The sequence below is a fragment of the Methylocystis heyeri genome (genome assembly GCF_004802635.2).
Taxonomy (GTDB): domain Bacteria; phylum Pseudomonadota; class Alphaproteobacteria; order Rhizobiales; family Beijerinckiaceae; genus Methylocystis; species Methylocystis heyeri.
In genome coordinates this window covers 3,742,501-3,857,843 of record NZ_CP046052.1, presented here as the reverse complement: position 1 = coordinate 3,857,843, position 115,343 = coordinate 3,742,501, and the positions used below count along the sequence as shown (strand labels likewise).

Genomic DNA, 115,343 nt, shown 5'->3' with positions numbered 1-115,343 from the left:
GAAGGCATGGAAATCGTCGGCTGCGACGTGATCATCCGGCTGCGCCCCAAGAAGGTTTGAGGCGCAGGCCCGGAGTTCGCCGCATCAGCCGACCAGCTTCCTGATTTCCGCGCGCAATCCGTCCGCAATGTCGGGACGCTCCAGTCCAAAAGCGATGTTGGCCGCGAGAAATCCAAGCTTCGAGCCGGTGTCGTAGGTCTTGCCGTCGAACCGGACGCCGTGGAACGACTGGGAAGCCGCCAGCCCGATCATCGCGTCGGTGAGCTGGATTTCGCCGCCGGCGCCTTTCTCCCCCTTCTCCAGAATTTCGAAAATCTCGGGATTGAGAATATAGCGGCCGGAAATCATGAGATTGCTGGGCGCCGTTCCCTGCGGCGGCTTTTCCACCATGCCCTTGATCTCGAAACTATGGCCGTGGTCCGCGCCCACGCTGACGATGCCGTATTGATGGGTTTCGCTCGCGGGAACTTCCTCGACCGCGATGATGTTGCCGCCGTGCTTCTCATAGGCCTCGACCGCCTGCGCGAGGCAGCGGCTCTTGCGCGGCCCGTTCGCCAGAGTGATCATGTCGGGAAGCAGCACGGCGAAAGGTTCGTCGCCCACGATGTCGCGAGCGCACCAGACCGCATGACCGAGCCCCAAGGGCGCCTGCTGGCGCGTGAAGCTGGTGGCGCCGGCCTTCGGCAGGTCCGCCATCAGGCCTTCATATTCCTTTGTTTTGTTCCGCCGCTTCAACGTGTCTTCGAGTTCGTAGGCCATGTCGAAATGGTCTTCGATCATGCCCTTGTTGCGCCCGGTGACGAAAATGAAATGCTCTATGCCCGCCTCGCGCGCTTCGTCGACGACATGCTGCACCACCGGACGATCGACCACGGTGAGCATCTCCTTTGGCACGGCCTTGGTCGCAGGCAGAAAACGAGTGCCCAACCCGGCGACCGGGAAAACAGCCTTGCGAATGCGCTTGGTCATGCGTGATCCATTGGGTTACAGAAGGTGATGCGCCGCGCTTATAGACTATTGCGCCTTCGCGGAGTGCAACGAAAGTTATGTCCCGCCCGTTAATTTCGGGTGACGAATCGGAGCGCCCTGTCACAAGCGATGACAGGTCTTTGCGACAACAATGCGCTCCAACTCTTTAATCCGGCGTAGCTTGCCATCGCTCCAGACCATTCGGTCGAGGGCGGAAGCGCGCCACAGCGACGGGTGTCGACATGTCGGTTCTGGTGACGGGCGGCGCGGGCTATATCGGCAGCCATATGGTTCTCGAACTCCTGGACGCAGGCGAAGACGTCGTCGTGCTCGACGATCTCTCGACCGGCTTCCGGTGGGCGGTTCCTCCGCAAGTCCCGCTGGTCATAGGGGACTTTGGCGACGAAAATTTGGTGAAGGACGCGATCGCGCGCTACGGGGTGACGGAAATCGTCCACTTCGCCGCCAAAATCGTGGTGCCCGAGTCGGTCGCCCGCCCCCTGCTCTATTACTCCAACAACACGGCCAAGGCCCGCACCCTTCTGGAGACCGCGACTTCGGCCGGGATCGAAAGATTCATCTTTTCCTCCACCGCCGCGGTCTATGGCGATCCGGTGCAGAACCCGGTCACCGAGGACGAGCCGCCGAAACCCATGTCTCCCTACGGCCGTTCCAAGCTGATGGTGGAGTGGATGCTGGAGGACGTTTCGAAGGCGTCCAATCTGAAATATGTGGCATTGCGCTATTTTAACGTCGCGGGCGGCGACCCTGCGGGGCGCGCCGGCCAATCGACCCCGAACGCCACGCATCTCATCAAAGTGGCGGTTCAAACGGCCCTCGGCCTGCGCCCGAAGATGCAGCTGTTCGGGATCGACTATCCGACCCACGACGGAAGCTGCGTGCGGGACTATATTCAGGTCACGGATCTCGCGCGCGCTCACATGGACGCACTCGCCCATTTGCGCGGCGGCGGGCAGAGCCTCGTTTGCAACGCCGGCTATGCGAAAGGTTTTTCCGTCATCGACGTCATCGAGACCGTGAAGCGCGTCTCGGGGCGGGATTTCCACGTCGAGGTGAGCGAGCGCCGGCCCGGCGATCCGGCGGCCATCGTCGCAGGCAATGATCTCATCAAATCCGCCCTCGGATGGCGCCCGCAGCATGACGACCTCGAGGAAATCGTGCGGCAGGCGCTGCGGTGGGAACAGAACCTCGCCGAGCGGGTCTCCGGGAACGCCGGTCTCGACGGAATCAAAACCGGCGCTCCAGGTTCTTGATTGGGCGCATTGTTCGAGTCGTCGGGTGTTTCCACCCGACTTGAAAATCCTCCAATAAGCCGGTTTCCGGTCGGTCTCGCGCCCCGGGGCGCTTCTCGCGGGACGCTCCAATCATGCCAAATCCGCCCGATTGGAGCCGCGTTTCGTATTCCTTCGCCCAAAAATCTATGCCGATCAGTGATTTTTGCAGCGGTCGCTTCTACGGATCGCGAAGCGATCTCGCGGAAGCCGTATCATGAGAATGGAGCGCGGTTTTTCAGCGCTGATATTTGCGTCCGAAGAAAAGAGTGTGGAGCGTCTCCCATCCGACGACGCGCTCCATCTCGAGGAAGGCGAAGAAGGGAATCAGCGCCACGAACAGGATGATCTCGATCATCATGAGGGCTTGCAGCGAGCCGTCTCCCAGGGTGGGGACGCTCTGCGCCAATGTCTTGCCGTGCCACTTTCCGATCAGCGTCTCCTCGATCAGATGGAAAACGAGCAGCAGAACCGAAAAGACCGCCGCCTGGAGCACGACCGGATAGACGAGCGGCTTGTTCCTGTATCCCTGTCCAAAATGCAACGCCTGAGCGATGACGACGACTTTCGACATCGCAAGCGCGTTGATTATCGCGGCGGCCTGCTGGAACGAAAAGACGTTCAGATTGAGCATGAAGGCCTTGTGCAACGAGAACATCGTCAGCAGGACCCAGAAATAGGCGGAGATGCCTAAAAGCCTTTTCCCTTCCTCGAACGCCTTCGCCCTGATCCGCTCAAGCCTTGCGTCAGCCATGTCGCTCCTCCCGTCGCCGCAAACGGCGCGACATCCGTAAAGTCTTCATTTTACGGTCTCATTAATGACGAGCCGGATTCTCACCCGGTGTTGCGCAGGCCCGCGGCGACGCCGTTGATGGACATCAAGATGCCCTGGCGAATGTCGTCGCCGGTCTTTCCCGATCGCCAGCGCCGAATGAGCTCCATCTGCAGATAGCTCAGCGGAGTGATATAAGGCACCCGCAGCTTCAACGAATGCGCAAGCCCCGGATTGTCGGCGAGTCTCTCGCTCGCGCCGGTGATCGCCTCCAGAGCCTCGATGGCGCGGTTGTACTCCCGTTCGATCTCGGCGAAGATCTCCCTGGCGCGATCCTGATCCGGAGCCAGTCCGGCGTAATGACGCGCGATCGAAAGATCGGTCTTCGACAGGATCATGTCGATGTTGGACAGCATCACGCGAAAGAACGGCCACTCCTGGTTCATGCGGCGCAGCAGTTTCAGGCGTTCGTTTCTGTCCTCGCGGAGGAAATCGGAGATCGCGGAGCCGAAGCCGAACCAACCCGGCAGGGCCAGTCGCGCCTGGCCCCATGAGAAGCTCCAGGGGATGGCGCGCAAGTCCTCGATGCGGCGGGACGGTTTGCGCGACGCCGGCCGGGAGCCGATGTTGAGGGACGCGATCTCCGAAATGGGGGTGGAGCCGAAGTAGTAATCGACGAAGCCGGGGGTCTCGTAGACCATGCGCCGATAGGCCGCCATGCCGCTCTGCGAGAGCTTTTCCGCCGCCGAGAGGAAATCGGGCTCAGGCGCCTGCAGATCGGACAACAGGGTGGCTTCCAGCGTGGCGGCCACGAGGAGTTCGAGTTGGGTGCGGCCGATCTGGGGGTTGGCGTATTTGGCGGCGATGACTTCGCCCTGCTCGGTGAGGCGGATCTGGCCTTTGACGGTTCCCGGCGACTGCGCGAGGATGGCGTCGTAGCTCGGGCCGCCGCCGCGCCCGACCGTGCCGCCGCGCCCGTGGAAAAGGCGCATCGTGATGTTGGGCAGGCCCGAAAAGAACTCGGCCAGCGCGGTCGACGCGCGATAGAGCTCCCAGATGCTGGTGAATATGCCGCCGTCCTTGTTGCTGTCGGAATAGCCCAGCATGATGTCCTGGCAGGCGCCGGAATTTGCGACCAGCCGGGCGACGCCCGGCAGCGCATAGAACTCCCGCATGATCGGGGCGGCGTTGCGCAGATCCTCGATGGTTTCGAACAGCGGCACGATGATCAGCTCGGCCGACGCCACGCCGGCGTCGCTCGGATCGAGCGTGCCGTGCATCATGCCGGTCTCTTTCTGGAGAAGGAGCACTTCCAGGAGATCGCTGACGGTCTCGGTATGGCTGACGATATAGTGGCGGATCGACTCGTCGCCGAATTTCTTCCGCATCTGCGCCGCTTTGGCGAATATCGCCAGTTCGCTGGCGCAGTTTTCGGAATATTCCTGGCCCACCAGCCCGACGGGACGCGGATCGGCGAGGAGCCGCATCAACAGCTGCTGCTTCTCGGCCTCGGAAAGGGCCGCGTAATCGGGCGACACCCGCGCGCGCGACAAAAGCTCGGCGATGGTTTCCTCATGGCGGTCCGAGCTTTGGCGAAGATCCACCGTCGCAAGATGGAATCCGAACACCTCCACGGCGCGGATCAGCGGCTCGAGCCGCTGCGAGGCGATCACCTCGCTGTGATGCAGGCGAAGCGATTCGTCGACCGTCACGAGATCGGCCAGGAAAGCCCAGCTGTTGGCGTAGGGCTCGCCGGGAGAGAGGGCGTGGCGCTGGGCCTGCCCTCCGGTCAGAAGCTCCAGCGTGCCGGCGAGGCGGGAGTAAACCCCGATCAGGGCGCGCCGATAGGGCTCGTCGTCGCGATGGGGATTGTCGTCGCCCGAGCGCGCCGCAAGATCTTCGAGCGCCCTTGTCGCTCCCGCATATTTGCGCGAAATGGAGAGCTCGGCCCCGAGCTGATGCACTTCCGTCAGATAAAAGCGAAGCGCCGTGTCCGCCTGCATGCGCAAGGCGGTCTCGAGCGAATCCGCCGTGACGTTGGGATTGCCGTCGCGGTCGCCGCCGACCCAGGCGCCCATGCGCAGGAAAGGCGGCACCCGCAGCCCCTCGAGTCTTTGTTCTATATCGGCGTATATGTGCGGGATCTCGCGCAGGAAGGTGGCGCGGTAATAGCTCAGCGTGTTCTCGATTTCATCGCGCACGGTCAGCCGCGACTGACGCAGGAGCTCGGTCTGCCACATCTGGGAAATGCGCGCCCGCAGTTGCATTTCGTTCTGCGCGAGATCCGCTTTGGAATGAAGATTCTCGCGCCGCTCCAGAAGCGCGAAGATCGCATGCTCCACATCGAGCAGGCTTTTGCGGCGAACCTCGGTCGGATGGGCGGTGAGCACCGGCGAGATCCAGGCCCGGGACAGGACCTGCGCAATCCTCCCCGCGCCGATGGAGGCCTTGCGCAAACGGGAGAACGACCGCGCGAGACTGGGCTCCGAAGCCAGCCCCGACCTGTCGCCGCTGGCCTCCGCCCGCGCCCGAAGCTGCAGGGGATGAAGATCCTCGGCGATATTGCCGAGATGAAGGAAATAGCTGAAGGCGCGAATGACGGCGAGCGCTTCCTTGGCGGAAAGCGCTCTGAGCAGCTGATCGAGCTTGCAATCCGCCTCCGCGTCGCCGTGACGGCTCGCCGCGACGGACAGGCGTCTTATCGTTTCGATGCGCTCGAAAGCCTCGTCCCCCTCATGCTCGCGCACCGTCTCGCCCAGAAGTCGGCCGAGAAGCCGGATGTCGTCGTGCAGGCCGCGCTCGCCCTTGTGCGGCTCGGCGCGCCGATGCGGCTCGGCCGCGGGCGCCGGGACCACAGCTGCGGGAGCGGGAGAGGCCGGAGAGTTCTCTTCGACATGCATCGCGCGGGATAATCCTTGTATTGGAAACCTGAAAGGGGGAGAGCGCCGGAACTCTCCCATAGCAGGCTTTGCGACGCAATCGCTTTCCAACGGCGCCGGACCCCATGCGATTTTCGTCGGAGCGCAAACGGCGTTCGGATGAAAATTGCCCGCCATCAATTGCTTGTGCGAATCAAGGCGAGGGCGTTCCGCCATTTTCGCGGCGCGGCGCGGCGGGGGTCCGGCGCCCGCCTGGGGCGGCCGGGCGGGAACTCTTTTCCGCCCTTGTTCCCCGCGGCGCTTGGACCTATAGACCGTGCAGCGGCGAAAGATCACAACGAACGGGCGCAGGCCTGGCGAGCGGTTCAACCATGCATGACGCTAACGAAATCATCCTTTTCTCGGCCCTCGGCGTCGCTTTTGCGGCCGGACTCATCGTGCTGGCCCGCTGGGCGCACAAAAAAGTCTTCCATTTCGCGGCCTACGCCCTGCTCGCTGTTTCTTTTCTCTATGTCGGCTTCGCCATGCGCTCGGACGCTCCCGGCACATGGACGGGCATAGAGCTGACCGGCGTCGCAATATACGGATCGCTGGCCGGCCTCTCCTTCGTCGCCTCGCCCTGGTTCGCTGTCGCCGGGCTGCTGCTTCATCCCTTCTGGGCGATTTCCTTCCATTACCTCGGGACGGGCGCCGCCTTCACCGCCGCTCCCTTCGCTCTCGCCAACGCCGGCTTCGACGTCGCCCTGGGGCTCTGGGCCGCCTTTGAAATCTGGAAGTCGGACGCTGGAGAGAAGACGAAGCCGGACGCCGGCGCCCCCAAGCTCAAAAAAGGCCGCGCACAATGAACGCCCCCGCCGACTTCACGCTGCGACACGACTGGACCGTGGAGGAGATCGTGGCCATCCACGACGCCCCGCTGCTGGAGCTGGTCGCCCGCGCGAGCGCCGTCCATCGCCGTCATTTCGATCCCAACGACGTGCAGAAGGCCGCACTGCTCTCGATCAAGACCGGCGGCTGTCCCGAGGACTGCTCCTATTGTCCGCAGTCCGCGCATCATCGCGAGGTGAAGCTCGACCGCGTCGAGCTGATGAGCGTCGACGATGTGCTCGGCGCCGCAAAGACGGCGCGCGAAGCGGGCGCCGACCGCTTCTGCATGGGCGCGGCCTGGCGCTCCGCGCCGGAGGGAGCGCGTTTCGACGCCGTTCTGCAGATGGTCCGCGGCGTGCGCGAGCTCGGCATGGAGGCATGCGTCACTCTCGGGATGCTCAACCGCTCCCAGGCGGACCGGCTCGTGGAGGCGGGACTTACGGCCTATAATCACAATCTCGACACCGGACCGGAGTTCTACGGCGAGATCATCTCCACGCGCAGCTATCAGGATCGCCTGGAAACGCTCAAAGCCGTGCGCGGCGCCGGCATCGAGATGTGCTGCGGCGGCATCATAGGCATGGGCGAAAGCGTGAAGGACCGCGCCGGCATGCTCCAGACGCTCGCGAGCTTCGACCCCCATCCCGAAAGCGTTCCGATAAACACTCTGGTCGCGGTCGAAGGCACGCCGCTCGCGCAACAGGAGCCGGTCGACGCGCTCGATCTCGTGCGCATGATCGCCGCGACCCGGATCGTAATGCCGAAATCGCGCGTGCGTCTTTCCGCAGGACGCTCCTTCCTTTCCCGCGAGGCTCAGATCCTGTGCCTCGTCGCCGGCGCCAATTCCATTTTCTATGGCGAGAAGCTTCTCACCACCGGAAACGCCGGCGTGACCGAGGACGACGCGCTCTTTTCGGCTCTCGCGGAACGCAAGGGCGCGTCGGGCTGCTCGCAGGGCCGGAACTGACGAAACGAAAAATCGCGGAGGGAAGAAAGATGCCGCCTCATCGTCGCTTTCTTCTCGCCGGAGTCATGGGATGGCCGATCGGCCATTCGCGCTCTCCCAAGATTCACAACCACTGGCTGGCGCAATATGGGCTCGAGGGCGTCTATGTCCCTCTCGCCATAGCGCCAGACGGGCTCGAGCGGGCGTTGCGGGCTCTACCCGCGCTCGGATTTTTGGGCTGCAATCTCACCATCCCGCACAAGGAAGCGGCGCTGCCGCTTCTCGACAAGGTGGAGCCCGAGGCCGCGCGCATCGGCGCGGTGAACTGCGTCGTGGTCGAGCCGGACGGCTCGCTCACGGGCAAGAACTACGACGGATATGGCTTCGTCGCTTCCTTGCGCGCCGCTTCGCCGCAATGGCGCGCGGGCGACGCGCCTTGCGCAGTGATCGGAGCGGGCGGCGGCGCGAGGGCGGTGGTCGCCGGCCTGATCGACGCGGGCGCAAACGAAATCCGGGTGTTCAACCGCACCGATGAACGCGCACAGGCCCTCGCTGCGGATTTCGGGCCGCGGGTCACGGCCCATCCATGGGCGCAGCGAGACGCCGGACTGGCCGGAATTGGTCTCGTGGTCAACACGACCAGCCTGGGCATGATCGGACAACCGCCTCTGGAGATTTCGCTCGCCGCCGCGCCGGCCTCGGCGATGGTGGCGGATATCGTTTACGCGCCTTTGGAGACTGCGCTCCTCGCCGCGGCCCGGCGGCAGGGACTTACCGCCGTCGACGGGCTCGGAATGCTGATGCACCAGGCTCGACCGGCGTTTCGCGACTGGTTCGGTGTCATGCCCGATGTGACGCCGGCGCTGCGCTCGCTGGTCGCAGCGACCCTTTGACGACAGGCCCGCGTTCAGCCGAACGCGAGAAAGCCCTTCGGAGCGGCGGAGCCGACTTCTTTGGCGGCCTCGCTGGAAAGCCGCGCATAAGCTCCCAGGCGATCGGTAAAGAAGCTGGATTGCAGGGCGACGACCTCGCTCACGGTTTTCGCCTTGCTCAGAGCGCTGACGAATTCAAAGCAGGCGGCGGCGTTCTCGTTCCAGAGGTCGAAGGTCCGGCTGGGCCAGATCTCCGCCCAGACATAAAATCCGGCGGCCTTGCCCGCCGTTTCCCCGACATAGACGGTCGGAGCCGGAAAAAGCGGCGACGACAGCTCCTCGGGAGCGGCGGCGATCGCCGGCGCCTCGGCGACGATCTCGATGAGCTCCACGATTTCCGGGCTGAGCTCGGCTTCCAGGCCGCCGGCCGTTTCCGGGCTGGAGGCGACGGCCTCCGATATCGTCGCGGCGGCCTCGCCTTCACCCGATTCCGGCGCCGCCGGCTGGGGGGCGATGGTGAACTTCTTCCTTACCTCTCGCTTCTGGGTCGTCATGAACTCTGACTCCGTCTGTCTGGGCGGCTGGAGGAAGCGGCCTTTGCGCCGGGGACGAGCGCCAAGGCCGCGGGAATCGGCGGTGCGGCGACCGCTTATTTGGGCGTGGCGGCCTTTTGAATGGCTACGCCGAGTTCCTTGGTCTGCTCCTGGATCGCCGAAAACTGGTTCTTCACATATTCGGACTGCAGATGCATGACCTCCTGCACGTCCTTCGCCTGCACCAGCTTCTGGGCGAGATCGAAGGCGGCCTTGACGTTGGCCTCGGCCAAGGAAAGGGCCGTCTGGCCGACGTCCTTGGCGCCCGCGCTGAAGGGCAGGGCCGTGGTGTCGACGGAAGCGATGGCTTTTTGCGCCGCTCCAGAAAAGCCTTCAAACGCCTTGCGCGCCTGCTCCACGCTCTTTTCCGCGAAATCGCGCACTTCGTTCGGAATCTGGTAGGCTGAACCCGCCATGAAGTTTCTCCCTGGAACTTGTTTGAGCCGATTGCGGCGAAGCTGGTAAGCGCCATCCGCTGAATTTGCCCGCGCAGGCGCCGCAAGCGCAGGCGCGAGCGAATATGAACCAATCCATTGTGCGTTGCAACATGGATTGTTCGGACCGGCGACCCGGCGACCTTCGAGGAGCCGGCCGTCCCCGCGCCATTAATCATGAATGTTCAAATTACGTGGAAAGTCTTCGCATTGCGTAGACCATCCCGCGGCAAGGGATTAATCTGTCGTTAACTGAACAATGATTGCGACGAGCAGCCGCGGATTCCGACCGGCCGCGGAGGAGCGAGCGAGTCCCAGATGTCCGAGGACGAGCCTGACAATGCGGCGACAGTGATCGCCTCCGACCCCGCATTCGCCGCCCTGGAGGCGTCGGGCGCCCCGATCGTCGCCCTGGCGGGAGAACCGCTGCGGGCGGTGTACGCCAACGCCTCGGCGAAGGCGGTCTTCGGCGACGACCCTGGCGAGCGCATGCTCGCCGAGCCGGGCGACGACGCGCGCCCGCTGCGGGACATCGTCGAACGGGTCCGAAATGGAGCGGCGCCGCGTCTCGAGCGTTTGCCCATCCCGTTGCGCGACCAGGTTCGCACGGTGACGATCCTCTGCCGCCGCCTGTCCGGCGAGGGCGCGGAGGCGGTCGTGGTTCTCGCCGCACTCGGGCTGAGGGCGGCCTCGGCGCCCGCGCCGCAACCGGCAAAGGCGCAGGAGCCCGAGCCCGTCCAAGAGGAAGAACCAGCTGACGGCGAGCAGCCTCGCCTCGAGCCGCCGCGGGTCGAGGCCTCCACGCGCTCCCGCCTGCTCGATCGGCACGGCCTCATCGCCCCGCGTTTTCTCTGGAAGACGGACGCCGCGGGCCGCTTCGTCGACATCACCCACGTGCTGTCCGACGTCGTGGGCCAGAAATATTCGGATCTTCTCGGCCGCGAGGTCGGAGAGCTGTCCCGAGAACTGGGACTCGGAGCCGACTTCGCCGCTGCGCTCGCGTCCGAAAAGTCGTGGAGCGGGGTCGAGGTGGATTGGCCGATCGAAGACCCGCCCGCCAGGGCGCCGACGCTCCTCGGCGCGCTTCCGATTCACGACGCCGCGAGGCGATTCGTCGGCTTCCAGGGCTACGGCGTGATCAAGCTCTCCGAAGCGGTCCTTTGCGCGCCGGGGGCAAGGCCCGCCCCCGCATCGGGACGCCCGGCCCAAAACAGCGGGACCGCCGCCGAAGAAGCGGCCGGAATCGCCGCCGGGCCGGACGACTCCTCTCCCGACGCCGCGCATCCTGCGCCGAATGTCGTGGCGCTGCGACCCGCTTCACAGCCCCGGGAGGGCTCGAGGAACGGACAGGCTCTTTCCGCCCAGGAGCAAAGCGCCTTCGACGAAATAGCCCGGACGCTCAATTTTTCGGGCGCTTCCGCCGCTGCGACCCCGGGACCCGCCCGTGAGCTGATCGATCAGATCGGCCGGGCCATCGGGGGCGTCGCGCCCCCTGCCGGCGCCGGCGAACCGCCCGACCGATCGGCGGCGCTGATCGACAAATTGCCTGTCGGCGTCCTGATCGCCAGGGGCTCGGAGGCGCTTTACGCCAATCGGACCCTGCTCGATTATCTCGGCTATGAAAATCTGGAGTCGCTCGCCGCCGACGGCGGGCTGGCCCGCCTTTTTCTGGGCCGCGCCCCTCAATCCCTGACGTCGGCTGCGCCCTGCAGCGCGGTGGAGATCCGCGCCCAGGACGGCGAAACCCTCGGTACCGACGCCCATTTCCAGATCGTGGAATGGGAAGGGACGCCCGCCACGCTGATCAGCTTCCGCCGCCATCTCGCCTCGACGCCGCCCGGCGCGGAGGAGATCGCCGCCAGAGCCCTGGCGAGGACCCAGGCGGCGGAACTCTCGCATCTGCGACTCAAAAACGAGGAACTCGCCGCCTCCTTCGCAGCCAGTCCGGCGCCCGCCGCGGTCTTGAACCGCAAGGGGGAAATCGAGCGGGCCAATCCGGCCTTCGCCGACCTGATCGGCCTCGAAAAGGGAGCCGGCGAGAATCACAAACTCGTCCGCTATCTCACCGGAGAAGACGCGCTCCGTCTCGCCGGTCTGTTCGGCGAGGCATCGGATTCGCGCGCGCCTTCCGGAACCGAACAGCGCGATTTCGACAGGCTCAGCGCCGGATCGCGGCCCGTCTCGATAAGATTGCTCGGCTTCGGCGATCCCGCGCGCTTTCTGTGTTTTGCGGCCAGCGGCGCACAGCCGCTCGCACCAAGCCCGGAAGCCGATGCGGCTCGGGAGGAGGCGGAACGCGCCAATGCGGCCAAATCCGAGTTTCTCGCGCGGGTGTCGCATGAAATCAGGACGCCCCTCAACGCCATCATCGGATTCGCCGAGGTCATGATGGAGGAGCGCTTCGGCCCCATCGGCTCGGAACGCTACAAGGAATATCTCAAGGACGTACACACATCGGGCGTCCATGTCCTCAGTCTGGTCAACGATCTCCTCGATCTCTCCAAGATCGAGGCAGGGAAGCTGGAGCTCGTCGTCGAAGAAGTGGACCTCAACGCGATCGTCGCGGAATGCGTCTCCATCATGCAGACGCAAGCCAATCAGCACCGCGTGGTGGTGCGGCTGTCGCTGGCTCCGAGATTGCCCCGCATCCGCGCCGACGAGCGCTCGCTGCGCCAGATCCTGCTCAATCTTCTTTCCAACGCCGTGAAATTCAACGAAGCGGGCGGCCAGGTGATCGTCTCCAGCGCCTTGACCGACGCAGGTTATGTCGTGATCCGCGTCAAGGACACCGGCATCGGAATGTCCGACGACGAGATCCAGCTGGCGCTGGAGCCGTTCCGTCAGGTGGAGACGTCCCGAAAGAACTGGGGAACCGGCCTCGGGCTGCCGGTGACCAAGGCGCTGATCGAAGCCAATCACGCCTCCTTCCTCATCAAGAGCCGCAAGAACGAAGGCACTCTGGTGGAGGTGGCTTTTCCCACCGCGCAAGGACTCGCGGCCGAGTAGGTCCGTCCCGGCTCATGATCCGGCGCTCCGGCCGTCCCCGGAGCGTTTTCCGGCGGCATGAATTCGTCCGGCCGATAGGAAATGGCTCCGGTCCTCGGGGTTGAGCGCATTCTTATCGCAATTGCATGTCTATTTTTCCGAAGATGTTCTATGCGCCGACAGGCGCTCCCAAATCCGGCGCATTGCAGGAGAGCCTTTGCCGACCATCGACCTCAACGCAGACCTCGGCGAAGGCTTCGGAGCCTGGCGCATGGGCGACGATCCGGCCATGCTGCGGGTCGTCTCGAGCGCGAATATCGCGTGCGGTTTTCACGCCGGCGACCCCGACATCATGACCGATTGCTTCGCGAGGGCGGGGCAAGCCGGCGTGGCGGTCGGCGCGCATGTCTCCTTTCCCGATCTCGCCGGTTTCGGCCGCCGCGTCATTTCCATGTCTGCGCCTCAGATCGAACGCTGCATCGCCTATCAGCTCGGGGCCGCTCAGGGCGTCGCCGCCTATGCGGGGCATAGAATCGCATTCGTGAAGGCGCATGGCGCGCTGGCCAATCTCGCCGAGCGCGATCGGGAAATCGCCGAAGCGATCGCCCGCGCCGTCGCCACGGTCGATTCCTCCCTGATCCTGCTCGCCATAGCGCTGAGCGAGCAAGTGGCCGCTGGCGAACGGGCCAATCTGCGCGTCGCCCATGAGATCTTCGCCGACCGCGCCTACACGCGCGACGGCCGGCTCGCGCCCCGCGCGCAAAAAGGGGCGGTCCTCCATGAAACGGACAAGGTGATCGAACGCTCGCTGCGCATGCTGGCCGAAGGCGGGGTCATAACCAGAGGGGAGAGATTGCTCCCTACGCCCATCGATTCGATCTGCGTGCATGGCGACACGCCCCGGGCGGTCGAAATGGCGGGGGGCCTGCGCGCCGCGCTCGAAGCTGCGGGCTGGAACATCCGGGCCTTTTCGCCCCCGCCATGACCTACCCGCAGCCCCGTTTTCTCGACGCCGGCGAGGCGGCCCTGGTGGTGGAATTCGGCGACAGCGTCGACCCGGCGCTCAACGCCAGGGTCTTATGCCTCGAAGCGGCTCTCCAAAACGCCGCGCCACGAGGGATCGAAGAAACCATCCCGACCTACCGCTCGCTGATGGTTCTTTACGATCCCCTGGTCGTCTCGCGCGCAGAGCTCGTCTCGATGCTGAAGACCCTCGCCCCCGGAGGGTTTTCGAGCAAAGCGGAGACCGGTTCGCATGAAGAAGACACGCCCGAGCCGAACCGCCGGGCCGAAACCTCCCCGAAGGGCGCCTGCTGGCGCCTGCCCTGCTGCTACGATCCCGAACTCGCCGAAGACATCGCCCTCGCCGCGCAAAAACTCGATCTGACCTGCGAGCGGCTCGCAGCAACCCATGCCGGCGCAGACTATCGCGTCTACATGTACGGCTTTGCGCCCGGCTGGTGCTATCTCGGCGGCCTGCCGAGAGAGCTGGCGCTGCCGCGCCGCGCCGCCCCGCGCGGTCCGACGCCGCAAGGCGCGGTTCTGATCGGGGGCGGCCTGTCTCTGGTCGCGACCAACCCGATGCCGACAGGCTGGTATGTGATCGGCCGCACGCCGGAGCGGATGTTCTCGCTGGAGCGCGATCCGCCGACGCTGATCCAGCCCGGCGACGCGATTCGCTTCGAACCCGTCGACATTCACGCGTTCCGCGCGCTGGACGCGCGCGCCGCCAGCGGCGAAAGTCTCGCGCGGCGCGAAGAAACGCCATGAAAGCCGCGCTTCGCATCCTCTCGGCGGGACCCGGCGCGACGATTCAGGACGCCGGCAGGCGCGGCTTCATGCGCTTCGGGGTGACGCCCGCAGGCCCCATGGATCGAGGGGCGTTTCTGGCCGCCGCCGCGGCGGCAGGCGACGCCCATGGCGCAGCGATCGAGACCTCCCTCGGCGGCCTGGAGCTTACGACGCAAGGCGGCGGGATCGGGCTCGCCATCGCCGGCGGGGCTTTCGATCTCAGGCTCGACGGACGGGCCCTGCCCGCCGCCTGCGCGATTGCTCTGGAACCCGGCGCGCGTCTCTCGATCCGCGCCGGCAAGGCGGGGGCCTGGTGTTATGTCGCGCCGTTCGGCCGTTTCGCGCTTTCCCCCGTGCTGGGATCGCTCGCCACCCATTCCCGCGCAGCCATCGGGGGGCTGGACGGCCGGATGCTGCGCGCGGGCGACATTTTGGAGATAGAGAATCTCCGCCCGGCGCCGGGGCGCCCGCTGGCGATCGAGGCGCCCTGGCTGGAGCCTGCGCGAGCGAGAATCCGCGTTTTGCTCGGACCGCAGGACGATTACTTTTCCAGCGAGACGATCGAGGAATTCTTATCCTCGGAATGGCGGATTTCCCCGCGCTGCGACCGCATGGCCTATCGCCTCGAAGGGCCGGCGCTGAAGCATCTCAAGGGCCATGACATCGTCTCCGACGGCCTCGTCTTCGGCGCGATCCAAATACCGGGCGACGGCGCCCCGCTCATCCTCATGGCCGACCGCCAGCCCACCGGCGGCTATCCCAAGATCGCCCATGTGATCGGCGCCGATTTGGATGCGCTGGCGCAAATGCGTCCAGGAGACCCCGTCATGTTCGAGAGCGTCTCATGGGATCAGGCGGTCGCGGCGCGCCGCCGCCGGGCCGAAAGGGTTTTGTCGGGCGTCGAATTGGCGCCCCTAAAACAAATAGAACCGACCTCCGAATTTCTGCTGTCGCGGAATCTCATCGGCGGCGTAGTCGACGCAAAAGACCAAAATTAAGTGATTTCAATATATTCTGCATGAACCGGCTCCGCGGGCAAGCGCTACTATACTCTGAGACCCAAGTTTTCTGGTTTCGTCTCGAGCGGTTCGATCCAGAACAATCGGCAGCCTCCGGTTTATTCTCCATTAAATTATGCAACTTAAAAATTGTTATGCGATAAAGCCATAACATTTGCTTGCTGCACATCGAAGGAAGGTTTCATGCTGCCGGAGGTTGGAACATTGATCAAAACATGCGCCAGATTCATGGTCGCCCTGGGGATTGTCCTCGGCTGCGCCGACGGCGCCGGCGCGCAATCGTCCGGCCGCGTCGCTCGCTCGCAAATCACGGGAACGGGCGCCACATCCACCGGCGTCCCCACGATGACGGTCAAGATATTCAACGACGATCCGGCGAAATATGTTTTTCCGGTTTACACCACCGGAACGCGCACCGGCGTGGGGATAAAGGGCGACAACTGGCTTCAGGCCTATTTCCAGATCACAAAGCAACAGATTCTCACTGGCTCATATGATTACAAGAATGACCTGGGCTTTCGGTTTTTCGTGATGGACGGCCCCAAACCGCTCGCCATAGCGCCCGGCTCCTCCATCGAGCTCACGGTGCCGCTCTACTCCGTGATGACGCAGAACCCGAGCCCTGCTGAGAAGAACAGCTACGCCGACTGGTGGAACGGCGCGACCATCCAGATGTTTTACAGCGATACGCCGGCCCCCCCGCTCCCGTTGCAGGAGGCGGTCATGCTCGCGCGACAGCCCGGAGAAATCGACGGTCGCCCGGCCCGACGCGATCACCTTCTCCCGCACATCGCTGGATCGGCCGAGCCGACCTGCTCGGCTGGATGCGGCAAGCCGGGACAGGGCCTGCTTCTCGTGTGGAGCGCGGCCGATTTGGGCAAGGAAAATCCCAGCCAGTTGATCGAGTTCACCCTCGGCGCCCGCGTCGGGCTATGTCCCTTTGATGATTTTGCGCAATGTCAGCCGGGTGACGTTCCCAATGCTCTCGATTACCAGAACGTCGACTTCGACGTGAGCTACGTCAATATCGCCTATGGACCGGCGGCGATGGGGCCGCTCGGCAATAATCAGGTCGGCTACGTCGGCTCGCCTCAGAGCTACGAGCAGTTTTCGACCGCGATGCAGAAGTTCACAACGACGCCCCAATTCGTCGGCTGGCCACGGTACCTGTACAGATATTACAAATGGATCTTGAAGAACGGCATCTACCAGAAAACGCCGACAAACAAAGTCGATGTGGTCGCGAAGATTCCCTCGCTTCTCGAGGTTTTCGCAAACCTGACCTCGTCCACCCCGCCTACGCTATTCACCCCTGTAGCGGACCCGAGCAAATGGCCCGCGCCCGAAAGCCTGTGGCCGCCGATCAGGGCTCTCTTCGAAAACTGGATCTATTGGGCTGGCTCGGTCCCGACCGCTTCCATTCCCAATCCGCCTCCGGGCCACTGCACGGCGAGCGCCGATCCGCTCAACTCGACGCAGTTCTGCGACGGTCTCCTCAACGCCAAGGCGTTGCTGCTGGCGAACTACGCCAATTACGTGAGCATTTTTTCGACCAAGTGCAACGGCGACCCCAATGTCCACCCCGTCGACCTTTCCGACAATCTCATGATCGCCCATCTCTACGGCTGGGGTCCGTTCACCGAAAACGGATGCGATGCGAGCGTCAACAAGCTTGAAAACACTCCGACCTACAGCGACAACAATTATGCAAAATACGCTGCCGTGAAGATGCAGTTCGACAAGCTGAATTACGGGACGCTGGATAACGGCAAATATGAGTTCAACCCTTACGCCAGATTCGTCCACGGCCCCGATTACGCCAATATCCAGAACGCCTATTCCTATTCGGTCGACGACGCCGTGGGCAACATCCAGGCCGAAGGAACCGGGTTTATCATCGACGTTGGCAGCACGAGCCACCTGGAAAACCAGACCCTGGCCTCGTCCCCGATCCAGGTCACCTTCGGCTATAGCTCCTCGGATGCTGTGAGGTTCATGCGTTACTCCGTCTGCAACGACAGCAACTGGAAGGATGTAAAGCCTTACTTTACGAGCTTCATCATCAACGCAAACAATCCCCAGAACTGCCCGGTATATTTCGAGGACAACAAGGTTCCGGCGCAGCGCTACACCTTTACGGTCATGAGCGACCCGACCACCACTTTCCCGCTCTTGCCCACCGGCAATCCGTGGACTCCGCAAACCACCGCGCCGATCTACTGCAAAGGCAATCTGGAGAATCCCAACGATCCGACCAATCCCTATCGGGCTTCGAGCCGCTCATGGTGCTGCGATCTTACGGCGAGCGCCGGAAACTTCGCCTATTCTATGCCCGAGCCCAACAGCGCGCATAAATCCGTGAGCTACTTCGCCATTGCCAAGCCTGCCCAACCGACCACGGCTATCGACCCGCCACAGGACCAGACCTGCTCGCAAGGGGCGAAATGGCCGTAAGTCAAGAAGACGCCCTGCGGAGCGCGTTCCGAGAAATCGGAATGCGCTCCGCATCAGCATTATGAAGGGCTAGAGTGTTTTCGAGCGAAGTGGATACCGGTCGCGTGAAGAAAACACGATTAAACAAAGATTCTAGAGCGCGTTCGGTTCAAACGCAGTCGAACGCGCTCCAAACCTCATTGATTGAGCGTGTTCATTTCCAAAACCGCTTCGCACTTTTTGGGAAAATGCTCTAGCCCCGCTCCGAAAAGGCGAGAAAACGAATGATCCGCCAGCGGCCGTCGGGCTCGCGGCGGAAAATATCCAGGCCCGGCTCTTTGTTCTCACGCACCGCGCGGCCGCCTTTCGACGCGGCTTTCAGCGTCCAGATCAGGCGCACCGCCGCCAGATCTCCGGCGACCAGGATTTCCTTTATCTCCAGCCCATAACTCAGCGTGCGTCGGGGATTTTGCAGCGAGCGGCGCAGAAGCGCGCAAAGCGCGTCGTGATTGCGCTCGGGTTGTCCCTGGAAGGTCGCGATCACATCGGGGGCGAAGATATCGCAGACATGGGCGGCGTCGCGGGCGTTGAAGGCTTCGCGCCAGCCTTCGAGCGCCTCGCGAATTTCGCGCTGCGACGCGGCGCTGTCCTGCGCCTGCACGGATGGAGCGAAGATCGCCAAGCAGAACATCAGCGAGAAGGAAAACAATGGGCGCATCGCTTGCCTGCCCTATGATTTCAAGTGAATCGCCAGCCAAAGCGTCGGTCGAGCGGGATCTGTCCACTCTACACGATGACGCACATGGGCGGGGATTTCCAGCCAGGCGCCGGGGCGCAATTCTCTCGCAGCGCCCTCCCCTTCGATGAGCAGTCCTGCCGAGCCCTGCAGCAGAAACACCCATTCGGCGAAGGGCTGATCGTACCAGAAACCCGGCGGACTGGCCTGGCCGGTCGAGACGATCTTCTCGATCCGAGCGCCCGGACGATCGGCGAGGAGAAAGATTTCCTCCTCGGCCAGAACCGTCGGCAGGTCGCCGAAAAGATCGCCCGACAGGATTTTCGAGCCGCTCAAGCCGGAATGACCCCGATCCGCTGCAACAGCCAATAGGCGCCGAGCAGCGCAATCACGGCGGAGGCGCCATAGACGAGTTTCTCGTTGCGCTTGCCGCCGGTCTGGCGGTCGATCAGCAACAGAACCGGCATCAGCGCCAATACGATCGCGATCTGGCCGAGCTCGACGCCGATATTGAAGCTCGCAAGCGCCGGCACGATGGTCTGCTGCTGGACGTTCAGCTCCTTGAGGCCGCTCGCAAAGCCGAAGCCATGGATGAAGCCGAACAGGAATGTGTCGCGCCAACGCTTGTCGGTGTCGCGCGAAAAGAAATTCTCCACCGCGACATAGATGATCGAAAGGGCGATGGCGGATTCGGTCAGCGTGGTCGGGAGGGTCACGACGTCGAGCGCCGCCAGCGACAGCGTGATCGAATGCGAGATGGTGAAGGCGGTCACGATCTTGACCACCGGCCAGACCCGCGAAGCCCAGAGGATCACGGCGACGAGAAAGCAGATGTGGTCATAGCCGGTGAGGATATGCTCGATCCCCGCGGCCCCGAATTTCTGCATCAATTGCCAGGTGGTCTGCAGCGGCTTGGTCAGGTCGAGCGGCGGGCTCTTGCCGTCGATCATGATTTCGCCGGGATTGGAGCCGCCGGTCACGGTCACGAGCTGCTTGCCCCTTGGGCCCTGGGCGGCGAGAAGCTTGGCGGCGTCATAGACGGTGAGTTCGCCCACGCAGCTGAAGCGCAACACCACCAGCGCGCTGTCCTGGTTGGTGGGGTCTTCTCCGGCGTGCTCGACCTTGCCCGCGCAGGGGCGGCCCGCGGCGTCCTTCATCACCACCCTGCGCTGGACGAATTTGCCGATTTCCTCCTCCAGCACGCCCGGCGCAGACAGATCGGCGCTCGGGCGCTCGTTCATGGTTTCGGAGAACATCCGCTCGAGATCGGTGGCGAGAAAGCCCTCTTCGACGGTCCAGCCGCCGTCCTTGGCTATGAGCTTCGCCGTGGAAATATCCGGCGTATGCGCGGCGGCGGGCAATAAAAGCCCCAGCGAAAGCAGAACTACGGCGGCCAATCTCGTCCACAGCGGATTCATAAGGGCGTTTCCCTGGAGCTTGACGTTGCTTTGGCGCGCACAATGCCGCAAGCCAGGGCGCGCGACAAGGCGGGCAGGCGCGTCGGAGATTGCGGCGACGCCTTCGGATCGGCTAGAAAAGAGGGCGAATCCCGGCTGAGAGCGCATTCGGGCGAAAGTCGACCGGCTTTTGCGAAGGAAATGCGCTCCGACGCTTTTTATCGCGCGATATCTCACCGCCCGAACGATCTTCGTTCGAGGGATGAGCGCGCTGGAACGCCAGTTGAGGAGTTGTCCCGGTGCAGCGCGTTACCCTGACCATCGACGACGAGCTGATGGAGAGCCTCGACCGCTATATGGAGGCTTCCGGACATCAGAACCGCTCCGAAGCGGTTCGCGATCTCGTGCGCGCAGGATTGCTGCGGCAGCCGAAAACCGACGATCGCGCGAGACGCTGCATGGCGGCCCTGGTCTATGTCTACGACCACGAGACGCGGCAATTATCCAAGCGTCTGATGGACGACCACCACAGCCACACCAACCTCAGCATCGCTACTCTGCATGTCCACATCGACGAGGAGAGCTGTCTCGAAGTGTCGCTGCTTCGGGGACAAAAATCCGAGGTGGAGCATTTCGCCCAGCATGTCACCGGCGAAAGGGGCGTGCGCTATGGGCAGCTCGTGGTGATCCCTGCCAGCGCAGAGCGGCCCGGCGGCGGCCATGCCCATGATCACGCCGATGAACATGAGCACGAGCATTAGCTCGGCCTGCCGCCCGGTCGGCGCCCGCCCTGCTCTGGCGCAGGAAAAGATGTGACAAAAATGACACAAAGGCGGATTTTCCCACCCGATTTCGGGTTCAACCAATTGACGCGGAGGCCGTAGTAAGACGAAAGTTAGAAAAAAACATACGGGGGCGGAAAAGGTCATGAGCAGCCGTTGGTCAAAAGGGGTTTCGGCGGTCGCCCTGCTCTTGAGCGTCTCTTCGGCGATGGCCCAGGAAGCCTTGCCTCAGATCGAAATCGGCCGCTCCAAGCCCCATCCGGCCAAGCCCAGGCCCGCGCCCGCCGCCAAGCCGGCGGCGAGGGCCGAACCAGCTCCCGCTGCGCAGGTCGAAGCGGAGCCCGCGGCCGCGCCGGCGCCCCCGCCTTCGTCCGTCGTCGAGCAAGCCCAGGAAAGGTTCAACGCCACGCAGCGGGCGTCGAGCGAATTGTTCACGACAGGCAAAGAGATCAACGCGGTTCCTTTCGCAAGGCCCGGCGAGGCGCTGGAGACCGCTGTGCCCGGCCTCATGGTCACGCAGCACAGCGGCGAGGGCAAGGCCAATCAATATCAGCTTCGCGGGTTCCAGCTCGATCACGGCACCGACTTCGAGATCACGCTCGACGGCATGCCGCTCAACATGCCGACCCATGGCCACGGACAGGGATATGCGGACGCCAACTTCCTGATCCCGGAACTTTTCTCCTATGTCGTGGCCAGGAAGGGACCCTATTACGCCGACGAAGGCGATTTCTCCTCCGCGGGCGCCGTGCACATCTATTACAAGGACCAGGTTCCGAACGGCTATTTCTCCGCCACCGGAGGAAGCTTCGACTACGGCCGGCTGCTCGCGATCAACAACGACAAGCTCGGCGGCGGCAATCTGCTTCAGGCGATCGAGCTCGGCATATCCAACGGACCCTGGGTCATTCCGGACGCGGCCCACAAGATCAACGGCGTCATGCGCTGGTCGCAGGGCGGGCCCGAGAACGGCCTGTCCATCGACGCCATGGCCTACGCCAACCGCTGGCACGCCACCAACCAGATTCCGGAGCGCGCCGTCACCGAGGGCGTCATTCCGCTCTATGGCGTGATCGACCCCACCGACCGTGGCGACACCACCCGCTTCAGCCTTTCCGGGCGCTGGTCCGAGACCAATGCGGACAGCCATTCGTGGATCGAGGCCTTCGCCATCCACTCCACGCTCAACCTCTTCAATAATTTCGACTACTACCTGACGCAGCCGATCATCGGCGATCAGTTCCGACAGTTCGACCGCCGCACCATATTGGGGCTCAAGGGCGAACACGGCTGGAAATACGAGATAAACGGGCTTCCGATCGAAACCCGCATCGGCCTGCAGTCGCGCTACGACAACATCCGCGTCGGCATACAGGACTCTTATCAGACCGTGCCCTACGATCAGGTGACCAACAATCAGGTCGCCGAGGGGAACGTCGGCCTCTGGACCGACACCACGATCAAATGGACTCCCTGGCTCAAGACCGTGGCCGGCCTGCGCGGCGATTTCTTTTCGGCCAGCGTCGGCGACTATCAGAACCCGGTCGCAGCGCCGACCAATATGCCGTTCTGGACCATCGGCGCCCTGCCGATCTGGACCGGGCCCTGGAATTCAGGCTCCAAACAGGCTGTCGTCGACAGCCCGAAAGCCAGCGTCGTTCTCGGACCCTGGGAAAAAACGGAAGTCTTCCTCAATTTCGGCGAGGGATTCCATTCCAACGACGCGCGCGGGACGGTCACCACTCTGAGCCCGAGCGACGGCTCGCCGGTGGCGACGGTGCCCCTCCTCACCAAATCGCGCGGGGCCGAAATCGGCGCCCGCACCAAATTCATCGACGGGCTCGACTCCACCATCAGCTTCTGGTGGCTGAATTTCGACTCGGAGAGCGTGTTCGAGGGCGACACCGGCACGACCGTTTTCGGCCGCCCGAGCCGGCGCTACGGCATCGAACTCAACAACCGCTACACCTATTCCAGCTGGCTGCGGATCGACGCCGATCTCTCGCTGAGCCATGCCAGATATCGCGGCTGGGATACGGCGCAGTCGATCGCCTACGCCTCGCTGCTCACGCCCGACGCGATCGGCTATTTCACATATCTCGGCAATGCGCCCGGCAATTACATTCCCGAAGGGCCGCCGATCATCGCCCAGCTCGCCGTGGAGCTCGGCGAGCAAACCGGCTGGTTCGGCGCGCTGAAATTCAGGTTCAAGGGCGCCTATCCCTTGACCGAAGACGGATATTTCCGGGCGCCGGCGTCCGGCTGGCTCGATCTGCGCGGCGGCTACCGCTGGGACAACGGCTTAAAGCTCCAGCTCGACGCCTTCAACGTGCTGAACTCCAAATCCGACCAGATCAGCTACGCCTATGGATCGCTGCTGCCGAGCGATCCGCTCTATGCCGCCTGCTTCGGCGGCGTCGCTCCGGCCGCGGTCTGCGCCATCGGCCAGATGGACCGCCACTTCCATCCGATGGAGCCGCTGGCCTTGCGCGCGACCCTCTCCGGTCCGCTGTCGACCGGCGCCTTCGATCCGCTGTTCGGGCCCGGCGCTCCCAATATGAAATCCCCGCTCGACTTTTTGGCCTACGCCGAAGAGGACGCGCCCGCCCGCGTAACCAAGGGGCCGAGAACCGACGCCGCACCGCGCCCACAATGGACCGGATTCTACGCCGGCCTCAACGCCGGCGTGGGCTTTGGCGGCAATAGCGCCATGAATTACGCCAACCATCCGCTCGGCCCGGGCTTCGATCCCGCGCTCGCCCTGCTCTGGAACGGGAATTTCGGCGAGAGCAACGCCGCCTTCGTCGGCGGCGGACAGGCCGGCTTCAACTATCAATTGGCCAAGCGGGTCGTCGCGGGCCTGGAGACCGACATCCAGGGCGTCGCGGGGGGCAGCGGCGCGACGAGTTCGAACGGCGCAACCCCGAGCATCGCCGTCCCCGGCAATTTCCTGCTCGGAAGCCTCGCCGCTTCGCAGAGGCTCGATTTCCTGGGCACGGCGCGCGCGCGGCTCGGCTATCTCGTCACGCCGAGCGGCCTGTTCTACGCCACCGGCGGTCTCGCCTATGGCCATGCCACGCTGAGTTCCGCGAGCGAAATTCTCAACGCTGCGCCGGACGCCGCGATCGTAAACGTCTCGGGAGGCTCGAGCTATTTCTCCGACATGCGGGTCGGCTGGACCGTCGGCGGCGGGTTCGAATGGATGTTCACGCCGAACTGGAGCGCCAAGGCCGAATATCTCCGCTACGATCTCGGCTCGTTCGGCGCGCCGGCGCCGCTGACGGCGGTCGCGGTTCCTTCCGGCGCTATATCGAGCGCCGCCGTCACCAATATCCACGGGCGCGTGAACGGCCAGATCGTGCGGGCGGGACTCAATTATCATTTCGATTGGAGCGCGCCCGAGGCCGTGGCCGCCAGATATTGAGCCGGCGTCGAACGGTCGAACTCTTCATGCGCAAGCGCATGTCCGCTTTTGCGCAAATGCGCTGCATATTCCGCCGCCTTGTGGAAAGGCGGCGGAATCTATTGACAAGATGCTGACGGTCCTGTCTAAGTTCTTAACGGCGATGGAGTTCGCCGTATAACCGCCCGAACCTCGATGCAGTGAACGGGCTGATGACTCCTACCAGCAAACAGCACGGTAGAAGTCTATGCAGAATTCAAAAATCCTGCGTGAAAGCATAAATGCGACGCCGTCCGACAAGGCGGCGACGGCTCGGCTGTCCGCCGCCGATCGACCAAAGGCGATACAGGCGGTCGACAACAGGCCCCTGCAGGGATGGCGTTTCTGGCTGTTCAACGCGGTATTGGCTCTGGGCAATATCGTCGTGCTCTCCAATGTGCCGGGCTACACCTCGGTCGCCCCATATGTTGCGGGAAGCCTCGGCGGCGTCACCCCGAGTTTCGGCTCCTGGGCGACGACGGACCATATGGTCGGCCTCGCGCTCGGACTTCCCTTCGCACGCTGGTTCTCCGCGCGTTTCGGCGATTATCGCGCCTATGCCGTCGCCTTCGTTCTCTACGCCTTCGCCTCTCTTTTGTGCGCCTCCAGCGAAACCCTGTGGCTGTTTCTGCCGGCGCGAATAGCGCTCGGCTTCGTCGGCGGCGTCATACTTCCGATCGGACAAGCACTCGCGCTGGGCGAGGTTCCAGAGCGCTTTCGCACGCTCATGGTCGGATTCTGGGGCGTCATGAGCATGACGCCTTTCACCATAGGCGTCGCCATCGCCACCTGGTACGCCGAATTCGCGAGCTGGCGCATGCTGTTCATCTCGAACATCGTCGTGTCGCTGCTGGTTGCGGCCGTCGTCGCGTCGCTGCTTTACGGGCGCGGCTTCGCGCGCAAGATCTCGCGTTTCGACATTACGGGAAGCATCCTCCTCGTCGCGATCGTCTATGGGACCCAGACCATCTTCAACATGGGCAATGATTTCGACTGGCTGGCGTCGCCGATATTGCAGTTCGCGCTGATCGTCGTCGCGATCGCCCTGCCCTCCTTCGTCATATGGGAGCTGAGCGAGCGCCGCCCCGTGCTCGATTTGCGCCTCTTCGCCCATCGCAACTACGCCATCGCCACGACCTGTTCGGTGTTCGGCTTTCTCGTCATCCAGGGCCTGCTGTCGCTCGAGATCGGGCAGTTGCAGTTGCTCAACGGCTATTCGTCCTCGCTCGCCGGCCTCGTCTATCTCGGCATGATCATCCTCGCCGCGCCCTTCGTGTCGATCATGCACGAACTCAACCGCAAGATCGACGTCCGGCTGGTGTCGTTTTTCTGCTTCGTCGGCCTCGCCGTGACCCTCACCTGGTTCGGCCTGTTCGACAAGCTCGCCTCTTTCGATCAGGTCTTCTGGCCGTTCCTGTTTTACGGCTTCTTCATCGCGTGTTTTTTTGCGCCTCTGGCGGCGCTGGCGATGCAGGGGCTTTCGGGATCGCAGCTGATCAGGGCGGCGGAAGAGCTCGCCTTCCTGCGCACGGTCGCCGGCTCCTTCGGCATTTCGCTGATGGCCGTGATTCAATTTCGCCGACAGCCCTTCCATCAGCTCGAGCTCGCGGACCATCTTGGAGGACGACGCTTCGCTTCGCTGGATCTTCTCGGCCAATTGACGGGCAAACTGCAGGACGCCGGCGTCAGCGCCGCCGCCATGAACAAACAGCTTGGGAAACTCATGAAGGAGCAATCTGCGCTATTGGGATTGAACGACGTTTTCCTTTTCGGCGCCGTCGTATTCGTGGCGCTGGCCGCTCTCATATGGTTCGCCCGGCCGACGCCGATCGCGCCATTCCGGCGCAAGGAGGAGTTGCGGCGTCTGAAGGCCGAGGAGTTGATGGAACAGCCATGAAGCGGCTTAGATCTGCAATCAGCCTCGGCGCCCTCGCCCTGGCGGGCTCGGGCTGCGCCCCGACCGGAAACGAAGAGCGCGCCGAATTCATCGCGCCGCCGGCCATGGAACATACGCTTCAGCAAAGCGGCGCCGGGCCGGCTCAGTGGCCGACCCATGAATGGTGGCGCCAGTTCAAGAGCGCGGAGCTCGATCGCCTGATCGAAACGGCGCTCGCGGAAAACCAGAACCTGAAACGATCGATCGATCGGCTGAAACAGGCCGATGCGATGACCCAGATCGAAGGTTCGAAACTGCTGCCTTTCGTGGGCTCCGATTGGGGGATGCGGCAGAACCGCATTCCGAGCCACGGCGTCGTGGCCTCGTATAATCCGGCCATCGCGGGCCAGGAAAAAACGATGGCCTACATCAACCCGATGTCGATGTATTACGAATTCGACTTCTGGGGAAAGAACAGGGCGACGCTCGACGCCGCGCTGGGAGAGCGCGCGGCGCAACAGGCGGAGCTCGCCGAGACCCAGCTCGTGCTCACGACGGCTATTGCGCGCGCCTATTTCCGTGGCCTCGCCGCGGAGCGCCAGCTCCAGCTCGCACGGGAGATGGTCCGGCTTCGCCGCGAGGCGCTGACCATCGCCGAAACACGCTTTCGCACCGGCCTCGACATCGAAGACGCGACCGCTTCGGCCCGCGTCGATCTCGAAAACGCGCTCAAGCGTGAGGCGGGCGTCGCCGCTTTGCTGGCGCTGCAGCAGGATCTGGCGGCTCGCCTGAGCGGCCAGGGACCGGATGCGGGACGCGGCCTGTTCGCCTCCGGACGGGTCGCTGCGCCGAGCGCGCCGCCGCTGCCCAAAGCGCTTCCGGTCGAGCTGCTCATTCACAGGCCCGACCTCTCCGCCGCGATGCATCGCGCGGAAGCTGCGGCCCAGCGCATACACTACGCCAAGGCGGAGTTTCTGCCTTCGGTCAATATGACGATACTGACCGGTCTCGAAGCTTCGCAGCATTCGACCCATATCGACAAGCTCGGAACCTACCTGTTCCGCGCCTCGGCGTTCAATTACATCGTGCAGCCGGGATTCCATCTGCCCTTGTTCGAAGGCGGCCGCCTGAGCGGACGGCTGGAGGAACGGCGCTCGGAATATGACGAAGCGGTCGACGGCTATAATGAAACGCTGCTGCATGCGGCGCAGCAGGTCGCGGACAGTCTCGTAAACGTCAAGCAGACCCACGAAGTGGTCGACGCTCAGGCGCGTCTCGTCGCCGCCAGCAAGGCCAAGCTGGACCTCGCCCGGGTGCGCTGGAACAACGGCTTGAAGGATCGCCGCGAGATCATCGGCTATGGCCACGACGCGCTGCAGGAGGCCTATGTCCAGCGCGCTCTCGAGGCCGATCATCTCTCGGCGCGGGTCGATCTGATCCAGGCTTTGGGCGGCGGTTACGAACAGGGCCCCAATCCCGGCGATATTCGCATCGTTCCGGAAGACGACGGCCTTTCGCCTTACGTCAACTTCATCGAGTCCTTCGGCGGAGGCTGATTTGCGCGCAAACCTCTCGTCGTGAGACGGGCGCCGGACAAAATGGGGTGATTTTCGAACGAGCAGGGTCGACCATACATGTCGCTTAACCGAAAACAGATTCGCAGCCGCAGAAACATCGGATTGGCCGGCGTCGCCGCAGTCGCCCTGGCGGCCGGGCTGTATTTTGCGGGAAACTGGGCGGCCAAAGGCCGCTTCGAAGTTCAGACCGACAACGCCTTCGTGACAGGCAACCTCATTCCGGTTTATGCGGACGCCACCGGCGTCGTGGCCGAAGTCCTGGCGGAAGAAACCCAAAACGTAAAGCGCGGCGATCTCCTGGTTCGGCTCGACGGACAAAGGGCGCAAGCGGCGCTCGAGCAGGCGAGCGGCGAGCTTGCGCGCGCAGTGCGCACGGTGGGCGCCCTTTATGAGAACCGGCGCCAATCCTGCGAAAAAATCGCTTCGCGCATCGCCCTGCGGGACAGGTCGCGCCACGATCTCGCTCGCTATCAGCAGGCGTCCCCGAGCGGGTCGGTCTCGCAACAGGTGCTGCAGAATGCGCGCGATCAGCTCGCCGCGCTCGAGGCGGATGTGCGCGAAGCGCGCGCGGACACGCAGTCGATCGAAGCCAGGGTCGCGAATGTGACGCCCTCGACCCATCCCGACATCGTGACCGCGAAGGCCAAATATCTGGAAGCCTATATCGAATTCGCCCGGCAGGCGGTGAAGGCGCCGGCCTCCGGCTATGTCGCCAAACGCAAAGCCCAGATCGGCGACCGTGTGCGTCCAGGCGATCAGATCCTGACCATCGTGCCGCTGGATCACCTGTGGATTGAGGCGAATCTGTGGGAAAACTCGATGGCGAAAGTGCGCCCGGGCCAACCGGCCAAAGTCGTCGTCGACCTCTATGGCCGCAGCGTCGTCTATCACGGCAAGGTCGAAGGCCTGACTCCCGGTTCGGGCAGCGTGTTCGCGCTGCTGCCCCCCGACAACGCCACCGGCAACTTCATCCACATCGTGCAGCGGGTGCCCGTGCGCATCTCGCTTCCCGCCGATGAGCTCGCCAAGAACCCTCTGCGCCCCGGCCTCTCCACCGTGACGACGATCGACGTCACCGACGACCGCACGCCCGTCGACGCCTCCGAAGCCAAAACCACAGCCCCGGAATATTCGACCGACATCTACGACGCAGATCTGAAACAAGGCGGCGTCCAAGCCGAACAGATCGTCAAGCAAAACCTCTTCGCCAACGCCGACCAGACGCCGAAAAAATGCGAGATCGGCGAGTGAGGGGCTCGATCGACGGAGCGCGTTCAGCCTAAACAGAGACGAACGCGCTCCAAATGGCGCCGATGGAGCTGTTCTTTCCGGGAACGGCTTCGCATTTACGGGAACATGCTCCGGGGGAGCGCCGGCTCCGTCTCGTCATCGAGCGCGTTTGATTCGCAGCGAAATCCCCGCCGCTGTCGGGCAGAAAATCGCTCATGCCGCGCCCGAATTTCCGAAGCCGGCTCTTCAGGGAGAGTGTTCGAACATTTGATCTTCGATCGAACCCTATTGGATATCAACTGCTTGATATCCGGCGGCTGCGTGGGGCGGCTTTTGGCCGCTTCGCCCTCATCCTATGGCGCCGACCGGCCCAGGTTGATGGGGGTCGTCCAATACGCTTTCTCTTTCTCGAAAGAGACGGACGGAAATTTCCGCACCCTCGAGACCTCGGACGACGATCGTCGAATGCTCCGAAGCCACGCCTGGGTTCAGCCCCGCAGCCGCAAAGGCCGCGTTTGAAGCGATCATTACGCAACCACGGTCCTTGGTCGCCGCTTCCAGGCGCTGGGCGACATTGCCGGTATCCCCCAAGAACTGCAGCGAGCTGCGCCCCGATGACGCAATCGCGCCGACCACGGCCAGTCCGGTGTGGACGCCGATGCCGAACCTCAACGGAAACTTCAATTCGGGCTCGAGTTCGTAATTCAAGCGCTCCAGCGCCTTCCATATGTCGAGGGCGGCCGCGATCGCGCCGCTCGCCCCTTCCGCGCCATTTCCGTTGACGCCGAAAGCGCTCATGACGCCGTCTCCTGCGACGCTGGTGACATAGCCGCCATGCGCTTCGATGCCGCCGGTCACCGCCTTGATGAAGCGATTGACGATAAAAAGCGTATCGAAAGGCAATCGCCCCGCCGCAAGCCGCGTAGAATCGCGCAAATCGACAAACATCGCCGTGATCAGCATTTCGCCGCCATGTTCGAAGGCGACGCCCTGAGCGTCGCCGGCGACGGAGGCCGGCACGAGCGGCTCAACCGTGAGATGGGCGAGCGGCCGCGTCTGGCAGGCCAAGCGGACGCCCTCGGGCGCCCCTACGCGCTCCAGCGTCGCCCGCTCGATGGCGTTGGGCGGCGGGAGTTGTTCGCCCCCGTCCACGACTCTTACGCGGCAGGTCGTGCAGCGCGCTTTTCCCCCGCACAAGGATACATGTGGAATGTGGTTGAAAATGCTCGCCTCGAGTATGGAAAATCCGCGCGGCGCCGTCACCGTCTTTGTCCCGAGATAGCGGATCTGCACCCCTGCCCCCCGCCGCGCACGCCATTGGCGCAACCCCCGCGTGGCGAATACCGCGCCGATGAGAGCGAGATAGGCGACGCGCCATTGATCCGAAAGAGAGACCAGGGAGGCGAGGCGCGCGGCGGGGACCGTGCCCGGATGCGGCGCGCCATGTAGCGCGGCGAACCCGGGTTCGGTGACAGAGCGCAGTTTTTCGTCCCAGCCCGCGTTCATGATCCCGAACATGCCCAAAACCGGCGCCGCGATCGCGAGACCGAGCAACGTCTTGTTGAATTTTCGATAGGAAGGCCGGTAACGCAGCCACATATGGATCCCGATGCAGCCATGCGTCCATAATGCCAGCATCAGAAAGAATTGGCGGGTTAAACCCGCCGCGGGCGAACTGATCCAATACTGATAGAGGATGCGATAATAGCTGTCATCGAGACTGTAAAAAGAATAGCCGAGCCGGACATTCACAGCATGCGGCAGGATCAACAGCGGTATCAGCAGACCAAGGCCATATTGGACGGCTTGCACGGCGGGCATCCGCAGATGACGCCGGCGCAAAAGCGCAATCAGCCCAAGCCCGAGATGTATGAGCAAGGCCGCCAGAAGCAACCATCGGCCAGGGCCGGTTCGCCACGGGGCCATGATGACGCCGCGGCCAAATCGCTCGATTCCCTCGAGGCCAAAGAGGCCCGTCGCATGGCTCAGAAAATGCGAGCCAGCGAAACCCATGAGCAGGAGCCCCGTTGCGAGCCGCGTGAAACGCTCCAGCCGAGAACTCCACTCAGCGGCGTGGTCCTGCGTCTCCATCTCTGTCTGCTCCCAACCCGTGGCTCAGGAATATGCGATTTGCAAAGACGCCCGGTCAAAAGCGCCGAGGCCGGGCAGCATATACTGCGCATGCGGAACCATGGATAGTGCGCGGTCTGATCCGTTCGCCGTCTCCCGAACTACTTCAAGAAACCCGGCTCCGGTAAAAAAGAGGTTTTCGGTCAAACGGCGAAGTCAAACGACCGGAGTGTGCGTGAACGCACTAAAAGCTTTTGTTTAACGCGCTTCCAACGTCGAACCGGCGTCCACTTCGGCTGGAAGCGCCCTGGTCGAAGAGGGGCGGCCAGGTTTTTTGAAAGCCGCCCCTCCCTCTTTAAATCTTCAGGCGGCCTTTGCCCGCGCGGCGTCCGGCGCTTCCATTGCTCTGAGATACAAATCGAGCAGGGACTCATGCTCGTCGCGCTCGTCCTTATCTTGCTTGCGCAGACGGATGATCTCCTTCAGCACCTTCACATCGAAGCCGTCACCTTTTGCTTCCGCGAAGATTTCCTTCTTCGCTTCGTTGAGCGCCTTGATCTCTTCCTCGATATGCTCGACACGCTCAATCAAAGAGCGGATACGATCGCCCGCGATTCCCACAGTATCGGTGTCGGCCATGCATGACTCCTCTGATGATGCAGGAGGACGCTATGGCCGTTAAGGTAAGAGAGTCGTTAACTCGCCGACGCCTCGACGAAGGGCGCCGAGGCGCCCCCCCTCAATCGCAGGCGTAGCGAAAGTCTCCCTCCGCGATCGAAACCCGAACCTGCGAAAAGCTTTGCTTTGCCAGGGCGCGCTTCAAGAAATCGCGCGAGAGCGCGGGCAGAAGCGTGTTGGTGACGATATTATCGACCATTCGGCCCCCGGAGTCCGGATCTCGACATTGCGATACGATGTGGTCGACCACGGCGTCGTCATAGACGAATTCCGCCTGATAGCCGTCCGCAACGCGCTTGCCGATGCGGTTCAATTGCAGCCGCACGATGCCCGCCAATGTCTCGCTGGACAGCGGGAAATAGGGAATCGTCACGATGCGCCCGAGCAGCGCCGGTGGAAATACGCGCAGAAGTTCGGGTTGCAGAGCACGCGCCAGCGCTTCCGGATTCTGGGCGTAATCCGGGTCCTCGGCAAGTTGCATGATCAGATCCGTCCCGACATTGGAGGTCAGGATGATCAGCGTGTTTTTAAAATCGATGCGACGCCCGTTGCCGTCTTCCATCTGACCCTTGTCGAAGACCTGAAAAAAGATCTCGTGCACATCGGGATGCGCTTTCTCGACCTCATCGAGCAACACCACGCTGTAAGGCTTTCTGCGAACGGCTTCGGTCAATCGTCCGCCTTCGCCATAACCGACATAGCCGGGAGGCGCGCCCTTGAGGGTCGAAACGCTATGGGGCTCCTGGAACTCGGACATGTTGATGGTAACGATATTATGCTCGCCGCCATAGATTTGCTCGGCGAGCGCCAGAGCTGTCTCGGTCTTGCCGACGCCTGACGGGCCAACCAGCATAAATACGCCGACCGGCTTGTTCGGATTGTCGAGTCTTGCGCGGCTGGTCTCGATGCGCTTGGCGATCGCCGAAAGACCATGCTTCTGGCCGACGACGCGTTTGTTCAAGACATCGGCCAGCGTGAGCACGGTCTCGATCTCGTCCTTGACCATGCGGCCGACCGGAATGCCGGTCCAGTCCGAGACGATCGCCGCCACACATTGCTCGTCTACATGCGCATAAACCATTCGTTTTTCGGGATCGAGCGTGTTGAGTTCTTCCCATTTGGCGTCGAGCGACGCGCGTCCCGCCTCCGCCTTCTCGGCTTCGGCTTCCAGCGCGATCTCGCGGAGCGAGCGTATCTCTTCCACCAACGCCTTTTCCTTTGCCCAAGCGGCGTCCAACGTTGCGAGCTTTTCGCGGGCCACGGCAAGCTGCTCTTCAATCACGTCCAAGCGCCTGTCATCGGTTTGTCCGAGGTCACGGTCACCGATGAGCGCAGCCTTCTCGCTTTCAAACGCGGCGATGGCCGCGCGAGCGTCTTCGATCGACGCCGGCGTGGCGCTTTGCGAAATCGCAGTGCGCGCGCAGGCGGTGTCGAGCAGGCTGATCGCCTTGTCGGGCAACTGGCGTGCGGGAATATAACGATGCGAAAGCCTGACCGCTGCGGCGATGGCGGCCTCGGAGACGCGCACCTTGTGATGGCGTTCCATCGGCTTCGCCATGCCGCGGAGCATCTCGATGCAGCCGTCGACGCTCGGTTCGTCCACATTGACGGCCTGGAAGCGTCGCGAGAGCGCCGGGTCTTTCTCGATATAGCGCCGGTATTCGGCAAAGGTCGTCGCTGCGAGCGTTCGCAACGTTCCACGCGCCAGCGCTGGCTTCAAAAGATTGGCTGCGTCGCCGACTCCGGCCTGGCCCCCGGCGCCGATCAGCGTGTGCGCTTCATCGATGAACAAAATTACCGGCGAGGCGGAGGATTGCACCTCGTCGATTACCGATCGGAGTCGCTGCTCGAACTCCCCCTTCATCGAGGCGCCCGCCTGCAGCAATCCGATGTCGAGCGACATGAGCTTGACGCCGAGCAAGGGCGGCGGCACATCCCCAGCGACGATGCGCTGCGCAAACCCTTCAGCGACGGCGGTCTTTCCCACGCCCGCCTCGCCAACGAGAATGGGATTGTTCTGACGGCGACGCATCAGCACGTCGATGACCTGGCGAATTTCGTCGTCGCGGCCGAGCACCGGGTCGAGTTTGCCGCTCCTCGCCTTCTCGGTCAGATCCTGCGCAAACCGATCCAGCGCGGTCTGCGCCCCGCGCCCTTCAGATGGGGCCGAGGAAGCGCCAACAAGACCCGAATTGTCGAGAGGACGGAGATTCTCCTCTTCGGAGTCCGCCCAAATCTTGCGGTGCTCGGCGGTCAGCACGTCTTCGCCGATCTTTTCAAATTCTCGGGAAAGCGCGAACAGCGCGCGTCTCATCTCCACGGATTTGAGCAGCGCCGTGAGCAGATGGCCGCTTCTGATCTGAGTTTCGCCATAAAAAAGCGTCGCGTAGTACCACCCCCGATCAAGCGCGTCCACCACCGCGTTGGCGACGCCCGGCATTTGGGTTTCGTTGCTGCGGAAGCTATCGATGACCCGCTCGATATCGCCGAGAAGCTTGGCGCGATCGAGCTTGAAGTAATCGGCGGAAAGATCGAGATCGCTGCGAGGGCTCTGCAATATGTGCGACAGCCAATGCGCAAGTTCGACATTGCGATGTCCTGCCCCTTTTGCTTGTCGCAGGGCGCGCATGAAGGCGTCGTAACCGACTCGATTGAGCTTGCCGGTTACGATTTCGAGACTGATGTCGGCCATTGGCAAATTTCCTCTAAATCGCCGCTTTGCGCCGCGCGCATTCGGCCGGATTAAATCTCGCTTCGCTGCGAAGTCCGCCGGCTTCGAGATCCGGCGCCATCCAACTGGTCCAGCCGAGTTCCCCGGCCTCCCCCAAGCGCACAGGCGTCGCCTGGGAGGCCGGAAGAGCGATTTCGACGTCCCAGTTCATCTCCTCGCCGATATGGAAAAATACGAGGTCCGCAAGCTTGCGGCAGTCTTCGCCAGCCGGCAGGAAATCGCGATAGCGGGCGATATTCTCGACGATGATGCGAATGCGAAACCTGTCTTGCACGCTGAAGGAAGCTGCGCCCAGCATGAGATCTGAACCAAGTCCGCAATTCTTGCGTCCGATCCTGGAGAGGTCGCTTTCTTCGAAGACGAGCCAGCCGCCGACCAACTCTTCGATCTCGACCGCAACGCCGAACAATCCCCGGATCGCGGCTTTGAGCCGCGAGGAGGATTTTATGCGCGTTCCCAATACGCCTGCATAAAGCGATATCCCGGAGGGCGCGGCGCTCACATTCGCGAAGGCGGGCGAGCCGACTCCGATGACGGAATTCACATAGGCGCCGAAGCGGTCGCAATCGGGCCGATCATGCTGAACGATCGGGCGCGCATCGGCCCAGGCGCGATAGAATAATTGCAAAAAGCGATTGTTGAAGATGTCGAGAAAATGCGCGTACGCCGAGTCGTGTTCGAGCAGCCAGCCATATGTTTCTTCGGTCTGCGACAGCGGCAGGGCTCCCTGCGGCCCGAGGAGTCCCAAGAACTTCGCGACGAAATGCAGCCTGTCCGGTTCCGGTGGAGCGTCCTGATCGAATTCCGGGGATATGACGTCGTTTCGCGGGCGCCATTGGGCCGCGGAGACATTGGAGCCCGGAAATGCCATCCAGGGATCCTGTCCGAACGACAGTTTGACCGCGCGGCCGTCGATATCGATCGTCTCGTCCTTGCGCGAAGCGCTGTCGCCGATCCGCGGACGCGGGCCAAGCGATATTGAAGAGCCGCTCCCGAGCGAGCGCTCTATATGCCTCGCCAGGTCGAAAAAATCGAAGCGCCAGGGCTGTTGTTCGAAATCCTTGAAATAGCTCACAGCAGCCTCCGTGACCCGATGCGCGGGGGCCAGCGCATGATGACGCCGCGTTCAGTCGTGCGCACGACGAGTTGCGTGAAATTGTTGAGGCTGGCGTATTCGCTGAGAAAGCGATCCAGGATGGCGCCGAGGAGGAAGACGCCTGAGCCTTCAAAAGCCTTGTCGTCGAGCGCCACAGTCACCTCGATGCCCGACGCCGCTCCTACGCCGCTCGCACGACGCAAGCGCCTGACGACCTGCTTGCTCTCGACCGACCTTACGCCACGCAGCCGCCGTTCGACTGAACTGTCGGAGAAATCGGCGAATGTCGCCAGGATTTCGCGCAGCGCCGCAGCATTCTTGCCCGCCCCCCGCTCGACGAGACCCAAAAAGTTCAAATTGAGCATGTTGAGGAGACGCCAGGCGACGATGCCCGTATGCGCGGTTTCGGTCCTGCTGCGCATTTGCGATACGATGGGCTCGCGCGGCGGGCTTGGCGCGGCGACGCTCATAACGTCAAGCGACACGTCATCTGCGAACCTGAAATCCGAGGAGCCGGCGCCCCAGGGCAAATGTTCAGGCAGATGCCGGTTGGAGCACAGCGCGCGCACGCTGAGTTCCGAAATTGGAGCATCATCGTTGAGCGAAGTCGCCTCGCCGATCGAGAGGTAAACATCGGAACCGAGGTAATTCTCGGCGAAGCCGCGCTTTTTTTCCTCCTGTGAGCGACGGCGCGGCAGACGACGGATCGTATAATAGTAATCCTTGCTGTGGGCGGAACCCGGCTGCGCGGAATAGAGCGGACGCACCGCAATTTTTTCACCGCCGCCTTGCAGATGGGCGTAGACGTCCAGAATCCGGTGGGGTTCGAAATCGATCGGCTTGCTGCGGTCGGGAACCACCAGATATTCATGCTCGCTCTTGCGCAACTGCACACGATCGGTGGTCATCTCGAACAGATTGACCGCCGGCGCCGTATAGAGCGAGAACATGCGAGGCTGCACGGCGGCCGCCAGACTCGCATTGATTTCATCGAAGGCCAGAATGACGCTCACGGTCTTGGCCTTCATCGCTTCCTTTGCCGACTCCAGCCCGCCGAGATCGAAAGCCATGAATTTGCGCGGAAAGACGAAATATTCCCGCAGCAGCTCAAAGCCCCGGAACACCCGGTCGTCGCCGGGCAGCAGCGCCTCGCCCTCGTCGAAACCGATCTGTGTGATGGCGCTCTTATCTAGCGCCGAGACGACGGGGTCGCCGAACTCGTCGGCGCACCGGAGCCACGCGCCGACGCAATGCGCAAAGATCTGCTCGTAGAGCGCGATTGCGTCACTCTCGGCGCCTAAGAGATGAATGGGCAGGTTTTTGATTGCGCAGGCCGAAAACCAGGATTCCGGCGCCCCCCGCCCGGCTTCTGCGGCGCCGGGGGCGTCACGCATTTCCAGCGTCAGCTTCAAGCCCGCGGCGACTTCGCTGCTCGCTTTGAGCCCCAGAGCCTGCAAGGGCGCGGCGCTGGAAAAATATTCAGCCTCGGTGATCTCGAAGGGCCACAGCCGGATGGGAGCCGAGAGCTTGTAGCGGCAGGCGACTTTGCGTTCGTTCTCGGCATAGACGGCGTCGAGGACGGCGCCGCGCGGAATGCCCCGCCCCTCTCGCAGCGAAGGATCGCCCGCGGGCGGACGCACCTTGACAAGCGTCATCGCCGGCGTCGGCGCAAGAAAGTTCGGGACCAGTTGCTCCAGCAGATTGTTGATGAATTCGGGAAACTCATGCTTCAGTTTGAGCTGAACTCTCGAGGCAAGGAAAGCCGAGCCTTCGAGAAGGCCCATGATGGAGGGGTCCATCGCTTCGCGCGTCAAGCCGCCGAGGCGCCCTGCAATGCCCGGATACTCCTCCGCAAATTCGCGGGCGTGATCGTAAAGCAGATCGAGTTCACGATTATAGAGGTCGAGAAATTCCCGGTTCATGGCTAGCGCGTCTTGATCTGTATCTTGCCGGTCGTCACTTCGACGTCCGCGACAAATTCGATTGGAAGGGCGACCGGCTCGCAGGCGAGATCGGCTTGCACAACATAGCGGATCTTGAGCTCGACCGCATCCACCCGGCGATCGCGCTGCACGCGAAGCGAGGAGGCGATGAGACGCGGCTCAAAGGTGCGCAGCACCCGTTCGATCTCCGACTCCAATCCCGAGCGCTCCAGTTCATCCATGGTGCGGCTGGCGATGCTCGGAAAGCCGTAGTTGAGCGCCGACTCCCTGACGTGAGGAAAATCATGAAGATTCAGGGCGCTTTCGAGCGATATGCAGTTGAGCAGCGTTTCGACGTCCTGGGCTACGTCGCGACGCAGATCAGCTTCGTTGATGATGGCGCGCTGGGTGGCGCGCAGGGCGCCCGAGCGTAGCCCGCCTTCGCTCCCGGAGGCGCCCGCCCCGGCGTCTCTGGCCTTGTGCGCCTGCCGAAACACGTAGGTCAGCGAAGGACTGAGACGTTTGCTCTGTTGCGACTGGGCCAATGGACGCTCCTTTCGGGGGCTATTCGTTGGTTGCGATATCGTCGGCGAAGGAAACGCTGCCGCCCTTCACGCCCTTTTCGCTCTGCTCTTCATATTCGATTTCGATGCGCCGGAAGCTGATCTCGAATTCCTCGCGAGGCATCGAAGCATATTCGTCGGCGGCGTCCTCGCCGCGAATCTTGAATGAGGTGAAAAAGCCGTCTTTCAGAACGACTTTGTAATAAACCAGAGGTTCGTCGCCCCCGGATTTCGTCAGCGAAAGAGTCGCCTGCCGAATTTTGGAGTTCTGCGCGAGCATCTGCTGAATGGTGACGCTGGAGCGGTCGGTCAGTTTCGTGAAGCGGACATTCGTGTAGCTGCGCCGCTTGTGTCCGGCTTCGCCCTGAAAATGTCCCGCGCTGACGCCATATTCAAAGCCGAGCACTTCAATAAGGTCGGTCTTGCCGTTGCGCTTGGTTTCGCCGCGCACGCTTTCGATCTGAAGGGTGTAATTCGTCGTGCCCATGACCTAGACCCTGCGCCCTTGCACCGTGTTTGGAAGACGACGGCGGGAAAACCGAAAAAGTCCCGCGCGTCGGCCTGTCTGCCCCCGTCGCCGCCCAAGGCGTGCGGCGACTTCGATATTTTGGCGAGGCGCCGCTCGGGGCGGCGCCAATCGCCATTTTAGTTTTTCTTCTCCTGAGCTTTGACGTCGTAGAAGAACTTCGCCGCGTCGGCTTTCTTGCCCTTTTCGTCCTGCTCCTGGTAGGTGAGATCGAACTCCTCGAAAGAGAGGCTGAGCTGCTCCATGCCATCGCCGGAGGTGAGGCCCGAGGGGACGACGCTGGTGACGAAGCAGCGCTTCATCTCGATCTTCAGGAAATCCAGCGCATTGTCGCCGCCGGCCTTGCGCAGGATAACCTCAACCTTGTCGATGTGCTTGCCGTTGGCGCAGAACAGCATCAGCGTCGGCGAAGCCTTGTCATAGCGCTTGACGAAGGAGATGTCGCCGAAATCGGCCCTGCCGACGCCCTGTCCGCCGCCGTAATGCGAACTGGCCCGGTTGTGGATCGAGAAATTCACGTCCAGAATATCGATCCAATCATTCATCCCTTTGACCTTGGACTCGCCCTTGACTCCATCGATCTTGAGAAATGCATCTACCGCCATTGTTTTTCTCCTGTTTCGTGTTCGTCTCTATCGACGACGCCTGATCATGTGCTGAATTCTATTTTTCGGCCGTGGGTAAAATCACATTGCGTGCTTCGAGCCCCATCATTCTCCGGTCGGCAGTCGCGACACGAGGCGCAGGCCGATATCCATGCCTTCCAGCTGGAAATGGGGGCGCAGTTCCAGCGTCGCGGAGTAGTAACCGGGGTTCTCTTCGTTCGGAACGATGCTGATCTTGGCGCCGGCCAAGGGCCGCTTCGCCTTCGTGACCTCGCTGGAATGAACGGGGTCGCCGTCGACGTAATCCATTATCCAGTTGTGCAGCCAGCGCTCGAGCTGCTCTTTCTCCTTGTAGGAGCCGATCTTGTCGCGCACCATGCATTTCAGATAATGCGCGAAGCGGCTGACCGCGAACATATAAGGCAGGCGCGAGGCGAGATTGCTCGAGGCCGTCGCATCCGGATTGTTCTGATAGGCCTTGGGTTTGAACAGCGACTGGGCGCCGATGAAGGCGGCGCGATCGGTGTTCTTGCGGTGAATGAGCGGCATCAGTCCGGACTTGGCGAGCTCGGCCTCGCGCCGGTCACTGATCGCGATCTCCGTGGGGCATTTGAGATCGACGCCGCCATCGTCGGTCGGGAAGGTGTGCGTCGGCAGATTATCGACCTCTCCGCCCGACTCCACGCCGCGGATGCGCGAGCACCACCCATATTCCTTGAAGGCGCGATTGATGTTGGTCGCCATCGCGTAGGCGGCGTTCATCCAGGCGTAGTTTTCGCCCGAGTGGCCGTCGGTTTCTTCCTCGAAGGCGAATTGCGACACGGGTTCGGATTTGGCGCCGTAAGGCATGCGTGAAAGCACGCGCGGCAGACAGAGGCCGAGATATTTCGCGTCATCGGAGTCGCGCAAGCTCTTCCATGCCGCATAGTCCGGCGTATCGAACAATTTGGAAAGATCGCGAGGATTGGCGAGTTCGGTCCAGCTGTCCATGCCCATGAGGATGGGATCGGCGGCCGAGATGAAGGGCGCATGCGCCGACGCCGCGATCTTCGAGAGATCGCGCAGCAGTTGCACATCGGTAGCGCGATGTGAAAAATAATAGTCGCCGATGAGGCAGCCGTAGGGTTGGCCGCCAAGCTGACCGAACTCCTCCTCATAGACCCGTTTGAACAGCGGGCTTTGGTCCCACGCCGCCGCCGGATATTGGCGCAGATGGCGATAAAGCTCCTCCTTGGAGGCGTTCATGACGCGAATTTTCAGCATCGCGTCGGTTTCGGAGTTGTAGACGAGATGGTACAGGCCGCGCCATGCCGATTCGATCTGCTGAAATTCCGGCGCGTGCAAAATCTCGTTGATCTGGGACGTCAATTTTTCGTCGATCGCCGCGATCATCGACTCGATCGTGTCGATCACGTCCTCTTTGACGACGGTCGAGTCCGCCAGCGCTTCCTTGATCAAGGTCGATACGGCGCTCTGCACCTCGGTTTCAGCCCGCTCGGTGCGCGGCTTGAAGCTTTGTTTCAGCAGCTGCGAAAAATCTTCGAAATCCTGTCCGGCCTGCGGGAGGAGTTCTTTGTCGGGAGCTTGTTCTTGCGACATGGATGATCTCCTCTTCACTTATTGTTCGTTGTTCTGCTGATCAGGAAAATGCTGACGCAACGCCGCCATAAGTTGCGGATCTTTGAGCAGCTTGCGAAGCTGTTCTTCCGCTGCGACCTTGCCGTCCATGTAACGCAGAAGATTTGCGAGCTGCGTGCGCGCATCCAGGAGCTTCTTCAAAGCCGGCGTCTGTTCGGCGATTGCGGCAGGACCGAAATCCTCCATCCGCTGGAACTTCAGATTGATCGAAAGTTTTTCGCCCGGCTCATCGGCGAGCTTGTTGGCGACGCGCAACGAGACGCCCGGGCTGATCGCCTCCATGCGCCGTTCGAAATTATCCATGTCGATATCGAGGAATTTTCGTTGCGCCACCTCCTGTTTTTCTACGCCGGAAGCATTGCCCGAAAGATCGGCCATAACGCCCATGACGAAAGGAAGTTCGATCTTCTCTTCCGCGTTGTTCGGGTTCTCGTAGACGATCTGGACACGCGGCGGACGGTTGCGACTGATGAATTTCTGTCCACTATCACTGGGCCGAGCCATGACACTTCTCCTTTGCGGGCGCCCCCGCGCTTCGGGTTCGCAGGACCGCCGAAGCGGACCTGTCTCGGACAAACCGAGGCTGCGAACGGAGCATGGCTCGCCAGGAAATCGAGCAAGCCGGCATTAAGAGCGTTTGTTCCCTTAAGCTCTCCGTCATAAAACGAAATATCTCCGCTCTCGGCGCGAATGAATGTGAGTAAACCCACAGTGCTCCCACCAGGCAGAGATGCTGTTCCGGGGCGTCGTCACGGTTGCCGCCAGGAGCCAAAGGCCGCATGGGCGTGCGGCCGGGACGGCCGCGAAATCGCACAGACCCAGGCTGGGTCGCGGCTCATTCACGAAGTGAGGCGATGCTGGCGTGTGCGCCGGCGGCGTCCGCCGCCTCATCGGAGGTCGGCATCAGTTTGATCGAAAGGCGGCGCCCAATATTGCCCAAAGCGAATCCGGTTCGCTTGTCCACGAACGCCGCCCCGGTCCGGAAGACCGGGACCCAGACGCTCCTAAGCCTAGATGTGCGTAAAACGTCGCCAAATATATTCACGTCAACCGCCGCCACGACAGGCGCCCCTTGAACGGTCGTATACATTAGGATTGAGACTAGTCGCAGGTTTTCGTGCAGTCAAGCTTTGTAAAGCAGCCCTAAATCGAAAGTGTATATCGCAGATGACCGCTCCAGATTACATCGCAGAGGATTTGTCCGGTTTGAGCCGGAGAGGTGGGAAGCGATTCCAAATGATCGACTGAGTCGCCTTGATGCGGCAAGGCCTTTGACTTGAGCGAGCGACACTTTCGCGGTGTCGCAAAATCCGCGTGACAAGAGCGGAGAACGAGCCAAGCGCGGACAGGCACGGGAGCCCATTTTGCGCCTCAGGGCCCAAAGCAGAGGCGCACTGCAGGCTGTGCGTTTTGCCACGTCGCGATCCAGCGCCCGTTATTACGTTTATGAAATTGAAGTCCGCTCGTTTGTCCGAGACATCTACTTTCGGCAAAAACGCCAGAAAGGAAAACAACGGCGGATGAATGATCTTCAAGGCGCGTTTGGCGAAAGATCAGCCAAGAGGGCTAGGTTTTTTCAGGCGGAGACGCTCGGGCGACTTTGGGTCGTGGCGGGCCGGTAGTCCACGGAAAGGCTTTGCCCGCCGGGGATCTTTAATTAGAGTGACGCGGCGGGACACGTTGAATTTGAAGATCCGAAAGAGTGGCAGCATGACAATGGCGCCCATGCAACGGACGGTCGCACTGACTTTCGCACTCGCTTTCGCTGCGCTCGCACTCCCGCGTCCGGCTTGCTCCGAAGCGGGCGGCGAAACCCGAGCTCTGATAATCGGGATCGATAACTATCGCCGGGAGCCTGCTTTGAAGGGCGCCGTCGCCGACGCTCGGGACATAGGAGCGAGCATGCGGAAGATCGGCGCCTCCGATGTCACGTTGCTGCTCGACGCGCAGGCCGATCGCTCAAGCATTTTACGCGCATTCGACGATCTGCTGGCGCGCGTGCGCCACAACGACACGGTCCTTGTTTCGCTGGCGGGCCACGGCGCGCAAGAGCCGGAGCGGTGGACGGGTTCGGAGCCGGACGGCATGGAGGCCGTTTTCCTGCTCGCGAACTTCGACCCCAAGGACCGGAAGCTCGCGTCCGAGAAGATGCTGCATTCGGAGTTCAACCATTTCATCGCGGCTCTCGAGGACAAAGGCGCGCGCGTGATCTTTGTAGCCGACGCCTTTCATGGCGGGGCGCTCATGCGCGAGGCCGATCCCCGGGGCGGCGATTTGCGCTACCGCTCAGTGACCTTCACGCCGCTCGGCGACGATTTGAAATCGGTTGCGACTCGCGCCGATGCGATGATGTCGCCCGTCGATTTCAAGCGCTCGATTTTCCTTTCGGCGGCGGACCGCAACAGCAAGGCCCCGGAAATTTTTCTTGCCGGCGCAGGCTTTCGCGGCGCCTTGAGCTACGCCGTGGCGCGCGCTTTCGCCGGGGCGGCGGATTTGAACGGCGACGGGCTGCTCACCGTGGACGAATTGCTGTCTTATGTGCGTGACGTCACCTATCAGCTCACAGACCAACGCCAGCAGATCGCTGCCGCTTATGCATCGGGCGCCGCTTCCGGCGCGGACGCAATCGCCCGTTTTGGGCGCGGCGTCCGTGTAGAACCCGTGGGCGCCTCGACGCAATCCGCCCCGGGCAGTCTCGAAATCATTCCTGTCGATATTCAATCGCCTGATTCACCAGTCGAGCCGCCGGCGCCGAGAATGAAGACGGCTCCGAGCAAGGACGACCCGATCCGTATCGCGACGCTGGATGGGCAGACCAGGCCACTGGCGCAGCTTGCGCCGCACGGCCCGTATCAGGCGGTTGCGCAACGCGCGGACGCCGATCTGATCTGGGACCCTGCCTCGAAAGATGTGCTCGCTGGCGGCGACGTCATCGCCCACAACGTCGCGCGGGAGGATCTCCCGATCGTCATCGACCGTGCGGCGGCGATTCGCTGGTTCAAAGGCCGCGCCGCGCAAGCGCCGCAAACCATGAGGCTTCTGCCGAACGACAAGCTCCATCACAAGAGCGAGCAGGTCGAGGTCGAAGTTACGGGGCTCGCGGGGCGCTCGTTGATATTGTTCGATATTGCCGGCGATGGCACGCTCCAGCTGCTCTATCCCCGTGGCTCCGACGCCCCGGTGCTCGGTCAATCGCAACAGAGAGTTCCGCTGCAATTCTTCGTGCGCGAACCCTTCGGCGCCGATGCGATTATCTCAGTGTCGGCGGCACGCCGGCAGGCGGAGCTCGAAGAAGCGATCCGGCAGCTCGACGGACGGCGCAACCCATACAAGGCAGTCGAGGCCATGAGCCAATACGCCCAGGAAGACGCGGCCGTCGGCGTTATCAGCCTCTTCACCGCACCCTAAACTGTTTTCGATCGAAGTCGGCGCCGGTTCGCGTGAAGAAGACACCCTTGAAGAAAGACTCTGGGCTGAGAGGATCCCGTTCGTGATGCGCTTCTCATTTTTGCCGGTTGCGCTGCTGCTCGTCGCCCCGGCGTTTGCGCAGGAAGCCGGGCCGCGCCGCTCGATCCGCGTGATTGACGACGCCAAGCCGGCGCAAGAAAAATTGGCGGTTCTGCCAGAGGACGCCGACGCCAACCCGGTGGAGAGCAATCCCGCTGGCGTCAGCGTAGCGGTATTGCCGCAACGACGCTTTTCGCTCGGAGACAAAATGACGTTTCGAGTTACGACGAAAAGGGCGGGGTTTCTCGTCGTGCTCGACGTTGACGCTACTGGAAGGTTGAGCCAAATCTATCCCAACGACCTCATGCTGGCCGGTCAGGGCGGCGTCGACTCCAAGGCGAATTTGGTCACGCCGGGGAATCCTGCGACCTTACCAAAGGCAGCCCACGACGCGGCCTATGGCTTCGTTGCGTCCGCGCCGAAGGGCGTCGGCATGATCGTCGCCGTTTTGAGCGAGGCGCCGCTGCAAATCGTCGATCTCCCGGATGTTCCAACGCCGCTTGCCGGGCAAAAGGAGGCTGCAGCTTTCATTCGCGAGAGCATGCGCGCTCTGACCGTCATCACCGCCGGGCGCCGCGCCAAGGCGCAAGCGCCTCAGTGGTCCGTCGCCGTCGCTTATTATGCGATAGATTGATATTGTCTCGGTTCTTCCAATGACTGTGATGGCGCGATCGATAAAAAGGACGAGCACGATGATCCGTTCGAGACGAATGTGCAACGCGCTCGTTGCTGTTTTGGCGCTGTTGACCGCGCCTGAGGCGTCTTACGCGCAAGAGAGCCTGACGGAACTATTGCAACGCGGCCCGAGCTTCGCGAACTCATCGTCGGAAGGCGCGCTTGTCATCGATTCGCAAGATGTTTCGGTCGACCCGCATTCAATCCGCCTCAAATATCGGATCAGCAATTCCAGCGCCGAAGCGCTGACGACCGTCTTGACGATGCCGCTACCGGATCTCGACTTCAACGATCCGGACGCCTCCCTGGCCATACCGGGGACAGATCCGACGAACTTCATGGAAATTAAGGCCAGCGCGGACCAGAAGCCGTTGAATTTCGTCTTCACGCAATCCGCCTTTGCGAATGATAAAGACGTGTCGCCGCAATTGCGCGCCAATCATCTGCCTTTGGTTCCGGTCGACGGGTTCCAGAATCAGCTTTCCGCACTTGGGCGTGGGGCGCGCGAAAAGCTCGCCGACCAGGGATTGCTGGCGCGGTCGGGAACCAATCAAGCGGGCGAAACCCTGTATTTTCCCACCTGGATCGTCAAGACCACGGGGCGCGCCAATCTCTCGATCGCGGCCGGGCAGAGCCTCTCGATCGAACTGCGTTATCGTACGAGCCTTGGCGTAAGCAAAGACAGCGTCTGGCGCGAGCCGTTGCGATCGCAGCGCGGGCTCGCCGCCGAGATCGAAAGACGTCGTGTCGAATATTGCCCGGACCATGCTGTGTACGCCGGCGTGGATAAGCTTGTCTCGACCTATATCGAGCAGACGAAAAATTTGGAGGCCGGGAAAGAATCCGCCAAGAGCGTCGCGAAGCCGGATCCCGTCCCAAGCTTCTTTCCATTCTCTCTCTTCCAGCAGAGCGATTCGCCTCCGCCGCCGGCGGCCGAAACCGCCAAGCCTGCCGCCCCGCCGCCGGTCGCAAATGTCGCAAATCTGCGCGAGTGGCGGATTGCGCTCGATCTCGCTACCGGTTCGCCGCCGATGCCGGTCAAGGAATTCAGGCTCCTTGTGGACAAGGCCAAGAAGGACCGCGTCGTCAGCTTTTGCATGAATAATTTGAAGCGTGTTTCATCGACCGCTTTCGAAATGCGCGCCACAGATTTCACGCCCCTGCAGCCGCTCAAGATCATCCTCGTAGGACCGGAGTGAGCATTCAGGCAGCTTTGTGCGAAAGCGCACGATTGATAATTCGATTGTGAGCTTCATTGCGACAAGGCGTCGCAAAGGATAACGGCGTTGGAAGGAAAGCGCCATGCTCAAATTCACGCGTAAGATCGTTGGCAGGAGCTGCATATTGGCGCCCGCGCTGCTCGCCGGTTTCACTGCAGCCGCCAGCGCCGAGGACGGACTCGTGCGTAGTTTCAAGGTCGGCGCCGGCCCGGACGCGGTCGGCTATGTCGACGCCAGCTTCGATCCTTCCATGCCTCGCGATCGCGGCGAGTCCGAGGGACCGCAGGCGATCTATTCCGGCGACAACGGCGAGGTTTACCTCCTGGATCAAGTCAATCGGCGCGTGTTGCAGTTCAATCCGAAAGCCTCTGGCGAACGCGCACGTTCGCTGCAATTGCCGGAGGGCGCCCATCCAAGCGATCTCGTCGTAATGCATGAGAACATTTACGTCTGGGATGGCGAACCACAAGCTTTGAGGGCGTCAGCCGCAGGGGACGGCGTAACGAGGAGCCTCAGTTACACGCAGGCGCCGCCGTCGGACGAAGCGGTTTTATCGGCTTTCGCGCAGATGGGTTCGGAACAACTCTCCCGTGACGACACGGCCGATGAAATCGCCCGCAGCATCGGCGCAAAGCCTGGAGTTCGTCCCCGTCAGGTGGTCGCTTCGCATGGCAAGGGCAGAGTCATGGCCGAATTCGCGGCCAAGGGCGACGCCGGCGTCTCGATCAATTTGCAGTCAGAGAACAAGTCGCCGATCGGTAAGCTCATGCTGCGGGTCCCGAACCGCCTCGGCTCGGTCGAACTCCTCGATGTCGACCGCTCGGGACGCATCTATCTGCTGGCTGAAAACATCCCCAATGACGCGAACGGCGACGTCTATGCGTTTGTCGCGCGCTTTGGGCCGAATGGCGCGCTCGAGGGCGCCTATCAATTGCCGTTTGATCCAAGCGTGGCGCTATCGCGCCGCTTCGTCACGATTTCCACCGATGGTGACGTATATTTCTTGCGCACCCGCCACAGCGCCGTCGATCTTTTGAACGTAGGCTTTCGCCCCTTCAGAAAAGGCGACGTAGTGGACTTGTCGCCGCCGCATCCGAAGTCGCCTGATTACAGCCCGCCCGCCCCTGGCGGCTCGACCGGCGGCCCCAGCTTCGCCAATGTGAATCTCGGCGCGAACGCGGCGTTGCGCGTGTTGGATCGCCGGCATGTGATCGACACTGCGCTGCAATTCGCCAATGCGCGTTGGCGCGTCAACCCCGGCGCCTATGGTCCGGATCCCGACCGTTCGTGCAGCGGCTTCAATCGTATCCGGCGCCCGGGCTATCTGCACGGCAAGCTCAATTCTGACGTCGTCGGCATCCCCTATTGCTGGGGTTGTCACGGTAGTCTCGCAAAAATCGCGGGAGCCATCAGCTCCGGCCGCCTCGCGGGCAATGTCTGCACGCGCGACAATCCCCGTCCGGATGTGATCGGAGTCGATTGCTCAGCCTTCGTGAGCGCGACCTGGGGGCTTTCCACCCATTTCACGACGATCGCGATTCCCGCGATCGCGCGTCAGCTCCAAAACCCCTGGGATCTGCTTCCTGGCGACGCGCTCAACAAGCCCGGTTCGCATGTGATGCTGTTCGTAAAATTCACACCGGATAAGCGCGCTGAGGTCATTGAATCCTCGACGGGCGGTTGCAACGGCAAAGTCTGCCGCAATGTTTATCCGCTGGCGTCGCTGCTTGCGCGCGGCTATCGCCCGGTCCGGTTTCGTGGGCTCGTCAACGAGGCGAACGCGCAGGCCGTGTATCGATGACGCGCCTTTTCGCCCCCAGAGACTGAACCCGCTTCGGGACCTCAATTTTCATCGCGATCCCGCAACGCATCTTCAGGCAATACGGAACCGAGCAAGCTCAGGAAATCCTGATTGGCTACATTCTTCGCACAGGCGATCAGCCAGGGGATGGGGCTCGAGGGCTCGGCGACCTGAAAATATTGCGCCACGTCGTCGAGCAACGACATAGCCTCGGCACGGGTCGCCGCTGCGAAGTCGGCCTTCGCGCGAGCAGGCTTCGCGAGCCCTATGCGCCGGCCTTCGGAGATGACACGATCTCCAGCGTCCGCGTCGAGCTGCGCCGCTTCAATCAGACTCTCGGCATCCGGCGCAATCTCGTCTTCTGAACTTGCTGAAACTCGATCTTCTCCATCACGCTCCTCCAAGCCCTCCTCGACGGCGCTCCCGTCTCTGGCGTCTTCGATAAAAGCCTCGTCCGGAGCTTGATCAGGTTCTTCGTCGTCGTCTGAAACATCTTCGGCATAGCCATCCGCTTCCGGCGTAATCGGCGCTAGGAGTTCCAGAGGCAATGCGAAACGCTTGCGATCGCCAATCATGAATTCGGCGTCCCCCGCCTTGCGCGGCAGCAACGCCTCCATGACCGAGGCAAATGGCTTGCCCTGTATTTCGCGCGCCTGCGCTATGAGCGGCAGGACGGGACTCGAGGGCTCTTGTCGCCGGAAATAGGCGATCGCCGCGTCCAGCGCGCGCCGCGCGTCCCCCGCCTTGGCGAGCTTGCCGGGCCTGAGCATGATCGCCGAAGCATCGCCCTCGGCTTCCGTTCCCGGTTCGTCGTCGGTCTTGGCCGCCTCTTTGAGCGTCGCCCTTATGCCCACGACAGTTTCTCGAATCCTGTTGAGCGTCGGCGTTTTCTCTAGTCCGCAATGTTCCGCGAAGGCAGTGTGGATCCGCTCCACGGAGGCGGCAAGGCGACTGGCGAGGTCGATCGTCGCCGCAAGGCGCTCCGTATCGCTCTCGCGCAAGATTTGCAGGATCGTCGGCAACGGCAAAATCTTCTCGCCGTCCCGCGGCTTGGCTGCGCCTTCGGCGCACATGCGCGCACGATAGGTGACGGAGCCCAGCCGCTTGTCTTCCGCGAGCGGCATATATTGCAGCGGGAACACGACCGTCGGCTCATTCAACGGGCTGAGCGCCGCGGCGCGCAACACGTACGAACCGCCGTCGGCGCGCGGATGCACGTCATTCCAATGTTCTTCGAACAAGCCCGCAATGGCGTCGAGGCACGATGCGAACCGCGCATAATCGCGGCGCAAGATCGAGAACCGCGCCAGCAGACTGAACAGCCTTACATCGCGGGTCCGCGCGAGCAGCGGCGCGATGCGCGCAATATGGTCCTCGAATTCCGTTCCCGTGCTGACGAAAGCTTCTCCGTCTCTGAAATATTCGGTCGGCAGCAGACCTTCGGCGATGGCGACGAAGTTCAAATAATCTTCGTCACCGGCAATATCGAGGTCGAGGCCGCAGGGGTCGGTTTCGCTGAGCGGCTTCGCCGCCGAAGCCAAATCAATCCGGGACATTTGAGCGATCAATCATGGTTTGCGAAACGTCGCGCTTGGCGTCCGAATGCGGCAGGTTTGCGCATCGTCTCGAACGGTAGCTGAATAGTATTTCTTGCACAAGCGGCCTCGCCTTCACCGTTTTCAAGAGAAGTCGCGGGCGGGAGAGGCTGTGCGCGGCCATTGCGGCATAGAGAACCAAGCCTTCGCAGAAAAATCGCGGGAGACGAAACGATTATCCCACTACAGCCTTGGGCGCTTCAGAGCATCGGCCCGGATTCGGCCCCCCGACGGCCCTGTGGCAAATCCCACACTTCGACGGTCGGAAACGGCGTATCCCTTGGATAACGGATTCAGGCGAGGTAATGTCTCTCTATTGGAGACAACAACCAACTCGGAAGCATTTAGAGGCGAGCGCGCGAGATGGACGCGGATCTAGATCAGACGAAGCGCATTGCCGCTTTCACGACTCCGCTGGGCGAGAATACTCTCGCTCTCGAAGCGTTCGAGGCCTCCGAAGGCCTGAGCGAACTCTTTGAATACCAGGTCGATGCGCTCAGCAAAGAAGCCGCAATCGACTTCGATCAAATCCTCGGACGCGCCTGTACGGTCACGCTCGATCTCGGACGAAACGGCCAGCGCTCTTTCAATGGCGTCTCCGTCGAAGCCCAGGCGACCGGAATGCGCGGCGATCTTTATTCCTACAGATTTCTGCTGCGCCCGACGCTATGGCTGTTGACCCGCACGACCAACTGTTTTATTTGGCACGAGAAGTCGGCAATGGATATTATTCAGGAAGTCTTGCGCAAGCGTGGCGTCGACTTCCGAAACGCGGCTTCGTCGAACGGTCCAAAGCTTGAATACTGCGTGCAATATCGCGAAACCGATTTCAACCTGGTTTCCCGGCTCATGGAGCAGCACGGAATCTATTACTTCTTCGAGCATTCAAATGATGGGCATAAGATGGTGCTGGCCGATGCGCCTTCGTCCCACCAACCTTTGCCGATCGGCGCCAGCATCGATTACGCCGCGAAAAAAGCCGGCGCTTCGCACTTTGAAAAGCGCAGGATTCACAGCTGGTCTTCAAGCCGGCGTTTGCGCACCGGCAAGGTGACTTTGCGCGATTATGATTTCAAGAAACCGAACGCCGATATGACCGGCGACGCCGAAGGCGCCGAAAAATACGCCAAGGCGCAAATGGAGTTCTATGATTATCCCGGCAAATACAGTGAACGGGGAGACGGCAAGGATTACGCGAAATTTCGACTCGAAGCGGAACAGGCGCTCGACCATCGCCGTTTTGCGGAAGGCGAGGCCGCGGATTTTTTCCCCGGAGGACTGGTCTCCCTGGACAAATATCCAGACGCGGCCGAGAACAAACAATATCTCATTGCGCATTGCGTCCATCGTTTCTCGATGGAGCGCTATCGTTCGGAGGCGGGCGCCGCTCCGACGGATTTTCGGCCCTACAGCGGCGAATATGAGCTGCACCCCAAAGACCAGCAATATCGCGCGCCGATGACTGCGCGCAAACCGATCATTCACGGCCCCCAGACCGCGAAAGTGGTGGCGCGCAAGGACAAGGATGGGGAAGAAATCGACGTAGACGACGATGGCTACGGGCGCGTCAAGGTTTGCTTCTACTGGGACCGCGAGGATGCGCGCTCCTGCTGGGTTCGCGTCGCCCAAATGTGGGCCGGCGCCAAATGGGGCGGACAGTTCATTCCGCGCATCGGCATGGAGGTCGTCGTCGAGTTTCTTGAAGGCGACCCCGATCGGCCCCTGATCGTGGGGGCGGTTTACAACGCTGACAACGGTTATCCCTATTCGCTGCCGAGCAACAAAACGCGGTCTGGAGTCAAGTCCAACAGCTCGAAGGGCGGCGCCGGCTACAACGAATTCATGTTCGAGGACCAGAAGGCTTCCGAGAAAATCCGGCTGCACGCCGAAAAGGATCTCGAGTCCCAGATACTCCACGCGGAAACGCGCACGATCGGCGAGCGCTTCGAGACGCCGGTCGGGCAATCTTCGCGCAAGACGACGATCAAGATGGGCGACGACGAACTCAGCCTCGAGAGCGGCAGCCGCAAGACGACGATCGCCATGGAAGACAAAGTCACCGTCGGAACCAATCGCAGCGCCACCATCGGCGCAACCTGCTCGACGAAGGTTGCAGCCGATCAGAGCACCCAGGTTGGCGGCGCCATCAGCGTCGAAGCCGGCGGTGAAATAACGATCATGGCGGGCGGGGCCATCAACATCGAGGCCGGCGCGACGATCACAATCACAGCCGGCGTGTCGATCGTGCTCGAGGCTGGCGGTGCGACCTTCACCATCGGCCCCGGCGTGATCACCGAAGAAGGCCCCATGGTGGTGGCCGGACCGATGGTGGCGACCGGCGTCGTCGTGCCGCCGGCGGGTTGAGGATTTAGCGCTATGAGCCCTGCAAGATTCGTCAGCGCGCAAGACCTGTTCGCGGCGTTTCCGACCGCCGCCAAAGATATCGGCGCGGCGCCGAACGGCGAAGCGCCCCTCGCCTTTGCTGCGGCTCTGGCGGCAGCCGGCCGGGAAATGGCGGCCATCGCCTTCTGCGCCTATCTGCTGGAGCGCCGCAAAGCGAGCTGGTGGGCTTGCCAGGCGATGCGCTGTCTACCATCCGCGCCGACGCCCCATGAATTGCGCGCCCTTGACGCCGCCGAGAAATGGGTGCGCCAGCCAGACGAGGCGTCGCGCAGGGCCGCCTATGACATCGCCTGCGCGGGCGACAAGAGATCTCCTGCGACTTTCGTCGCTTACGCGGCAGGCTTCGCCGGACCTTCTTTGAAGCTCTCGACGGCGAAAGCGGCTGAAGTTTTGCTCATCCGCGTCACGCCGCAACTGACGGCGCAATGTGTGCGGGCGGCGTTCCTGCTCGCCGGCGCGCGGCTTCCGCTGTCGCAGAAATGCGATTATCTTCGGAGCTGGTTGGATCAGGGCATGCAACTGGCGCGGAGGGGCTAGGCGATGCAACTCACCTTGACGATCGAGAATTTTACAAACCTTCCGGACGGCGGACCGCTGCGCTACACGGTCACCGGGGCGCGCGGGCTGGACATCGGACGGGCGCAATATCTGGATTGGACGTTGCCCGATCCAGAGCGTCACATCTCGAGCAAGCACTGCGAAATTCGACACGAATACGGCGATTATCTGCTTTACGACGTTTCCACCAACGGCGTTTTCGTCAACGGTTCAGAAAATAGAACGCAGTCCCCCTATCGCCTGAGCGACGGCGACCGTCTGGTCATTGGCCAATACATCATTGCCGTGCGAGTCGAAAAGAACGCTAATAGGGACTCGGACGCGGTTTCGCCTGATTTCATGCATCAAGCGGCCGTATACGACGATTTATGGCGGCCGGAAGGCGCAACGCCCCCGCCGATCTCACCTAAAGACACGCGCCCCATGGAAGCGGCGGCGATCGTCCATGGCGATTGGCTGGATCGCCCCGCGGATCTCCCAACGCCGTCGTCCGCGCCACGCAACGATATTGAACAATGGATCGCGCCGCCGCCGGCTCTCGACCTGCCGCCCGAGACGCCGCCTGCGCCGACTCCGCGCCGGCCCTCGATGCCGGAGACCGAGGAGTTCTGGCTGGACTCGCCGCCCATCAAGGCGGATGTGGCGAGCGCGGCTTCGATGGAAGCGACTCCGAGCCCCCACGAAGCGACCGCGACTCCGACAGCGGCGCCCGTCGCCGAATTGCAGATCGCGGAACCGGCTTTCGCCGCCTTTCTTTCAGCCTTCGCCGCCGCATCGGGAGCGCCGACCGGCCCATTGTCGCAGCAAGGTCCCGAAGAACTCGGTCGTCAGCTGGGCGGGCTCGTGCGCAGCCTCGCCTCCGAGATGAAGCTGCTGCTCGACGCGCGCTCGGAAACGAAACGCGTCACGCGCAGCGCGCAGCAAACGACGATCCAACTCGAAAGCAACAATCCGCTCAAATTCTCGCCGAGCGTCGACGACGCCATGCGCCTTATGTTCGGTCCGTCCACCCGCAGCTACCTCGGCGCCGAGGAGGCTTTCGCGCAAGGGTTTTTCGATCTCAAGCAACATCAGGTCAGAACCTTCGCGGCGATGCAACAGGCGATGCGCATCATCGCGGAAGAATTTGACCCGGCCGGCATCGACAAAGCAGCGGAAAAAGGCGGCGGACTGTTCAAGACCGCACGAAAAGCGCGCCTGTGGGAGCTTTACGAGACCCGGTGGAAGGCCATGACCGCGCGGCATGACGGCGGACTCGTCGGCGTATTCATGCGGCATTTCTCGGATTGCTACGACAAGAGCTAAAATTCAACGGGAGGGGTGAGGAGCATGTCCTGGCGCAGCAAGGTCGTTTGGAGAGAGGGGTTGTTTTTACGCCCTCACCATCTGCAACAGGCCGACCGCTATCTCGAAAGGCTCGTCGAAGCCCGCACTTCGCATATCTCCCCCTATCCATGGGGCTTTTCGCATCTTGAAATCGACCTCGATCTTGCGCAGCAAAGCAAGTTCGCCTTGCGTAAAGCCACGGGTCTGATGCCCGACGGCACCCCGTTTGACGCGCCCGACGATGGGATGCCGCCGCTCGCGATCGAGGCCCCGGAGAATTGCGCCGGACTGACCGTCTGGCTCACCCTGCCGCACGTCGTCTCCAACACACGCGAAGTCGATCATCGCACAAAAGAGGCCGCGAGCCGTTACGTCGAAGGTGTCGAGACCATCATCGACACGGTTTCCGAGCTGCGCAATGAAGAAGAAATAGACGTAGCGCATTTGCGCCTCGCCTTGGAAATCGGACGCACGCCCAAACAGGGTTACAATTGCCTCGCTGTCGCGCGGATCGTCGAAATCCGCGACCGTGCGCTGATCTTCGACCAAAAATTCGCGCCGCCGGTATTGATCAGCGCCGCGCATCCCGTGGTTTCGGGCTGGATAGATCGCGTCATCGGCTGGATCGACAATAAGGTCGAGGAACTCGCGCGCTACGCCGCAGACCCGTCGGCGGGGGGTGGGCTCCAAAGCGTCGACTATTTCATGTTGCAGACGCTCAACCGCGCGATCCCGCTGCTACGGCATTTGCGTCAGTCCGGCTACACACATCCCGAACGCATATATGCGGCGTTCACCTCGCTTGCGGGCGAACTCGCGACCTTCGCCGCTTTGGATCGTCGTGCGAGAACCTATCCTGCATATGATCACGACCATCTCGAGGACGTGTTCGAACCGATCCTGCGTGATTTACAGGAGTTTTTGAGCGCCAATCTCGGACGGCGCGCCATCCGGCTCGAACTCATCCAGCGGGCGACCAACGCCTATGTCTCTCCCATTCGCGATCGTTCGCTGTTCCGCAATGCGACCTTCGTGCTCGAAGTCTCCGCTGCGCTGCCGCTCACGGACATACAGCAGCAGTTGCCGCAGCTGTTCAAGCTCGGGCCCAATGGCCGCATGAACGAGATCGTGCACGCGAACCTCCCCGGCGTGCGGCTCGTGCATATGCCGACGCCGCCTGCACAGATCCGCGCGATCTCAAACCACGTCTATTTCTTTCTCGACAAGCAGTCGCCGCTCTGGCCGGAATTCTCGAACGCCGCTTCGATCGGTCTGCACTTCTCCGGAGATTGGCCCGAACTGCAGCTTGAACTCTGGGCGGTGTTGGAAGGGGCGAGATGATGAGCGGGAATGACGATCCCTTCGGGCCAGAACCGGAACGCACCATCATCGCGCCCAATCCGGGCCTGCGCCGCCCGCCGCCGTCATCTGCGCCGTCCCGGCCGTCGTCGCCCTACACGCCGGCTTCGGCGCCGGCCTATCGGCCGGAGCGCCTGCCGCCGCAACCCGTCGACCGCCCCTTCGGCGCCAGCGAACCCTATCCGGGCCCTAGAGGCGCGGACGAAGGCGTCGACTCTTGGATCACCGCCGAGCGCGGGGACGTTCAGCAAAGCGCGACGCTCGGACGCGCAGAGGATTTGCGCTTCGAAGAACTCGTCGCGCGCAACGAGAACCCGATCATGCACGCTGCAGCGCCCCTGCTGCTGTTGCTTGGCCGCCTGCGAGTCGCCGCGTTGCGTGCGTCTTTCGCCAGCCTCATGGAGCAGGTTGCCGCGGCGATCGACTTCTTCGACAAGGAGATGCGGGCCAGCGGCATCGCCCGCGAGCAGGCCAATGTCGCGAAATATCTGATCTGCGCAACGGCGGACGACATCGTGCAGAACATCCCGACCGAGGATCGTCATGTCTGGACACAGTACAGCATGCTTTCGCGCTTCTTCGGCGAACGCACCGGCGGCGTGCGCTTCTTCGAGGAACTCGAACGTTTGAAGCGCGATCCCGCGACCAATTACAATGTTCTGGAGCTGCAACACGCCTGTCTCGCGCTGGGCTTTCAAGGCGTGCATCGCACCTCCGCCGGCGGCTTGACCAAATTGCAGCTCATCCAGCGCGACCTCTATGAAAACTTGCGCCGCCAGCGTCAGCGCGGCACCAGGATTCTTTCGCCCCGTTGGCGGGGGCAAGCCTTCGCCATGCCGCGCTCGCATTTAACCATCCCGCTTTGGAGCATAGCGGGCGTAATCGCCCTCGCGCTTTTCGCGCTTTTCTTGGTCCTGCGTTCAATGCTGGGCGGTCAAAGCGACGCCGTTGCAACTGCGCTGATCGGCCTGCATCCGAACGGCAAGATCACGCTCCAGCGGCGCGTCGCAGAGAAACCAGCCCCTCTCCCGCCGCAAGTGGTCACGCAATTGCAACGCATCCGCGCGCAGCTTTCGGACGAAATCGCGCGGGGCGTCGCCTCGGCGGATTACTACGGCAAATGGATATCGATCCGGCTCGGCGCGGTCACGATGTTCGACTCCGGTCAGGCGAAGCTCTTGCCGCAATTCTCGGGCATCTCGGAGAAAATCGCGAAAATCGTCGACAAGGAAGCGGGGCCGATAAGGATCGTCGGCCATACGGATAATCAACCGCTCAGCGTCTTCAACCATTTCAAGAACAATCAGCAGCTCTCGATCGAACGCGCCAATGCGGTTGCTGCGCTGTTGCGCCCGATGCTCACCGACCCGAACCGGATCTCGACTGATGGACGCGGCCCGGACGAACCCGTCGCCGACAATAACACTCCCCAGGGAAAAGCACGGAACCGGCGCGTCGAAGTGCTGGTGACGCGTGTCGACCGATACTAGAGCATGTTCCCAAAACGTCGAAGCGGCTTTTGGAAAAGACATGCTCGATCAATGAGATTTAGAGCACGTTCGACTGCGTTTGAACCGAACGCGCTCTCGCGTGTTTTCGAGCAAAAGCGGAAATCGGACCGCGTGAAAAAACACGATCAGACAGAGACTCGTCCCCACCTAATCCTTAAGACTACGACAGGTATAGTGAAATGAGCTTGGAGCTTGGACACCCACCGCGCCTTTTGCGCATCGCGCTCTCCACGGCGGGACTCGTTTCGGTCGCCTTGCTGATCTATTTCGCGGCGCCTCATATCGTCGTGGATGGCTCGCGCCCGTTCGAGAGCCTGTGGCTTCGTCTTGGCATCGCCTCAGCTCTGGTCGCCGTCGGCGTGGGATTTTTCATCTGGTTTTGGTGGAGGCGTGAGAAGGATGCGAAGACCATCGCCGACGCGATAGCCAAGGAGGGAGGGGAAGAAGACGATTCTGCGGCGCTCGCCGAGCGCATGAAGGACGCGCTAAGGACACTCAAGAAGGCCGCGGGCGGAAAGGAGACGTTCCTCTATGATCTGCCGTGGTATGTGATCATCGGACCGCCGGGCTCTGGAAAGACGACCGCGCTCGTCAATTCGGGGCTGAGATTTCCGCTCTCGGGAACTGCGACGCCGGCCGCGATCGCGGGCGTCTCCGGCACCCGCTATTGCGATTGGTGGTTCACCGAAGACGCGATCCTGGTCGACACGGCAGGCCGGTACACCACCCAGGACTCCGACGCGGCGGCCGATAAGCGCAGCTGGCTCGCCTTTCTCGATCTGCTGAAGAAGCATCGCGCCAAGCAACCGATCAATGGAGTGCTCGTCGCCATAAGTCTCGAAGATCTGATCAGGCTTTCGCCAAGCGAACTTGCCGCGCATGCGCGTGCGATTCGATCTCGGCTGCTCGAGCTGAACGAGCGGCTCAGGGTGGATTTCCCCGTCTACGCGCTGTTCACGAAATGCGATCTCATCGCCGGATTTTCCGAATATTTCGCCGATCTCGACCAGAGCGCTCGCAGGCAGGTCTGGGGCGCGACCTTTCAAACCAAAGACAAGAAAAGCAATCTCGTCGCGCAGACGCCGACGGAGTTCGACGCGCTCATCGAGCGGTTGACCTTGCAGATCCCTGATCGGCTGCAGGAAGAGCCGGCGCCCGCGTTTCGCGTATCGCTATTCGGGTTTCCGGCGCAAATGGCGGCGCTCAAGCGCCCGCTCTATGATTTCCTCAACGCGATCTTCGAACCGACCCGCTATCATTCAAACGCTAATCTGCGTGGTTTCTATTTTACGTCGGGAACGCAGCACGGCGCTCCAATCGACCAGCTCATCAACGCGCTCGTCAAGAATTTCGGCGCCGAGACGGCGGGGGCGGTCAACCAGCCCAGTCAAGGGAAGAGCTACTTTCTCTATGACCTCATTCAAAAGGTCATCATCAACGAGGCGGCCTGGGTTTCGACCGACGCGAAAGCAGTGCGCGCGGCGTTTCTCTGGCGTCTGACGGCGGGCGTCGTAATGGTCGCCCTCTGCGCGGCGACGCTTTCTGCGCTTTGGTCGAGTTATCATCGAAATAAAGAGCTTGTCGCGGCGGTGGACGCCTCCGCCCAGGAATATGCCGCAATCCCGGATAATGCGCTTACGCGCGAAGACGTCGTTTCCGATCGCGATCTGGCGAAAACCCTCCCATTGCTGCGGAAATTGCGTTACGCCGCGGTCGGCTACGCCAACCAGGATGCTGAAACGCCTCTCGCCGAACGTTTCGGCTTGAGCCAGCGCGAGCGCTTGGCCGCCGCGTCGGCGCAGGCGTACCGAATGGGGTTGGAACGGCTGTTGCGCCCTCGCCTGCTCTATCGGCTCGAGGAAGCGATCGATAGCCACCGCGACGATCCGGGCTATATTTACGGGGCGCTGAAAGTCTATCAGATGCTCGGCGGCCTCCACCGTGTCGACCGCGGCCTCGTGCTCGCCTGGGAGCAGCAAGATTGGGCGAAAGAGATTTACCCCGGCTCCGGCGCGCAGGCGCAGGGACGCGCCGCTCTCGAGGAGCATCTTCTGGCCATGCTGGACATGGCGGACGACGGCCCCATGATGATCGAGGCGAGCCCTGCCTTCATCGAAGAGAATCAGAAGATTCTGGCTCAGCTTTCGGTTTCTCAGCGCGCCTATCACTTGCTGCGCTCGCAAGCGAGCGGGCTCGGCATCCCCGATTGGACGGCGTCGCGCGCGGGCGGCGCCGAATTCGAGCGTGTGTTTGAAACAGCCTCCGAACCCGACGGCGCCCGTGTGCCGGGATTTTATACTTATGCCGGCTTTCAGAAGGGATTGCTGCAGCGCCTGCCGGGAATCGCCAAGGATGTCGAATCCGAACGTTGGGCGCTCGGCAAATTTGCCGATCAGGCCATCATCGCCGATCAATACAAGACCCTGCCGAACGATATTCTGAATCTTTATGCGGGCGACTTTGTAAAGACGTGGCGTGACGCCCTCGGCAGATTGCAGATGAAGCGTCTCACCGCAGATAAACCGCGTTATGTCGCGCTCGCAGCGGCCGCTTCGCAAGCCTCTCCGATCAAGGCGCTTTTCGAATCGATCCGAGACGAGACGGCGCTCACCAAGGAGCCGTCCGCAAAAGGCGCGGCCGCGCCATCGTCCCCGGACGCTGCGCTTTTCAGCGATCAGGACCAGGCGCCCGGCTCCCGGATAGAAATCCAGTTCAAGAATTACGAAGAGTGGGTGCATGGAGATCCCGGTCACAGGCCGATCGACGATCTCATCAGCCAGCTCAACGTGATCAGGGACAATCTCATCACCGCGGCGACCATTCCCGACAACGCGCAGCAAGCCAACGCTTTGCTCGCGCCGCAGGTGCAAAAGCTCAAGGCCTCCGCCCCGACGCTTCCGGACCCTTTCAAGAAAATGCTCGCCGCCGCGGCCGGCAGCTTCGAAAAGGATGTGAACAACGTCGAACTCAACCGGTTGTCGCAGGCGCTCGGCGATCAGGTCTCGGGAACCTGTCAGCAGATCGTCAATGGGCGCTATCCTTTCACGCGCAACGCGACGAGCGAAGTCGCGCTCTCGGATTTTGGCCGCCTGTTCGCCCCGGGCGGGATCATTGACGGCTTCTTCAAGCAGAACCTCGTCAAATATGCCGACACTTCGAAACGCGAGTGGAGCTGGCGCGCGGATCAGTCTTTTGCCAAAAATCTTTCTCCCGGCGCGCTGCGCGAATTCCAGCGCGCGGCGCAGATAAGGGACGCTTTCTTCCCCAATGGGGGCGCTACGCCTCAGATCAATCTGCAGGTTCTGCCGCCGGTGCTGAGCGGGGTCGGACTGACCGCTAAGCTCGAAGTCAACGGCGCCGTAGCAACGTCGCGATCTGCGACCGCAGTGACGCAGCAGGCCATTCAATGGCCCGGCGCTTCCGGCGCCAGCCGCGTTGCGGTCTCGCTATGGGCCGATCAGGAAGATGCGCGGCCTGCGGACGCTGCGCCGACGCCCGCGCGCGCGCAATCCGCGCCGACGGCCGCGGGCCAGACGCAGCTCGCGACCATCGAACGCAATGGCGCTTGGGCGCTCTTTCGGCTGCTCGACGCCGCCCGCGCCTCCAAAAGCGGCGACAAGCTCGACGTCAGCTTCGTGCTCGGCGGCCATGAGCTGCAATATTCGTTTACCGTAGCCTCGACTCTGAACCCCGTCACGCTCCCCGCTTTGCGTGAATTTCATTGTCCGAGCGGGATTTGATGATGGCGAACAGTTGCGGCCTCTTTGGCAAGCTTCAGGCGAAGCGCGACTTTATCGCGATCAAGACGCCGCGCCGGTTTTTATCGGTCTGGGAGCCATGGCTTCAAAGTTCGATCTCGGCGAGCCGCCTGCAGCTCGCCGCCGACTGGCGATCGGCCTTCCTGACCGCGCCGATCTGGCGCTTTTGGCTGGGCGCCGGGATTTGCGGAACGGAGACGCTCGGCGTGACCATGCCGTCAATGGACCAGGTGGGTCGCTATTTCCCGCTCACCTTGATCACGACGGGGGAGGAGGGGACTAAGATCGCTCCTCCCGAATTCGACCCGCAGGAGGCCTGGTTCTCCGCTGCCGAAGACTTTCTCCTCTCGACACTGGAGCCGGATTTCCGGTTCGAAGCGGCGCCGCTACAGCTTGCAGCGCTTCCGGCTCCCTCCGAGCCTGAGATAGCAAGCGAAGGCTCGAGCCTTGGGCCCGGGTTCGCTTGCGTCTCGCCTGCCTCCACGTCCTTTGCTCGAACATTTGAACGGATCAGGGAGACGGGACACGCCCTGGTTTACGCCAACGTCTCATACTGGTGGACGATCGGCGGCGAGGATTTCGAGCGCGTAGCGTTCATGTCGCAGCTTATGCCGGATCCTCATCTTTATAAGGGCATGCTCACGGGCAAGTTCGAGACCCAACCCCGGAATGAATCATGACCGGCTCGAACGCCTTTTGGATCGGTTCAGCTACGCATGTCGGCAAAGCCCGCACGCGCAACGAAGATCGTTTCATGACCTCCGCCCAATCCGGGATCTTCGCAGTCGCCGACGGCATGGGCGGCCATGAGGCCGGCGACGTCGCGAGTTCGATCATCGTCGAGGCGCTATCCACCATAGCTCCGCAACCCGACAGCGCTTCCCTGCTGAAGGCTTGCAACAGTCGTCTCATCGAGGCGAACGACAGGATTCGTACGTTTTCGGCGCGCCGCGGCGGAGCAATCATGGGTTCGACCGTGGTCGCCCTGGCGATCTGGGACAACCGCTACGCCTGTCTGTGGGCCGGCGACAGCCGCGCCTATCTGAGCCGCGGCAAAAGCCTCCGGCAACTCACTCGCGACCATACCGAGGTCGAGGAACTTCTGGAGCAAAACCTCCTGACCGCGGAGGAAGCCCGAGTGTGGCCGCGCCGCAACGTCATCACGCGGGCCCTTGGCGTTGCCGACCATCTCTCTCTTGAATTAGCCTGCGGCGAGGCTCAACCCGGCGACGCATTTCTCTTGTGCAGCGACGGCCTCACGCTGCATGTGGAGCCCGATGAATTGCAGAGCGAAATCGAGACCCGCGGTCCCCAGCGCGCCTGCGACGAACTGATTGATCTTGCGCTCGCGCGCGGCGGGCTCGACAATGTGACCGCAATCGTCGTCCGCTATCAAGCGGATGAGGAGACGACGATCGTACCGGCCGGAGGAAGGCGCAGTCGATGACGCATGTGGTCGATCTTTCCAGCCGATTGCCCAAGGGAACGCGTCTCAACGGCGTCTACGAGATCGAATCCCTGATCGCCGCGGGCGGCATGGGCGAAGTTTACAAGGGCTTCGAGATCGAGACCGGCGAGCCGGTCGCGCTGAAATTCATTCGCCCCGAGATGGCGCGGGACGACGCTTTCCTGGCCCTGTTCCGCAGAGAGGCGGCGGCGCTGGCGCGCCTTCATCATGAGGTCATCGTCAAATATTTCCTGTTCTCTCAGGAGCCGGATCTGCGACGGCTTTATCTCGCGATGGAGTTTGTCGAGGGCGAGCATCTCGGCGATCTGACCCAGCGCGGCGCTTTGCCGGTCGAAAAGGTCCACACCCTGCAAAAGCGCCTCGCCCTTGGGCTACAGGCCGCCCATGACCGCGGCATTGTGCATCGCGATGTCTCGCCCGACAATGTGATCGTGCTCGACGGCGCCGTCGAAAAGGCGCGCATCATCGATTTCGGCATCGCCCGCAGCGATCTGCTGGTGGGCGAGACGGTGATCGGCGGCGGCTTCGCCGGCAAATACAGCTATGTTTCGCCTGAGCAACTCGGCATGTTCGGCGGCGAGGTGACCGCCAGATCGGATATTTACAGTCTCGGCCTGGTGCTCGCGCAATGTCTGCTCGGCAAGCCGCTCGATATGGGTCGGAAAGAGGTCGAGGTAATCGAACGCCGCAGGAGCGTTCCTGACTTGTCCCGGATCGACAGTCGATTTGTTCCGCTGCTCGAAAGAATGCTGCAACCCGATCCCGCCGATCGGCCGAACAGCATGACCAAGGTGGCGCAATGGCCGCTCGGGGGCGATGAGCGCACGCTGGTGTCTTTTCCTTCCGCCCCGGTTCAGGCGCCCGCGAGAGCCGTCGCGCCCCCGCCGCGAGCGCCGGACGAAAAGAGAGCTGGCGCCGCGCGGATGAAGCTCTTTGGCGCCGTCGCGCTGGCTGGAGCCTCCGCCGCGGCGGCGGCGCTTTGGGTCCTGCGCCCCGCCGACCATTCAGCGCCCTCGCCGGCGGGCCGGCCATCGCCTCAGATCCAGAGCGCGGCCCCGCCTGTTCCTGACCGCCCGGAGCCCGAACCATTCCGCAAAGTCCAGCAGATCATTCAGTCCTTCGACGGCGGTTCCTGTTTCCTGGCCGTTCCCCATGAAGCCGGCGCCCGCGACATCGAGATCGACGGCTTTGGACGACAGGCGCCTTTCGAGGCGCTGGACGCGGAGATCCAGCGCGTCACGAAGATCAATCCGCGCATCGAGGTCCGCGAGGCGCCGCAGGAATTTTGCCCCGCTCTCGACCTTGCAAGAAAATTCGCAAGTTTCGGCGGGCCCCCGCTCACACTTTCGGTCAAAGCCAGGAAACTCAGCAGCGGCGACCAATTGGCTGGCGATATCGAGACGACGGCGCCTTCCGTTCTGCTCTTTATCCTGGATGAGGAAGGCGTTGTTCACGACGTCACCGCGCAGCTCCGGGACGCCGCGCAGGCCAAGAGTTTCGCCATGAAACTCGCCTTGAAGTCCAATCGCCATCTGCTTCGCATGCTGCTTGTCGCGATAGCGAGCGCAGAGGCTGTCGGCGGCCTGGAGGCGTCGAACGGACCGGCTGCGCGGGTCTTTGCTTCTCTCGGAGCCCGGTTGGCGGCGCTGACGAAACCGCCTGCAATCGCGGTCGAATTCGTCAGCCTTGAAAACAACGACGGGAAATAGAACGCCCGAACACCGACGGAGTGTGGAAATTACCACAAAAGCTGAGACCGTGATATGGTACAGTGAGCTCACTTCAAGGCGATCGGATGAAGCACGGAACCGTTTGACATGAGGCGTTCCGGCGCAAAAAGGGGCTCCCGATTCATCCGCCCCGCCGCCTGAAAGGCGAAGCGCCTCGCGCCCAGCATTCGGGACAGTCTTTTGAAGCCCATGATCTGGAAACAGGCGTTGAGGATAAAAAATAGGTGAACCATGCAGCTTGTTCTCGATCTGCGCACCGTCGCGCCGAACTCGCTTCCACGCTTCCATAAAGATAACGGGACTCGCCCGACGGGGCTCTTCGCATGAAGACCCGCACGACTTCGCTCGCCCTGCTAGCTTTGCTGCTCGCGCTCGGCCCGGATCGACCCATGGCTTTCGCTCAGACGGCGCCCTCACAGCGAAACCCGTCGCCCCCTGGAGCCAAGGTCTATTTCAAGGATCTGACGGACAATGCGAATGTCCCGTCGCAGTTCACGGTTCGCTTCGGCGCGGAAAATATCGAGATTGTCCCCACCAATGTCTCCAAGCCCAATGCCGGCCATCATCACCTGTTGATCGATGCGCCGATCGGCCCGCTCGACGAGCCGATACCGAACGACGCCAATCATCTGCATTTCGGCCGCGGCCAGAGCGAAGGAGACGTCGTCCTTCCCGCAGGCGAGCACACGCTGCAACTGCTGCTGGGGGACGACAAACATATTCCGCACAATCCGCCTGTCGCCTCTCCTGTGATTCACGTCCGCGTCGACCCGGCGTCGGTCGCCCAGGCGCGAACGCCGGCGGCGAAAAACGCCAGGGTCTTCTTCATCGGGCTCGAAGACGGCGCGAAAATCCCGACCAAATCGGTCGTCAAGTTTGGGGTGGCGGAGATCGAACTCGCGCCCTCGGGCGTAAAAAGGCCCAACGCCGGGCATCACCATCTCATCATCGACGCGCCGACGCCCGATCTCGACCGCGAGATACCCAACGACCCCAACCATCTGCATTTCGGCCGCGGCGAAACCGAAAAACTATTGACCCTGGCGCCCGGCCCACACACGCTTCAACTGCTGCTGGGCGACCACGACCACGTTCCCCACGACCCGCCGGTGATGTCGGAGGCGATCCACGTCACGGCCGTCGAAGGCGACGACGCCCCGCCTGCCGCGGGAGCGTCGTCCGGACGGACCCCCGCCCCTCCCGACGCCGCGGTTTACTTTGTTTATCCATCGAACCACGAGACGATCTATCCCAGCTCGACGATCCGTTTTGGGCTGAGGAATATGGGAGTGGCTCCCGCCAAAGTCGACAAGGCCAATACGGGGCACCATCATTTGCTGATCGACGTCGACGAAGCTCCGCGGCTCGACGAGCCGATACCGAATGATTCGCAGCATCTGCATTTTGGCGGCGGACAGACTGAAAAGAAAATCACGCTGACGCCGGGAAGACACACGCTGCAGCTGATTTTGGGGGATTATCAGCATATCCCTCACGATCCTCCGGTGATTTCGGAACGGATCGAAGTCTTCGTGATGAAACCCAAGAAGAAGCGGAACAGGCTATGAGACCGCAGCTAGCAGCGAGATTTCTGGCGACGGCGCTGGCGATGGGCGCCCTGACCCCGAGCGAAGCCGCGACGCCGTCGCGCCCCGAAGCCGTCGTCTATTTCCATAGCCCGCTCGACGGAAGCCACGTTCCGCAGCGCTTTACCGTTCGCATCGGGCTGAAGGAGATGGGCGTCGCTCCCGCCAATATCGACAAGCCTTTTACGGGACACCACCATGTGCTCGTCGACACCGATATTGGCGATCTTTCCAAACCTATCCCTTCGGACTATAATCATATTCACTTGGGAAACGGGCAAACGGAGGTTATCTTGACCCTTCCTCCCGGCGTCCATACGTTGCAACTTCTCTTGGGCGATTATTTGCACATTCCTCATGCGCCGCCTGTCTTATCCAAAAAGATCACCATCTATGTTCGCTAACCCCCGAGGGATTGAGCGAGCAATCAAAGCTGCACTCTTTCTGTTGGTTTTCCTGCAACTCCTGGCCACGGAGGGTCTCGCCGCGCCAAAGGGTGGCCGCGCGCCGGAGAGGGAGGCGGCGACCGCAGCCGCCCCGACCGCATCGAGCGCTTCCCTCGAGGTCCGCTACTGGAACAGCATCAAGAACAGCAAAGCGGCTGCAGATTTCCAAATGTATCTCGACGCCTACCCTGACGGCCAGTTTGCGGATGAGGCGCGCGCCCGCTTGCGACAGATCGAGGGCGGCCCCGACGAGGGGCCGTCAAATCAGCTTGATATAAAACCCTCAAATCAGCTCGACATAAAGCCTGCTTCCCCCTCCCCGCCGCGACCGGCGGCGCCGACGCCGACGCCGGCTGTGACGCGCGATTGTCCGCAATGCCCGCAACTGACGCTCATTCCCGCGGGCGCATTCAATATGGGTTCAAGCGACGGTTTCCCGTTTGAAGCCCCGATCCACCATGTGGTGATCGCAAAGCCCTTTCTGATGGGGCAGCGTGAGATCACTTTGGCGGAATGGGACGCCTGCGTCACCGAGGGCGGATGCTCTTATGCGCCGCCTGATCGCGGCGCGGGCCGGGAGACGTTTCCCGTCACCAATGTCGATTGGAACGACGCCCGCCAATATGTGGCGTGGCTGAGCAAAAAGACCGGCAAAACCTACCGGCTGCCCAGCGAAAGCGAATGGGAATATGCGGCTCGCGCCGGAAGCGCGACGGCCTATCCCTGGGGCGCCGCAATGGAAAAAAATCGAGCAAATTGCTCGGGGTGCGGCGATCGGCCCACCCATGAGCCAACCCAGACCGGATTCTATCCCGCCAACGCGTTCGGCCTCTACGACATGGCCGGAAACGCAGCGGAATGGGTCGAAGACTGCTGGAACGATTCCTATAAAAAGGCGCCCACGGACGAGAGCGCCTGGACCAAAGGGTCTTGCAACGAGCGCGTATTGCGCGGCGGGGCGTTCAACAACGATCCTCGCTATCTGCGGTCGGCTTCGCGCTTCAAATATGATTTTGACGTGCGCTATTCCGCCAATGGTTTCCGTGTCGTGCGAGAACAATAGAGTGCAGGGATAAGGCGGCGCCGGCGCCGCTCGAAGACCGGCCGAGGGGTTGAGACGGAAGGAAAAACTCGCTGCGCTTGTGTCGTTTCCCACATAAACTTCCTGTGGGCGCGCTATAATTCCCGGCACTGACATAGCGGCCAATCGGAGGGTCGGGCGGAATCCGACGCAACCTGGGAATATTCCGATGCCAACCTCGGGTTTTTCGAGCCTTTGCGGTTTTTTGCGCAATCGCCTCGCCATGAAGGCGGTTTCGCCCCATCGCCGTCGGACGGCGGCGGCGCGTTGCCGTGCGTCAAACCGGTTACTCGCGGTTTTATGCTTTTGCCTGTGGGGTCTTTCAATCACGCCGACGCTCGCCGACAAGCGGGTCGCTTTGATCGTCGGCAACAGCAAATACGCCCAGATCAACAAGCTCGCCAATCCCGGCAATGACGCCCCGGACTTCGCCAAGGCCATGGAAAGCATGGGCTTCGAAGTCATTTTGAGAGTCGATGTCGGAAAAAGTGAATTCGACCGCGCGCTCGCGGAATTCGCCCGGAAATCGGAAGGCGCCGACACGGCGCTGTTCTATTACGCCGGACACGGCCTGCAGTACCAAAGGCAGAACTTCCTTTTGCCCACCGACATAGAGGTGCAGGATTCGGCCGACGTCGAGTTTCGGGCGGTCGGCCTCGACCGCGTCCTGCAAGCGATCTCCCGGACCTCGGGCGTAAAAATTCTCATTTTGGACGCCTGCCGGGACAATCCGCTGGCGACCCAATTCTCCTCGCGTTCTATCGGCGATGGAGGCGCGCCCCGCGGTTTGGTGCGCATCGACCGTACGGAAGGGCTCGTCATCGCCTATGCGACGGCGCCCGATCAGGTCGCCCAGGACGGATCTGGTCGCAACAGCCCATTTACGCAGTCTCTCATCAATCATATTCGCGAGCCGGGCCTCGAGATCGGCACCATGTTTCGCCGCGTCGCCAACGACGTTTTCGAGCAGACCAAGGGGCGACAACGCCCGGAAATATCGATCTCGCTGCTGAACGATTATTTCCTCAACCCGGCGGAAAACGATCGCATCGTCTGGAGCCGGATTCGGGATTCGGACAATATTTCCGATTTCAAAGGCTTCATCGAGAAGTTTCCGACCTCGCCCTTCGCCCAGGAGGCGCAGTTCCGCATCGATCTGTTCGAGCGCATCCGCCTGCAGAACGAGATTCGCGCTCGCCTGGCGCATCAACATGAGACGCCATCCCGCCCCGCCCCCACTGCCGGCGCCGCGGCCAAGCATGAGAATGCAAAGCCTGAAGAAACAACGCAAACCGCTGATGCGGCGGCGCGGCAGGCCGAGGCCGACCGCCAGGAGGTCGAGCGGCTTGCCCGTGAGAACCGCGCTGCGCGCAAACGGTTGGAAGCCGAACCTGGAAAGCAGGGCCTTGTCGATCTGAAAACACAAGGTCAGGGCAAATGAGAGGATTTGGAGCGCGATCGGTTTATACGCAGTCGAACGCGCTCCAAATCGCATTGACGGAGCATGTCCTTTTCCAAAAACCGCTACGCGCTTTTTGGGAGCCTGCTCTTAAAGGGAGCTTGTCGCTGCAGTTCGATGAAGCAAAGGGGCTCCGCCGCCATTTTTGAACCACGCGATCGCCATCGGCCAAATCATACGGATTCCGACTGAATGAAGCGGCTTCGCGCAGTCATTGCGAGGAGCGTAGCGCCGCGGCAATCCAGAGGGACTGGCGCGGATCTGGATCGCGTCGCCTTCGGCTCGCGATGACGGCGAACTATCAGTCGTAACCCGAATCTTCAGCGCCGGCGCGAGTTGACATCCAGAGCCGGCATCGGCCATCCTTCAACAAAATACAGGAATAATTTTCAGGACCGAGATGACGAGAAAAGTCGAGACGCTTGCGCGCTTTAGTCTATTCAAATCGCTCTCGGCGGCGGACGTTGCTCGGCTTGACACCCAGTGCTTGTGGCGGCGCGCCAGGGAAAAGGAATGCATCGTCGATTTCCAGGATGATAGCTCCGACGTATATTTCGTTGCATATGGCGACGTACGCGTCTCGATCCAGAGCGCCGCAGGAAAAGAGCTCATTCTGCGCGTGATCGCAGCCGGGGAATATTTTGGCGAAATCTCGGCCTTGGACGGCAAACCGCGCTCGGCGGCGGTCCATGCGATTACGGACGCTGTAATTGCGCGGATGAGCCCGGGGGCCTTTCGCGAGGTCATTCATCGCCATCCCGATGTTTGCGACCAGATTCTCGCCGCGTTGACCGGAGAAGTGCGGCGTCTCGCGACGCGCGTCAACGAATTCACAAACCTGAGCGTGCGCGAACGTATCCACGCCGAATTGCTTCGCCTTGCACGCAGGGGAGGCGCGGACGACATGCGCGGGGTTATCTCGCCGCCCCCGACACATGCCGAGCTTGCTGCGCGCGTCAGCACTCATCGCGAGGCCGTGACGCGCGAGCTGAACAGCCTCGAGCGAGCGGGATTGCTCGAGCGCCGCCGCGGCTCGATCGTGCTCCTCGATCTCGCCAAGCTTGCGGAGTCCGTGGCCGGAGCGCAGTAACACCCGCCTAGATTGCAAAGGTCGGGGTTGCGTGTCGCGAGTGCTGAGCGAGCCCGCGCGACGGAAAATGCCCGCGAGCCGCCCGGCGCCCTGCTCTCAAAGGAGAGACCACTCCCTTGCCGCGCTTTTTCGCAGCAACACAATCAAAGATGGAGTCCGGCTCGCGAGTTGTCCATAGTTGAATATCCCAAAACGACGCATCCGCGTTGGCGGCTGGACGCGATGGCGTCTTGCAGCCGGCGGGCAGCTTCAAACTCGGCCTTCATCCCCTTCGTCAAACTCGAGGCCTTCCTCAAAACCGCAGTCGCCTTTGTCGCCAAGCCCCAGGACCTCTTCGAAACCCGCGTCACAGCTACGGAATCAAAACCGCAGCGCCTTGCAGCCGCCCCTCGCGAAGATCCGCAAGCGCCTCGTTGGCGGCCGCGAGCGGATAACGCGCCACATGGGTTTTTATCCCGACCTTGGGAGCCAGCGCGAGAAATTCGCGGGCGTCCTCCCGCGTGAGATTTGCGACCGAAAGCAGCTTCCTCTCCTCCCACAGCAGCGCATAGGGAAATGCGGGAATGTCGCTCATGTGGATGCCGCCGCAAACCACGACGCCGCCTTTTTTCACGGCCGCCAGCGCGCGCGGGACCAGCGCCCCCACCGGCGCGAAGATGATGGCGGCGTCGAGCGGCTCGGGCGGGGCCTGATCCGAGCCGCCGGCCCAGACTGCGCCGAGCGACAGCGCGAAGGTGCGCGCCGCCTCGTCTCCGGGCCGCACGAAGGCGAACAGGCTGCGGCCCTGAAACCGCGCGACCTGCGCCAAAATATGCGCCGCCGCGCCGAAGCCATATATGCCCAGCTTGAGCGCCTCTCCGGTCATTTTCAGGCAGCGCCAGCCGATGAGCCCGGCGCAAAGCAGCGGCGCCAGAGCGGCGGGATCGGCGGCCTCATCGAGAGGGAAGCAAAAGGAGGCGTCGGCGACGACATGAGTGGCGTAGCCGCCGTCGCGGGTATAGCCGGTGAACAGAGGATGGTCGCACAGATTCTCCCGGCCGCTCTCGCAATAGCTGCAGCAACCGCAGGTTTTTCCGAGCCAGGGAACGCCCACCCTCTGGCCGAGCGCAAAACCCGAAACGCCGGAGCCCATGGCTTCCACCGCCCCGACGATCTCATGTCCGGGCGTGATCGGCAGAGCGGGATCGGGAAGCTCCCCGTCCACGACATGAAGATCGGTGCGGCACACGCCGCAGGCGAGCACGCGCAGGAGCAATTCCCCGGCGCCCGGCCTCGGGATTTCTTTCTCGATCAGCTCCAGCGGCCGACCGGGCCGACTCAGCGCCATCGCTTTCATCATCTCGTTCGGCTCCGCAATCCCGCCTGCGCAAATGGGCTTGGAGCGCATTCCGCAAAAGTTGGCGGACTTTTGCGACAATAATGCGCTCCAAAATATTGATTTAGCGCGATTCCTTATCGCTCGAACGATTCCGTTCGAGCGGAAAGCGCGCTAGCGACGAACAGCCAGCCCCATGACTTCCATGGCGTCCTGCAATTCGGCTTTTTTTATCTCCACCGCGCGCTCTCCTTCCCGGATCGCTTCCTCAGCCCGCTCGAACTCGAGAAGCCCGATATGGCCGACCCGCGGCGTGATATGCACGTCCGGCGGATCGCCGGCCAAGCGTGAACGGGTGAGACGATCCTGCATGATGCTGAGCGACGTCGTCATGACGCCGAAAATATTGGGCCGGTCTCCCTCCTGGCCGAACATCCCCCTGGTCAGGGTTTCGGGCAAGGGTCCTTCCGGCATCATCCCCCGAGCCTCCAGCAGCGAAGAGGGATCGAAGCCGAGCGCGACCGGCGCCGGCGCGGCGGCGCGGCGGGATTTTCCCAATATGTCGGTGTTGAGGTTGATCGCGATGACGAGATCGGCGCCGAGCGCGCGGCAGGCCGATACCGGCAGCGGATCGACGAGCGCGCCATCCGCGAGCCAGCGTTTTTCGATTTCGATGGGGGGAAACAATCCCGGCAAGGAAAAAGACGCGCGCACCGCCTCCGCGAGGTCGCCCCGCTGCAACCATATCTCATGGCCCGTCACCAGATCGGTGGCCACGGCGACAAAGGGAAGATAAAGCTCCTCGATGCGCAACGGACCCAGCACCCGCCGCAGCTCCGCCTCCAATTTTGCGCCCTTGATGACGCCGCCGCGCCCGAGATTGAGATCGAGATAGCTGATCACCTTGCGCCTGCTGAGCGCCAGCGCCCATTTCTCCAGCGCGTCCAATTGCCGGGCGAGATAGCATCCGCCGACCAGCGCGCCCGCGGAACAGCCGGCGATCAAATCGAAAGGCACGCCGAGACGCGACAAGGCGCGAATGGCGCCGATATGGGCCCATCCTCTTGCAACGCCGCTGCTGAGAACAAGGCCGACCTTGCGGCGTCCCAGCGCGCTGATCGAACTCTCGAGCGACATGTTTCCCGCTCCTGCCCGCAGAGGTTATGGGCGCCTCGCATCCAATTCATCCGGCGCGCCGGGGGCGGCTCCCGAGTCTGAGCCCGTCAGCGAACCTTCATCGCCACAATAGCGAGATCATCCTCCAGCGACCGGTTTTCGCAAAAGGCGTAAACGTCGTCGAGCAGGTTTTGGATGAGTTTTTCGGGCGGCAGCGTCCGCGAAGCTTTCAGCGCTTCGCACAATCGCTCCAGGCCGAAAAACTCGCCTGCTCCGTTTTGCGCTTCGGTCACGCCGTCGGTGTAAAGCAACACGAGGTCGCCCTTCGAGAGCTGGACCTTCTTCTCCTCGAAATCGGTCCGCGGCCGCACGCCCATGATCAAACCATCTGCGTCCAGCAGGACGCAATCCGTCTGGTCGCGCTTGAGTAACAGCGCCCAGTTATGGCCGGCGTTGGCGTAGGTCAGGACGCGGCTGGCGGGATCGAGCTTCATATAGAACATCGTAATGAACAATTCCGACCGGTTCAGGTCTTCGTAAAGCAGCTCCGCGAGATCCTGCAGGATTTGCGCGGGACCGGTGGAAGCCTCCGTCATTTTTCGGGCTTCGGCCCGGAGCGTGCTGCGCACCACCGTCATGATAAGGGCGGCCCCGACGCTATGGCCGGAGACGTCGGCGATGACGACGTCGGCCGAGTCGGAACTGTAAAAGAAATCGAAGTAATCTCCACCGACCTGTCCCGCCGGAACGCAAATGCCGGCGAATTCCGCCTGGGGAACGCGCAAGGGAGCCCCCGGCAGAAGCGAAAGCTGTATGCCCTTGGCGATCTCCAGCTCATGCCGACTTTCGTCGGCCCTGCGGCGCTCGGTGACGTCGGTGTAGATGCCGACATGGTGCGATACTTTGCCGTTCTCTTCCATGACCGGAGAGATCAACAGCTCGCACCAGAAGGGCTGTCCGTTCTTGCGATAATATCTGAGGTCGACCGTGCAATCGCGGCCTGCGGCTATCGCCTGGCTGATCTGGTCCAGCGTGCCCGGATCGGTCTCCGGGCCGCGCAGCAGCTTCAGGCTCTTCCCCAGCAGTTCTTCTCGCGAGTAGCCGGTCATGATGCAGAGGGCCGGGTTCACGTAAATATTGGGATTGCCTTCCTTCTGCCCGTCGCTGATGGCGACGCCGACATGCACGCTCTCGATGGCGCGGTCGCGCAATCGCAACGCGTCCTCGAACGCCTTGTGCTCGGTGATGTCGTGATCGACCCCGCGCCATTTCGCGAGGCGTCCGGCGTCGTCGAGAATGGGGGCGCCGCTCGATTCGGTGTAGACGTCCTTGCCGTTCCTGTGACGATATCGGTTGACGAGGCGGTAGAACGGCCGGAAATCCTCCTTGGAATGGATCGAGGGCGCGGAAACCTCCTCCCGCTCGGCGATCTGCAGATCCGTGTAGCACCTGCCGATGATCTCGCTCGGCGAATAGCCCAGAATTTTCCTCACCGCGGCGCTGCTATAGACATAACGGCCATCGGGGTCCTGCTCCCAAAGCCATTCTCCCGTCAGCTGGGCGACATGACGGAACCTCGCCTCGCTTTCCTTCAAGGCTTCCCTGTCCAGCTTTTCCTGGGTTATGTCCTGCTGAATCGCAAGATAATGGGAGATCTCGCCGCGGGCGTTCTTCATGGGCGTTACGGTTTCCTTGGCCCAATAAAGCTCGCCGTTCTTCCTCCTGTCCTGGATTTCCCCGCTCCATTCGCGGCCGCCGGCGATCGCCCTCCACAAGCGGCGATATTGATGGCTCGCGGTATGCTGCGAACGAAGCACCCGGGGGTTTCTCCCGACGACCTCTTCTGCGGCGTAACCGGTCAGCTGTGTGAAACTTTCGTTCACATATTCGATCAGACCTTCCCTGGAGGCGATGATCACCGCGACTGGGCTTTGGTCCATCGCGGCGGACAGGGTCAGAAGCTTTTCTTCCGCCTGTTTTCGATTGGTGAGGTCATGGGTGACGCCGACGAAATGGCGTACGCCGCCGAGCCATAATTCCCCGATGGAAAGATAGATCGGAAAATTCGAGCCGTCCTTGCGCCGGCCGACCACTTCCCTGCCGATCCCGATGATGCGTTTGACGCCGGTCTCCACATAGGAGGAAAGGTAAGCGTCATGCGCCTCCCGGAACGGAGAGGGCATCAGCATCCTGACATTGCGGCCGTGGACTTCGCTCCGACCATAGCCGAACATTTTCTCGGCGCCGGAGCTGAACAACTGAATCTCGCCGGCCTCGCTTATGATGATGATCCCGTCCGGGATCGGGTCGAAAACGGCGCCGAGCTTTTCCTTGATTTCGCCGATAGCCGCCGGGGCGCCCGGTTGAAGCCCTTCGGCGCGCAATTCCACCAGCACGCGCTCGGCGTCGAGGTCGCGAAAGCGGCAGAAGACCACGGCGAGGCCCGGGCCTTTTCCGCGCAATACGAGCCTGTTCCAGGCCCGCTCATGGAGTCCGGCGTCCGGACCCCGCTCCACGAGGGACTCGAATTTGCGGCCGAGGAGTTCGGCTTCCTCGTAACCCAGCATATGCGCGGCCGTCTTGCTGGCGAGCTTGACCGCGTGAGTCCTGTCCAGAAGAAGAATGCCTTCTTCCAGGCAATCCAGGACTGACTGCAATAGCGATCCTTCGTCCAATACGCGAGGCTCTTTGGTCGCCACATTGACACCGCGAGGGCCGAAATCGAACTTCATGCAATGGTTCTAGCGCGCGCCGACGAACTCTCCAGCCTGGTTGCGAAGCGATTTCTCCGCGGCCGGACGAGTTCGTCCGGCGAGCAGCGCTTTAAGGTTCCGCACGATGGGCTCGACGCGCCTCGACCGCAGCGCCGCAGGCGTCCGCGAACAGCTCCAGTTCGGCCGCGAGAGTCGCGAAAGGCTCGAACCCGACCGGCGGAGAATCCTGAAGCTCGCTCAGCAGGCGCTGGAATCTGGCCAGCCTCGAATCGAGATCGAGGCCATGGAAAAACGCCGCCGGATCTCGCATCCTGGCTCCCAGCGCCAGAGCGACCAGGCGCCCGGCTCCCGAGCGGAACTGATCGTCGAGCGCGCCTTGCAAACGACGCTCCCACAGGTTCCTTGGGCGTAATTCGAGCATGAGCGTCCCGACATGCCGAAGCCCCAGAAAGCGGACCAGCTCGTCGAACGCTCTCGCGACCGCCGCAATGTTCTCGCCCGAGCGCCGCGACAGATCGACCAGGATCGGGAAATCGCGCAAGCGATTCAGGAACAGGAGCCGCGAGGCCTCCGGCGCGGCCGAGGAGAGAAGCGAGAACTCAGCGCTCTCTCCGAGATAGGCCATGTAGGCGGTCAAATCCGTCCGCCAGCCTGCGATCGATTGCTGCGCCGGGGTGAGGCGACGCCCATGTTCCCAGGCCCAGCGTGTCAGAAAGGCCAAGGCCCCTTCCAGCTGCAAGAGCAGTTCATACTGGCGATCCGGCGGCAGCTTGCCGTCGAGACCGCGAATAGCCTCGCGCCAGCGGTCGCCCTGGAGAATGCGATCGAACGCGAGGTAGAGTCCGATCGCGTCCTTGATGCGCACGGAATCAAACTCGTCGACGCCGACCAGAAACGCCGCTCCGGCCCGATCGATCAGCCTGTTGCAAATAACGGTGACGGCAATGTCCCTGCCGAGAGGATGATCCTTGAGCCTGTCGCCCTGGCGGAGCCTGACGCGCGCGGGAAAATAATCTCCAAGGAAGGCGTATATCCACTCGTCCTCGGGAATCCCCGCGGTTTCCAGCAGGGTTCGCTTGAGCGCGAGCTTGGCGTAGGCCATCAGCACCGCGAGTTCGGGCCGCGTCAATCCCGCGGCGCCGCGCGCCAAAGCCTCCTTGCGGGAAGGGAAAGACTCGACCGAACGGTCGAGAAGATCGAGCCGTTCCAGTTCGTCCGCGAGATCGAGGAACGGAGCCATGTCCTCGGCGCAGCGTTTCCGCTCCAGCGAGAGAGAAAGGCTCTGGGAGTAGCAATTATCCAGAACCTGGCTGCAAACCTCGTCACCGACCTCGCCCAGGATGCGGTTCCGCTCCTCCTCGTCCATGCCGCCGCCCAGCTCCGCATGCGCGAACAATATCTTCAGGTTCACTTCATGGTCGGAGAGATCGACGCCGGCGGAATTGTCGACCGCGTCGGTGTTTATATGTCCGCCTCCGAGGGCGTATTCTATCCGCGCCTTTTGCGAGAACCCGAGATTGGCGCCTTCTCCGACGACCTTGGCTCTGATGCGGGCGGCGTCGATGCGGGCGGAATCATTGGCCCGATCGCCTATGGTCTCGTCGGTCTCGGACGTCGCTTTGACATAGGTGCCTATTCCGCCCATCCACAGCAGATCCACAGGCGCGGAAAGAAGAAGACGCACGAGTTCTTCTCCATCGACCGACCGCGCCCGCACGCCGAGCCAGCGGCGAACCTCGGCGCCGATTTCTATGTCCTTGGCGCTCCGCCTGAATACGCCTCCTCCCGGCGAAATCAGCGCGGCGTTGTAGTCTGCCCATGTCGAACCCGGAGTTTCGAAAAGCCTCTTGCGTTCGGCGAAGGATGCGCGCCCGTCCGGGCTGGGATCGAGGAAAATAAATTCCGCGTTGAATGCTCCGAGGAGCCGGAGGTTCGACGTCCGCAACATGCCGTTTCCGAATACGTCTCCCTCCATCCCGCCGACCCCGACCACCGTGACGGCTTGAACGTCGGGGTCGACTCCCAGCTCCCTGAAATGCCGCCTGACGCAGACCCATGCGCCGCGCGCCGTGATCCCGAGACGCTTGTGATGAAAGCCGTGCGAACCGCCGGTCGCAAAACTGTCGCCCAGCCAATAGTCGTATTCCCGGGATATTTCATTGGCCCGGTCCGAAAAGCCGGCTGTGCCTTTGTCGGCCGCAACCACGAGATAAGGATCGTCATCGTCATAGGCGACCACCTTCGGCGGGCGCAGGACCTCGTTTCCGCGGATATTGTCGGTCAAATCCAGAAGCGCGGCGATGAACGAGGAATAGGCCGCGAGAACCAGAGCGGGGTCGTTTTCCTGTCCGACCGGCGGACGCTTGACGACGAAGCCTCCCTTCGCCCCCTGCGGCACGATCAGCGCGTTCTTCATCATCTGCGTACGCATCAGGCCGAGTATCTCCTGCCGGAAATCGTCGGACCTGTCGGACCATCTTATGCCGCCGCGCGCCACCCGGGCGCCGCGCAGATGCGCGCCCTCGATCAGACGGCTGTGCACGTAAATCTCTACGAGAGGCCGCGGCGTCGCCATATTGATGACGCCGAGGCTATTGATCTTGAACGAAAACGCAGGCTCCGGCGCGTCGAGGCGAAGAAAGAAGTTGGTGCGCAGAGTGGCGTCGATTAGATTGAAAATATCGCGAAGGATGCGATCCGCGGCGATGTCGGCTACCCTTTCGAGCGCTTCGATCAATTCGATCCGAACCCGCGTCAAGGCTTCGGTTTCCCGTCTTTCGGCATCTCCGAAATCCGGATCTGGATTGAAGCGGGCTTCGAAATACCGGCGCAGGAGAATTGCGATGCGGCGGTTCGATATCAGCGCCTCATGCACGCGCACGCGCTCGAACCGATTGTCGATCTGCAGATAATAATTGCAATAGGCGCGAAGAGCCTCCACCATCTTCCAGTCGACGCCCGCAAGCGTAATCAGCGCATTCAACGGATCGTCCTCGATCTTGTCGGCGAACAACTTGCGCAAGGCCTCCAGCACCAGCTTCTTGTTGCGCTGCAGGCACGAGGGGCCGTCGTCGACCGGGGTCACGGAAAAGACCCGGATGTAAAGCTCCCGGCCGTCCGCATCGACCTTGAACTGCACCTGATCTGACACGCTCAGGCCCATGTTGCGCAGGGGCGGCATGATGTTGCAGAGATCGCGGTAATGCGCGCTGTAAAGCAAAAGCCGATGGCGCCGCCGCGGGTCGGAGGCGTCGGGCGCGCGCAGATCCACACAATCCACTCCTCTGCGCACCGCGGCGTCGAGGTTGAAAACGTCTCGAAGAGCGTCGCGCGGTCGAAACAGTGCGCGATAGACCGGCGAAAACCCTTTTTCATAGGATGTCGAAAGCCGCTCGAGACCAAATCTCGGCGCCGCGCGGTCAAGAAGGGATCGAAGGTCGCTTTCCCAGGACATGTGTTCGTTTGCGAGAAAAATGGAACATATCGGCCGACGCCGGGGCTCAGCCCAGTCTCTTTCTCATTTCAAGCACATTGCCGCAGTCGGTTTTTCGGTACTCGACCTTGTCCATCAGCGTCCTGATGAAAAATATGCCCCGGCCGCGCTCCTTCAACTCATTTGCGTCCGGGCTGGGCACGGCGCCCATATCGAATCCCTTTCCGTAATCGTACACCCTCACACAGAGATCCTTGTTCTCTATGGAGATGAGTATCCTCACCGTATTGTGCGAACCGCCCACGCAGGAATATTGAATGGCGTTGGTGACGGCCTCCGTCACGACCAGATTGAGGTGATAGGCGAGAGCGTCGGGGTCCGGACATTCTCCGCTGAGTTCTCTGGCGATCTCTTCCGCGATGGCTCCGACCAGTCGCAGATAGCGCGTCTGATTCGGAACGACGATGTCCAAATTCAAAATGGTCTCGGCCGAGTCGCACATGCGTTTCTCCGCATCAATTCTCGAGCGCCTCGCGCAGACCCGGATAGATCTCGAAAACCCTCTGCAGCCGCGTCAGCTCGAACATCGCCATGACTCTCGGCTGCAAGCCGGAGAGCGCAAAGCCGGTGGATCTCTGCATCGCGTTCTTGTGCCCGGAGAGCAGCGCTCCCAATCCGGAGCTGTCGATGAATTGCACGTCCTGCAGATCGACGATTATGTTGCGGCCTCCCTCCTCGAACGACTTCAGTATTCTGTCTTTCAGCTCCGCGGAATTATGAGCGTCCAGACGAGCGTCCTTCAGGCTGAGGACGGTTTTCCCGTCATGTTGTTCGGTAAGTATCTTCATTGTCAGGCCTCGGGAGCGCCCCCTGCCGCACTATCTCGTTCGGGTCCGTATATCCCTTTGACATAGGGCGCGTACGGAGCAGAAAAAGACGTCTCGACGATGGCGGAGGCGATGGCGGGAAACAAACCGCTGGCGCGTTGATTGCCGACCGGTGCGGTCGCTCTAAATCCTGCTCTTCAAGAGGTTGGAGCGTGTTCCCAAAAAGTGCGAAGCGGTTTTTGGCGAAGAACATGCTCCGTCAATGAGATTTGGAGCGCGTTCGGCTGCGTTTAAACCAGACGCGCTCCAGCGACAGTCTGGCGTGGAGGTTTGTCATGAAACCCCTGTCCCTGCTTCAGTCCGCAACGCTGGCGGCGAGTCTGCTCGCAGCAAACGCGCCGCTCGCATCGGCGCACGGCTATGTGGTCGAGTCCTTCCCTCAGAAGAAGGCGCATCTCAAGACGCCGCCCCGTCAGATAAGGCTGCGCTTCTCGATCAGGGCCGACGCTCTCTATTCCACCCTCTCTCTCGAAGGCGACGACGGCGCCGTCATCGCCAGCAAGACGCAACAGGTCGCTTCGCAGGATCTGCAGATGCCGGCTCCCGATCTCGCGCCGGGCCATTATCTGCTTCGATATCGCATTTTATCGCCCGACGGCGATCTCGTCGGCGGCAAGATCGACTTCCATGTCGACTGAGCAGGACTACTCGGTTCCGGACAGATCGGCCATCGCTGCGGCCAGGAACCTGGCGGCTTCGCCGCCGGTCACGACGCGATGATCGAATGTAAGGCTGAGCGGTAGCGTTCTGCGCACCATGGGAGCGCCGCCGAACGCCACAACCTCGGCCCGAACGCGGCCGGCGCCGAGTATGGCGACGGTGGGCGGGAGAACCACCGGAGCGGCGTATCTGCCTGCGATGGTTCCAAAGTTGGACAATGTGATGGTCGCGCCCCTCAGCTCATGCGGAGCGATGGAGCGCGCGGCCATGTCGGCGCGCATGCGGTTCAACCCCTCGCGCAGATCGGCGGGCGAGCGCGCGCCGATATCCCGAAGGACGGGAACGAAGAGCCCTTCCGGCGAGTCCGTCGCCACGCCGAGGTCGATCCTGCGCAGCACCCGCCGTCCGAAAGACTGGCTCTCGTACCAGGCGTTGAGAGCGGGCTCCGCCCGGCAGCCCGCGACAAGCGCGCGGATCAAGCGCAGAGTGATGTCGGTTCCCTGCGGCCAATTCTCTATGTCGGCGTCGTCCATTACCGTCGCCGCCACGACCTCCGCATGCGCCAGAGCCATATTTTGCGCCATGGCGCGCCGAACGCCGCGCAAGGGCTCGAGCGGCTCGGCCTCGCTCAATATGCGGGCCACACGCTGCACATCCAAGGCGGTAATCACCCCGTCGGGGCCGGAAGGCGTGACGATGTTCAACTCGACCCCGAGCTTATGCGCCAGCGCCCGAACGGCGGGAGCGGCGCGCACCCCGCCGCCGCCGCCGTGGCTCGGAGCGGAAACGGTTTCGCGCAGGACAGCGGCTCCTACGGCGACGGCGCCGACGACGGAAGCGCTTTCGTTCTCTTCGCTCGAAGCGCTTTCAAAGCCCACCAGAGGCGCGTCGATATGTACGATGTCGCCCGGATTTGCAAAGAGCCGCTCGATTCGTCCCGCCTGCGGCGAAGGAATCTCGACCACCGCCTTTGCGGTTTCGACAGCGACGAGCGGCTGGTCCGCGGCGACGGTCTGCCCCGCCTCCACCCGCCATTCGACCAGCTCGGCTTCCTGCAAGCCTTCGCCGAGATCCGGGAGCCTGAAGATCTTCATGAGTTCTCCATGACGGTCCTGACCGCCGATGCGATGCGCTCGACGCTCGGCATGAATTGTTTCTCCAGCCGCGAGAGCGGCACGACCACGTCGTAGCCCGCGACGCGGGAAATCGGCGCGAGCAGGGAATAAATCGCCTGTTCGCAAATGCGGGCGGCGATCTCCGCGCCGAAGCCTCCCGTTTTCGGCGCCTCATGCACGATGACGCAGCGGCCGGTCTTCTGGACCGAGCGCAGGATGGTCTCGAAGTCGAGCGGCTTGAGAGTCGCGACGTCGATGAGTTCTGCGTAGATTCCTTCCCTGGCGAGCGCATCGGCGGCCGCAGTCGCCTCATGGGTCGCAGCGCCCCAGGAAACCAGCGTTGCGTCCTTCCCCTCTCGCAGGACAAAACACGTATCGAGCGGGAGCGCTTCGCCGTCGTCCGCAAATTCTTCGCGGAACAGGCGGTAGAGCCGCGTCGGCTCGAGAAAGACGACCGGGTCGGGATCGCGGATGGAGGCCAGCAGCAGGCCATAGGCCCGCGCCGGAGAGGAGGGAATCACGACGCGCACGCCCGGAATATGCGCGAACATCGCCTCCGGGCTTTCCGAGTGGTGTTCGGGCGCGTGTATTCCGGCGCCGCAGGGTGAGCGCAGCACCAGCGGGCAAGTCAGCCTTCCGCAGGTGCGATTGCGCAGGCGCGAGGCGTGGTTCACGATCTGATCGATCGTGGGATAGATGAATCCGGAGAACTGAATTTCCGCGACGGGCTTCAGACCCATGGCGGCCATGCCGACAGCCGCTCCTGCGATGGCGCCTTCGGCGAGCGGCGTGTCGAGCACCCGATCGCCGCCAAAACGCGACAGCAGGCCATTGGTGGCGCGAAACACGCCGCCATTGACGCCGACGTCCTCGCCGAGAACGATCACATCCTCGTCGCGCTCCATCTCGTGAGTCAACGCTCTGTTGACCGCTTCGACCAGGGTCAGTTCAGCCATGCCCGTTTCTCCGCACGGGATCGAAACGTCGGGCTTCCTCGAGCTGATCCTTCATCGACGCGGGGAGACTATGAAACAGATAGTCGAACATCGCTTCGCAGCCTCTCGGCGGCGTCGAGGCATAGGTCGCGACGGCCTCCTCCACCTCTCTCGCGCATCGTCTTTGCAAGGCGTCTTCTTTTTCCTTGTCCCAAAGCCTCTTGCCTGCGAGGAAAGCGCGCAAACGTCCGATCGGCTCCCTGGTCCAGGCTTCCTTCACTTCGTCCGGACTGCGGTAGCGCGTGGCGTCGTCGGCAGTGGTGTGATCTCCGAGACGATAGCTGACGGCTTCGATCAGGGTCGGGCCGTCGCCCTCTCTCGCCTTCTCCAAAGCCTGCTGCGCCGCTTTATAGACCGAGAGAACATCGTTGCCGTCGATCTGTCTTCCCTCCACGCCGGCGCCGAAGGCCTTTTGCGCAAGAGTCTCGGCCGCGCATTCGCGCGCGCGCGGCGTTGAAATGGCCCATCCGTTGTTGTTGATGACGATGACGACCGGAGCCTTCCAGACGCCGGCCATATTGAGGGCTTCGTAGAAAGCGCCATTGCCGGTTCCGCCGTCGCCGATGAAACAGACCACGGCGCGTTTCTCTTTGCGAAGCCGGAAAGCGTAAGCCGCTCCCACCGCATGAGCGACCTGGGTTGCGACCGGCACGCAATTGGGAAAATCCCGTCGGGCGTTTTTGAAGTCGCTGCCGCGCTCGTCGCCGCCCCAATAGAGAAGAATCTCCGCCATTGTGACGCCGCGAAGCAGTTGTGCGGCATGATCGCGATAGGATGGAACGAGAAGGTCGTCCGGATGCATGGCGTAAGCCGTTCCGACTCCGATCGCTTCCTGCCCCAGCGCGGAGGCGAATGTTCCGAGCTGCCCGGTGCGCTGCAATGCGACAGCCTTTGCGTCGAAGACTCTCGTTCTCGTCATCGCCTGGTATAGCGACCGCAGAACATCGGCGTTCCAGCCGGCTTCTTCCGCCGCTTCGCGCAGCTCGCCCGAAGGAGAGAGAAGCTGCAGGTAATCGATCCGAAAACCAACGCTCATAGACTCCACCGACAGAGGCGGCGACCGCGCTGCATCTGAAACTGGAGGTAGCGCGACAGCAGGCGAAGTCACTGCCTCTCGCATGAAATATTAGCCTCCCGCGACCTTCCCGCGGCGACGCCGCGCCGCGCCGCACGCTTGCAAGACGCTGCGCGTCACGTCATGCGCTCGACCGCCACCGCCGTCGCTTCGCCTCCTCCGATGCAGAGAGCCGCGATTCCTCTTTTCAGATCATATTTGCTCAGCGCTGCGATCAGCGTCGCCATGATCCTGGCGCCGGACGCCCCGATGGGATGGCCGAGCGCGCAGGCCCCGCCATGGACATTGACCTTGTCGTGAGGGATGGCGAGATCCTGCATAGCGACCAGCGGCACGACGGCGAAAGCTTCGTTTATCTCGAACAGATCGACGTCCTTGATCTGCCAGCCGGCCTTCTGCATCAGCTTTCTTATCGCCTCGACAGGGGCGACGGGAAACCGTCCCGGCGGGCCGGCATGGGTAGCATGAGCGACCATGGCGGCGAGAGGCTCGAGATGAAGCCGCTCCGCTTCGCCGGCGTCGGCGAGCGCAAGCGCGGCGGCTCCGTCCGAAATCGAGCTGGAGCTTGCGGCTGTTATGGAGCCGTCCGGCTTGAAGATCGGCTTCAGCTCCGAGAGCTCGGCGGTTCGCCTGCGCAACAGACTCTCATCCAGCGTTATCTCGGTTCCACACTCGGAAACGGGGGCGATCTCCTTGCTGAACGAACCGTCTCTCATCGCGCTCAGCGCTCGCGCCTGCGACGCCGAGGCGTAATTGTCCTGTTTCTGTCGGGTGATCTGATAGGCGCTGGCGCAGTCCTCCGCGATGGAGCCCATCAAGCGCCCCTTCTCATAGGCGTCCTCCAGGCCGTCGCAGAACATATGATCGGTTATCGCGCCGTGACCCATGCGGTAGCCCGCCCTTGCGCCACCCAGTAGATAGGGCGCGTTGCTCATGCTCTCCATGCCGCCTGCTATTGTTATCCTCGCGCTTCCGGCGCGAAGCGCGTCATGAGCGAGCATGACGGCCTTCATGCCGGATCCGCACATCTTGTTGACGGTCACGCAGCCGGTCGCGTCCGGCACTCCGGCGCCGAGGGCCGCCTGCCGCGCCGGAGCCTGGCCGAGACCGGCAGAGAGCACGCATCCCATCAGAACTTCGTCGATCGATTCGGGCGGAACCTTGCTTCGCTCGATCACGCCTCCGATCGCAGCGGCTCCCAACCGCGGCGCCGGCGTCGATTTGAATTGGCCGAGGAAGGCTCCGATCGGGGTGCGAACGGCACCGAGAATGACGACGGGAAAGGATTCGACCACCAGAGCTTCTCCTTGATTTAACGGTGCGCCCCTTTAGATCGGACTATGATCGGCGTTGCGCCGGCCAGTGCTTGAACGCCGGTTCTTCGAGCGATGAAGGCTCGAACATCGGCGCGACCGCCTCCCAAGGAACCTCCGCCAGCGAAGCCGGCCGCCAGAGAGGCTTATGGTCCTTGTCTATGATCGCGGCGCGTATCCCTTCGAAAAGGTCGTGCGAGTCGAGCAGACGACAGGCGACGCGAAATTCATCGAGAAGACACGCCTCCAGAGAAGCTGCCCGCGCCCCACGCCCGATCAGCCCGTGAGTAAGGCGCAGGCTGGTTGGGGGCTTTCGGGCGAATTCAGCGACGGCTTGCCGCGCAAACGGCGAGGCGTCTGCGCCGAAAGCCGCGATGATGTCCTCTACGCTTTTCTGCGCCGTCGCGGCTTCGATCGAGGCCTCGTGCAATTCGAGCGCGCCGCGCTCAGGCTTCATCGCGGCTTCCGCAAGGAGGCCGCCGATCTCGTTTTCGTCCTCGATCGCTTCGAGCCGCCGGGCGAGGCCGGGGAGCCTGCGCGTTTCGACCATGACGTCGGCGAGGCCGACGCGAATGGCGTCGCCTGCGTTGGCCGCCGCGCCCGAAAGCGCCATGTAAAGGCCGAGCGCGCCGGCGCGACCGAGCAGCCACGAGGCGCCGACGTCCGGTATGAAGCCGATGCCGGTCTCGGGCATGGCGATATGGCTGCGCTCGGTCGCGATCCTGTATCGGCCATGGGCGGATATTCCGACGCCGCCGCCCATCACGAGGCCGTCCATCACGACGATATAGGGCTTGGGACAGGAAGCGATGCGCGCGTTCAGCTCATATTCCTCCTTCCAGAAGGAAGCGAAGGAATGGCGCTCCCCGGGGCCGAGTTCATAGAGCCTGCGAATGTCGCCTCCCGCGCATAGGCCGCGCTCGCCTTCGCCTGCAACGAAAATGGCGCAGATGTCTTCATCGAAGACGAAGTCGTCGAGCGCTGCGGAAAAGCGCCGCACCATGTCGAGGTTGATACTGTTGAGCGCTTTGGGGCGATTGAGGCGGATCGATCCCAGCCGGCCGGCGCGCGAAACGACAAGCTGCTCCTCGTTCATTCGCCCGCCTCGCGCAGAGCGACGCCGGTTTCTTTCTTGCGTGACAGGCCCATGGTTTCGCGCGCTATGATGATCCGCATGATTTCATTGGCGCCTTCGAGAATCTGGTGCACGCGGAGATCGCGCACGATCTTTTCGATTCCGTAATCGCAGAGATAGCCGTAGCCGCCGTGCAGTTGCAGCGCCTCGTTGGCGGCAGAAAAGCCGGCGTCGGTGGCGACCCGCTTCGCCATGGCGCATAGCGTCCTCGCCTCTGCGGCGCGCGCGTCGAGGGCGCTCGCCGCGCGCCACAGCAGCGCACGCGCCGCCTCGAGATCGGTGGCCATGTCGGCGATACGAAATTGCAGCGCCTGAAAACTGTTCAATTTACGACCGAAAGCTCTGCGTTCGTCGAGATAGCGCAGCGTTTTATCCAACGCGGACCGTCCGCCGCCGAGAGAGCAGGCGCCGATATTGAGCCTCCCGCCGTCCAGCGCCGCCATCGCAATTCCAAAGCCCTGGCCTTCCCGCCCGAGCAGATTTTCGACCGGCACCCGGCAGTTTTCGAAGCACACCGCGCGAGTCGGCTGGGCGTTCCAGCCCATCTTGCGCTCGAGCGCGCCGAGTCGCAGACCTTGCGCCGCGCCGTCGACGAGGATCGCCGAGACGCCTGCATGCGCTCCGTCCCCGGTTCGCACCATGACGATGTAAAGATGCTCCTTTCCTCCAGCGCCGGCGCCGGAAATGAACTGCTTTTCTCCGTTCACAATAAAAACTTCGCCGCGTCTTTCCGCTCTGGTGCGAAGCGCGGCCGCGTCGGATCCGCTTCCGGGCTCGGACAGGCAATAGCTGGACAGGACTTTCATCGAGGCGAGCGCCGGCAGCCATGATCGACGGTGGGAATCGGAGCCATAGGCGTCCACCATCCAGGCGCACATATTATGAACCGAAAGATATGCGGCTATGCTCGGGCATCCGGTCGCGAGGGCCTCGAAAAGAATTACAGAGTCGAGGCGCGAAAGGCCGGTTCCGCCAAAATCCTCGCGGACGTTCATCGCCGCCATCCCGAGGGACGCCGCCGCGCGCAGCGTCTCGATCGGGAAGTGTTTCTCCCGGTCCCACTCCAGCGCATGAGGGGCGATTTCCTCGCGCGCGAAGCTCGAGGCCATGTCGCGCATCGCCGCCTGTTCCGCGCTCAATCCGAAAGGAGAAGCCATCTACGAGATTTGTCGCGCGGCCGCGCCGAGGCAAGCCTCTCTTGCGCGTTCGAAGCGCGTCAGGCCTTCTGCCTCGTAGCCATGGCTCGCGCTACGGAACTCGCGGGCATGCGGTCGAGGCGTGCGCAGATATAGGAAGCCGCATCAAGGAGGCGGCCCAGATCGACGCCTGTCTCCACTTCCATGCCGTCGAGCATATAAACGAGATCCTCGGTGGCGAGATTGCCGCCCGCTCCGGGAGCGAAAGGGCACCCGCCGAGGCCGGCCACGGAAGCGTCTACGGTCGCAACGCCTGCTTCGAGACAGGCGAACACATTGACGAGAGCCTGGCCATAGGCGTCGTGAAAATGGATCGCCACGCGCTCCATGCCGATTTCCCCCGCCACCTCTTCGATCAGCCTGCGCGCGACCAGCGGCGTTCCGACGCCGATGGTGTCGGCCACGGAAATCTCCTCGCAGCCGATGGCTCGAAGCTCGCCCGCCAGCCATACGACATGGCGAGGAGAAACCGCGCCCTCATATGGACACCCCAGAGCGCAGGAGACGTAACCGCGCAAGCGTAAGCCGGACCGCCCGGCTTCCTCGGCGACTTTTGCGTATCGCGAGAGACTGTCGCTGATCGAGCAGTTGATGTTGCGCTGAGAGAAGGTTTCCGAGGCGGATGCGAAAATCGAGATTTCTTTTGCGCCGGCGCTTTGCGCCGCGATAAGCCCATGAAGATTTGGGATGAGGACAGACAGTCTCAAATCGCCGTGAGCCTCGAGCCGCTGGAGAACTTCTTCCGTCGACGCCATCTGTGGAACGGATTTTTGGGGCACGAAGCTTCCCGCCTCGATCGAGACGAGACCGGCCCCGGCGAGCATTTCGATGAACTCGGCCTTGATTTCAGCGGAAAGAATCTTCGCCTCGTCCTGAAGCCCGTCTCGCGGACCTACCTCGACAATCCGAACTCGCTTGGGCAGTGTCACGACGCTTGATCTCCTGAGAGCTCAACCAGCCTTTCGCCTTCGGACAGCAAATCACCCTCGCTGCAAAAAACGCTTGCGATTTGTCCGTCTCTTGGCGCTTTCATGGCGATCTCCATTTTCATGGCTTCGAGGATCAGCAGCGTTTCGCCTTTCGTCACTTTTTCCCCTGCAGAGACGAGAACGCGCGCGACCCGCGCAGGGATCGGCGCATAGAGTTCCGGCGGCGGCTCCTTTCCGGACGCCGAAGCGGAACCTTCATCCCTGCAATTGAACGTATGAGCCCTCCCTTCCAGAAAGACGATGATTTGCGCGCCGCGCCGGACGAGGCCGAGTTCACGCTCGATCCCACTCACGCGCAGACGCAATCTGTCGCCGTCAAAGCGATGAGCGACCGTCGCAACATCATTCCCGGCGTCGAGTTCGAATTCTTCCGCAGCGATGCTGATCCGGCCGCTCAGCCGCCGCTGTCCCAATTCGAACGCGACGACGCTGGAAGCGCTTGCGTTGAGACGCCAGCCGTCGCCCGAGAACCATGGCGACGAAGGATCGCCATAGCTCGAGGCGGCGGCCCGGCTGCTGTCGCGCAAATTCCCGATCCATGAGACGACCGCCGCGGCGAACAGAAAAGTCTCGTCGTTCGCCGACAGAGGCGTCCGGCGCAAAAGACTCTCCAGCCGACGCTCGAGGAAATTTATATCGGTTCCGCCCCTGCGAAAGTCCTCGCTGTCGAGGACGGCCCGCAAGAGGTCGAGATTGGTTTCGACTCCCGCGACTTCAAAGGCTCCGAGCGCATGGCGCAATCTCGCTATCGCCTCCGATCTGCCCTCGCCCCAGGCGATGGCCTTGGCCAAAAGCGAATCATAGTGATGCGTGATGCGGTCGCCGGGCCTGACGCCTGCATCGAGCCGGAACCCGGCCTGCTCGGGCGGCGCCCGGAAATGAACGATCTCACCGACGGACGGCATGAAGTCGGATGAAGCGTCCTCCGCACAGAGGCGGGCTTCGATCGCGCAGCCGCTAAATTCCAGCTCTTCCTGGGCGACGGGCAGTCGCTCTCCGTCCGCGACGCGCAACTGCCATTCGACGAGATCGCAGCCCGAGATCATCTCGGTGATCGGATGCTCGACCTGCAGCCGCGTATTCATTTCCAGAAAAAAATAAGCCTCGTCCTCGACCAGAAACTCGACAGTTCCCGCGCCGACATAGCCAACCGCCTTCGCAGCGGAGACGGCGGCGCCGCGCAAGTCGCGACGCATTTGCCGTGAAAGTCCCGGCGCAGGGGTCTCTTCGATGATCTTCTGGCGCCTTCTCTGAACCGAACAATCGCGCTCGGGAAAGGCGACGCAGGCGCCGCAAGCGTCCGAAAAAATCTGAACTTCGATATGACGGGGATGTTCGAGCCGCTTTTCCAGAAGCAGGCGCTCGTCACCGAAGGCCGCGAGCGCTTCGCGCCGCGCCGAGGCGACCGCTTCGGGCATTTCATCCAGCCTGCCGACGAGGCGCATGCCTCGCCCCCCGCCGCCGCCGGCGGCCTTTATCAGCAGCGGAAATCCGATGCGCTCCGCTTCCCGCGTAAGGGTTTGAAGGTCGAATGCGTCGCCGTGATAGCCAGGCGCGACCGGCGCGCCGAGGCGCTCCATCAGCGCCTTAGCCGACGTCTTGACGCCCATGATCCGCATGGCCGCAGCGGGAGGCCCGATAAAAACCAGTCCCGCAGCGGCGCAGCTTTCGGCGAATTCGGGGTTCTCGGACAGAAAGCCATAGCCGGGGTGCACGGCTTCGGCGCCGCAGGCTCGCGCAACGCCGATGATTTTGCCGATGGCGAGATAGCTTTCCCGCGCAGGCGCCGGGCCGATGGGGAATGCCTCGTCGGCGAGGCCGACATGCATTGCGGCGCTGTCCGCCTGCGAATATATCGCGACGGTCGAAATCCCCAGCCGTCTAGCGGTCCTGATCACGCGGCAGGCGATTTCGCCGCGATTGGCGATCAGCAGCTTTCTAAACAACGGCCATGCTCCCGCCCGGCGCCCAGCGAGGCGGGCGCTTTTCGAGAAAGGCCGCGAGCCCCTCTCGGCCCTCGGGCGTCGCACGGCGTTTTGCTATTCGCTTTGCGGTCTCGAAGGCGAGGCCCTCGTCGATCGCGCGGCCTTCGCAAAGGAATCCCAGCTGCTTGGCTTCGCTCTCAGCCCCCGGAGCGCCGCGGAGCAGCGCGTCGACGATCATATCGAGCAGGGCCGGCGCCTCGGTTTCGCCAATTGCTTCGTGAACAAGGCCGAGCCCGCAAGCCGCCTGCGGCGCGATTCTCTCCGCCGTCAGCGCATACCGCCGGAAGGCGCGCTGACCGATCGCCCTGATGACATAAGGCGCAATCACCGAAGGGATCAGCCCCAGCCTTGCTTCGCTGAGGCGGAAACTCGCGCGCTCCGTCGCGACGGCGATATCGCAGCAAGAGACGAGCCCCACGCCGCCGCCATAGGCCGCGCCATGGATGAAGGCCATGGTGGGCTTGGAAAGCCGGTCGAGCTGCTGCATCAGCTTCGCAAGCTCGGCGGCGTCGGCGAGATTTTCCTCAAAGGAAGAAGCGGCCATGCGCTGCAGCCAATCGATGTCGGCGCCGGCGCAAAAGCTCCTGCCCGCGCCGCGCAGGATCACGAGCCTGATCCTCTCGTCCCGTTCGGCGGCGTCGAGCGTCTCGATGAGCGCCGCGACAAGCTCGCCATTGAAGGCGTTGTGCCGATCGGGGCGGTTCAGCGTAAGGGTCAGGGCGCCGCGTTCGTCGATCGTTTTCAGCAGATTCATTTTCCGGCCCTCACATGCGGAACAATCCGAAACGGGTTTCTTCAAGGGGCGCATTTGCGCTTGCGGCGAGGCAGAGGCCGATCACCCTGCGCGTCTCAACCGGGGAAATCACGCCGTCGTCCCAGAGCCGCGCGCTGGAGTAAAAAGGGTGGCCCTGGCGTTCATATCGAGCCCGGACCGAAGCTTTGAACTCTTCGTCATCCTCGGGGCTTTCGCCGCGGGCGGCTCGGGCGTCGCGCCTTATGCGGGAAAGCACGCTCGCCGCCTGCTCTCCTCCCATCACGCTGATGCGGGCGTTGGGCCACATCCACAGAAAGCGGGGCGAATAGGCGCGCCCGCACATGGCGTAATTGCCCGCGCCGAAGCTTCCGCCGACAACCACGGTGAGTTTGGGCGTCGCCGCCGTAGCCACGGCCGTTACCATTTTGGCGCCCTCCTTGGCGACGCCCGCCGCCTCATATTTGGCGCCCACCATGAAGCCGGTGGTGTTCTGCAGAAACAGGATGGGAAGACGCCGTTTGGCGCAGAGCTCGATGAAATGCGCGCCCTTCAGCGCACTTTCGGGAAAAAGCACGCCATTGTTGCCGATGACGCCGATAAGATAGCCGCATATATGCGCAAAGCCGGTCACTAAGGTTGCGCCATAGAGCGGCTTGAATTCGTCGAATTCGCTCCCGTCCGCGAGGCGCGCGATGATTTCCCTGATGTCGAATTGTTTCCGGGAGTCGGCAGGAATGATCCCGAGCAATTCGTTCGTGTCGTAGCGGGGCGTGGCAGGAGTTCTCGACGCGATAAAAGAGGGCTTTCGCGGCTCGAGATCGGCGACGATCGAGCGCGCCAGCGTGAGCGCATGGGCTTCGCTTTCCGCGCAATGGTCCGCGACCCCGGAGCGCCGGCAATGGAGATCCGCGCCGCCGAGCTCTTCGGCGCTGACGATCTCTCCGGTCGCTGCGGCCACGAGCGGCGGACCGCCGAGAAAAATCGCGCCCTGCCCACGCAGGATCACGGTTTGATCGCTCATGGCCGGAACATAGGCGCCGCCGGCGGTGCAGGAGCCCAGAACCACGGCGATCTGGGCGATTCCCGCGGCCGACATCGCCGCCTGATTGTAAAAGATCCGCCCGAAATGATCGCGGTCGGGGAAGACCTCGTCCTGCGTCGGCAGATTGGCGCCGCCGGAATCGACCAGATAAATGCAGGGGAGACGATTCTGCATCGCAATTTCCTGAGCGCGCAGATGCTTCTTCACCGTCATGGGAAAATAGACGCCGCCCTTCACGGAAGCGTCATTGGCGACGATCATGCACTCGCGCCCGCAGACGCTGCCGATTCCAGCGATGACCCCGGCGCAGGCGATGTCCTGTTCATACATGCCGAAGGCTGCGAGCTGCCCGATTTCGAGAAAGGGAGACAGCGGATCGATCAGCGCGTCGATGCGGTCTCGCGCCGCCATTTTTCCGCGCGCGCGCTGGCGTTCCTGCGCCTTTTCCCCGCCGCCGCTCTTGAGACGCTCGACAAGCTTGCGCAGCTCTTCGACCTTTGCCGCCATGGCTGCGCGGTTCTCTCGAAACTCCGCGGAACGCGCGTCGATCAGGGTTTCGATGACGGGCATCTCGTTCGCCTATCGCCCGACGCGCGAAGGGCCTGCGCTCTCCGCGCGAGAAGTTTCACGAGCGCAATTTCATGCGCTTTCCGCGTATAATTCCCGTCCAATGAGCATGCGGCGGATTTCGCTGGTTCCCGCCCCGATTTCGTAAAGCTTGGCGTCGCGCAGCAGGCGTCCCGTGGGATATTCGTTCATATAGCCGTTGCCGCCGAGGCATTGGATCGCGTCGAGAGCGATGGCGGTCGCTCTTTCGGCCGCGAAAAGAATGGCGCCGGCCGCGTCCTTGCGCGACGCGCGGCCGCTGTCGCAGGCCCTGGCGACGGCATAGACATAGGACCGCGTGGCGCTCATCGCGGTGTACATATCCGCGAGCTTGCCCTGCATGATCTCGAACTCGCCGATCGGCCGCCCGAACTGCTTGCGGTCGTGCACATAGGGCAAAACCACATCCATGCAGGCGCGCATGATGCCAATCGGCCCGCCCGCGAGCACGGCGCGCTCGAAATCGAGGCCGCTCATGAGGACATTGACGCCCTGTTCGGGCCGCCCCAGCACATTCTCCGCCGGGACTTCGCAATCTTCGAACAGGATTTCGCAGGTGTTGGAGCCGCGCATGCCGAGCTTGTCGAGTTTGGCCGTGGCATGGAAGCCGGGAAACCCGCTTTCGACGATGAAGGCGGTGATGCCATGGGATCCCGCGCCGGGATCGGTCTTGGCGTAGACCACCAGGACATGCGCGTCGGGACCGTTGGTGACCCACATCTTGTCGCCGTTGAGCACATAGCGGTCGCCGCGTCGCTCGGCCCGCATCTGCATGCCTATGACATCGGATCCCGCTCCCGGCTCCGACATCGCCAGTCCGCCGATATGCTCGCCCGCAACCAGCTTGGGCAGATAGCGCAACTTCTGTTCGTCCGAACCGTTGCGGTTGATCTGGTTGACGCAAAGATTGGAATGGGCGCCGAAGGAAAGCCCCACCGAAGCCGACGCGCGGCTGATTTCCTCCATCGCGACGACGTGATCGAGATAGCCCAGGGCCGCGCCGCCATATTGTTCCGGCACAGTGACGCCGAGCAAGCCGAGCCTGCCCATCTTGGGCCAAAGATCGGCGGGGAACGCGTTGGTCGCGTCGATCTCGGCGGCGCGCGGCGCGATCTCCTTGGCTGCGAATTGCTCGACCTGATTACGCAGCATCGCCGCGGTCTCGCCGAGGTCGAAATCCAGAACCGGTGTCCAATGCCGCATGACGACCTGACCTGCGCCGGAAGCCCCACCCATATATTTAGCGGGCGCGCGAGCTTTCAAGCGAGGCCTTGATTGCAACACGCGCGCTGTGGAGCTCGAGAGGAGAAAGCGACGTTGCGCATATGGCATTTAATCGCGGTCTCGCCATTTATAATGCTTGGCGCTCTCCTCATGGGAGGGATAAATGGCCGCAACGGGGACGCTCAAGAACCGTTACGCGAAGGCCCCTCGAAACGAGGACTGGACCATCGCGCAGAATTGGCCGTCCTATTCTGGCGACGAGCATGACCGCTGGCGCCGTCTTTACGCACGTCAGGCTGATCTTCTGCCGGGCCGCGCCTGCGACGAATATCTCGAAGCCATGGCGAAGCTCGGCCTCGATGCGCAACGCATACCCGACTTCGAAGCCTTGAGCGAAAAACTGGCCTCGCTCACCGGCTGGCGCATCGCTCCCGTCGCGGGACTCATTCCCGACGACGCCTTCTTCGAGCACCTCGCCAACAGGCGTTTCCCTGCCGGCGCCTTCATCCGTCCGGAGAAGGAATTCTACTATCTGCAAGAGCCGGATATTTTTCATGACGTGTTCGGCCACACGCCCCTGCTGGCCAATCCCGCCTACGCCAGCTTCCTGCAAGCCTATGGCGAAGCCGGACGGCGCGCTCTCGGCAGGGGACAATTGCATAATCTCGCAAGGCTCTACTGGTACACGGTGGAATTCGGCCTGATGCAGACGCCGCAGGGTCTGCGCATTTTCGGCGCCGGACTCATGTCTTCCCCGGGTGAGACGCTGTTTTGCCTCGAAGACGCTTCGCCGAACCGGATTCGTTTCGATCTCTTCCGCGTGATGCGAACCAAATATATCATCAGCGATTATCAGCAGAGCTATTTCGTCGTCGAAAGTTTCGAACGGCTGCTGGAGCAATGCGCCCGTGATTTCGGCCCGCTCTATGACGAGCTGCAGTTCGCTGGGGATTTGGAGGCCCACGAAACGGCGCCGGAGGACAAAATTATATCGAAAGGCGATCTCCATTATTTCCGGGCGCGTTGCACGCATGCGGGCTGATTTTCATGGCAGGTTTCGGGAGCTGGCGCGACGGTCTGTTCTATCGCGCCGAAGATGGAGCGGCCGTCGTCGTCGCGCATCTCTACGCGAATCCTGTCTCCAAACTTTAAAAACCCGCTGCGGACTGCGCCATGGAGAAGCTTCTCCACCGCATTCCGCTCGGCGAGACAGGAATAGCCGATCCCTCCCTCGGAAACCGGCCTACCGGGCGAGCAGTCCGGAGCGCGGTTCGAAACCGTGCCCGAACCGATTATCGTTCCCGCCGAAAGCGACCGCGTGCGCGCCGCATGTGCGATCAGCCGCGCGAAATCGAACGCCATATCGACGCCCGCATCGGGGCGCCCGAGCAATTCGCCGTTCACATAAGACAATAGCGGAAGATGCAGCTTCGTCTCTTTCCATCGCTCGCCGAGCTCGCCGAGCGTGACCGCGACCGGCGAGAAAGAGGAAGAGGGCTTGGATTGCATGAAGCCGAAGCCCTTCGCGAGCTCGTTCTGAACCAGCGCGCGCAAAGTGACGTCGTTCACCAGCATCGCCAGCCTGATGCGGTCTCCCGCGTCCCTGGGATCGACGCCCTGCGCAACGTCGTCCGTCACGACGGCGACCTCGGCTTCGAGATCGAGACCCCAACTCTCGTCGGCGAGAAGAATGGGATCGCACGGACCCAGAAAGCTGTCCGATCCGCCCTGATACATCAGCGGATCGCTCCAGAACGACTCGGGCATCGTGGCGCCGCGGGCCTTTCGCACAAGTTCGACATGATTCACATAGGCCGAGCCGTCGAGCCATTGATAGGCCCGCGGCAAAGGCGCGGCGCAATCTTCGGGCCTGAAAGCGAAACTCTCGACCGCTCCGTTTTCCAGCGCTTCGGCGAGTCGTTCGAGCCGGGGAGCGGCGTCTTCCCAGCGATCGAGCGCCGCCTGCATCGTGGCGGCGATTTCCGCAGCGTCCACCGCGCGCGAGAGATCCTTCGAGACGACGACGAGTCGCCCGTCACGTCCTTCCTTGAGCGACGCCAGCTTCATGATCGCCTCTCACGCTGCGCCGGTAAAGCGCTTCGGCAGCTCTGACCAGCAATCGGAATAATCCTTCTCCAGCGTGTCGAGTTCGGCCGCATATTTCGTCAGCCGCTGCGGAAACCGGCTTTCGAACATGAAAGCCAGAGTGTCGCTCAGCCTCTCGGGCTTCAACTCGGTTCGGGAGGCGATCTCGAACGCCGCGGCGTCGGGGCCATGGGGAATCATGGCGTTGTGGAGCGACATGCCGCCCGGGCCGAACCCCTGTGGCTTGGCGTCATAGCGGCCATAAATCAGCCCCATGAATTCGCTCATCGCATTCACGTGGTACCATGGCGGCCGGAAGGTGTGTTCCGCGACCAGCCAGCGATCCGAAAAGATCGCAAAATCCACGTTGGCGGTTCCTTCGATTTCCGAAGGGGAAGTCAAAACGGTGAAGATCGAAGGGTCGGGATGGTCGAACAACGCCGCGCCGATCGGGCAGAAGCGGCGCAGGTCGTATTTATATGGAGCGTAATTGCCGCGCCACGCCACGACGTCGAGCGGAGAGCGCGCAATGTCGCAGGCAAAAAAATCTCCGCCCCATTTGACGAACATGCAGCAAGGTTTCTCGATGTCCTCGAAGACGGCGACGGGCGTTTTGAAATCGAGCGGGCTGGCGAGACAATTCGCTCCGATCGGCCCGAGGTTCGGCAACGAGAACGGCGCGCCGTAATTCTCGCAGATAAAGCCGCGCATGGGGCCGTCCCTGAGCAACGCCTTGAATTTCACGCCGCGCGGCAACACGCAGATCTCGCCGGGTTCGACCACGATCCTGCCGAACTCGGTGAAGAAATCCAGTCCGCCCTGCTGCGGGACGACCAGAAGCTCGCCGTCCGCATCGTAAAAATACTGATCGGTCATCGACCGGGTGACGAGAAGCGCATGGACGGACAGGCCGCGTCGCGAATCGACCTCTCCGGCGGTCGCGATCGTTCTCACGCCCTCTATAAAATTGAGCTTTTGCTCCGGAAAGGGGATCGCTCCCCAGCGAAACTGGCCCGCGCTCGCAACGCTGTCGCTGTCGCTCCCGCCCGAGCGCCACAGCGGCGCCTCCGCCCGCTGGAATCGCCTCGCATGCAGAACCGACGGGCGGATGCGATACAGCCATGATCTTTTGTTCTGGCGGCGCGGCGCGGTGAAGCTCGTGCCGCTGACTTGTTCAGCATAAAGGCCGTAGGGGCAGTTCTGCGGCGAGTTCTGTCCTTGTGGAAGCGCGCCCGGGAGAGCTTCGGTCTCGCATTCATTGCCGAAGCCGGGCATATAGCGCAGAACGGGCTCAGGGCGCGTCATTCCGAAGCCTGCTGAAGCACGCCGCGGTTGAGCTGATCCTCTTCGATCGATTCGAACAGGGCGCGGAAATTGCCCTCGCCGAAGCCTTCGTCGCCTTTGCGCTGGATGAACTCGAAGAAGATCGGTCCCAGCATCGCCTTGGAGAATATCTGCAGCAGCAGATGACTCGGCTGGGCGCCGGAGGCTCCGCCGCCGTCGATCAATATGCCGAGTTCGCGCAATCTGTCGACCGCCTCGCCGTGGCCCGGCAAGCGCTGGTCGATTCTCTCATAGTAGGAAACGGGCGGACTCGGCATGAACTCGAACCCGGCGCCGCGCAGGCGCGAAACCGTCTCATATATGTCGACGCAGGCGCAGGCGATATGCTGGATTCCTTCGCCCTTATAGGTCTGCAGGAACTCTTCGATCTGGCTTTTTTCGTCCGCGCTCTCGTTGATCGGAATGCGTATCTTTCCGCAGGGGCTGACCATCGCGCGCGAATGCAGGCCGGTATATTTGCCTTCGATGTCGAAATAGCGGATCTGGCGGAAATTGAAGATCCACTGATACCAGTCGGCCAAATGATCCATATGGCCGCGATGCACATTGTGGGTGAGGTGGTCGATGTTGACGAGGCCAACCCCGGGCGGGGCCGGATCGGTCTCGCCGGTCCAGCGAAAGTCGACGTCCCAGATCGAGCCTTTGTCGCCGTAGCGGTCGACGAGATAGATTTGCGTTCCGCCGACGCCTTCGATCGCCGGTATGTTGAGCTCCATCGGGCCTATGCGGGTCGGCGCCGGCCTCGCGCCTTTCGCGAGCGCCTTCGCATAGGCTTCGGCGGCGTCGGCGACGCGAAACCCCATTGCACAGGCGGAAGGCCCGTGAATCCGCGCGAATTGCGCGGCAAAGCTGTCGGGTTCGGCGTTGAGCACGAAATTGACGTCGCCCTGGCGGTAGAGAGTAGCCTTTTTGCCGCGATGCCGGGCGACCGGCGCAAAGCCCATCAGCTCGAACAGCGCCCCGAGCTCGGTCGGAGATGAATGCGCGAATTCGACGAATTCGAAGCCGTCCGTGCCCATCGGATTTTCTTCCGAGACGACGCCGGGCTGGGCTTCACGCGGCAGGCTGGCCATGGACTTCGCTCCGCAAAAACGGCAAGCCGGAGCGCAGCAGATGCGCCCTAACTCATTATGGCGCGATTTCCTCCTGCCGGCGTCGCCGCCGTGGCGAAAATCGCACGCTTGAAAAATATCGCGCGCCGGCGCCACTTCGAGCCCTTTGGAGAATTTCCGGTTCGGAAATCAAACCGGAAACTCTCCAAGGGGCTCCTCGTTCGGTCGTGCGTTTCGTTCACGCGAACCGCTATCCACTCCGCCGGAAAACACTCTAAGTAACGCAGAGTTCGACCAATGTTCTGGTTTCGGAGGCGTGGCTTTCTCATGCTTCTCTACGACTACCATCGCTCGACGGCCGCCTATCGGGTGCGGATCGCCCTGGAGCTGAAAGGAATTGCGGCGCAGCGCAAAGAAGTCGACCTCCTGCATGGAGAACACGTCCGCGCGGATTTTCTTCGCGTCAATCATCAGGGCCTCTTGCCCGCGCTCGCGCTCGATGATGGAGCCGTGCTGACGCAATCGCTCGCCATCGTCGAATATCTCGACGCCATCCGCCCGGAGCCGAGGCTCGTTCCAGAGGACCCGGTTGTCGCCGCGCAGGTTCGCTCCGTCGCGCTTATGATCGCCTGCGACATCCATCCGCTCGGCGCCCCCAGAGTCGTCGCTCATCTCAAAGAGCGTTTCCATGCGACCGAAGACGAGATCGGCGCATGGCGACGCAAGTGGCAGCTCGGCGGGTTGGAGGCGGTCGAGGAAGCGATCAGGCCGGGCCCATATTGTTGCGGCCAGGATGTCACCCTGGCCGACGTCTGCCTCATGCCGCAGCTCTACAGCGCACGCCGCTTCGAGGTTCCGCTCGACGGCTTTCCGCGCATCCTCGCCGTCGAGAAGGCCTGCGAGGAACATCCGGCGTTTCATGCGGCCCATCCGGCGCGCCGTTCGAGCCGCGAGCAGGAATGATCACATGAAGGAACTCACCCATTTCATCGGCGGCGCGCACATAAAAGGGGCGTCCGGCCGCTTCCTCGACGGCTTCGAGCCGATGACGGGAAAAATCATCTCGCGCATTCCCATGGCCTCGGCCGAGGAAGCCCATGCGGCTGTCGCCAATGCGGCCGTCGCCCAAAGCGTCTGGGCCGCGTTCGGCCCCCAGCGGCGCGCGCGCGTCCTCATGAAATTCGTGGAGCTCGTCGGCAGGGAAAAACACAGCCTGTCCGAATTGCTGGCGCGGGAACATGGCAAAACCGTCGCCGACGCCGCCGCCGAAATTCAGCGCGGCGTGGAGGCGGTGGAATTCGCCATCGGCGCTCCTCATCTGCTCAAAGGCGAATATTCCGACGCCGCAGGCGCGGGCGTCGACATCTACTCCATGCGCCAGCCGCTCGGCGTCGTCGCGGGAATAACGCCGTTCAATTTTCCCGCCATGATCCCGATGTGGAAATTCGGTCCCGCGCTCGCCTGCGGCGACGCCTTCGTGCTCAAGCCGTCCGAGCGCGATCCGGGTGCGCCGCTCCGTCTCGCCGAACTGATGATGGAAGCGGGCGCCCCTCCCGGAACCCTGAACGTGATCCAGGGCGACAAGGCCGCGGTGGATGCGCTTCTGGGCGACCCCTTGGTGCAGGCGATCGGCTTCGTCGGCTCCACCAAAGTGGCCGAATATGTCTTTGCCCGCGCGAGCGCTGCGGGAAAACGCGCTCAGTGTTTCGGCGGGGCCAAAAATCATATGGTGGTGACGCCCGACGCCGACCTCGACGAGACGACGGAAGCTCTGGTCGGCGCGGCCTATGGTTCAGCCGGGGAACGCTGCATGGCGATCTCGGTCGTCGTTCCGGTGGGCGAAGCCACGGCGGAAGCGTTGGCGAACCGGCTCTCCGCGCGCGTGAAAGCGCTGAAAATCGGGCCTTCGACTGAGGAAGACTGCGATTTCGGACCGCTGGTCAGCGCCGCTCATCTTCAAAGGGTGAAAGATTACGTGGCGCTCGGCGTAGAAGAAGGCGCCGCGCTTCTTGTCGACGGGCGCGCGTTCAAGCTCGAAGGTTACGAGAACGGCTTTTATATGGGCGCCTGCCTGTTCGACAAGGTGAGCCCCCGCATGCGGATCTACCGGGAGGAAATTTTCGGCCCTGTGCTCTGCATATTGCGCGCGGCGGATTACGAGGAAGCGCTCGCGCTGGTCAACGGTCACGAATACGCCAATGGCGTCGCCATATTCACGCGCGACGGCGCGGCGGCGCGCGATTTCGCTTCCCGCGTCCAGGTCGGGATGGTCGGCGTCAATGTCGCGATACCGACGCCGCTGGCCTATCACGGTTTCGGCGGCTGGAAGCGTTCCTTCTTCGGCGATCTCAACCAGCACGGGCCGGATTCCTTCCGCTTCTATACAAGAACGAAAACCGTGACCTCGAGATGGGGCGCAGCCGGCAAGGACGGCGGCGCGGGCTTCCTCATGCCGACGATGTCCTGAAAAAGGATCGGGCAAGATGATCAAGGTCGGATTTATCGGCCTCGGCGCGATGGGATCGGCGATGGCCGCCACTCTCGCGAGAGCCGGCGTCGCGGTGCGGGGTTTCGACATCTCGGCGTCCTGCAGGGACAAGGCGAGCGGGAACGGCGTCACGGTCGTTCCCGGCGCGAAGGACGCGATCGAGGGCGCGGATGTCGTCGTCACCATGCTTCCCGCCGGGAAAGAAGTTCTGGAGGTCTGGACCGAGCTCCTGCCCCGCGCAAGCAGGGAGACCCTGTTCGTCGACTGCTCCACCATCGACATCGAGAGCGCGCGAAAAATGCACGAGGCGGCACACTCCTTGGGGCTGCGCTCGCTCGAGGCGCCGGTTTCCGGCGGCGTCGCAGGAGCAGCCGCCGGCGCCCTGACCTTCATGTGCGGCGGCGAGACCGCGGCTTTCGAGGCGGCCGGGCCGGTTCTGGAAAAAATGGGGCGCAAGGCGCTCCATTGCGGCGGCCCGGGCCTCGGACAGGCGGCGAAGCTGTGCAACAACATGATCCTCGGCGCGACGATGATCGTCACCTGCGAGGCGTTTGTTCTCGGCGAGAAGCTCGGTCTTTCTCACCGCGCGCTGTTCGACGCCGTCTCGTCGTCCTCGGGCCAGTCCTGGTCGATGACCAGCTATTGCCCGGCGCCGGGCCTGACGCCTTCGTCTCCCGCCAACAACGAATATCGGCCGGGATTCACCGCTGCGCTGATGCTCAAGGATTTGCGCCTCGCGCAACGGGCGGCCGCCTCGGCCGGCGCCTCCGCCCCCCTCGGCGCGATGGCGGAACGCCTGTACGAGGCCTATGCGGCCAGCGATGGCGGGGGCGCCGATTTCTCCGGGATCATCAAAATGATCCGCGGCGAATCATGAAAATTGCGCCGCGGACGCCGGACCGACCCCGCCCCGGCTTTATTTGGCGGCCCCCCCGCCATATCTGCTTTCGAAGCAGTCCGAAAAACGCTCGTAGCGCCCCCTTTCGTGAGCGAATGGGAACGGCCCGCTCCCGACAAGATCCGCTGTTTCCGCTTTCGGTCCGACCGGCGATGATGCGCTCGAAACACCCCTGCCCGAGCAAAGGGCGCGAATATGACCACGGACGATGAATATCATCGATGGCTCGCGAAATGGCTCCGCCAGGCGCTGATCGACGCAGCAGGAAGCGAAGCCGCCGCAGACGAGGAGGTCTTACACGGCGCCCCCCAAGGGTCTTTCACTTATCAAGGCGCGGCGGACTGGATTTCCGATCCTCTCGCCCTCAAGGTTGTCGGCATATGGATATTGCTTGTCATGGACGCCAATTTTTCCGACGAGGACGACGATGGGCTCCCCGCCTCCCGCTCCCTCGCCGAGGTTCGAGAAGCGATACTGCAGGCGAAAGCCGGAGACGTCGGCGCGGCGCGCCGGCGCCTGGCGGAGGCGCTCTCGAACCTGGACCCTTGAACCGGGGCTCGCTCGGCTTCGGCCTACCCTGATCCATAAAGTAAATGGAATCATTGGTTTTAAATAATCCGTAGGTAAATGGCGGCTAATAATTCCTCCGAAAGCTCGCGCGCTTTCCGCCCGAATGCGCTGTTCGAGCGAGAAAATCGGTCTCGATCAAAAAGTTGGAACGCCCCGCAACTGCGGGGCTCGACGGCCGGGACCAGGAAGAAGCGAAGACGCGCCAGAGGGCTCCGGGCGCAGGCCGGTCCAGCGCGCTTTCCGTTCGAACGGAATCGAGACGGGTAGCAGGATGTTCGAACTCGACTGCAGCGGTTGTCACGACCCGGTAATGGGGCAAATTCGCACGCTGCAGCGTCGGGTGCTCGAAAACCTCGCGCGCGGCGAACCGCTCGGGCGCGTTATGGACGAGCTTTGCCTGCGCGCCGAACAACTTGCCCCCGAGGCCATCTGCACTGTGCTTTCGGTCGATGAGGATGGAAAGCTTCATCCCGTCGCCGCCCCCAGCCTGCCTCAGCAACTGTCGCGGGCGATCGACAACCTGCCGATCGGCCCGGAGGTCGGTTCCTGCGGCACGGCCGCTTTTTTCGGGAAACCGGTCGAGGTCTCGGATATTTCGAGCGATCCTCGCTGGGCCGCCTACGCCGAGGTGGTTCTGCCTCTCGGCCTGCGCGCCTGCTGGTCGTCGCCCATTCACGCAGCCAGCGGGCGCGTCATCGGCACTTTCGCCTTCTATTATCGGACCTGCCGAGGAGCGAGCCCGCTGGACCGAGCGATCGTGGCCGCCTGCGTCGATCTGTGCGCAATAGCCCTGGAACAGGAAGAAAGAAAGGCGGCCATTCACCGGCTGGCCTATTTCGACGCCGTCACCGGCGCGGCGAACCGCGCTTCGCTGGAGCATCACGGCAGGCTGGCGCTCGACGCCGCCCTCGCGGGTGGCGAAGGAGCGGCGGTCTTCTGCATCGATCTCGACAATTTCAAAGAAGTCAACGACACGCTCGGGCATCGCGCCGGAGACCTTTTGCTGAAAGAGGTCGCCGGTCGGATTTCCTCCGCGCTGCAGGCGGGAGAATTCCTTTCCCGCATCGGCGGCGATGAATTCGCCGTCGTTCAGCCCTCGAGCGGCTCCGTAGCGGAGGCGGAAGAACTCGCGGCGCGGATGATCAAAGCCCTCGAACCTTCCCTCGATCTCGAAGGCGCCTCGCTGGCGATCGGCGTCAGCGTCGGCATAGCCCGAGCCCCGGAAAACGGGACGGACCTCTGTGAATTGATGAAAAGGGCGGATCTCGCCCTGTACGAAGTCAAAGCCAATGGCCGGGGCCATTTCCGCATCTTCGACCCCGACATGGAGGCGCAGACCTCGAACTACCGGCGCATCAGACAGGAACTCGGCGAAGCGTCGGCGAAGAACGAATTCGAACTCTATTTTCAGCCCATGGTCGATCTCGCCGACGGCGAGATCAGCGGTTTCGAAGCGCTTCTCCGCTGGCGCCATCCGCGCGAGGGGCTGCTGGCGCCCGGGAGCTTCCTTCCCGTTGCGGAAAAAGCCGGCCTCGTCAACGACATCGGGCGATGGGTGTTGATGGAGGCCTGCGCTCTCGCCGCCGCTTTGCCTCGCCCGATGCGGGTCTGCGTCAATCTCTCTCCTACCCAGCTGGAACAACCCGGCTTTGCGCTGGAGGTCGCCCACGCCCTCGCTTCCTCGGGATTGGCGCCGAGGCGGCTCGAACTGGAGATCACGGAATCGTCGTTTCTGGCCGAAGGCGCGATCACTTCCGCCTGTCTCCATGAAATCAGGGCGTTGGGCGTGACGATCGCGCTCGACGATTTCGGAACGGGCTATTCGGCCCTTTCGCATTTGCGCGCTTTTCCGGTCGATCGGATCAAGATCGACAAAAGCTTCGTTCAGGAAGCGGTCACGAGGCCCGAGACCGCGTCGATCGTGAGGACGATCATCGAACTGGCGCACGACCTGAACATGAAGACCACCGGCGAAGGCGTTGAGACCGAAGCGCAGTTACGCTTGCTGCGACGAGCCGGCTGCGACGAAATCCAGGGATATCTGGTCAGCCGGCCGCAGCCGATCGGGACTTTCCTGGCCAAATCGGGGCGGACGAGAGAGCCGAAGCTTTCTTGTTACGCTTCCTGATCCGCAGCAAGAGGGCGGAACGCCAGCGGCCATTCCGAATTCTCGCCCGAACCATCAGCCCGGAAGCGCAACGCGCTCGTGGGCGAGATCCGGCTCTCCGCAATGGGCGAGAATCTCCGCCCGCGCCGCCCGCCTCAACGCCATCGCCGCGTCGAACCCTTCTCCCGCCGGATAGAGCGGCGCTCCGACATGAACGGAGATTTCCCCGCGTCGCGGCAGCCAGGAATCGGCCCGCAAAATCGAGCGCGTGCCGCATATCGTGAGCGGCGCGATCGGCAGACCGAGTTGCGCGGCGGTCAAAAAGGCTCCGACATGAAACTCCAGAAGCCCCGGCATGCGCGAGAACGTCCCCTCGGGAAACCAGACCAGGAGGGCGCCGGTCCGGGCCGATTCCAGAGCTTTTCTGGCGTCGGCCACCCCGCCGGCCGGATCCGTGCGGCGCACGAAGATCGCGCCGAGCCTGCGCAGGAAAGTTCCGGCCACGATTTGCCGCGCCAGTTCCTCCTTGGCGACGAAGGCGATCGCGCCCGGGCAAACCGCCGCGACCACGACGCCGTCGAGATAGCTCGCATGGTTGACGACGATGACGGCCTTTGCTTCCGGCAAAGCCGATTGGAAATCGACGTTCAAAGGAATGCCGGCGAGGCGAAAGAAGCCGCGGGCGCCGGCGTGCAATGCGCGATGGCGCAGCGATTTCGGAGCCAGAAACACGCAAGGCAAAACCCAGGCGGCGATCGCCATCAACGCGCACCAGACATAGGCGCCATAGGCCATGGCTGCGAGATTGGATAGCGCCCGCCTCAGCCTCGGTCCCGCGCCGGCGATGGCGACGCGCAGCAATTGCCAGCGCGGATGCGATCTCGCGCCCTCGGAGATTCCCGCCTCGAAAATCGCCCGGGCCGCCGAACGGCGTATTTTTCCGCTGGAGGTCTTGGGGGCCGTATGCGGCGGCGCCAGCACGATCTCGTCGGGGGCGAGATCGAGCAAAGCCTGCGATTTCTCGGCGATGGCTTTGCGCAGGGCCTCGCGCCTCGCGGGATCGGTCTCCCTGGTCTCGGCCATGACGATCAGCCGCTCGGTGCCGGCGCGGGCGTCGTGACTGGGAAAGGCCGCCACGCAGCCTTTTCGAATCCCGGGCAGGGACCCGACCGCCTCCTCGAGCTCCTGCGGATAAATATTGCGTCCGCCGCGCTTGATCAGATCCTTGATGCGCCCCGTGATGAAAACGTCGCCGCCCGCGATATATCCGCGGTCGCCGGTCTCCAGCCAGTCGCCGTCGAAAAGGGCGGTGGTTTTCTCGACGTTCCGGAAATAGCCCTTCGTCGCGGAAGGCCCCCTGAACTGCAGACGTCCCTCTCCGCGTTCGGGCAGTTCCAGTCCGGCGCCGTCGACGACGCGGATTTCATGATGCGGCAACGGGCGCCCGCAGGCGACGAGCGTAACGGCGTTGGCGGCGCCCGGGTCCGCCGCGCGGGCGATTCCCTCGGCGTCGAGGGCGCGCCGATCGATCCGATCGATCCGGGGCGGTCTTCCGATCGGCGGAAATGCGAGTCCTACCGCATTTTCAGCGAGTCCGTAGACGGGCGTCATCATTTCGGGCCGGAAGCCGCAGACCGCGAACTTCTTTGTAAAGCGATCGATCGTGATCGGGCTGACCGGCTCGGCTCCGTTGAGAAGCGCGCGCAAAGAAGAAAGATCGAGATCGGAGACGGCGGCTGCGTCGACAGCCTTGAGACAGAATTCGAAAGCGAAATTCGGGGCTGCGGAAATCGTCGCCCGGTGCTCGTGCATCGCCCGAAGCCAGGACGCCGGATCGGCGAGAAACGAGAGCGGGGACAGGATCATGGCGGGAGCGCCGTAATACAGGCTGCCCAGCCAACAGCCGATCAGTCCCATGTCATGATACAGCGGAAGCCAGCTTACGACCCTGTCGTTGGACGAAGCCTCCAGAACCGCCCCCATGGCGCGGATATTCGCAAGGAGATTGCCGTGCGACAGAACCACGCCTTTGGGATCGCCGGTGCTGCCCGAGGTATATTGGATCAAGGCGATGGTCGCCGCCGTCGCCGGCAGGGGAGCCGGCAGCTCCGCGCCCCGGCCCAGCTCGGCGATAGTGGCGATGCGCCGCAAGCTGCCGACCAGGCCGAACAGCAATCTGCCGACGATGCGAATGTCGTCGCTGGTGATGAGCGCGCTCGCTTCGGCATTGTTCAATATCCCGGCTTGCCGGTGCAGATGCTCCTCGATCTGAGGCAGCCGAAACGGCGGGTAGATCGGCACGGGAATAGCGCCCGCGAACAGCACGGCGAAGAAGGCCACGAAGAAATCGCGGCTCGTCGGCAGCATGATCGCGACGCGATCCCCAGGCGCTATTCCGCTCTCGACGAGACCGCCGGCCGCGGCGCGCGCTTCCCGATGAAGTTCGCCATAGGCGAGCGTCTGAGGCGGCTCTGCGCCTCGCCGCAACAGAACATGTTTGCGTTCGCCGCGCCGCTGGGCGTGCTCTGCGAGGACTTCGATCAGCGTTTGCGCCTCGACCGGCTCCTCGACGCTTGCGCGGATGGGCTCCTCTCGCTGCACGCTCGCTGAAACCCCCGTCGCCGCAGGCGCCGCATCGATGACGGCGGCCACGAGGTCGGCAGGGCTGGCGGCTGATCCGAGAATATCTTCCGAAAGACGGACCCCGAAACGGCGGCCGAGCCTCGTGAGCAATTCTGCGCGCGAGAGACTGTCGAGCGCGAGATCGCGGTCGAGGTCGCTGTCGAGGCGTATGAGACGAACGTCGACCGAATTGGGATGCAGCTCGCCGACGAGGGCGCGAATGATTTCGAGAACCTGCCCGGCGACCTCCTGGTCGTTCCGCCCAGCCATGACCTGTCCTCGTCCCAGGCGTGATCGACCGGTTTTCTGGTCTTTCGTTCTGCGCCGTCGCGCCGCGATGGTACAGATAGAGCATGGGAGGCGTCACGCCAGTCTGCGACCGCGGCGGGGAGACCCCTCCGGCGCCTTTGCCGCGCGCTTGCTTCACGCGCAGCGGTGGTTCATCATCAAGCCCTCGGCTCGACTGGGCGGCCTGCTCGACTAGCGCCGCCGACGGCGGAAGCATCGCTCCGGGGAGAAGCTTGACCTTTAGTCTCGCCAATTTCGTTCCGGGAACTCCGACGGCGCCCGATCGGCGCCGCTCCCGCTTGCGGGAACCCGGCATATACCCGCAGCGCAACGGGCCCGTCACAACTTGATAAGGGGAATTCTCGACTCACTGGCGCATGAGGTCGCGGTTATCGACGAGGCTGGCAAAGTGCTGGCCGTCAATGAACGTTGGCTGCGCTTCGGCCGGGAAAACGGCGTCGCTCCCGGCGCAAATTCCGCAGGGGTTGATTATCTCGGCGCCATCCGCCCGGCGGCTGCCGCCGGAGACCCCGTCGCCTCGGCGGTCCTTGAAGGACTTCTCGCTCTGCTTGCCGGGAAACGTCGTGATTTCACGCTGGAATATCCCTGCCAGACGCCTGATCGAATGTTGTGGTTTGTCATGCATGCGGCCCGGACGGACTGGCGGCCCGGCGCAGTCGTCATCAGCCACACCGACATCACCGAGCGCGTCGAGGCGGAGCAGCGCCTGCTGGAGGCGACGGAAAAACTGCGTGAGGCGGACACACGCAAGGACGAGTTTATCGCCACTCTGGCTCATGAGCTGCGCAACCCGCTCACGCCTATCAAAAACGCCGCATACCTCTTAAGGCGCCAGCTGCCGGATTTCGATAAAAAAGAGCGCAGCGTCGCCTTGCTGTCGATGGTCGATCGGCAAACGACTCATCTCCTGCACCTGGTCGATGACCTGCTCGACCTGTCGCGAATCTCCTGCGGCAAGATCGGGCTGAAGAGAGAAACCGTCGATCTAAGAGAAATTCTGCGGCATTCGGTCGAGGTGGCGCAGCGAAACATCGAAATGGGCGCGCACAAGCTGGAGGTTTCTCTTCCGGAGACCCCAATGTCGGTTTACGGCGACCCCGTGCGTCTTGCCCAGGTCTTCGCCAACCTTCTCGACAATGCGGCGAAATATACGCAGCATGGGGGCGCTATCCGGCTTTCGGCGGAGCCTCGCGGCGCCGAGGCGGTCGTCTTGGTGAGCGATAACGGCCTCGGCATTCCCGCGGACATGCTGCCCAGAATATTCGATCTCTTCACTCAGGTGGATCGTAAGATCGCGCGGCCGCGCGGAGGCGGACTCGGCATCGGTCTCGCTCTCGTGAAACGCCTTTTGGAGCTTCATGGCGGAACGATCGAGGCGCACAGCGAAGGACCGGGCAAGGGCTCATCCTTCATCGTGCGGTTGCCTGCTGTTGCCCGAGGCGGCGCCGAAACGGCCCAGGGAAGCGCTCCCCATGAACTCCGCACGACGCTCCGCGTGCTGGTGATCGAAGATAATCGCGACGTGGCCGAGAGCCTTCAAATGTTGCTGGAGACGGCCGGCGCCATGGTGCGTGCGGCCTATGACGGCGCGACGGGGTTGGATATGCTGACGTCGTTCAATCCAGACATCGTTCTGCTGGATCTCGACTTGCCCGGGATGGACGGCTACGAAACGGCGCGGCTCATACGCGCATCGCCACAAGGTCGCGGCGTCAAGCTCGTCGCGCTTACCGGCTGGGGGCCGGAGCAGGCGTTCGAACGCGTGCGAGCAGCGGGATTCGACCGCCTGATCACCAAACCGGCCAGCCTTCGCGCGCTTCAACAGCTGTTCGACGAGGCTTAGAACCGGTAGAGCGGCGGGGCCTTGAAAAGGCCGCAAGCCTGGCGCATGAATAATCTGCCGGCCCTTATGCGCCGCAGCAATTTTCTCGCCCATGAGAGGGTTTTCGAGCGAAGCGGATGCCGCTTCTCGTGAAAACCCGATCGAATAAGGAATCTTAGAGAATTTACGGTTCGGTCAGAAACGGAAATTCTCGATCGCGCCAAGCCACGTTTTTTGGTTTTGGCTGGAGTCGTCCAGATTTGCCGGGCTACATCGAATATCATTCGCGCGGAGGTTCAAAATGACATCAATGCGGATCGCCGCCGCTTTTTCTCTGCTCGTCCTTTGCGGCTGCAATGCGACTGGCCGACCGGATTATATGGCGGAAGCGGTATCGCCAGAGCAGTCCGCGACGCCTTCCCCTCATGAGGCGCTGGATCGGCGCATTTCGCATTACGCCAGGACCTATCGCATTCCGGAGTCTCTGGTTCACGCCGTCGTCCAGCGAGAAAGCAAATATAACCCGGAAGTGAAGCACGGGCCTTTCTGGGGCCTCATGCAGATCAGGCACGAAACCGCCCGGAGCATGGGATATTCGGGGCCGGCCCGCGGCCTGCTCGATCCCGAAACCAATCTCACCTATGCAACGGCCTATCTCGCAAACGCCTATAGGGTCGCCCAGGGCGACGAGCGCCGAGCGATCCGGCTTTATGCGGGCGGCTATTATTACGAAGCCAAACGGCAGGGACTGCTCGGCGAATTGCACTCGGCTAATGATTTCGGCGAATTCGCCACCGCATCCGTCGCTGACGACGCGCCCGCCAGATAAGCGAAAGGCGCAGACCGGCGCCCGACGCTCACGCGCATATCTCTCGTGCGCGATCGTTCGAGAGACATGATGTCGCCTCAGATGGTCTGATTATAGGCGCCGACCTCGGGGTTTTCCCGCAGCACGGCGTCCAGCGAGGCGAACATCTCGCGCAGGCGCGCTTCCGAAGCCGGGCTTTCGACGACGACGACGAGTTCCGGCTTGTTGGAGGAGGCGCGCACCAGGCCCCAGGTTCCATCGGCGACGGAAACCCTCACGCCGTTGACGGTGACGAGATCGCTGATCGGACCGCCGAGGAACGGAACGCCCTTGTCCTTCATTTCCTGGAAGCGAGCCGTCACCTTTTCGACGACTCCATATTTGACCTCGTCGGCGCAATGCGGGGACATGGTGGGCGAGCCCCAGGTCTTGGGCAGATCGGCGTAAAGCTGCGCCATCGTCTTGTCGGAGTTGCGGTTGAGCATTTCGAGGACATGGATCGCCGTCAGCAATCCGTCGTCATAGCCGCGCCCGATCGGCGCGTTGAAGAAGAAATGCCCCGACTTTTCGAAACCCGCCAACGCCTTGAGATCGTTGACCCGACGCTTGATGTAGGAATGTCCGGTTTTCCAGTAGTCGGTGGTCGCACCTTGCGTGATCAGGACTGGATCGCTGGCGAAAAGTCCGGTGGATTTCACATCCACGACGAAGCGGGCGTTGGGATAGATCTTGGAGAGATCGCGCGCCAGCATCACCCCGATCTTGTCGGCGAAGATCTCTGCGCCGTTGTTGTCGACCACCCCGCAACGGTCGCCGTCGCCGTCGAAACCAAGGCCGACATCGGCGCCGGTTTCCCGCACCTTGTCGGCGATGGCGTGAAGCATCTCCAGATCTTCCGGATTGGGATTGTAGCGCGGGAAAGTGTAATCCAGCTTGGCGTCGAGCGGGATCACCTCGCAGCCCAGCCGCTCCAGCAACTGCGGCGCAAAAGCGCCCGCGGTTCCGTTGCCGCAGGCCGCCACCACTTTCATCTTGCGGCTGAAGTTCACGCCGCTGGCGAGATCGTCGAGATAACGCGCGCCGAAGTTCTGGTGAAAGCGGTAGGAGCCGCCGCCAGCCTGACGGAACTTGCCGGAGAGGACAATTTCCTTCAGGCGCGACATTTCTTCCGGCCCGAAGGTCACGGGGCGCTGCGCACCCATTTTCACGCCGGTCCAGCCGTTGTCGTTATGCGAGGCGGTGACCATCGCGACCGCCGGAACATTGAGCTCGAACTGGGCGAAATAAGCCATCGGCGAGAGAGCGAGGCCGATGTCGTGCACATGGACGCCGGCGCCCATCAGCCCGGTCACCATCGCGAGCTTTATCGAGGCCGAATAGGCCCGGAAGTCATGTCCGGTCGCGAGCTCGAGCGGAACGCCCATTTCATGAAGCAGCGTGCCGAGGCCGAGGCCGAGCGCCTGCACGCCCATGAGATTCAGCTCTTTTTCGAAAAGCCAGCGCGCGTCATATTCCCGAAAGCCGGTCGGCTTCACCAGCGGAAGGATTTCATATTCGAAAGTATTCGGCTCGAGAGCGGAAACGGGTGTGGGAAACATGCGTGCATTCCTCGGGCGCGACGGCGCAGCCGGTGATTAGACCAAAAGCGTTCCAGCGCCAACCCGGCGCCGGCGGCCCTGGGCTTCGTAAACCATACGCGCGATCAAGAGGCTTCGCGGACAAGGCGCAAATCGCCGCTCGTTGAGAAACCGCGCCGGATCAGGGAGTTTGAGCGTATTCTAAGTGCAAGAGCATCTCTGCTTCGGCGGAATGCGTTCCAGGGCGCATACCGCAAAAGTTGACTGACTTTTGCGAGAAGAACGCGCCCCGTTTTTTGATCTTGCGCGATTTCTTGTCGCTCGAACGATTCTGTTCGAGCGGAAAGCTCGCCAGGGGTTGAACACCCTGTTCAGGCGAAAGCAGGGCGTATATGAATAGCGCCCGAAATCGGCGGCCTTCGGGCCGCCGGGCCGGAAAAATAACGTCCCTCGAGGAGACGCAAATTGAGCGAAGCCAAAGACCTCTATGAAATGGGCGAAATCCCGCCGCTCGGACATGTGCCCAAGAACATGTATGCCTGGGTGATCCGCAAGGAACGGCACGGACCGCCCGAAGAGGCGATGCAGCTCGAGGTGGCGCCGACTTGGGAACTGGACAGCCATGACGTGCTCGTGCTCGTGATGGCCGCCGGCGTGAACTACAATGGCGTTTGGGCGGCGCTCGGCGAACCCATCTCCGTCCTCGACGCCCACAAGCACCCCTATCACATCGCCGGCTCGGACGCGGCCGGAATCGTCTGGGCGGTGGGCTCCAAGGTCAAGCGCTGGAAAGTCGGCGACGAAGTCGTGGTTCACTGCAACCAGGACGACGGCGACGACGAAGAATGCAACGGCGGCGACCCTATGTTTTCGTCGTCGCAGCGCATCTGGGGCTATGAAACGCCGGACGGATCTTTCTCCCAGTTCTGCCGGGTTCAGGATCGCCAGCTCATGGAGCGGCCGAAGCACCTCACCTGGGAAGAATCGGCCTGCTACACGCTGACTCTCGCCACCGCCTATCGCATGCTGTTCGGCCACGAGCCCCATCGCCTCAAGCCCTCCGACAACGTCCTCATCTGGGGGGCCTCGGGCGGGCTGGGGGTGTTCGGCGTGCAGCTTTGCGCGGCGGCCGGCGCCAATGCGATCGGCGTCATCTCCGATGAAAGCAAGCGCGAATATGTCATGTCCCTCGGCGCCAAGGGCGTAATCAACCGCAAGGATTTCGACGGCTGCTGGGGCCAGCTGCCCAAGGTCAATACCCCGGAATACAACGCCTGGACCAAGGCGGCCCGCGGGTTCGGCAAGGCGATCTGGGATATCACCGGCAAGAAGGACGTCGATATCGTCTTCGAACATCCCGGCGAGCAGACCTTTCCGCTCTCCTGCCTGGTCGTCAAACGCGGCGGCATGGTCGTTTTCTGCGCCGGAACCACGGGGTTCAACCTCACTTTCGACGCGCGCTACGTCTGGATGCGGCAGAAGCGCATTCAGGGCTCGCATTTCGCGCATCTGAAGCAGGCGGCTGCCGCCAACCGCTTCGTGATCGACCGACGCGTGGATCCGTGCATGTCGGAAGTGTTTCCCTGGGACAAGATCCCGCTGGCGCACACCAAAATGTGGAAGAACCAGCACGCGCCCGGAAATATGGCGGTCCTTGTGAACGCCCCAACCACCGGCCTTCGCACCGTGGAAGACGTGATCGAAGCAGGCAAGAGGCGCTGATCGTCTGCCGGAGCCTTTCGGGTTCGGACGGAACCGAAAGACTCCGCCAAACGCGATTAAATCCGCTCTTCTCGAAGCGCTGCGATTCAAATGATGCGGCTTCTGCGAGATCGCCTTGCGATCCGCAGAAGCGGCCCCTGCAAAAATCGCCGATCGACGATCGAGCGGGTTTCGTATCAGGAAACAGTTCAGTGGGACTGCGCGCTTTTTTGATCCGGGCGCGTCCGTTGATAGAAATATCTGAACCTCGATCGACCGCAGAGTGGAAGACCCGACAACGAAAAACGCCAGGGCCCCGAAGGACGCCTGGCGTTATTTGTTGATTTTGGTTGCGGGGGCAGGATTTGAACCTACGACCTTCAGGTTATGAGCCTGACGAGCTACCGGGCTGCTCCACCCCGCGTAAACAACGGCGCTCTATGCTGAACGCCGCTGGAAACAGAATTTGAGGCCGCTTGAAGGAGCCATTGCGCTTAGCAGGCCTGGCGACGACCTACTCTCCCAGGTCTTGAGACATAGTACCATTGGCGCTGAAGCGTTTGACGGCCGAGTTCGGGATGGGATCGGGTCTGATCGCTTTGCCGAAGGCCACCAGGCCGGCTAAGAGCAATTTACAAGGGGAAGCAAATGGTTTTGGAGGGCATTGATAATGGGAGCGATCAAGCCTGACGAGCTATTAGTACCGGTAAGCTGCGCGCGTCGCCGCACTTCCACACCCGGCCTATCGACGTGGTCGTCTTCCACGGCTCTTAAGGGAGAACTGGTTTTGAGGTGGGTTTCCCGCTTAGATGCATTCAGCGGTTATCCCGTCCATACATAGCTACCCTGCACTGCGACTGGCGTCACAACAGGTCCACCAGAGGTATGTTCATCCCGGTCCTCTCGTACTAGGGACAAATCCTCTCAATTCTCCGACACCCACGGCAGATAGGGACCGAACTGTCTCACGACGTTCTGAACCCAGCTCACGTACCACTTTAATCGGCGAACAGCCGAACCCTTGGGACCTTCTCCAGCCCCAGGATGTGATGAGCCGACATCGAGGTGCCAAACAACCCCGTCGATATGGACTCTTGGGGGTTATCAGCCTGTTATCCCCGGCGTACCTTTTATCCGTTGAGCGATGGCCCTTCCACGAGGAACCACCGGATCACTATGACCGACTTTCGTCTCTGCTCGACTTGTCTGTCTCGCAGTCAGGCAGGCTTATGCCATTGCACTCGACGAGCGATTTCCGACCGCTCTGAGCCCACCATCGCGCGCCTCCGTTACTCTTTGGGAGGCGACCGCCCCAGTCAAACTGCCTACCATGCACTGTCCCGGACCCGGATGACGGACCGCGGTTAGACATCCATGACGATAAGGGTGGTATTTCAAGGATGGCTCCACACGAGCTGGCGCCCATGCTTCAAAGCCTACCACCTATCCTACACATGCCGACACGAATGCCAGTGCAAAGTTACAGTAAAGGTGCACGGGGTCTTTCCGTCTGACCGCAGGAACCCCGCATCTTCACGGGGAATTCAATTTCACTGAGCTGACGCTGGAGACAGCGGGGAAGTCATTACGCCATTCGTGCAGGTCGGAACTTACCCGACAAGGAATTTCGCTACCTTAGGACCGTTATATTTACGGCCGCCGTTTACCGGGGCTTCAATTCAAGGCTTGCACCTCTCCTCTTAACCTTCCGGCACCGGGCAGGCGTCAGACCCTATACGTCATCTTGCGATTTCGCAGAGCCCTGTGTTTTTGTTAAACAGTTGCCACCCCCTGGTCTGTGCCCCTCGCTGCCGCTTGCGCGACAACGAGGCCTCCTTATCCCGAAGTTACGGAGGTAAATTGCCGAGTTCCTTCAGCGTCATTCTCTCAAGCGCCTTGGTATACTCTACCTGTCCACCTGTGTCGGTTTCGGGTACGGTCTGATGTGGAGGCTATTTCCTGGCGCGGCTTCACTGCCCGGGCAATCCAGTAAGCCCAGACAATTTACGCCACGCGTCACCTTCCACTGGCCCACGAATATTAACGTGGTTCCCATCGACTACGCCTTTCGGCCTCGCCTTAGGGGCCGGCTAACCCTGCGAAGATTAACTTTACGCAGGAACCCTTGGACTTTCGGCGACACTGTCTTTCACAGTGTTTCTCGTTACTCATGTCAGCATTCGCACTTCCGATACCTCCAGAGCGCCTCACGGCTGCTCCTTCGACGGATTACGGAACGCTCCGCTACCACCCTTGCGGGTCCAAAGCTTCGGCTCACGGCTTGAGCCCCGGTACATCTTCGGCGCGGAAATCCTTATCTAGACCAGTGAGCTGTTACGCTTTCTTTAAAGGATGGCTGCTTCTAAGCCAACCTCCTGGTTGTTTTGGGATTTCTACATCCTTTCCCACTTAGCCGTGAATTGGGGGCCTTAGCTGTTGGTCTGGGTTGTTTCCCTCTCCACGATGGACGTTAGCACCCACCGTGTGTCTCCCGCATATTGCTTCCAGGTATTCGGAGTTTGGTTAGGTTTGGTAAGTCTGTGGGACCCCCTAGCCCATCCAGTGCTCTACCCCCTGGAGCATTCATGCGAGGCGCTACCTAAATAGCTTTCGCGGAGAACCAGCTATTTCCGAGTTTGGTTGGCCTTTCACCCCTAACCACAAGTCATCCGAGTCTATTTCAACAGACACCGGTTCGGTCCTCCAGCAAGTGTTACCTTGCCTTCAACCTGCTCATGGCTAGATCACTCGGTTTCGGGTCTATTGCTACGAACTCGACGCCCTATTCAGACTCGCTTTCGCTGCGCCTACGCCTACCGGCTTAAGCTTGCTCGCAACAATAAGTCGCTGACCCATTATACAAAAGGTACGCAGTCACCCAGGACGAACCTTGGGCTCCTACTGTTTGTAGGTATCCGGTTTCAGGAACTGTTTCACTCCCCTCGTCGGGGTGCTTTTCACCTTTCCCTCACGGTACTTGTTCGCTATCGGTCGCTGAGGAGTACTTAGGCTTGGAGAGTGGTCTCCCCATATTCAGACAGGATTGCACGTGTCCCGCCCTACTCATATCTTGCAGTCTTCGAAATCCGTACGGGGCTATCACCCACTATGG

At 62.2% G+C, this 115,343-nt stretch carries 85 protein-coding genes, 1 tRNA gene, 2 rRNA genes and 1 riboswitch (2 of these 89 only partly in view); of the genes, 43 read left to right on the top strand and 45 right to left on the bottom strand.

The genetic code is table 11. The features are described 5' to 3' along the window. Positions 1-60: the 3' end of an iron response transcriptional regulator IrrA gene (gene irrA, locus H2LOC_RS17300; protein ID WP_136497447.1), read on the top strand. Its footprint begins 423 nt before the window's first position; the window shows 60 of its 483 coding nt (coding positions 424-483); the start codon falls outside the window, past its left edge; its stop codon occupies positions 58-60. A 24-nt stretch (positions 61-84) separates the two neighbouring features. On the opposite strand, the gene galU is transcribed toward irrA, so the two are convergent. Further along, complete coding sequence (gene galU, locus H2LOC_RS17295; RefSeq protein WP_136497448.1) at positions 85-969, bottom strand: UTP--glucose-1-phosphate uridylyltransferase GalU; 885 nt, start codon at positions 967-969, stop codon at positions 85-87. 242 nt (positions 970-1,211) lie between these two features. Here galU and galE point away from each other — a divergent pair, with 242 nt between their 5' ends. Further along, positions 1,212-2,243 (top strand): UDP-glucose 4-epimerase GalE, encoded by a 1,032-nt coding sequence (galE, locus tag H2LOC_RS17290; RefSeq protein ID WP_136497449.1) that lies wholly within the window; start codon positions 1,212-1,214, stop codon positions 2,241-2,243. A 256-nt stretch (positions 2,244-2,499) separates the two neighbouring features. Here galE and H2LOC_RS17285 read toward each other — a convergent pair whose 3' ends face one another. Together H2LOC_RS17285 and ppc are read right to left on the bottom strand one after the other, a co-directional pair. After that, a complete protein-coding gene (locus H2LOC_RS17285) occupies positions 2,500-3,015 on the bottom strand; it encodes a hypothetical protein (protein ID WP_136497450.1) in 516 nt (171 codons plus the stop codon). Between the two features lie 80 nt (positions 3,016-3,095). Further along, a complete protein-coding gene (gene ppc / locus H2LOC_RS17280) occupies positions 3,096-5,933 on the bottom strand; it encodes a phosphoenolpyruvate carboxylase (RefSeq protein WP_136497451.1) in 2,838 nt (945 codons plus the stop codon). A gap of 350 nt (positions 5,934-6,283) precedes the next feature. On the opposite strand from ppc, the gene H2LOC_RS17275 reads away from it, so the two are divergent. From H2LOC_RS17275 to H2LOC_RS17265, 3 genes are read left to right on the top strand one after another with little or no spacing between them, the layout of a single operon-like run. Further along, a complete protein-coding gene (locus H2LOC_RS17275; RefSeq protein WP_136497452.1) occupies positions 6,284-6,757 on the top strand; it encodes a PTS sugar transporter subunit IIA in 474 nt (157 codons plus the stop codon). Further along, entirely contained in the window at positions 6,754-7,746 is a 993-nt protein-coding gene (bioB, locus tag H2LOC_RS17270) for a biotin synthase BioB (protein ID WP_136497453.1), read from the top strand. The genes H2LOC_RS17275 and bioB overlap by 4 nt, the downstream gene beginning before the upstream one ends. A gap of 29 nt (positions 7,747-7,775) precedes the next feature. Further along, on the top strand, positions 7,776-8,618 hold the full coding sequence (locus tag H2LOC_RS17265; RefSeq protein ID WP_136497454.1) for a shikimate dehydrogenase: 843 nt from the start codon (positions 7,776-7,778) through the stop codon (positions 8,616-8,618). 14 nt (positions 8,619-8,632) lie between these two features. Here H2LOC_RS17265 and H2LOC_RS17260 read toward each other — a convergent pair whose 3' ends face one another. Further along, complete coding sequence (locus H2LOC_RS17260; RefSeq protein WP_136497455.1) at positions 8,633-9,151, bottom strand: phasin family protein; 519 nt, start codon at positions 9,149-9,151, stop codon at positions 8,633-8,635. Between the two features lie 95 nt (positions 9,152-9,246). Next, entirely contained in the window at positions 9,247-9,606 is a 360-nt protein-coding gene (locus H2LOC_RS17255; protein WP_154331703.1) for a phasin, read from the bottom strand. Positions 9,607-9,942: 336 nt separating this feature from the next. Here H2LOC_RS17255 and H2LOC_RS17250 point away from each other — a divergent pair, with 336 nt between their 5' ends. The 5 genes from H2LOC_RS17250 (at position 9,943) to H2LOC_RS17230 (ending at position 17,873) form a co-directional block, all read left to right on the top strand. Then, entirely contained in the window at positions 9,943-12,630 is a 2,688-nt protein-coding gene (locus H2LOC_RS17250) for a sensor histidine kinase (protein WP_136497456.1), read from the top strand. A gap of 196 nt (positions 12,631-12,826) precedes the next feature. Beyond that, positions 12,827-13,594: a LamB/YcsF family protein gene (locus H2LOC_RS17245; protein WP_136497457.1), complete on the top strand. Its 768-nt coding sequence runs from the start codon at positions 12,827-12,829 to the stop codon at positions 13,592-13,594. Continuing rightward, positions 13,591-14,379 (top strand): 5-oxoprolinase subunit B family protein, encoded by a 789-nt coding sequence (locus tag H2LOC_RS17240; RefSeq protein WP_136497458.1) that lies wholly within the window; start codon positions 13,591-13,593, stop codon positions 14,377-14,379. Before H2LOC_RS17245 ends, H2LOC_RS17240 begins: the two co-directional genes overlap by 4 nt. Next, complete coding sequence (locus H2LOC_RS17235; RefSeq protein WP_136497459.1) at positions 14,376-15,398, top strand: 5-oxoprolinase subunit C family protein; 1,023 nt, start codon at positions 14,376-14,378, stop codon at positions 15,396-15,398. Before H2LOC_RS17240 ends, H2LOC_RS17235 begins: the two co-directional genes overlap by 4 nt. 204 nt (positions 15,399-15,602) lie before the next feature. Then, entirely contained in the window at positions 15,603-17,873 is a 2,271-nt protein-coding gene (locus H2LOC_RS17230) for a hypothetical protein (RefSeq protein ID WP_136497460.1), read from the top strand. Between the two features lie 232 nt (positions 17,874-18,105). Here H2LOC_RS17230 and H2LOC_RS17225 read toward each other — a convergent pair whose 3' ends face one another. Genes H2LOC_RS17225 through H2LOC_RS17215 form a run of 3 tightly spaced genes read right to left on the bottom strand, consistent with a single transcriptional unit; the run spans position 18,106 to position 20,006 of the window. Then, complete coding sequence (locus H2LOC_RS17225) at positions 18,106-18,570, bottom strand: SgcJ/EcaC family oxidoreductase (protein WP_136497461.1); 465 nt, start codon at positions 18,568-18,570, stop codon at positions 18,106-18,108. Positions 18,571-18,582: 12 nt separating this feature from the next. Further along, entirely contained in the window at positions 18,583-18,924 is a 342-nt protein-coding gene (locus tag H2LOC_RS17220; protein WP_425487307.1) for a cupin domain-containing protein, read from the bottom strand. Then, positions 18,921-20,006 (bottom strand): HupE/UreJ family protein, encoded by a 1,086-nt coding sequence (locus H2LOC_RS17215; RefSeq protein WP_136497462.1) that lies wholly within the window; start codon positions 20,004-20,006, stop codon positions 18,921-18,923. The genes H2LOC_RS17220 and H2LOC_RS17215 overlap by 4 nt, the downstream gene beginning before the upstream one ends. Before the next feature lie 278 nt (positions 20,007-20,284). On the opposite strand from H2LOC_RS17215, the gene nikR reads away from it, so the two are divergent. The 5 genes from nikR to H2LOC_RS17190 all read left to right on the top strand — a co-directional run bounded on the left by nikR (position 20,285) and on the right by H2LOC_RS17190 (position 28,913). Further along, entirely contained in the window at positions 20,285-20,746 is a 462-nt protein-coding gene (gene nikR, locus H2LOC_RS17210; RefSeq protein WP_136497463.1) for a nickel-responsive transcriptional regulator NikR, read from the top strand. Positions 20,747-20,912: 166 nt separating this feature from the next. Continuing rightward, the gene (locus H2LOC_RS17205; RefSeq protein WP_154331702.1) at positions 20,913-24,191 is read left to right on the top strand and encodes a TonB-dependent receptor domain-containing protein; all 3,279 of its coding nucleotides are present in this window, start codon (positions 20,913-20,915) and stop codon (positions 24,189-24,191) included. A 129-nt stretch (positions 24,192-24,320) separates the two neighbouring features. Continuing rightward, positions 24,321-24,399: riboswitch (Fluoride riboswitch) on the top strand. A gap of 18 nt (positions 24,400-24,417) precedes the next feature. Beyond that, positions 24,418-26,106, top strand: a complete 1,689-nt coding sequence (locus H2LOC_RS17200) for an MFS transporter (RefSeq protein ID WP_136497464.1) — start codon at positions 24,418-24,420, stop codon at positions 26,104-26,106. Then, positions 26,103-27,641 (top strand): efflux transporter outer membrane subunit, encoded by a 1,539-nt coding sequence (locus H2LOC_RS17195; protein ID WP_136497465.1) that lies wholly within the window; start codon positions 26,103-26,105, stop codon positions 27,639-27,641. Before H2LOC_RS17200 ends, H2LOC_RS17195 begins: the two co-directional genes overlap by 4 nt. Before the next feature lie 78 nt (positions 27,642-27,719). Then, positions 27,720-28,913: an HlyD family secretion protein gene (locus H2LOC_RS17190; protein WP_136497466.1), complete on the top strand. Its 1,194-nt coding sequence runs from the start codon at positions 27,720-27,722 to the stop codon at positions 28,911-28,913. A 327-nt stretch (positions 28,914-29,240) separates the two neighbouring features. On the opposite strand, the gene H2LOC_RS17185 is transcribed toward H2LOC_RS17190, so the two are convergent. From H2LOC_RS17185 to tssB, 10 genes are all read right to left on the bottom strand, one after another. After that, complete coding sequence (locus tag H2LOC_RS17185; protein ID WP_136497467.1) at positions 29,241-30,983, bottom strand: adenylate/guanylate cyclase domain-containing protein; 1,743 nt, start codon at positions 30,981-30,983, stop codon at positions 29,241-29,243. 342 nt (positions 30,984-31,325) lie between these two features. Continuing rightward, entirely contained in the window at positions 31,326-31,601 is a 276-nt protein-coding gene (locus H2LOC_RS17180) for a DUF2312 domain-containing protein (RefSeq protein WP_136497468.1), read from the bottom strand. A gap of 100 nt (positions 31,602-31,701) precedes the next feature. Beyond that, positions 31,702-34,332, bottom strand: a complete 2,631-nt coding sequence (gene tssH, locus H2LOC_RS17175) for a type VI secretion system ATPase TssH (RefSeq protein ID WP_136497469.1) — start codon at positions 34,330-34,332, stop codon at positions 31,702-31,704. 13 nt (positions 34,333-34,345) lie between these two features. Then, the gene (tssG, locus tag H2LOC_RS17170; protein ID WP_246206872.1) at positions 34,346-35,446 is read right to left on the bottom strand and encodes a type VI secretion system baseplate subunit TssG; all 1,101 of its coding nucleotides are present in this window, start codon (positions 35,444-35,446) and stop codon (positions 34,346-34,348) included. Next, entirely contained in the window at positions 35,443-37,389 is a 1,947-nt protein-coding gene (gene tssF / locus H2LOC_RS17165; RefSeq protein ID WP_136497471.1) for a type VI secretion system baseplate subunit TssF, read from the bottom strand. Before tssF ends, tssG begins: the two co-directional genes overlap by 4 nt. 2 nt (positions 37,390-37,391) lie before the next feature. Further along, positions 37,392-37,934, bottom strand: coding sequence for a type VI secretion system baseplate subunit TssE (locus H2LOC_RS17160; RefSeq protein WP_162009798.1), 543 nt, complete (start codon positions 37,932-37,934; stop codon positions 37,392-37,394). A 19-nt stretch (positions 37,935-37,953) separates the two neighbouring features. Next, entirely contained in the window at positions 37,954-38,439 is a 486-nt protein-coding gene (locus tag H2LOC_RS17155; RefSeq protein ID WP_136497473.1) for an Hcp family type VI secretion system effector, read from the bottom strand. A 158-nt stretch (positions 38,440-38,597) separates the two neighbouring features. Then, positions 38,598-39,083, bottom strand: a complete 486-nt coding sequence (locus H2LOC_RS17150) for an Hcp family type VI secretion system effector (protein ID WP_136497474.1) — start codon at positions 39,081-39,083, stop codon at positions 38,598-38,600. A gap of 105 nt (positions 39,084-39,188) precedes the next feature. Then, positions 39,189-40,682 carry a type VI secretion system contractile sheath large subunit gene (gene tssC, locus H2LOC_RS17145; RefSeq protein ID WP_136497475.1) on the bottom strand — a complete coding sequence of 498 codons (1,494 nt, stop codon included), beginning with the start codon at positions 40,680-40,682 and terminating at the stop codon, positions 39,189-39,191. Between the two features lie 18 nt (positions 40,683-40,700). Beyond that, on the bottom strand, positions 40,701-41,225 hold the full coding sequence (gene tssB / locus H2LOC_RS17140; protein WP_136497476.1) for a type VI secretion system contractile sheath small subunit: 525 nt from the start codon (positions 41,223-41,225) through the stop codon (positions 40,701-40,703). Positions 41,226-42,245: 1,020 nt separating this feature from the next. Between tssB and H2LOC_RS17135 the strand changes: the two genes are divergently transcribed. The 4 genes from H2LOC_RS17135 to H2LOC_RS17120 all read left to right on the top strand — a co-directional run bounded on the left by H2LOC_RS17135 (position 42,246) and on the right by H2LOC_RS17120 (position 47,924). Next, complete coding sequence (locus H2LOC_RS17135; protein WP_136497477.1) at positions 42,246-44,129, top strand: caspase family protein; 1,884 nt, start codon at positions 42,246-42,248, stop codon at positions 44,127-44,129. Positions 44,130-44,214: 85 nt separating this feature from the next. Continuing rightward, positions 44,215-44,862, top strand: coding sequence for a DUF4384 domain-containing protein (locus H2LOC_RS17130; RefSeq protein ID WP_246207207.1), 648 nt, complete (start codon positions 44,215-44,217; stop codon positions 44,860-44,862). A 58-nt stretch (positions 44,863-44,920) separates the two neighbouring features. Beyond that, complete coding sequence (locus tag H2LOC_RS17125; protein ID WP_162009796.1) at positions 44,921-46,102, top strand: DUF4424 family protein; 1,182 nt, start codon at positions 44,921-44,923, stop codon at positions 46,100-46,102. A gap of 103 nt (positions 46,103-46,205) precedes the next feature. Next, entirely contained in the window at positions 46,206-47,924 is a 1,719-nt protein-coding gene (locus H2LOC_RS17120; RefSeq protein ID WP_136497480.1) for a hypothetical protein, read from the top strand. 41 nt (positions 47,925-47,965) lie between these two features. Here the strand turns inward: H2LOC_RS17120 and H2LOC_RS17115 are convergent, their stop codons facing one another. Then, positions 47,966-49,480: a type VI secretion system protein TssA gene (locus H2LOC_RS17115; protein ID WP_136497481.1), complete on the bottom strand. Its 1,515-nt coding sequence runs from the start codon at positions 49,478-49,480 to the stop codon at positions 47,966-47,968. Between the two features lie 402 nt (positions 49,481-49,882). Here H2LOC_RS17115 and H2LOC_RS17110 point away from each other — a divergent pair, with 402 nt between their 5' ends. The 9 genes from H2LOC_RS17110 to H2LOC_RS17070 all read left to right on the top strand — a co-directional run bounded on the left by H2LOC_RS17110 (position 49,883) and on the right by H2LOC_RS17070 (position 63,611). Beyond that, positions 49,883-51,883: a type VI secretion system Vgr family protein gene (locus H2LOC_RS17110; RefSeq protein ID WP_136497482.1), complete on the top strand. Its 2,001-nt coding sequence runs from the start codon at positions 49,883-49,885 to the stop codon at positions 51,881-51,883. A 12-nt stretch (positions 51,884-51,895) separates the two neighbouring features. After that, entirely contained in the window at positions 51,896-52,459 is a 564-nt protein-coding gene (locus H2LOC_RS17105) for a DUF6931 family protein (protein ID WP_136497483.1), read from the top strand. 3 nt (positions 52,460-52,462) lie between these two features. Continuing rightward, on the top strand, positions 52,463-53,785 hold the full coding sequence (gene tagH, locus H2LOC_RS17100; protein ID WP_136497484.1) for a type VI secretion system-associated FHA domain protein TagH: 1,323 nt from the start codon (positions 52,463-52,465) through the stop codon (positions 53,783-53,785). A 24-nt stretch (positions 53,786-53,809) separates the two neighbouring features. Beyond that, positions 53,810-55,147 carry a type VI secretion system baseplate subunit TssK gene (tssK, locus tag H2LOC_RS17095; RefSeq protein WP_136497485.1) on the top strand — a complete coding sequence of 446 codons (1,338 nt, stop codon included), beginning with the start codon at positions 53,810-53,812 and terminating at the stop codon, positions 55,145-55,147. After that, entirely contained in the window at positions 55,144-56,655 is a 1,512-nt protein-coding gene (gene icmH, locus H2LOC_RS17090; RefSeq protein ID WP_246206871.1) for a type IVB secretion system protein IcmH/DotU, read from the top strand. The genes tssK and icmH overlap by 4 nt, the downstream gene beginning before the upstream one ends. Before the next feature lie 200 nt (positions 56,656-56,855). Further along, positions 56,856-60,416, top strand: coding sequence for a type VI secretion system membrane subunit TssM (tssM, locus tag H2LOC_RS17085; RefSeq protein WP_136497486.1), 3,561 nt, complete (start codon positions 56,856-56,858; stop codon positions 60,414-60,416). A gap of 2 nt (positions 60,417-60,418) precedes the next feature. After that, on the top strand, positions 60,419-61,114 hold the full coding sequence (tagF, locus tag H2LOC_RS17080) for a type VI secretion system-associated protein TagF (protein WP_136497560.1): 696 nt from the start codon (positions 60,419-60,421) through the stop codon (positions 61,112-61,114). Next, positions 61,111-61,881 (top strand): PP2C family protein-serine/threonine phosphatase, encoded by a 771-nt coding sequence (locus H2LOC_RS17075; RefSeq protein ID WP_136497487.1) that lies wholly within the window; start codon positions 61,111-61,113, stop codon positions 61,879-61,881. The genes tagF and H2LOC_RS17075 overlap by 4 nt, the downstream gene beginning before the upstream one ends. Beyond that, positions 61,878-63,611 (top strand): serine/threonine-protein kinase, encoded by a 1,734-nt coding sequence (locus tag H2LOC_RS17070; RefSeq protein ID WP_136497488.1) that lies wholly within the window; start codon positions 61,878-61,880, stop codon positions 63,609-63,611. The genes H2LOC_RS17075 and H2LOC_RS17070 overlap by 4 nt, the downstream gene beginning before the upstream one ends. A gap of 68 nt (positions 63,612-63,679) precedes the next feature. Here H2LOC_RS17070 and H2LOC_RS17065 read toward each other — a convergent pair whose 3' ends face one another. Beyond that, positions 63,680-63,865, bottom strand: a complete 186-nt coding sequence (locus tag H2LOC_RS17065) for a hypothetical protein (RefSeq protein WP_154331701.1) — start codon at positions 63,863-63,865, stop codon at positions 63,680-63,682. Positions 63,866-63,955: 90 nt separating this feature from the next. Between H2LOC_RS17065 and H2LOC_RS21615 the strand changes: the two genes are divergently transcribed. The 5 genes from H2LOC_RS21615 (at position 63,956) to H2LOC_RS17035 (ending at position 69,294) form a co-directional block, all read left to right on the top strand. Beyond that, positions 63,956-65,200, top strand: a complete 1,245-nt coding sequence (locus tag H2LOC_RS21615) for a DUF4399 domain-containing protein (RefSeq protein WP_202620487.1) — start codon at positions 63,956-63,958, stop codon at positions 65,198-65,200. After that, entirely contained in the window at positions 65,197-65,622 is a 426-nt protein-coding gene (locus H2LOC_RS17050) for a DUF4399 domain-containing protein (protein WP_136497489.1), read from the top strand. Before H2LOC_RS21615 ends, H2LOC_RS17050 begins: the two co-directional genes overlap by 4 nt. Before the next feature lie 43 nt (positions 65,623-65,665). Continuing rightward, entirely contained in the window at positions 65,666-66,727 is a 1,062-nt protein-coding gene (locus tag H2LOC_RS17045; RefSeq protein WP_162009795.1) for a formylglycine-generating enzyme family protein, read from the top strand. A gap of 187 nt (positions 66,728-66,914) precedes the next feature. Continuing rightward, positions 66,915-68,186, top strand: a complete 1,272-nt coding sequence (locus H2LOC_RS17040) for a caspase family protein (RefSeq protein ID WP_154331700.1) — start codon at positions 66,915-66,917, stop codon at positions 68,184-68,186. 418 nt (positions 68,187-68,604) lie between these two features. Continuing rightward, a complete protein-coding gene (locus H2LOC_RS17035) occupies positions 68,605-69,294 on the top strand; it encodes a Crp/Fnr family transcriptional regulator (protein WP_136497492.1) in 690 nt (229 codons plus the stop codon). 352 nt (positions 69,295-69,646) lie between these two features. Here H2LOC_RS17035 and H2LOC_RS17030 read toward each other — a convergent pair whose 3' ends face one another. The 6 genes from H2LOC_RS17030 to H2LOC_RS17005 form a co-directional block, all read right to left on the bottom strand. Further along, positions 69,647-70,630 (bottom strand): zinc-dependent alcohol dehydrogenase family protein, encoded by a 984-nt coding sequence (locus tag H2LOC_RS17030; protein ID WP_154331757.1) that lies wholly within the window; start codon positions 70,628-70,630, stop codon positions 69,647-69,649. Positions 70,631-70,783: 153 nt separating this feature from the next. Continuing rightward, entirely contained in the window at positions 70,784-71,746 is a 963-nt protein-coding gene (locus H2LOC_RS17025) for a patatin-like phospholipase family protein (protein WP_154331699.1), read from the bottom strand. 86 nt (positions 71,747-71,832) lie between these two features. After that, positions 71,833-74,382 (bottom strand): PAS domain S-box protein, encoded by a 2,550-nt coding sequence (locus tag H2LOC_RS17020; RefSeq protein ID WP_246206870.1) that lies wholly within the window; start codon positions 74,380-74,382, stop codon positions 71,833-71,835. A 166-nt stretch (positions 74,383-74,548) separates the two neighbouring features. Next, positions 74,549-77,710, bottom strand: a complete 3,162-nt coding sequence (locus tag H2LOC_RS17015) for an NAD-glutamate dehydrogenase domain-containing protein (protein WP_343040034.1) — start codon at positions 77,708-77,710, stop codon at positions 74,549-74,551. A 229-nt stretch (positions 77,711-77,939) separates the two neighbouring features. Beyond that, a complete protein-coding gene (locus H2LOC_RS17010) occupies positions 77,940-78,374 on the bottom strand; it encodes an ATP-binding protein (protein ID WP_136497495.1) in 435 nt (144 codons plus the stop codon). A 13-nt stretch (positions 78,375-78,387) separates the two neighbouring features. Beyond that, entirely contained in the window at positions 78,388-78,720 is a 333-nt protein-coding gene (locus H2LOC_RS17005) for an STAS domain-containing protein (protein ID WP_136497496.1), read from the bottom strand. A 314-nt stretch (positions 78,721-79,034) separates the two neighbouring features. Between H2LOC_RS17005 and H2LOC_RS17000 the strand changes: the two genes are divergently transcribed. Continuing rightward, complete coding sequence (locus H2LOC_RS17000) at positions 79,035-79,397, top strand: copper resistance CopC family protein (RefSeq protein ID WP_136497497.1); 363 nt, start codon at positions 79,035-79,037, stop codon at positions 79,395-79,397. Positions 79,398-79,403: 6 nt separating this feature from the next. Here the strand turns inward: H2LOC_RS17000 and H2LOC_RS16995 are convergent, their stop codons facing one another. From H2LOC_RS16995 to H2LOC_RS16945, 11 genes are all read right to left on the bottom strand, one after another. Beyond that, complete coding sequence (locus H2LOC_RS16995) at positions 79,404-80,513, bottom strand: dihydrolipoamide acetyltransferase family protein (protein WP_136497498.1); 1,110 nt, start codon at positions 80,511-80,513, stop codon at positions 79,404-79,406. Further along, on the bottom strand, positions 80,510-81,490 hold the full coding sequence (locus H2LOC_RS16990) for an alpha-ketoacid dehydrogenase subunit beta (protein WP_136497499.1): 981 nt from the start codon (positions 81,488-81,490) through the stop codon (positions 80,510-80,512). Before H2LOC_RS16990 ends, H2LOC_RS16995 begins: the two co-directional genes overlap by 4 nt. Further along, positions 81,483-82,565, bottom strand: coding sequence for a pyruvate dehydrogenase (acetyl-transferring) E1 component subunit alpha (gene pdhA, locus H2LOC_RS16985; RefSeq protein WP_202620486.1), 1,083 nt, complete (start codon positions 82,563-82,565; stop codon positions 81,483-81,485). The genes H2LOC_RS16990 and pdhA overlap by 8 nt, the downstream gene beginning before the upstream one ends. Positions 82,566-82,720: 155 nt before the next feature. Beyond that, the gene (locus tag H2LOC_RS16980) at positions 82,721-83,899 is read right to left on the bottom strand and encodes an acetyl-CoA C-acyltransferase (protein ID WP_136497500.1); all 1,179 of its coding nucleotides are present in this window, start codon (positions 83,897-83,899) and stop codon (positions 82,721-82,723) included. 43 nt (positions 83,900-83,942) lie between these two features. Further along, positions 83,943-85,013: an enoyl-CoA hydratase/isomerase family protein gene (locus H2LOC_RS16975; protein WP_136497501.1), complete on the bottom strand. Its 1,071-nt coding sequence runs from the start codon at positions 85,011-85,013 to the stop codon at positions 83,943-83,945. After that, complete coding sequence (locus H2LOC_RS16970; protein ID WP_136497502.1) at positions 85,010-86,209, bottom strand: acyl-CoA dehydrogenase family protein; 1,200 nt, start codon at positions 86,207-86,209, stop codon at positions 85,010-85,012. Before H2LOC_RS16970 ends, H2LOC_RS16975 begins: the two co-directional genes overlap by 4 nt. 59 nt (positions 86,210-86,268) lie before the next feature. Beyond that, a complete protein-coding gene (locus H2LOC_RS16965) occupies positions 86,269-87,177 on the bottom strand; it encodes a hydroxymethylglutaryl-CoA lyase (protein WP_136497503.1) in 909 nt (302 codons plus the stop codon). Next, positions 87,174-89,183: an acetyl/propionyl/methylcrotonyl-CoA carboxylase subunit alpha gene (locus H2LOC_RS16960; RefSeq protein ID WP_136497504.1), complete on the bottom strand. Its 2,010-nt coding sequence runs from the start codon at positions 89,181-89,183 to the stop codon at positions 87,174-87,176. The genes H2LOC_RS16965 and H2LOC_RS16960 overlap by 4 nt, the downstream gene beginning before the upstream one ends. Next, the gene (locus tag H2LOC_RS16955) at positions 89,176-89,976 is read right to left on the bottom strand and encodes an enoyl-CoA hydratase-related protein (RefSeq protein WP_136497505.1); all 801 of its coding nucleotides are present in this window, start codon (positions 89,974-89,976) and stop codon (positions 89,176-89,178) included. Before H2LOC_RS16955 ends, H2LOC_RS16960 begins: the two co-directional genes overlap by 8 nt. 10 nt (positions 89,977-89,986) lie before the next feature. Continuing rightward, positions 89,987-91,588 carry a carboxyl transferase domain-containing protein gene (locus H2LOC_RS16950; RefSeq protein ID WP_136497506.1) on the bottom strand — a complete coding sequence of 534 codons (1,602 nt, stop codon included), beginning with the start codon at positions 91,586-91,588 and terminating at the stop codon, positions 89,987-89,989. A gap of 69 nt (positions 91,589-91,657) precedes the next feature. Next, positions 91,658-92,827 carry an isovaleryl-CoA dehydrogenase gene (locus tag H2LOC_RS16945; protein ID WP_136497507.1) on the bottom strand — a complete coding sequence of 390 codons (1,170 nt, stop codon included), beginning with the start codon at positions 92,825-92,827 and terminating at the stop codon, positions 91,658-91,660. A 184-nt stretch (positions 92,828-93,011) separates the two neighbouring features. Here H2LOC_RS16945 and phhA point away from each other — a divergent pair, with 184 nt between their 5' ends. Further along, a complete protein-coding gene (gene phhA / locus H2LOC_RS16940) occupies positions 93,012-93,890 on the top strand; it encodes a phenylalanine 4-monooxygenase (RefSeq protein ID WP_136497508.1) in 879 nt (292 codons plus the stop codon). Here phhA and H2LOC_RS16935 read toward each other — a convergent pair. From H2LOC_RS16935 to hppD, 3 genes are read right to left on the bottom strand one after another with little or no spacing between them, the layout of a single operon-like run. After that, on the bottom strand, positions 93,857-94,915 hold the full coding sequence (locus H2LOC_RS16935) for a fumarylacetoacetate hydrolase family protein (RefSeq protein WP_136497509.1): 1,059 nt from the start codon (positions 94,913-94,915) through the stop codon (positions 93,857-93,859). The two genes, phhA and H2LOC_RS16935, sit on opposite strands and share 34 nt — an antisense overlap. Positions 94,916-94,924: 9 nt before the next feature. Continuing rightward, complete coding sequence (hmgA, locus tag H2LOC_RS16930; RefSeq protein ID WP_136497510.1) at positions 94,925-96,238, bottom strand: homogentisate 1,2-dioxygenase; 1,314 nt, start codon at positions 96,236-96,238, stop codon at positions 94,925-94,927. After that, positions 96,235-97,350 carry a 4-hydroxyphenylpyruvate dioxygenase gene (gene hppD / locus H2LOC_RS16925; protein ID WP_136497511.1) on the bottom strand — a complete coding sequence of 372 codons (1,116 nt, stop codon included), beginning with the start codon at positions 97,348-97,350 and terminating at the stop codon, positions 96,235-96,237. Before hppD ends, hmgA begins: the two co-directional genes overlap by 4 nt. Before the next feature lie 306 nt (positions 97,351-97,656). On the opposite strand from hppD, the gene maiA reads away from it, so the two are divergent. From maiA to H2LOC_RS16900, 5 genes are all read left to right on the top strand, one after another. Further along, on the top strand, positions 97,657-98,292 hold the full coding sequence (gene maiA / locus H2LOC_RS16920; RefSeq protein WP_136497512.1) for a maleylacetoacetate isomerase: 636 nt from the start codon (positions 97,657-97,659) through the stop codon (positions 98,290-98,292). 4 nt (positions 98,293-98,296) lie between these two features. Continuing rightward, the gene (locus H2LOC_RS16915) at positions 98,297-99,796 is read left to right on the top strand and encodes a CoA-acylating methylmalonate-semialdehyde dehydrogenase (RefSeq protein WP_136497513.1); all 1,500 of its coding nucleotides are present in this window, start codon (positions 98,297-98,299) and stop codon (positions 99,794-99,796) included. A gap of 16 nt (positions 99,797-99,812) precedes the next feature. Next, on the top strand, positions 99,813-100,694 hold the full coding sequence (gene mmsB / locus H2LOC_RS16910) for a 3-hydroxyisobutyrate dehydrogenase (RefSeq protein WP_136497514.1): 882 nt from the start codon (positions 99,813-99,815) through the stop codon (positions 100,692-100,694). Between the two features lie 216 nt (positions 100,695-100,910). Further along, positions 100,911-101,264 (top strand): hypothetical protein, encoded by a 354-nt coding sequence (locus H2LOC_RS16905; protein WP_136497515.1) that lies wholly within the window; start codon positions 100,911-100,913, stop codon positions 101,262-101,264. Positions 101,265-101,556: 292 nt separating this feature from the next. Continuing rightward, positions 101,557-103,413, top strand: a complete 1,857-nt coding sequence (locus H2LOC_RS16900) for a putative bifunctional diguanylate cyclase/phosphodiesterase (RefSeq protein ID WP_246206869.1) — start codon at positions 101,557-101,559, stop codon at positions 103,411-103,413. Between the two features lie 54 nt (positions 103,414-103,467). On the opposite strand, the gene H2LOC_RS16895 is transcribed toward H2LOC_RS16900, so the two are convergent. Beyond that, positions 103,468-106,284: an AMP-binding protein gene (locus H2LOC_RS16895; RefSeq protein WP_136497517.1), complete on the bottom strand. Its 2,817-nt coding sequence runs from the start codon at positions 106,282-106,284 to the stop codon at positions 103,468-103,470. 364 nt (positions 106,285-106,648) lie between these two features. On the opposite strand from H2LOC_RS16895, the gene H2LOC_RS16890 reads away from it, so the two are divergent. Continuing rightward, positions 106,649-108,166, top strand: a complete 1,518-nt coding sequence (locus H2LOC_RS16890) for a hybrid sensor histidine kinase/response regulator (RefSeq protein ID WP_136497518.1) — start codon at positions 106,649-106,651, stop codon at positions 108,164-108,166. Between the two features lie 280 nt (positions 108,167-108,446). Then, a complete protein-coding gene (locus H2LOC_RS16885) occupies positions 108,447-108,974 on the top strand; it encodes a lytic transglycosylase domain-containing protein (protein WP_136497519.1) in 528 nt (175 codons plus the stop codon). 77 nt (positions 108,975-109,051) lie between these two features. Here H2LOC_RS16885 and H2LOC_RS16880 read toward each other — a convergent pair whose 3' ends face one another. Further along, a complete protein-coding gene (locus H2LOC_RS16880; protein WP_136497520.1) occupies positions 109,052-110,551 on the bottom strand; it encodes a phosphomannomutase/phosphoglucomutase in 1,500 nt (499 codons plus the stop codon). 444 nt (positions 110,552-110,995) lie between these two features. On the opposite strand from H2LOC_RS16880, the gene ccrA reads away from it, so the two are divergent. Further along, positions 110,996-112,252 (top strand): crotonyl-CoA carboxylase/reductase, encoded by a 1,257-nt coding sequence (ccrA, locus tag H2LOC_RS16875; protein WP_154331698.1) that lies wholly within the window; start codon positions 110,996-110,998, stop codon positions 112,250-112,252. A gap of 326 nt (positions 112,253-112,578) precedes the next feature. On the opposite strand, the gene H2LOC_RS16870 is transcribed toward ccrA, so the two are convergent. From H2LOC_RS16870 to H2LOC_RS16860, 3 genes are all read right to left on the bottom strand, one after another. Beyond that, positions 112,579-112,655: transfer RNA gene (locus H2LOC_RS16870), tRNA-Met, on the bottom strand. A gap of 77 nt (positions 112,656-112,732) precedes the next feature. After that, positions 112,733-112,848 (bottom strand): 5S ribosomal RNA (gene rrf / locus H2LOC_RS16865). Positions 112,849-112,907: 59 nt separating this feature from the next. Beyond that, positions 112,908-115,343: ribosomal RNA gene (locus H2LOC_RS16860) — 23S ribosomal RNA — on the bottom strand (it continues 534 nt past the right edge of the window).

What these genes read in the sequence shown, in the direction of transcription:
- galU (WP_136497448.1), bottom strand. Translation starts at nt 969, where the DNA reads ATGACCAAGCGCATTCGCAAGGCTGTTTTCCCGGTCGCCGGGTTGGGC.
- galE (WP_136497449.1), top strand. Translation starts at nt 1,212, where the DNA reads ATGTCGGTTCTGGTGACGGGCGGCGCGGGCTATATCGGCAGCCATATG.
- H2LOC_RS17285 (WP_136497450.1), bottom strand. Translation starts at nt 3,015, where the DNA reads ATGGCTGACGCAAGGCTTGAGCGGATCAGGGCGAAGGCGTTCGAGGAA.
- ppc (WP_136497451.1), bottom strand. Translation starts at nt 5,933, where the DNA reads ATGCATGTCGAAGAGAACTCTCCGGCCTCTCCCGCTCCCGCAGCTGTG.
- H2LOC_RS17275 (WP_136497452.1), top strand. Translation starts at nt 6,284, where the DNA reads ATGCATGACGCTAACGAAATCATCCTTTTCTCGGCCCTCGGCGTCGCT.
- bioB (WP_136497453.1), top strand. Translation starts at nt 6,754, where the DNA reads ATGAACGCCCCCGCCGACTTCACGCTGCGACACGACTGGACCGTGGAG.
- H2LOC_RS17265 (WP_136497454.1), top strand. Translation starts at nt 7,776, where the DNA reads ATGCCGCCTCATCGTCGCTTTCTTCTCGCCGGAGTCATGGGATGGCCG.
- H2LOC_RS17260 (WP_136497455.1), bottom strand. Translation starts at nt 9,151, where the DNA reads ATGACGACCCAGAAGCGAGAGGTAAGGAAGAAGTTCACCATCGCCCCC.
- H2LOC_RS17255 (WP_154331703.1), bottom strand. Translation starts at nt 9,606, where the DNA reads ATGGCGGGTTCAGCCTACCAGATTCCGAACGAAGTGCGCGATTTCGCG.
- H2LOC_RS17250 (WP_136497456.1), top strand. Translation starts at nt 9,943, where the DNA reads ATGTCCGAGGACGAGCCTGACAATGCGGCGACAGTGATCGCCTCCGAC.
- H2LOC_RS17240 (WP_136497458.1), top strand. Translation starts at nt 13,591, where the DNA reads ATGACCTACCCGCAGCCCCGTTTTCTCGACGCCGGCGAGGCGGCCCTG.
- H2LOC_RS17235 (WP_136497459.1), top strand. Translation starts at nt 14,376, where the DNA reads ATGAAAGCCGCGCTTCGCATCCTCTCGGCGGGACCCGGCGCGACGATT.
- H2LOC_RS17230 (WP_136497460.1), top strand. Translation starts at nt 15,603, where the DNA reads ATGCTGCCGGAGGTTGGAACATTGATCAAAACATGCGCCAGATTCATG.
- H2LOC_RS17225 (WP_136497461.1), bottom strand. Translation starts at nt 18,570, where the DNA reads ATGCGCCCATTGTTTTCCTTCTCGCTGATGTTCTGCTTGGCGATCTTC.
- H2LOC_RS17215 (WP_136497462.1), bottom strand. Translation starts at nt 20,006, where the DNA reads ATGAATCCGCTGTGGACGAGATTGGCCGCCGTAGTTCTGCTTTCGCTG.
- H2LOC_RS17205 (WP_154331702.1), top strand. Translation starts at nt 20,913, where the DNA reads ATGAGCAGCCGTTGGTCAAAAGGGGTTTCGGCGGTCGCCCTGCTCTTG.
- H2LOC_RS17200 (WP_136497464.1), top strand. Translation starts at nt 24,418, where the DNA reads ATGCAGAATTCAAAAATCCTGCGTGAAAGCATAAATGCGACGCCGTCC.
- H2LOC_RS17195 (WP_136497465.1), top strand. Translation starts at nt 26,103, where the DNA reads ATGAAGCGGCTTAGATCTGCAATCAGCCTCGGCGCCCTCGCCCTGGCG.
- H2LOC_RS17190 (WP_136497466.1), top strand. Translation starts at nt 27,720, where the DNA reads ATGTCGCTTAACCGAAAACAGATTCGCAGCCGCAGAAACATCGGATTG.
- H2LOC_RS17185 (WP_136497467.1), bottom strand. Translation starts at nt 30,983, where the DNA reads ATGGAGACGCAGGACCACGCCGCTGAGTGGAGTTCTCGGCTGGAGCGT.
- H2LOC_RS17180 (WP_136497468.1), bottom strand. Translation starts at nt 31,601, where the DNA reads ATGGCCGACACCGATACTGTGGGAATCGCGGGCGATCGTATCCGCTCT.
- tssH (WP_136497469.1), bottom strand. Translation starts at nt 34,332, where the DNA reads ATGGCCGACATCAGTCTCGAAATCGTAACCGGCAAGCTCAATCGAGTC.
- tssF (WP_136497471.1), bottom strand. Translation starts at nt 37,389, where the DNA reads ATGAACCGGGAATTTCTCGACCTCTATAATCGTGAACTCGATCTGCTT.
- H2LOC_RS17155 (WP_136497473.1), bottom strand. Translation starts at nt 38,439, where the DNA reads ATGGGCACGACGAATTACACCCTTCAGATCGAAAGCGTGCGCGGCGAA.
- H2LOC_RS17150 (WP_136497474.1), bottom strand. Translation starts at nt 39,083, where the DNA reads ATGGCGGTAGATGCATTTCTCAAGATCGATGGAGTCAAGGGCGAGTCC.
- tssC (WP_136497475.1), bottom strand. Translation starts at nt 40,682, where the DNA reads ATGTCGCAAGAACAAGCTCCCGACAAAGAACTCCTCCCGCAGGCCGGA.
- tssB (WP_136497476.1), bottom strand. Translation starts at nt 41,225, where the DNA reads ATGGCTCGGCCCAGTGATAGTGGACAGAAATTCATCAGTCGCAACCGT.
- H2LOC_RS17135 (WP_136497477.1), top strand. Translation starts at nt 42,246, where the DNA reads ATGATCTTCAAGGCGCGTTTGGCGAAAGATCAGCCAAGAGGGCTAGGT.
- H2LOC_RS17130 (WP_246207207.1), top strand. Translation starts at nt 44,215, where the DNA reads ATGCGCTTCTCATTTTTGCCGGTTGCGCTGCTGCTCGTCGCCCCGGCG.
- H2LOC_RS17125 (WP_162009796.1), top strand. Translation starts at nt 44,921, where the DNA reads ATGATCCGTTCGAGACGAATGTGCAACGCGCTCGTTGCTGTTTTGGCG.
- H2LOC_RS17120 (WP_136497480.1), top strand. Translation starts at nt 46,206, where the DNA reads ATGCTCAAATTCACGCGTAAGATCGTTGGCAGGAGCTGCATATTGGCG.
- H2LOC_RS17115 (WP_136497481.1), bottom strand. Translation starts at nt 49,480, where the DNA reads ATGTCCCGGATTGATTTGGCTTCGGCGGCGAAGCCGCTCAGCGAAACC.
- H2LOC_RS17110 (WP_136497482.1), top strand. Translation starts at nt 49,883, where the DNA reads ATGGACGCGGATCTAGATCAGACGAAGCGCATTGCCGCTTTCACGACT.
- H2LOC_RS17105 (WP_136497483.1), top strand. Translation starts at nt 51,896, where the DNA reads ATGAGCCCTGCAAGATTCGTCAGCGCGCAAGACCTGTTCGCGGCGTTT.
- tagH (WP_136497484.1), top strand. Translation starts at nt 52,463, where the DNA reads ATGCAACTCACCTTGACGATCGAGAATTTTACAAACCTTCCGGACGGC.
- tssK (WP_136497485.1), top strand. Translation starts at nt 53,810, where the DNA reads ATGTCCTGGCGCAGCAAGGTCGTTTGGAGAGAGGGGTTGTTTTTACGC.
- icmH (WP_246206871.1), top strand. Translation starts at nt 55,144, where the DNA reads ATGATGAGCGGGAATGACGATCCCTTCGGGCCAGAACCGGAACGCACC.
- tssM (WP_136497486.1), top strand. Translation starts at nt 56,856, where the DNA reads ATGAGCTTGGAGCTTGGACACCCACCGCGCCTTTTGCGCATCGCGCTC.
- tagF (WP_136497560.1), top strand. Translation starts at nt 60,419, where the DNA reads ATGGCGAACAGTTGCGGCCTCTTTGGCAAGCTTCAGGCGAAGCGCGAC.
- H2LOC_RS17075 (WP_136497487.1), top strand. Translation starts at nt 61,111, where the DNA reads ATGACCGGCTCGAACGCCTTTTGGATCGGTTCAGCTACGCATGTCGGC.
- H2LOC_RS17070 (WP_136497488.1), top strand. Translation starts at nt 61,878, where the DNA reads ATGACGCATGTGGTCGATCTTTCCAGCCGATTGCCCAAGGGAACGCGT.
- H2LOC_RS17065 (WP_154331701.1), bottom strand. Translation starts at nt 63,865, where the DNA reads ATGGTTCACCTATTTTTTATCCTCAACGCCTGTTTCCAGATCATGGGC.
- H2LOC_RS21615 (WP_202620487.1), top strand. Translation starts at nt 63,956, where the DNA reads ATGAAGACCCGCACGACTTCGCTCGCCCTGCTAGCTTTGCTGCTCGCG.
- H2LOC_RS17050 (WP_136497489.1), top strand. Translation starts at nt 65,197, where the DNA reads ATGAGACCGCAGCTAGCAGCGAGATTTCTGGCGACGGCGCTGGCGATG.
- H2LOC_RS17040 (WP_154331700.1), top strand. Translation starts at nt 66,915, where the DNA reads ATGCCAACCTCGGGTTTTTCGAGCCTTTGCGGTTTTTTGCGCAATCGC.
- H2LOC_RS17035 (WP_136497492.1), top strand. Translation starts at nt 68,605, where the DNA reads ATGACGAGAAAAGTCGAGACGCTTGCGCGCTTTAGTCTATTCAAATCG.
- H2LOC_RS17030 (WP_154331757.1), bottom strand. Translation starts at nt 70,630, where the DNA reads ATGAAAGCGATGGCGCTGAGTCGGCCCGGTCGGCCGCTGGAGCTGATC.
- H2LOC_RS17025 (WP_154331699.1), bottom strand. Translation starts at nt 71,746, where the DNA reads ATGTCGCTCGAGAGTTCGATCAGCGCGCTGGGACGCCGCAAGGTCGGC.
- H2LOC_RS17010 (WP_136497495.1), bottom strand. Translation starts at nt 78,374, where the DNA reads ATGTGCGACTCGGCCGAGACCATTTTGAATTTGGACATCGTCGTTCCG.
- H2LOC_RS17005 (WP_136497496.1), bottom strand. Translation starts at nt 78,720, where the DNA reads ATGAAGATACTTACCGAACAACATGACGGGAAAACCGTCCTCAGCCTG.
- H2LOC_RS17000 (WP_136497497.1), top strand. Translation starts at nt 79,035, where the DNA reads ATGAAACCCCTGTCCCTGCTTCAGTCCGCAACGCTGGCGGCGAGTCTG.
- H2LOC_RS16995 (WP_136497498.1), bottom strand. Translation starts at nt 80,513, where the DNA reads ATGAAGATCTTCAGGCTCCCGGATCTCGGCGAAGGCTTGCAGGAAGCC.
- H2LOC_RS16990 (WP_136497499.1), bottom strand. Translation starts at nt 81,490, where the DNA reads ATGGCTGAACTGACCCTGGTCGAAGCGGTCAACAGAGCGTTGACTCAC.
- pdhA (WP_202620486.1), bottom strand. Translation starts at nt 82,565, where the DNA reads ATGAGCGTTGGTTTTCGGATCGATTACCTGCAGCTTCTCTCTCCTTCG.
- H2LOC_RS16975 (WP_136497501.1), bottom strand. Translation starts at nt 85,013, where the DNA reads ATGAACGAGGAGCAGCTTGTCGTTTCGCGCGCCGGCCGGCTGGGATCG.
- H2LOC_RS16970 (WP_136497502.1), bottom strand. Translation starts at nt 86,209, where the DNA reads ATGGCTTCTCCTTTCGGATTGAGCGCGGAACAGGCGGCGATGCGCGAC.
- H2LOC_RS16955 (WP_136497505.1), bottom strand. Translation starts at nt 89,976, where the DNA reads ATGAATCTGCTGAAAACGATCGACGAACGCGGCGCCCTGACCCTTACG.
- H2LOC_RS16950 (WP_136497506.1), bottom strand. Translation starts at nt 91,588, where the DNA reads ATGCCCGTCATCGAAACCCTGATCGACGCGCGTTCCGCGGAGTTTCGA.
- H2LOC_RS16945 (WP_136497507.1), bottom strand. Translation starts at nt 92,827, where the DNA reads ATGCGGCATTGGACACCGGTTCTGGATTTCGACCTCGGCGAGACCGCG.
- phhA (WP_136497508.1), top strand. Translation starts at nt 93,012, where the DNA reads ATGGCCGCAACGGGGACGCTCAAGAACCGTTACGCGAAGGCCCCTCGA.
- H2LOC_RS16935 (WP_136497509.1), bottom strand. Translation starts at nt 94,915, where the DNA reads ATGAAGCTGGCGTCGCTCAAGGAAGGACGTGACGGGCGACTCGTCGTC.
- hmgA (WP_136497510.1), bottom strand. Translation starts at nt 96,238, where the DNA reads ATGACGCGCCCTGAGCCCGTTCTGCGCTATATGCCCGGCTTCGGCAAT.
- hppD (WP_136497511.1), bottom strand. Translation starts at nt 97,350, where the DNA reads ATGGCCAGCCTGCCGCGTGAAGCCCAGCCCGGCGTCGTCTCGGAAGAA.
- maiA (WP_136497512.1), top strand. Translation starts at nt 97,657, where the DNA reads ATGCTTCTCTACGACTACCATCGCTCGACGGCCGCCTATCGGGTGCGG.
- H2LOC_RS16915 (WP_136497513.1), top strand. Translation starts at nt 98,297, where the DNA reads ATGAAGGAACTCACCCATTTCATCGGCGGCGCGCACATAAAAGGGGCG.
- mmsB (WP_136497514.1), top strand. Translation starts at nt 99,813, where the DNA reads ATGATCAAGGTCGGATTTATCGGCCTCGGCGCGATGGGATCGGCGATG.
- H2LOC_RS16905 (WP_136497515.1), top strand. Translation starts at nt 100,911, where the DNA reads ATGACCACGGACGATGAATATCATCGATGGCTCGCGAAATGGCTCCGC.
- H2LOC_RS16900 (WP_246206869.1), top strand. Translation starts at nt 101,557, where the DNA reads ATGTTCGAACTCGACTGCAGCGGTTGTCACGACCCGGTAATGGGGCAA.
- H2LOC_RS16895 (WP_136497517.1), bottom strand. Translation starts at nt 106,284, where the DNA reads ATGGCTGGGCGGAACGACCAGGAGGTCGCCGGGCAGGTTCTCGAAATC.
- H2LOC_RS16885 (WP_136497519.1), top strand. Translation starts at nt 108,447, where the DNA reads ATGACATCAATGCGGATCGCCGCCGCTTTTTCTCTGCTCGTCCTTTGC.
- H2LOC_RS16880 (WP_136497520.1), bottom strand. Translation starts at nt 110,551, where the DNA reads ATGTTTCCCACACCCGTTTCCGCTCTCGAGCCGAATACTTTCGAATAT.